We start from the raw sequence: 113,420 nt of genomic DNA, 5'->3' as shown, positions 1-113,420 counted from the left end.
CCCGGACAACGACGCCTGGATCGCCCGCAAACGCCGGGTGGTGGAGCGCTACGGCGCCGCCTCCTACCTGGTCGGCGCCCGCTTCCGGGCCAAGGGCACGACGTTCGAGGAGTCCTCCCGTCTCGACCCGGACGCGTACGCGGCCCACGGCGGCTCCTTCCCGATCACGGTCGAGGGCGCCGGCGTGATCGGCACGGTGACCGTCTCCGGCCTGCCCCAGCTCCAGGACCACAAGTTGGTGGTGGAGGCGCTGGAGGAGTTCCTCGGCCGTTCGGCCGACTGAGGGAACGCGGGAATCACCCCGGGACGCCCTGCGGTTGGCAAGAGCCGGAGCCGTGATGATCACGGCACAGCCCACCACCGGAGGGATTCACGCCCGATGACCACCTCATTGAAGGAGACCGTCGGCCGGTACGGCATCTGGAGCGTCGAGCTGCGCTCGGAGGACCCGGACCGGCGCGGCGAACTGGACGAGGCCGTGGCCGAGTTGGAGGAACTCGGATACGGCGCCGTCTGGCTGGGCGGCAACAGCACCGCGGACCACGCGGCACCGCTCCTCGGGGCGACGCGCCGCGTCGTGGTCGGCACCAGCATCCAGAGCGTCTGGCAGCAGGACGCCGACACGACGGCGGCCGGCTTCACGGAGGTGGACGCGGCCCATCCCGGCCGCTTCGCGCTGGGCCTCGGGGTGAGCCACGGCCCGCTGGTCAAGGACTACCGCCGCCCTTACTCGGCGATGACCGGATACCTCGACGAGCTGGACAAGGCGGGCGTGCCCGCTGACCGCCGGGTGCTCGCCGCGCTGGGCCCCCGGATGCTGGGCCTGTCCCGCGACCGGGCGGCCGGCGCGATCCCCTACCTGGTCACGCCCGAGCACACCGCCCAGGCCCGCGAGATCCTGGGCGACCGGCCGCTGCTGGCCCCGGAGTTCAAGGTGGTCCTGGAGTCCGACCCGGCCCGCGCCCGGGAGACGGCCCGCGCCTACCTGGTCCGCTATCTGGAACTTCCCAACTACACCGGCAACTTCCTGCGCCTGGGCTTCACGGAGGACGACATCGCCGACGGCGGCAGCGACCGTCTCATCGACGCGGTCTTCGCCTGGGGCGACGAGGCCCGGATCCGCGAGCGCGTCGCGGCCTTCCACGAGGCGGGCGCGGACCACGTGGCCCTCCAGGTGGTGACGGCGAACACGGGCGCCACCCTCCCCAGGAAGGAATGGCGCACCCTCGCTTCTCTGCTGGCGTGACGGAACCGACCACGGGGGCGCGGGCCATGTCCGGTACGCGCCCCCGCCCCGCGTGGGCGGCGGGCGCACGGGCCACGTCCGGCACGCGACCCCGCCCGGCGTGGGCGGCGGGCGTGCGGGGCCGTGGGCGTGCGGGCTGCGGCGTGCTGGCTGCGGGCGTGCGGGCCGCGTTCGGCAGCGGCCCCTTTCGGCAGCGGCCCCTGGTGTGGACGCGATCGGCCTGGACGGCCCGTGGCCGGCAACCGACAGCCGACAGCCGGCAACCGGCAACCGGCAACCGACCTGGGACGCGGTTCTCCGGCGCTGCCGACTGAGCGTCTACGCGTCCTTGAGTTCTTGCCGCTGCCGTCCGAGCCCCTCGATCTCCAGCTCGACGACATCCCCGGCCCTCAGATAGGGCTTGGGCTCGGGCTGCCCCATCGCCACCCCCGCCGGTGTCCCCGTGCTGATGACGTCCCCGGGGTACAGCGTCATGAACCGGCTGAGGTAGCGCACGACCTCCCCGACCGAGAAGATCTGCTCGGCCGTCGTACCGTCCTGCTTCAGCTCGCCGTTCACCCACAGCTTCAGTGGGAGAGCCTGCGGGTCGGCCACCTCGTCGGCCGTCACCAGCCACGGCCCCAGCGGATTGAACGTCTCGCAGTTCTTGCCCTTGTCCCAGGTGCCGCCCCGCTCGATCTGGAACTCCCGCTCGGAGACGTCGTGCGCGACCGCGTACCCGGCGACGTGCGCGAGTGCCTCCTCGGCCGAGTCCAGATAGCGGGCCGTACGGCCGATGACGACCGCGAGTTCGACCTCCCAGTCGGTCTTCACCGAGTCACGCGGCACCAGCACCGTGTCGTACGGCCCCACGACCGTGTCCGGCGCCTTGAGGAAGACGACCGGCTCGGAGGGCGGCTCGGCGCCCGTCTCGCGGGCGTGGTCGTGGTAGTTGAGCCCGATGCACACCACTTTCCCGATGCGGCCGACCGGGGGCCCGACGCGCAGGCCGGCCGGGTCCAGCGCGGGCAGCTCACCGGCCTCGGCCGCCGCCCGCACCCGGCCGAGCGCGGTGTCGTCGGCGAGGAGCACGCCGTCGATGTCGTCCACGAGGCCCGACAGGTCCCGCAAGGTCCCCTCGGCGTCGAGCAGTGCGGGCCGCTCCGCCCCCGCCGTACCGACTCGCAGCAGCTTCATGGTCACAATCTCCCTCGATCGCGGGCGCCCCGTCGATGAGTGCGGCCATCGGAGGACTGGTCGATCCTCCAATCACCCTGTCCACTCCGCAAGACCCTGTTCACGTACTGGACCGTAACGATGACCGCTCAGCGCGTCAGCTCACACTGCCCAGCGGTCGGTTCACACTGCCCAGCGGTGCGGCGCGCGCTGCCCAGCGGTGCGGCGGGCGCCGCCCAGCCGCACGGCGCGTGGTTCAGCGGTACGGCGGGCGCTGATCAGCCGTGCGGCGCGTGGCTCAGCGGTACAGCAGGGCCTGTTCCGCCGCGCCCCAGGCCGTGCTGGTGACGATGTACAGCGCGGCGGCCAGCGGAACGACCGCCACCGTGACGAGGGTGAAGAAGGACATGAACGGCGTGAACCGGGCGATCGCGGCGAGGCCGGGCACCTGGTCACCGGCGGCGACCGGGGTCGGCTGCCGGGTGGCCGTCCGCCGGGCGCGCCGGTAGTTGACGGTGGCGACGGCCGCGGCGAGGGCGAAGAGGCCGAGGTAGACCAGTCCGGCGGGACCGGCCATCCCACCGTCGGTGAGCGCGTCGGTCCAGCGTCCGCCGAGCGGTGCCGCGAACAGACGGTGGCCGAGCAGGCCGTTGCTCTCGCCGCCGATCGTGGTGCTGGAGAAGAGGTGGTAGAGGAGGAAGAAGGCGGGCAGCTGGAGCAGGCTGGGCAGGCAGCCGGCGAGCGGCGAGACCTTTTGCTCGGCGTGCAGTTCCAGCACCGCCTGCTGGAGCCGCTGGGGATTCTTCCCGTGCTTCTCGCGCAGCTCGGCGATCCGCGGCTGGAGGGCGGCCTGGGCGCGCCTGCCGCGGGCGGCGGCCCGGGACAGCGGGTGGACGAGGAGCCGTACGAGGGCGGTGAACAGGACGATCGCGGCGGCTGCCGCGGAGGCGTGGAAGAGCGGGGTCAGCAGGTCGGCGAGGTGCTCGACCAGGCGGGCGAAGACGGACATGGGTGAGCCCTCCGAGGGGTCTCGTCGTGCCGGAAGCAACCGGGGCGTCCGTAAGCGACGGGACGGGACGCACCGGTGATGAGTGGAAATCGGCATGACGACCCGCGCGGGGTCACGCGCTGGCGTGTGTGAGGACGTGCCCTACGCGGCGGTCGCCGGACGGGCGTGTCCGGGCGCTCTGGGACGCCGCCGCCCGGGCGCGTCGGGATCGCGCTGGGGCAGGAAGGCCGTACGGCGGGCCCGGTCGCGTATCGCCGTGCGGACGCGGGTCGGGGGTACGGCGGGCACGGTGCGCGCGGCCAGCAGGGCGCAGACGGAGAGCGTGGCGGTGGCGGTCGCGGCGAGAGCGACGGCGGTGCCCAGGCCACCGGTGTCGTGCAGGGCGGACTGGAGCAGCAGCAGCTGCGCCAGAGGCATCAGGAGGGCGAGGGCGGCGAACGCACGCGTGGCGACACGGCCGTTCATCGGCACTCCCCCCTTCCCTTCACTCGCTGTCAGTGTGCCAGGTGCACCGGATCGGTCTCCAGGGGCTCCAGCAACCGTTTCGGCCGCAGCAGCGCCCTGCTGACCGGATCCGTCGGCGCGGAGTCCAGTTCCGGGCCCGGCACCATGACAACGTCCGCGACCGGCACGAGAGTTCCGCAGGCGGCACATGTTCCGTACGCCTCGACGTTCCCGCCGCAGTCCACGTGCCGGAAGGACCGCAGCCGGTGGCCGTCGACGTACTCGCGCCCCCACTGGCCGAGGGCGCGCAGCGCGGGCCAGAGGGCGGCGCCGCGCTCGGTGACGACGTACTCGTCCCGCGGCGGCGTCTCCTGGTACCGGCGCTTCTCCAGGATGCCCTCCTCGGTGAGGGTGCGGAGCCGGGCCGACAGGACGGCGCGCGGGATGCCGAGGTGGACGAGGAAGTCGTTGTAGCGCCGGACGCCGTAGATCGCGTCGCGGACGACGAGCAGCGTCCACCGCTCGCCGACGACCTCCAGCGCGCGGGCGATCGAGCACTCCTGCGTCACGTAGTCCTTGCCCAGTGCCATGCCCTCCACTGTAACCACTGGCCGCAGGATGGTTCAGTGAACGAACCTATGGTGCTACCGTGGCGGGGACAGGTCGGTTCAATGACCGAACCGACGGTGGTCGGCTCCGCCGGACGGACCGGGGCCCCGAAAGGACAGGAAAGGCCATGACCCGGCTCGACTCCGCCACAACCCCCGCAGTCGTACGCGCCGCCGCTCCCCAGGACGCCCCGGCACGTCCCCGCGCCACCCTGGCCCTGACCAGCGCGGCCACCACCGTGGCCCTGATGACGTACACGGCCCCGATGGTCACGCTGCCGGACACCGCGAGCGACCTGCACACCCCGCTCTCCGCCCAGGCGTGGCTGCTCAACGGGACCCCGCTCGGCCTCGCCGCCCTGCTGCTCGTGGCCGGCAGCCTCGCCGACGACTACGGCCGCCGCCGGATCTTCCTCGCCGGCACCCTGGCCCTCGGCCTCACCACCGCCCTCGCCGCGTTCACCACGTCGACCTGGCAGTTCACCCTGGCCCGCATCGCCCAGGGCGCGGCCTCCGCCGCCCTGCTGGCCAGCGCCCTCGGCCTGATCGTGCACGCCTTCCCCAGCCCGCGCGGCCGGCTGCACGCCACCGGTGTGTGGGGCGCCTTCGTCAGCGGCGGCATCGCCGTGGGCCCGCTGCTCGCGGGCGCGCTGCCGAACTGGCGGGCGGGCTACGGCGTCCTGGGCGCCGGCGCCCTCGTCGTGGCCGCGCTCGGCAGCCGGGCGCTGACCGAGTCCCGCGCCCCGCGCGGCGGCCGGCCGGACGTGCTCGGCGCGCTCACCTTCGGCCTGGCCCTGGTGGCGCTGGTCGCGGCCCTGACCCTGGGCCGGGACGGCTGGCTGCGCACCCCGGTCGGTCTGCTGCTCGGCGCGGCCGTCGTCCTGTTCGCCGTGTTCGTCGCGGTGGAACGGCGGACCGGAACGCCGATGATCGACCTCGGGCTGCTGCGCCACCCCCGCTTCCTGGCCTCCTCCGCGGGCGGACTGTTCACCGGCCTGGCCGTGATCGGCATGTTCAGCTTCCTGCCGGCGCTGCTCCAGCAGGCCCTCCGGCTCTCCCCGCTGACCACGGCCTGGCTGTTCCTGCTCTGGTCCGGCCTGAGCTTCGCCGTCGCCCTCCAGGTCAAGCACCTGGCCGGCCGGATCGCCCCACGGACCCAGCTCGCCCTCGGCTTCACCCTGCACGCGATCGCCGTCGTGACGATGCTCGGCGCGATCGGCTCCGGCTCCTGGGCACGGCTGCTGCCCGGGCTGATCGTCGGCGGCATCGGCAGCGGCCTGCTGAACGGCGCGCTGCCGCTGCTCGCGGTCGAGTCGGTACCGCGCGAGCGAGCCGCGATGGGCTCCGGCGCCCAGCAGACCTTCCGCTACATCGGCTCCTGCGCCGGCGTGGCCCTGACCATCGCCCTCGCCACGTCGGCCGACGACCTGGCCCGGGGCGCGAACATCGCCCTACTGGTGTCGGCGGGGCTGGCGGCGACGGGGGCGGCGGGGGTGCTGGCACTGCGGGAGCGGGAGCGGTAGGAGCGCGGGGCCGGGCGGTGGGCGTGCGGGACCGGGGCCGGACGATGTGCGGAAGCCTGGGCGATAGGCGAGCGGAAGCCGAAGCCGAAGCCGGACGGCGTGCGGAGGCGGGAGCGGTCGGCGTGCCGGAGCGGGGCGGTGGAGGTTCGGTGCCGGCTCACCTCGGCCGCATGGACACCAGCTTGGCCCACACCACCAGCCGGTACCGGGACGTGAATTCGGGCGTGCAGGTGGTGAGGGTGAGGTAGTAGCCCGGCTCTTCGTACCCGTACCCGGGCCGCACCAGCGAGCGCGGGACCGGCCGGACGACCCCCGAGTCCGTCGCCGACGTCCGCGGCAGCACCTGGTCGACGTCGTACGTGTATGTCGCCGACCGCGTCTCCACCTCGACGGCGTCCCCCCGCCGCAGCCGCGGCAGGTACCGGAAGGGCTCGCCGTGCGTGTTCCGGTGCCCGGCGAGCGCGAAGTTCCCGGCCTGCCCCGGCTGCTGGGTCCCGCGGTAGTGACCGACGTACCCCTTGTCGAGCACGTCCGCCTTGCTCACGCCCTCGGCGACGGGGACGCGCAGGTCCAGCCGGGGAACGGTGAGCACGGCGTACGCCTGTGACCGCCGGGGCGGGGGCGCGGGGTCGTACGAGCCCCGTACCGCGCCGGACTCCCCCGACTTCCCGGAGCCCGGCCCCCCAGCGGAGGCCGCACCGGACCCACCCCCACCGCCCCCACCATCTCCCGTGGCTCCTCGACCACCGGAGGCTCCGGAACCTCCGCCGCCGTCAGGACCGCCGGACGACGACGCCCCGCCGTCGGCGGCCCCCGTACCGCTCCCCCACTCCCGCTCCAGCGCCGCCACCTTCCGCTCCGCGCCGCGCCGGGCCTCGCGGTTGGTCCACCACAACTGGTGCACGACCAGCAGCAGGAGAACCAGCCCGGCCGACACGAGCACCTCGCCACCGCCCCACAGCACCTGCCTGCACCGGGCACGCCGCCGCCGGTCCCTGTGCCGTACGACCCGCACACCCGCCACAGCCCGCATCCGCACCCACCTCCAGCCGGAGCCGCCCGCACGATAGGCGCAGCGCCCTCAACTGGCCAGAGACAGAAGGCCCTGACCCCTGCCGGGTCTCGGCCGCCACGGCCGGTGACCTACCCGGCGGCGCTCTGCCGACATCCTCCTCACCACCTCCAAGACAGCGGGGAAGGCAGCGGGAGGACAACGGAAGGACAGCGGCGAGGCGGAGGGAGGCAGCTGTGAGAAAGGGGGAGGGCGGCGGACCGCCCTGCGCTCCCCTCCCCGCCTCACTTTTGTCACCGCCCGGCAGTACGGTGTCCCCCATGCGCCCCGACACGCCTGCCGAGAACGTCGACCACACCGCCGAAGCGGCACGCCTGGAGCGGACCGCCGGCCTGTACCCCGAGGACGCCGAGACCCTCCTCCTGCGGGCGGCGGCCCACCTGGAACTGTCCGGTGACCGTCCCGCGGCGACCACGGTCTACGACCGCCTGCTGAGCTCCGCGGGCGGCCTGGACGATCCCCACCTGGTGCGGGCCCTGAAGGCGTCCAACCTCTGGGAGTACGGCCACGAGGCGGAGGCAAGGGCGATCATCGAGGGCATCCGCACCACGGCCCCCCGCGACCCGGCCCCCTGGGTGATCGTGGCCGAGGCCCTCGAATCCCACGACGAGCTGGAGGCGGCGGCTCAGACCTTCACGGAGGCGGCGAACCTGCTCCTGCCGGGCTCCACGGAACCGTCCCCCGCCACCCACCCCGTCCTCTACGGCCGCCACCGCGTCCGCCGCATGCTGGGCCTCCCGCACGACGACTGGGACACCCTCGCCGACACCCTCCACACGTCCCCGGTCAGCCTGGACGAGCTCCACGACCCGAAACGCGTGTGGTCCCTGGGCTCGGACAACCCGGCGGAACTGGAGGCGGAGATCTCCCGCCTGCGAGCGGAACTGGGCGCCTACCGAGAGGCCCTCTCCCGCCCCTTCCCGGTGGCGGTCCTGCACTGGCCGGCCCCGGAACTGACGGAACTGCTGTCGACGTACCCGACCCTGACCTCGGAGTACCCGTCCCACGAGGCCCACCTGGCGACCATAGAGTCCTCCCTCCGCGAACTCTCCGCCTCCGGCACCCCGAACCTGGGCATCGTCACGGGCACGGTCCCGTCGTACGAGGCGTTCGCGGCCTCGGAGGGCGCGTCCCCGCACGACGCCACCCTGCTACCGCAGTACGCGACGACCTTGGCGGCCAGGGGGCGAGCGGTGGCTTGGCCGCCGCAGAGGGGGGCGGAGTGCTGGTGCGGCTCAACCCAGGGCTACGACGCCTGCCACGGGTCGTAGCAACGGCTCTGCCCGCCCCCTACGACTCCGCCCCATGCGGTGCCCGGATCGCCTGGGCCGCCCACTCGCTCCCCTTCTGCGCTGGAGCGGCAGATCCAAGGGCGGCCCGGGACTTCGGGTGGCGCCGGAACCGTTTTCGCCACACAACCTTCACTTGTCAGTGACTGCTGTTAGAACTGATCCATATCGGCGCGGATGAGCGCGCACGAGCGCCCGAAGGATCAGGGGGAAACAGCCGTGGCAGAACCGATGGGCCGGTCCGAGCCGATCGCGGGCGTCTACGAGAAGCTGATTACGCGAGACGTGCGCGACGAGTTGGCGCGATTTCAGACAGCCGGCTGGACAGCCATAGACGCCGAGGTCAGCGCGGAATCAGCGCCTCACGTCATGGCTCGCTACATCGGTGAAGCTGTAAGCCAAAGGCTGGCCCAACTTCCGGCTGGAGAGCGGGTCACGGTCGCGAACCGGATCCTCGAAGCAGTGGCCGCCGCAAGTGCACCTGAAGCGGGTGACGCCGACGAGATCAGCACCATCGTTGAGGGGCCACGCCAGCTACTGACCCTCGCGAGACAGGAGGCCCCAGGTGTGTACGCCTTGCGCCCCCTGACCCCCTTGTCCGAGACGTCACTCATCACCAACTCTCCAGAAGACCTCAGCCTCGGTGCCGAACTCAGGGCGGAGCTCGCCACGGCGGACCGCATTGACCTGCTCTGCGCGTTCGTGAAGTGGTATGGCATCCGGGTCCTCGAAGACTCACTGCGCGCCGCAAAGGAGAGAGGCGTACCGATCCGTGTCATCACGACCACCTACATCGGCGCCACTGACCGCCAGGCGCTCGACCGTTTGGTCCGGGACTTCGGTGCGACCGTCAAGGTGAATTACGAGATCCGTTCCACTCGGCTGCACGCCAAGGCTTGGCTGTTCAGGCGCAAAACAGGCTTTGACACCGCATACGTCGGCAGCTCCAACCTGTCGAAGGCGGCACTTCTCGACGGCCTGGAGTGGAACGTACGTTTGTCGTCCGTCGCGACACCTGCCGTATTGAACAAGTTCGAGGCAACCTTCGACGCGTACTGGAACGACATTGCCTTCGAAACGTACGACCCCGACCTACACAGCACACGTCTCGACGAAGCACTGGCCCTGGCGGGCGGCAGCACCTCTAGCGCCGATGCTCGGATCAGCCTTTCTGGGCTGGAGGTGCGCCCCTTCCCTCACCAGCGGGACATGCTGGAGCGGCTCACCGTCGAACGTGAGCTCCGCCAGCGGCACCGCAACCTTCTCGTCGCGGCGACCGGAACCGGAAAGACGGTGATGGCCGCACTGGACTACCGCAGTCTGTGCGGCACGTCGGAAGGCGGCCGACCGAGGCTGCTTTTCGTCGCCCACCGCAAGGAGATTCTCAAGCAGTCTCTACGCACCTACCGGGAGGTGCTGGACGACGCGTCGTTCGGAGAGCTCCTCCACGCGGGGCAGGATCCACGCGAGTGGAACCATGTCTTCGCCAGCGTCCAATCACTCAATGTTCAACGTCTCGAACAACTGGCTCCCGATCATTTCGACATCATCGTCATCGACGAGTTCCACCACGCGACGGCTACCACTTACCGAAGGGTCATCGACCACTTCACGCCAACGGAGCTGCTGGGCCTGACGGCCACCCCAGAGCGGATGGACGGCCTCAATGTCCAGGACGAGTTTTTCGGAGGCCGGATCGCCGCTGAAATGCGGCTCTGGGAAGCCCTGGAGAACGACCTGCTCTGCCCCTTCCACTACTTCGGTATCCCGGACGGCACGGACCTGACGAACCTTGGCTGGCAGAAGGGTTCATACGCGGACCAGGAACTGGACAACCTCTACACGGGCAACCATGCGCGGGCCCGGATCGTCGTGAAGCAGATCCGCGACAAGGTCTCCCATCCAGGCGGCATGCGGGCGCTGGGCTTCTGCGTGTCCAAGGCACACGCCCACTTCATGGCGGACTTCTTCCGCCAGGTCGGCTTCAAGGCAGTGGCCCTCGACAGTGACTCGCCCTCCGGTGTGCGCTCCCAAGCACTGACCGACCTTCGGGACAACAAGCTCCAAGTGATCTTCTCGGTCGACCTGTTCAACGAGGGACTCGACATCCCTGACGTCGACACCCTGCTCCTTCTCCGTCCCACCAACAGCGCGACGGTGTTCCTACAGCAGCTGGGCCGCGGGCTGAGGAGAACCGAATCGAAGCCCGTGCTCACCGTCCTCGACTTCATCGGGCAGCATCGAGCCGAGTTCCGCTTCGAAGAGCAGTTCCGTGCCCTGACCAATCTGTCGCGGAACCGACTCCTCGATCACATCGAGCACGACTTCCCCCAGTTGCCGTCCGGTTGCCAGATCATCTTGGAGGGCAAGTCGAAAGAGCTCGTCCTCAACAACATCCGGACACAGCTGGGTGCCACCGTGAAGACGCTGGTGAAGGAGGCCAGGACCTATGGCACGCCACGCCTCGCCGACTACCTTCGGGAGAGCCGCCGGGAGATCAAGGAGCTGTACAAGAGCGACAACTCCTGGACCTCGGTCCTACGCCGCGCCGGACTGGTCGACGAACCCGCACCCCACGGGGAAGCCGCGCTTCTCAAGCGGGTCCACGCCTTCCTGCACGTGGACGACACGGCGCGCGCGGACGCCTACCTCCGTCTCCTCCAGGACGATGCTCCGCTGTACGAGGAATTGAGCCCCACGGACCAGTCCTACGCCCGCATGCTGTTCTTCAACCTCTGGGACAACGCAGGTGGCTTCACCAGCTTCCAGCAGGGGCTGGAGTCGCTGCGTACCCAGCGAGCGCTCCGGGACGAGCTACGGCAGGTGATTGCGCACGTCGTCGAGGAAGCAGACCATTTCCCCATCCCATTGTCTGCCCCCCTCAGCAAGGTGCCACTGAAGGTTCACAGCGCCTACAACCGCTCTGAGATCCTCGCCGCCCTCGGAGTGGCTCGTTTCGGCGGCCAAATGCCCCGTTCCTTTGCACAGGGCGTGCAATGGGTCGAGGCACTCCAAACGGACGCTCTGCTCGTCACGTTGGACAAGAACGAGAAGGACTTCTCACCCACCATCCGGTACAAGGACTACGCGTTGAGCCCCACGCTCTTCCACTGGGAGTCCCAGAACGCGATAGCCGCCGACTCCCCCACCGGCCTGCGTTACCAGCACCATAGTGCTCGCGGCAGCCACGTTCTTCTGTTCATGCGACGCTACAAGAACACCGACATAGGCAAGTCTCAGCCGTGGATGCTCCTCGGGCCGGCCACATACGAGCACCACACTGGCAGCAAGCCGATGGCCATCACATGGCGTCTGGAGCATGAGCTTCCAGCCGACGTATGGACCTACGCAGCCATCAACGCAGGCTAGTTGGCCAAACTTGGCCGTCAGTCCAGTCAGCTAACGTCAAGGTTGGGCATACCGTCGATCCCCCCTGGGCTCCTGACCACACGAGCAGAGATGAACGGACTGTTCGGAGCTTGGTGCGTGGCGAGATGAGAAGCTGGACCGGGCGGGGGATGAGCGGTAGCTGAGCTCGCCGGAAAGGCGGCGGGCGCCGCCCCTTTGGGATGGCGCCCGGAGTTCGGGTGCTTGTCAGGCCGCTGCCGCCAGTTCCGCACGGCCGAAAAGCAGGGCGTAACCCGCAGGGAGCTGGGCCAGGACGTCGGTGGTCAGGGTTTCGCCCAGGTGGGTCGAGAGGACGCTCAGGACCGAGCTGACGTCCCAGCGGGCCGTGGCCGGGGTCGAACCCTCGATGCGGGTCGCCACCGCGTCGACGAACTCGCGTGCCGTCAAGGGGTGGGCCGCGGGGATCTGGGATGCGATCAGACGGCCCGCCTCGGGCGGCAGGGCCTGGGCCAGGGCCACCCGTTCGTCGCCGGTGACGTGGCCTCCCAGGGCGGCGAGGACGGTGCGGGTGATGTGGTCCGCCTCCGCCCTCGTCGGGTACTGGCCCGCCTCGCGCACCGCCTCGGTCAGCTCCAGCCAGCCGGCGTCCTCGGCCGTCTCCCGGGTGCGGGGGCGTAGCGACGAGGTGGGGGCGGGGATGGTCGTTCTCGGCTGCGGGGTCGTCACGGTCATCGGGGTGGCTCCTCCTCCGGGACACTTCGGGGCACCGACAAGCCCGGTACCCCGTAATGCGGGGGACATGAGCGGGAGTTCGGCCAATGTGCGGCATGTGGTGTCATGCGACGTGTGGTGCCCTCGGCAAGGTGAGGTGGGATGGGGTGGGGTGGGGGTGGGGGGCGTGATGGTGTGGGGGCCACCGGCATGGCACGGGGCGGCGGATCGGGGGTGCCGTGTCGTGTGGACGCGTCCCGGTTTCGCTCGGCCTCGGGACGCGTCCGTGACTTCGGGGGCAGCAACCGGGCCGGTGCCGGGCCGGCGGCCGGATCGGTGTCGGGCCGGGCCGGCGCCGGGCCGCCGTCAGCCGCTGAGCTGCTTGCGGTCGCCGCCGCTGCTGCCGCCGCTGATCTGGATGCGGCGCGGCTTGGCCCGCTCGGCCACCGGGATGCGCAGAGTGAGGACACCCGCCTCGTACGAAGCGTCGATGCGGTCGCTGTCAAGGGTCTCGCCCAGGAACAGCTGGCGGGTGAAAGTGCCCTTGGGGCGTTCGGCGACCAGCATCTCCGCGCCCTCGGGGGCCGGGCCGCGTCGCTCCGCGCGGACGTTGAGGACGTTGCGCTCGACGTCGAGCTCGATCGTCTCGGGGTCGATGCCGGGGAGGTCGAAGTGGACCAGGAAGTCGTCCCCGGAGCGGTAGGCGTCCATCGGCATCGCCGACGGGCGGGCCTCGGTGCCGAAGACCTGCTGCGCGAGGCGGTCGAAGTCGCGGAACGGGTCGGTACGCATGAGCATCACGGGTCACTCCTCTCTTCAGCGATTGGGTGCGATGCCCTACGCCTCTTTATATAGCCCACCACCGGAAAGTTGACAAGCCTCGACTCAGGTTGGCTACGTCCTCCGGCCTGCGCGTTAGCCTCAGGGCAGACATAAGGGATGACACACGGACACGAGGAGCACTCATGGCCAGGGTTCCCAGCGCGGTCGTCGCCGCCACCGGACTCGTCGGCGGCTACGGCGTCGCCCGCTGGACGAAGAAGCGGCAGCTGGGCGGTGCGGTCCTGGCCGTCGCCGGTGCCGCGGCCGCGCAGCAGTGGCGCGAGCGGGCCGGCGGGAAGGCGGCGGGTGCGCTGAGCGCCGCGTACGTGGCCGCCTTCGCCGGGTCCCACCCGCTCGCCAAGAAGGTCGGTGCCTGGCCGTCCGTCCTCGGTGTCGCCGGCGCCGTCGCCCTCGCCTCCTGGGCCGTCGCCGACCGCAAGGGCTGAGCAACCGTCCATCACCGGCGTCGACCCGCCTCACACACAGCGCCGACCGGCCGTGCGTGCCGCGGCGGGGGTCCTCAGCCGGTCTCGGAGGAGTTCTCGGCGCCCTGCCGGAAAGCCTTCCGGTACCCCTGCGGGCTCGTCCCCACCACCCGGCGGAACCGTTCCCGGAAGGCCGTCGGTGAGCCGAACCCCGTCTGGACGGCGATCCGTTCCACCGGGTGGTCCGTCGTCTCCAGCAGGTACTGGGCGCGCCGCACCCGCGCCCGGTGCAGCCACTGGAGCGGCGTCGTCCCGGTCTGGTCGCGGAAGCGGCGATTGAGGGTACGGGTGCTCAGGCCGGCCTTCGCCGCGATCTCGTGCAGCGCGAGGTCGCGGTCGCAGTGGTCCTCCAGCCAGCGCAGCAGGGGCTCCAGGGTCGCGCCGGCCGGGGCCGGGGGCAGGTCATGGACGATGAACTGCGCCTGCCCGCCCTCCCGTTCCAACGGCATCACGGACAGCCGTGCCGCGTGCGCGGCGACGGCCGAGCCGAAGTCCCTGCGGATCATGTGCAGGCACATGTCCAGTGCCGCCGCCGCGCCCGCCGACGTCAGGAACTGGCCGTTGTCGACGTACAGGACGTTCGGATCGACGGTCACCTTCGGGTACAGTGCCGCCAGCCGGCCGGCCGCGACCCAGTGCGTCGTCGCGCGCAGCCCGTCCAGCAGGCCCGTCGCCGCGAAGAGGAACGCGCCCACGCAGATCGACGCGATGCGCGTGCCGTTCGCCGCCGCCGAGCAGAGCGCTTCGGCGACCCCCGGCGGCAGCGTCTCCGGCGGTTCCGCCACCCCCGGCAGGATGATCGTGTCGGCCTCCGCCAGCGCGTCCAGGCCGTACGGCGCCCGCACCGTGAAGGCACCGGCGCTCACCTCGTCCCACACCGAGCACACCCGCACCCGGTACGGCTCCCGGCTGTCGGGCAGTCGCGCCCGGCCGAAGGTGTCGACGGGGGCGGAGAGGTCGAACGGGATGACGCCGTCCAGCGCCAGTACGGCCACAGTGTGCATGGCAGGAAGATAGGCGTACGACGGATTGTCGCCAATCGTGCGGCAGCGGCAGCGGGTGCCCGCAACCGTGCGGCAGCGGCAGCGGCAGCGGGTGACGGTGTCCGCAACCGTGCGGCAGCAGCAGCGGCAGCGGCAGCGGGTGACGGTGTCCGCAACCGTGCGTCGGCCTACGGAGAACGGCGTCTGCGGCACGCGGTGGCGGGCGGCGGGAGTGACGTAACGGTGGCGGGAGTGAGGGGAGTGGCGGGAATCCGTTGATCAGTGGCAATCTCGCCACTGTCGCGGGAGTCCCGTCGCCCCTACCGTCCTCCCGTGACCAAGTTCCTGCTCGCCGTCCACGTCATCGCCGCGATACTCGCCGTCGGTCCCGTCGCCGTCGCCGCCAGCATGTTCCCGCCCGCGGCCCGCCGGGCCCTGGCCGCCGGGCCCGACGACCCCGGTGCCACCGAAACGCTGCGTCTGCTGCACCGGATCTGCCGCGTGTACGCCGTCGTCGGCGTCGTCGTCCCGGTCTTCGGGTTCGCCACCGCGAGCCGGATGGGGGTGCTCGGCAGCACCTGGCTGATCGTGTCGATCGCGCTGACCACACTCGCCGTGCTGGTGCTCGCCGCGCTCGTCCTGCCCACCCAGAGCGCATTCGTCGAGGGCGACGGTACGGCCGCCGTGACCGCCCGGCTCGCGATGTTCACCGGGTTGTTCAACCTGCTGTGGGCCGCCGTGACGGTCCTGATGATCGTCCGGCCGGGCTCCACCACCGGCGCCTGACAGACCGGGCACCGACACCGACACCGGCACCGGCACCGGCACCGGCAAGCTCAGCCGAGGCACCGGCGCCTCAAGGCGCCGGCACCGTCGGGGGCGGTACCGGCGTCGGCACCGTCAGCCGAGCACCGGCAGCCGCGGTATCGGCACCAGCGCCATCAGCCGAGCACCGGCAGCCGCGGCACCAGCACCGGCACCGGCACTGGCACCGGCGCCGTCACGGACTGCTCGCCGCCGGCGGTGCCGTAGGACCACGGCCCGGCCCCCGACCAGGCCCCCGGGACGCGCTCCGCGTCGCCGCCTTGGCCCGGCTCGCCACCGCCGTCAGCGGACGGGCGATGTCCTCCAGGGACCGGCGTTCGGCCCGTACCGCCAAGAACGCCGCCACCAGCCCGGCCACGCACATCAGCGTCGCGCCGACGCAGAAGGCGAGGACCGTGTCGCCGACCTTGCCGGTGCTCGTGAGGTCGGCGAACAGCAGCGGCCCGCTGATACCACCGGCCGCCGTGCCGAGGGCGTAGAAGAAGGCGATGGACATCGCCCGCGTCTCCATCGGGAAGATCTCCGACACCGTGAGGTAAGCGCTGGACGCGCCCGCAGAGGCGAAGAACAGCACCACGCACCAGCAGGCGGTCAGCGTGGTCGCGCTCAGCGAACCCCGGCCGAACAACCACGCCGTCCCGAACAGGAGCACACCCGAGAGCAGATACGTCCCGGAGATCATCACCCGCCGGCCCACCGTGTCGAACAGCTTGCCCAGCAGCAACGGGCCGCAGAAGTTGCCGACCGCGATCACCGCGAAGTAGTAGCCGGTGTGATCGGACGGCACGTCGAAGAACTTGGTCAGAATCGCGCCGAAGCCGAAGGTGATCGCGTTGTACAGGAACGCCTGTCCGACGAAGAGGGAGAAGCCGAGCACCGCGCGCTTGCGGTACTGGCCGAAGACCGTGCGGGCGATCTCCAGGAACGACACGCTCTTGCGCTGGTGGATCTCCAGCTCGCCCCGCGGCTCGGGCAGCCGCTCACTCTTCTCCGCCTCCACCTGCCGCTCGATACCGGTGACGATCTCCTCCGCCTCCCGGTCCCTGCCGTGGATCAACAGCCAGCGCGGGCTCTCCGGGACATGCCGCCGTACCAGGAGGATGACGAGCGCCAGGACGGCGCCCAGGGCGAACGTCAGCCGCCAGCCGACGTTCGCGGCCACCAGGTCCGTGTTCAGCGCGACGATCGACAGCAGCGAACCGCCGACCGCGCCCAGCCAGAAGCTGCCGTTGATCATCAGGTCGACCCGGCCGCGGTAGTCGGCCGGGATCAGCTCGTCGATCGCGGAGTTGATCGCCGCGTACTCACCGCCGATGCCGAAGCCGGTCAGGAAGCGGAACGTGAAGAACCACCACGCCTCCCAGGAGACGGCCGTCAGAGCCGTCGCGGCGAGATACACCGCCAGCGTGATCATGAAGAGCTTCTTGCGGCCCCACCGGTCCGTGAGGCGACCCCAGAACAGGGCACCGACACAGGCACCGGCCACATACAGCGCGGCGGCCACACCGGTGACCTGGGCTGAGGAGATCGACAGGCCACTGCCCGGCTCCGACAGCCGGCTGGCGATGTTGCCGACGACCGTGACCTCCAAGCCGTCCAGGATCCACACCGTGCCCAGGCCGATGACGATCGTCCAGTGCCAGCGTGACCAGGGCAAACGGTCCAGCCGAGCAGGAATGTCGGTGGTGATGGTCCGGCCGGTCTCGGCCTCGGCTGCGCTCATGGGCTCCCTCCTCGCCGAAGGACGGGTACCGGGTGCCCGGACCTGCTCGAAATAGACCGGAGACAGCCCGGCCGGGGCCGGCCCTTCCCACGGAACAGCCCCGCCGGACCTCCCCGCGAAACAGCCCGGCGGGGCGTCCGCCCGGAACACCTGCTGGGTCTCCCCGTGGAACCGCCCGACCGGACCTCCCCCGGAACCGCACACCCCGCCCCTGGCCCCCGCCCCAGCCCCGGCCCCCGGCCCCCGCCCCAGCCCCGGCCCCCGGCCCCGGCCCCGGCCCGAACGCCGTCAGGCCCCCAGCCCGCGCGACACCGCGTAGATCAGTACCCCCGCCAGCGACCCCACCACCGTGCCGTTGATCCGGATGAACTGCAGGTCACGGCCGATGTGCGCCTCGATCTTCCGGGTGGTGTGCTCAGCGTCCCAGCCGGCCACGGTGTCCGTGATCAACGACGTGATCTCCTTGCGGTACGTCGTCACGACGTGCACCGCCGCACCCTCCACCCACCGGTCGACCTTCCCCTGCACCTTCGGCTCCGTCGCCATCCGCGCACCCAGCGACAGCAGCGCGGCCCGCACCCGCTGCCGCAACTGGCTGCGCTCGTCGTCCGCCGCCGCCACGATCATCGACCGCACGGCCGACCACGTGGACCCGATCAGGTCCTGCACCTCGCCCCGGCCCAGCACCTCACCCTTGAGCCGCTCCACCCGCGCCCGCGTGTCCGTGTCGGACTGAAGGTCGGAGGCGAAATCGGTGAGGAAACGGTCCAGCGCGCCACGGGCCGGATGCGAGGGCATGTCCCGCATCTCGGTGACGAACCGCAGCAACTCCTTGTAGACCCGCTCACCGACCTTCCGGTCCACGAACCGCGGCGTCCAGCCGGGCGCACCGCCCTCCACGGCCACCATCACGTCGTCCCGGTGCAGCACCAGCCAGTCGTGCGCACGGGCCACCACCAGATCCACCGCCCGCCGGTGCCCGCCGTCGGCAACGATCTTCTCCAGCGTCTTGCCGATACCCGGCGCGATCTCCTGGGCGTTCGCCCGCCGGGTGATCGCCTCGCCGACGACCGCCTGCACATCCGAGTCACGCAGCACGGTCAGCGCCCCACGCAACGCCGTGGCCAGTTCCGCCGTGACCCGGTCCGCGTGCTCCGGCTCCGCCAGCCAGGCGCCGAGCCGGCTGCCGATACCGACCGCGCGCAGCCGCTGCCGCACGACGTCCTCGGAGAGAAAGTTCTCCCCCACGAACTCACCCAGCGACACACCCAACTGATCCTTCTTCGTGGGGATGATCGCCGTGTGCGGAATGGGCAGCCCCAGCGGATGCCGGAAGAGCGCGGTCACGGCGAACCAGTCGGCGAGGGCACCGACCATGCCGGCCTCGGCAGCCGCCGCCACATACTCCGCCCACCCCCCGGCACCCTCGTGCGCGGCGAACTTGGCCAGGACGTAGACCACCGCCACGAACAACAGCAGACCCGTCGCCGTGAGCTTCATGCGCCGCACCCCGCGCCGGCGCTCCTCGTCGGCCGGGGTGAACGCCGTCATCGTCCGGTACGACCCGACCCGCCCCGGTGTTCCCGTCTCGGTAGGTTCCATCAGCTCCACCCGTTCGGTGATCCCGCCCACAATTGTCCCTTCCTGACCGACTCCCGGAACGGAACACGAGTTCCCGACGTCTGTCTGAACGGGAGTAATGGCAGGGTCCTGTCAGGTCTCCCCGACCCATGACGCATCATGGGTCCAGCATGATCGGAGCCTCGGGCTCCCCTCTCCGAGGAGAACCCCCACAAGCATGGCCAAGCATCATGGTTATGCCGTCCTGAGCGCACTCGTCGCGCTGGTCGTGGCCCTGTCCACCGCCATCTACGTCACCGTCGCCGCCGACGACGGCACCCCCCGCGGCACCCTCGCCGACACCCGCCCACCCCACGGCTCCGCCGCCCCCGCCTCCACCGGCACCTGGGTCGGCACCTGGGCCACCGCACCCGTCGGCGGCGAACCCGGCACCGAGGTGACCGGCCTGGCAGGCCGCTCGGTCCGCAACGTGGTGCACGCCAGCACCGGCGGTACGAGTGCCCGCGTCACGCTGTCCAATCTCTACGGCCAGTCACCCCTCACCCTCACCCACGCCTCCCTCGCCCTCTCCACCGGCGACGGCACCGCGGCCGCAACCGCCGAAACGATGCGGCGCCTCACCTTCAACGGCCGCACCGGCATCGTCATACCCGCCGGCGCACAAGCCGTCAGCGACGCCGTACGCCTGGCCGTCCCCCACGGCGCCGACGTCCTCGTCACCACCTACTCCCCCACCCCGTCCGGCCCGGTCACCTACCACCCGCACGCCCGGCAGACCTCGTACCTCGCCACCGGCGACCGCGCCGAAGACCCGACCGGCACCCCGTACACCGAACAGACCCCCTACTGGCGCTACCTGACGGCCCTCGACGTCCTCAGCAACGAAGCCGCCGGCACCGTCATCGCCTTCGGCGACTCCATAACCGACGGCATCACCTCCACCACCGGCGCCAACCACCGCTGGCCCGACATCCTCTCCGGCCGACTGCACAACGCCCTGGAGAACGGCGAACAACTGCCGCGCTACAGCGTCGTCAACGAAGGCATCAGCGGCAACCAGGTCCTCGCCGACGGCCTCGGCCGACCCGCCGAGAACCAGAGCGGCCTCGGCCGCTTCGGCCGCGACGCGCTCTCCCACCCCGCAACCAAGGCCGTCGTCATCGACCTCGGCGTCAACGACATCCTGCGCAACCCCCGGCTCGCCGACCCCGACCGCATCCTCACCGGCCTGCGCACCCTGGTCCGCCAAGCACACGCCCGCGGCCTCAAGGTCGTCGGCGCCACCCTCATGCCCTTCAAGGGCCACCGCGGCTACACACCCGCCAGGGAAGCCGTACGACAGCAGATCAACGCAGAGATCCGGGCCGGCAGCGTGTACGACGCCGTCGTCGACTTCGACAAAGCCCTCAAGGACCCCTACGACCCGCGCCGACTGGGCCCCGCGTACGACTCCGGCGACCACCTGCACCCCAGCGACCTGGGCTACCGCACCATGGCCGAGGTCTTCGACCTGCGCACGCTCGACGGCGCGGGGCAGGCGGAGCTGTGACCGGGCGGCGAGGAATACTGGCGGACATGACCCGCCTGATCCTCGCCACCCGCAACGCCGGAAAGATCACCGAGCTCAGGGCGATCCTCGCCGATGCCGGACTGCCGCACGAACTCATCGGCGCCGACGCCTTCCCCGAGATCCCCGACGTCAAGGAGACCGGCGTCACCTTCGCCGAGAACGCCCTGCTGAAGGCCCACGCCCTGGCCCAGGCAACCGGCCTGCCCGCCGTCGCCGACGACTCCGGCCTCTGCGTCGACGTCCTCAACGGCGCCCCCGGCATCTTCTCCGCCCGCTGGGCCGGCCGCCACGGCGACGACAAGGCCAACCTGGACCTGCTGCTCGCCCAGATCTCCGACATCGCCGACGAGCACCGCGGCGCCCACTTCGCCTGCGCGGCGGCCCTGGCACTGCCGGACGGCACGGAGCGGGTGGTCGAGGGGCAACTGCGGGGCGTCCTGCGGCACGCCCCCGCCGGCACGAACGGCTTCGGCTACGACCCTGTCCTCCAGCCGGAGGGCGAGACCCGCACGTGCGCCGAGCTGAGCCCGGACGAGAAGAACGCGATCAGCCACCGGGGCAAGGCGTTCCGGGCGCTGGTGCCGGTGGTGCGGGAGCTGCTGGGCTGAGGGCACGAAAAAAACGACCTGCGAGTCGTCCTTCGATTCGCAGGTCGCCCCGGTGCGGCGGAAGGGATTCGAACCCTCAAGCCCGATCAAGGGCCACAGATCCTAAGTCTGCTGCGTCGCCGTTGCGCCACCGCCGCTAGCCGCCTGCCATCGTACCGGGAGTTGCTCGCCGCCTTCCGCCGCCCCTGCACCAGGTACTCGTGATCGCATGGCAGTTGGGGCAGAGCAGCCGGAGGTTTCCGCGCCGGTCATCACTCCAGTCGCCATTGATGTGGTCGACCTCCAGCGTCATCGGTCTCCCGAGCCACTCCGGCCCGACGCCGCAGTCGGCACACTCCTCCGGGACGCCCACCTGGCGGAGCGCACGGCGCAGCAAGTCGGTCCGTGTCCGGCGCTGACCGTCGTGCTCGACCAGAACGTCCTCCGGGCGCTTGGTGCAGTCCGGGCGAGTCCTGCCTCGGCTGTGTGCCTGCCCCAGGAAGTGACCGGTCGAGATGCCGTCGTGGACGATCCACTGACGCAGCGACGCGCGCTGCTTGCCGGTATCGGGGCGTCCGAGACGGCGAAGCGTCTGGGCGATGGAGACCGACCCGGCGACCGCCACACGTAACTCCTCGGGCGCGGGGCGAGCTTGCCCGCCCCGATCGGAAAAGTGCGAGATGTCGATGCCGAAGTGCGCGAACCGTCGGGCCAGGTAGCGGCGCAGTTTGCCCCGGTAAGTGTCGGTGACGGAATGGCAGTTGGGGCAGAGGAAGCGAAGGTTTTCGATCCGGTTGTCCCGCCAGTTGCCGTCGATGTGGTCCACCTCCAGCCGGAGCGGACGGCCCCGCCACACCGGCTCCGTACCGCACCGGGTGCAGCGCTCCGGCGTGCCGACGGACGTCATCGCCCACCTGAGCCGGTCGCTCTGGACGCGCCGGGCCTGGCCGGCGGGTTGCTCCGCGAGCAGCGCCTCCCGCGTCCGGGACCGCCGGGGCTTTACCCGCCGCGTCGGCACCTGGAAGTGCGAGGTGTCGATCCCGTACGCCCTGATCCGGCGGCTGATGTGCGTGTGATGGCCGCCGACCACCTCCAGGCCGAGACGGCGCAGCACCTCCCCCATGTTCGTGGAGGCGGCCACCGCCCCTTCGAGCACCTGCCTCGTCCACTTCACCCCCTCCCGCTCGAAGTGGGAGACGTCCACCCCCAGTTTCTTCATCCGGGCGAGCACGTACCGCCGCGTCGGGCTCCGCGGATCCACCCCCAGTCTCTCCAGTGCCTGCGTCAGCGTTCGTGCTCCGCGAGCCGCCCTTTCCAGGCGGTCCTCGGTGTACGCACTGGCCCCCATCGAGCCCCCTCCGTTCCGGGCATGCGTTCGTTTCCCGTACGGAGTAACGAACGGGATATCGGACAGTCACGCGGGAACAAGAGGAAGCGGCCCGCACCAGTCATCCCGGTGCGGGCCGCCGACGGCTGCGGGGAGGGCTCAGATGCCCAGGTCCTTGATGATCTTCGCTACGTGGCCCGTGGCGCGGACGTTGTAGAGGGCGCGTTCGACCTTGCCCTCCTCGTCCACGACGATCGTGGAGCGGATGACGCCCATGTACGTCTTGCCGTAGTTCTTCTTCTCTCCGTAGGCGCCGTAGACCTCGGTGACCTTCTTGTCGGGGTCGGCGAGGAGGGTGACCTTCAGGGATTCCTGCTCGCGGAACTTCGCCAGCTTCTCCGGGCTGTCCGGCGAGATGCCGATGACGTCGTAGCCGGCGGAGGCCAGGATTTCCAGGTTGTCGGTGAAGTCGCACGCCTGCTTGGTGCAGCCGGGGGTAAGGGCAGCGGGGTAGAAGTAGACGATGACCTTGCGGCCCTTGTGGTCCGACAGGGACACGTCGTTGCCGTCGGCGTCGGGGAGGCTGAAGGCGGGGGCAACGTCCCCGGGCTGGAGTCGCTCGCTCATCGGACCAGCGTAACCGGGGGGCCTTGCGGTGCGGTGCGGCCATGAGCTGACAGACTGTTCGGAACAGCATCAGAAGACTTCGGAGGCCGTACGGTGGCGGACACGTCGGACACCAGAACCCCGGCGCAGATCGAGGCGGACATCAAGCGCCGCCGTGAAGTGCTGGCCGAGACGCTCGACGAGATCGGGGTGCGGGTGCATCCGAAGACCATCGTCGGGGATGCGAAAGCCAAGGTCATCGCCAACGTCGATCACACGGTCGGACGGGCGTACGTGCAGGTCAACCGGATGGTGAGCGATGTCCGGGCACGATTCGTGGATGACGAGGGGGCACCCCGGCTGGAGCGGGTCGTGCCCGTGGCGCTCGTCGTCGTGGGGGTCGTGGGGCTGCTCACCCTCGGGGCCCGGCGGCGCCGGGACTGACCGGGACAGGTAGGTTCGAGGCGTGAGCGCCAACAGAAACGAGCACAGCACCCCCCACCACGAGAAGCTGCCCATCCGGATGCTGCACGACCGGGTTCTGGTGCGGCAGGAGACCGGTGAGGGTGAGCGGCGGTCGGGGGGCGGCATTCTGATCCCCGCCACCGCGGCGGTCGGGCGGCGGCTGGCCTGGGCCGCGGTCGTCGCGGTCGGTCAGAACGTACGGACGGTGGAGCCCGGCGACCGGGTCCTGTTCGATCCGGAGGACCGGGCGGAGGTGGAGGTGCGGGGCGTGGCGTACGTGCTCATGCGCGAGCGTGACCTGCACGCCGTGGCCGCGGACCGGTTCGAGGGGTCGGAGGACTCCACGGGGCTGTACCTCTGACGCGGGGGTCGTAGCCGCGAAGTGACGGCGAAGAGGGCCGGTGACGATGGTCACCGGCCCTCTTCGCCGTGTGTTTGTTAGGTTCGGAAGGAGCCCGACGAGACGCGCCGTACCGGGTCGAAGGCAAAGACGACGCATTCGGAGTCAAGTCGTCGTTCGTCTCGGAGGTGCCCGTCGTGGCCTGGGTTCTGCTTGTCGTCGCCGGTCTGCTGGAGGTCGGCTGGTCGATCGGGATGAAGTACAGCGAGGGTTTCACCCGGCTGGTCCCGAGTCCGCTCACCGGCGCCGGCATCGTCGCCAGCATGGTTCTGCTGTCGTACGCCGCGAAGTCCCTGCCCATCGGTACGGCCTACGGCGTGTGGGTGGGTATCGGCGCGGCCGGTGCGGCGGTGCTCGGCATGGTGGTGCTGGGTGAGCCGGTCACCGCCGCCCGCATCTTCTTCGTGTGTCTGCTGCTGGTCGCCGTGGTGGGGCTGAAGGCGACCAGCGGTCACTGAGTCGTCGGCCGACGGTCACCGGGGCGTCGGGTCACTGAGCCGTCGGCCGACGGTCACCGAGTCGTCGGGTGACTCGGTCATCGGGTCGCCTGGGGCCTCAGGTGCCGGGGCTCAGGTGCCGGGGCCGCCTCCGGGGCCGCCTCCGGGGCCCGCGGCCGTGCCCGTGGTACCGCCGGCGTCCGTGTTCCCTCCTGGGCCGCCGCCACCGGTGGTCGGTCCGCCGCCGGTCGTGTCGCCGCCGGTGGTCGGTCCGCCGTCGGTGGCCGTGCCGCCGTCCGTGGTGGTGCCACCGTCCGTGGTCGTGCCCCCGTCCGTGGTGGTGCCGCCGTCGGTGGGGGTGCCCCCGTCGGTGGTGGTGCCGCCGTCGGTGGGAGTGCCGGTGGTGGTGCCACCGGCGGTCGGGGTGGCGGTCGCGCCGCCGGTGTCCTGGCCGCCGTCGGTGGTGGTGCCGCCGGTGTCCTGGCCGGCGTCGGTGCCGGGCTGGGGCGTGCCGGTGGCGGGGGGCTCCTGGATCTGGTCGGCGCCCTCTTCGAGCTGGAGGTCGAACTCGCCGACCGGCTTGCCCTTCAGCGCGTCGCGCGTGTACTGGGCCCAGATCTGGGTGGGCGGCCCGCCGCCGTTCATACGGGCCGCGCCGAGGGCTCCGTACAGCGGCACGTGCTTGGCCGTCACCGGGTCCTGGCCCATGACGGAGACCACCGTGGCGAGGTCGGGGGTGTAGCCGGCGAACCAGGCGGCGGTGTCGCTCTCGGCGGTGCCGGTCTTGCCGGCCGCCGGACGGCCCGCGGCCTGCGCGGCGGTGGCGGTGCCGCTCTCGACCACGCTCTGCAGGACGGAGGTGGTGGTGTCGGCGGCCTCTCGGCTGACGGCCTGCTTGACCGGCTGGTCGGGCAGCCTGATCTCGTTGGTGCCGTCCTTGGTGATCTTCTCGACCAGCGTGTACGTGCCGTGCTTGCCGTGGTTGGCGAGCGTGGCGTACGCCTCGGCCATCTCCAGGACGCTGGCGTTGGCGGTGCCGAGGGCCATGGACGGGGACGGGTAGAGGTCCGGGGTGTCGGCGGGGATGCCGAGGTCGACCGCGGTCTGCTTGACCTTGTCGGGGCCGACGTCGGCGGCCATCTGCGCGTACACCGAGTTCACGGACAGGTCGGTGGCCTTGCGGACGGTGATCGGCCCGTACGACTTCTGGTCCTCGTTCTCCGGGTTGTACGGCGTGCCGCTCCAACCCTGGACGAGCCGCTTGTTGGTGCCGTCGTAGATGGTGTTCGGGGTGATCGTCCGGCCGTCCTGGGTGGTCGAGCCGTTCTGCACGGCGGAGGTGAACACGAACGGCTTGAACGTGGAGCCGACCTGGAAGTCACCGCGGGTCGCGCCGTTGGTGTACTGCTTCACGTAGTCGATGCCGCCGTACATCGCGACGATCTTGCCCGTCTTGGGGTCGACGGAGGCGCCGCCGGCCCGGACGTAGGTGTCGGCCTTGCGGTTCTTCTTGTCCAGCTTGGACATCAGCTGGTCGTCGACCGCCTTGACGAAGGCGTCCTGCCGGTTCTTCTGGATGGTGGTGGTGATGCGGTAGCCGCCGACCGCGAGGTGGTCGGCGTCGATGATGTTGTTGCTGGTCAGGTACTGCTTGACCGCCTCGACGAGGTAGCCGCGCTGGCCGGACATGCCGGTGGAGACGGTCTGCTCCTTGGGCATGGGGAACTTCATGCCGGCCCGCTTGGACCCGCTGAGCCAGCCTTCCTTGACCATGCCGTCCAGCACGTAGTTCCAGCGGGCGAGGGCCGCCTTCTTGTTCTCCGGGTGGGCTACGACGTCGTACTCGCTGGGTGCGTTGACGAGCGCGGCGAGGTAGGCGGCGCGGGCCGGGTCGAGGTCGGCGGCGTCCCTGCCGTAGTAGGCCTGGGCGGCGGCCTGGATGCCGTAGGCGTTGCGGCCGAAGTAGCTGGTGTTGAGGTAGCCCTCGAGGATCTCGTCCTTGGACTTGTTCCGGTCGAGCTTGATCGAGATGAAGAATTCCTTGGCCTTGCGGGTGACCGTCTGTTCCTGGGCCAGGTAGTAGTTCTTCACGTACTGCTGGGTGATCGTCGAGCCGGACTGCTTGCCCTTGCCGGTCGCGGTGTTCCAGCCGGCGCGGAGCATCGCCTTGGGGTCGATGGCGGACTCGGTGTAGAAGTCACGGTCCTCGGCGGCCAGTACGGCGTGCTGGGCGTCCTTGGAGACCTGGGCGAGGCTGACGCTCTCGCGGTTGACCTCGCCGTCGCGGGCCAGCTGTGAGCCGTCGGCGTAGAGGTAGACGTTGCTCTGCTTGGTCGCGAACGCGTTGGCCGGGGGGATCTTGACCAGGGAGTAGCCGAGGAAGAAGAGGCCGATGAGCAGCAGTACGCCGATGAAGAAGGTGCCGATCACCATGCGCCAGGTGGGGAAGATCCGTCGCCAGCCGGTCCGCTTGGGCCGCTTGCCCTTCTTCGCGTTCTTCGCCTTGGTGCCCTTGCCCGCGGCGGTCTCGCCGTCGGCGGCGGCGAGGGCGGTGGTCCTGTCCTGGCCGGCGTCGGGCTGTGCGGTGGCGCCGTCCGCGGCGCGGGACGCGGCGGCCCCGCCACCGGCCTTGCCTGCCTGAGCTCCGGCAGCGGCGGCGGCAGGCACGGCACCGGCCTTGGCGGCCTGCGCACCCGCTCCGGCGCCAGCTCCCGCACCGGCTCCGAGACCGGCGGCAGCTCCCGCCCCGGCGCCGGCGGCAGCTCCGGCACCGGCTGCGCCCGCCGCGCGTGCGGCGCGGGCGGCCCGTGCGGCGGCCGGGGAGGACGGGGCGGCGGCGCCGGGCGTGCCGGGCGCGTCGGCAGCGGTGGCGCCGGTGGCCTGGGCGGCACGGTTCTGGCCGCCGGGGCGGGGGACGCCGGTGCCAGGAGTGCCGCCGGTGCGAGGGGTGTGGCCGGTGCGGCCGGTGGGGTTCGTGTCGGTTGCCGGGGAGGCCGCCGCGGCCTTCGCCCCGGTCCCGCCCGGCTCACCCGCGCGGGGCGCGCCGACCCGTCGGAGCACCTGGGTGGTCTCGGGGGCCTGCTCGGTCCCGGAACCGTGGGCGGCACCGCCCGCCGCCTTGCCGGAACCACGGGCGGCCCCCGCCGCCTTGCCGGAGCCACGGGAAGCGCCGCCCTGCCCGGCACCGGCCGGCGAGGCAGCACCGGCCGCGGCATCGGCCGGCGAGGCAGCACCGGCCGCGGCACCGGCCGCCGTGGCAGCACCGGCCGCGGCATCGGCCCCCGGGGCAGCCCCGGATGCCGCACCGGACCGGGCCTGTCGGCCCGCCTTGCCGGCCCCGGCCTCCGGGGAGGTCTGGGGCCCCCTGGGCGGGGTGATACGCCGAAGCACCTGGGTACTCTCGGCCGCCGGGGTCTCGCCGGAGCCGGTCGGGACCTGAGGGGCGGCGGGCTTCCTGGTGCCGGGGGTCTGGCCCGGGGCGGAGGCACCACCGGGAGCCTTGCCGGAGGCGGGGGCGCCGCCGGAGCCCGAAGCACCGCCGGACACCGGGTCGCGGTCGGCTGCCTGGGCCCCCGGCGCCGAAGGCCGACCGGGCGCCGAAGCCGCACCCGACACCGGACCACGGCCGGGCGTCGAGGCACCGCCGGGAGCCGGTCCGCGGCCGGGCTTCGCGGGGCCGTCGGACAGTGCGCCTCCGTTGGTACCCGTCGTGTCCGCGGGGCGCGTCCGCTCCGTGCGGGCGCCGTGGGCCGCCTGGCGGGCACGGGCCATGGAAGCCGTCCGGTCCTGCGCCGCCGAGTCCGGCCGCTCGGAGTCGGCCGCGGACGCCGCACCTGCCCGGCCGGTGTCGTCGCGGGGTGTCACGGGCGAGCGGCCGGTGTCGTCGCGGGGTGTCACGGGCGAGCGGCCGGTGTCGTCGCGGGGTGTCACGGGCGAGCGGCCGGTGGCGGGCCGGGTGGTGCTGCTCGTGCCGTCGCTGCTGTCACGCCGGGCGTTCCCCTCCCCGTCGGCCTCCGGGGCCCGCCGGGGGCGCTCGGAGTGGCTTTCAGGCCGATGGGTGGCCTTCTCCCCGTGGCCCCCCGGGGTCCCGGGCCCTTCAGCCGGCAGCGGCTTTTCCGGCGCCACGCCTTCGTTCGGCTGCTGCGGCTGCGGCTCGTCGCTCATGTCGTGCACGGACTCCTGTTTTCAGCGTCGTACGTTCCCGTACGCCTCGTACGCTTCTGCGCTCCCCCTGTTTGAAGACTCTCGCACCAGGCGTTCCGTTCCCGGATTCCAGCACGGTTCCGGCCGGAAAACCCATGGCCGGCCGTCGGGCCTCCGGACTAGGCTCCTGCGCTTCGGTGTCGAGCGGTCCGAGGAGGTCGACTGGCGTGGGCGCGGGACGGTTGTACGCGGCCGTCGCGGCAGGGGGATTCAGACGGTACGCGACCTACCGGGCCGCCACTGCGGCAGGGGTCTTCACGAACACGGTCTTCGGACTGATCCTCGTGTACACGTATCGCGCCCTGTGGGACGAGAAGCCGCACCTCGGCGGGTACGACCAGGCACAGGCCATGACCTAGGTCTGGCTCGGGCAGGCATTTTTGTCGACGCTCGCGCTCGGGGGTGGCGGCGTCGAGGACGAGTTGATGGAACGCATCCGTACGGGGGACGTGGCCGTCGACCTGTACCGTCCGGCCGATCTTCAGCTGTGGTGGCTGGCGGCGGATCTCGGCCGGGCGTTCTTCCAGTTGCTGGGCCGGGGGCTGGTGCCGTTCGTGTTCGGCGCGCTGTGCTTCCCGGTGTACCTGCCGGCCGACGCCGGCACCTGGGCGGCGTTCCTGGTCGCGGTGTTCCTCGCGATGCTCGTCGGCTTCGGTATCCGCTATCTGGTGGCGCTGAGCGCGTTCTGGCTGCTGGACGGCACCGGTGTGGCGCAGATGGCCTGGCTGACGGGGTATTTCTGTTCGGGGATGCTGCTGCCGCTGAACGTCTTCCCGGGCACGCTCGGCGAGATCGTCCGGTTCCTGCCGTGGTCGTCGCTGCTTCAGGCGCCGGCGGACATTCTGCTCGGGCAGGGTGATCCGCTGTCCACCTATCTCTTCCAGGTGGTCTGGGCGGCGGCGCTGCTGGGTGCCGGGCGGCTGGTGCAGTCGGCGGCGACGCGCCGGGTGGTGGTGCAGGGTGGCTGAAGGGGGTCCGGTGGCGCCGGGGACGCGGGCGGGCCGGCCGGCCCGGGGCACACGGACGTACCGGCCGGCCGAGGGGGTACGGACGTACCGGCTGGTCGCGGCGATGTGGGTGCGGTCCACGATGGCCTATCGCACGTCGTTCATCATGACCACGTTCGGGAACTTCGCGGCGACCTTCCTCGATTTCGTCACGATCATGCTGATGTTCTCCCGGGTGGACGCGCTGGGCGGTTACCCGCTGCCGGAGGTGGCGTTCCTGTACGGGCTGTCCGGGGTCGCCTTCGGGCTGGCGGACCTGGTGATCGGGTCGATGGACCGGCTGGGCCGGCGGCTGCGGGACGGCACGCTGGACACGCTGCTGGTGCGGCCGGCGCCGGTGCTGGCGCAGGTGGCGGCCGACCGGTTCGCGCTCAGGCGGCTGGGCCGGGTGACGCAGGGGGCGCTGGTGCTGGGCTGGTCGCTGACCCGGGTGGACATCGACTGGACGGCGGACAGGCTGCTGCTGCTGCCGGTGACGGTGGTGAGCGGCTGCGGGATCTTCTGCGCGGTGTTCGTGGCGGGGGCGGCGTTCCAGTTCGTGGCGCAGGACGCCTCGGAGGTGCAGAACGCCTTCACGTACGGCGGTACGACGCTGTTGCAGTATCCGCCGACGGTGTTCGCGAAGGAGCTGGTGCGCGGGGTGACCTTCGTGCTGCCGCTGGCCTTCGTCAACTGGCTGCCCGCGACCCACATGCTGGGGCGGCCGTACCCGTTGGGGCTGCCGGAGTGGCTGGCGTGGGCTCCGCCGCTGGTGGCGGCGGGGTGTTGTGCGCTGGCGGGGCTGGCCTGGCGGGCGGGACTTCGTTCGTACCGCAGCACAGGGAGTTAGCGTGAGTGAGTTCATCACACTGGAGCGGGTCGAGAAGGTCTTCGTGGTGCGCCGGAGGACCGGGTTCCTCAGGCGGGAGCGGCGCGAGGTGCGGGCGGTGGACTCGTTGTCGTTCACCGTGCCGCGCGGGGAGATGGTCGGGTACATCGGTCCGAACGGCGCCGGGAAGTCGACCACGATCAAGATGCTGACCGGGATCCTGACGCCGAGTGCCGGGCGGCTGCGGGTGGCGGGCGTCGATCCGTCGCGGGAGCGGATGCGCCTCGCGCACCGGATCGGGGTGGTGTTCGGGCAGCGGACCACGCTGTGGTGGGACCTGCCGCTGATGGATTCCTACCGGTTGGCGCACCGCATGTACCGGATCCCGGACGCCCGTTACCGGGAGAACCTGGACCGTCTGGTGGAACTGCTGGAACTGGGCGACCTGTTGGACGTGCCGGTGCGGCAGCTGTCGCTGGGGCAGCGGATGCGTGGGGACATCGCGGCGGCGTTGCTGCACGATCCGGACGTGCTGTACCTGGACGAGCCGACGATCGGTCTGGACGTCGTGTCGAAGGCCAAGGTGCGCGGCTTTCTGCGGGAGTTGAACGCCGAGCGGGGTACGACGGTGCTGCTGACCACGCACGACCTGCAGGACATCGAGCAGTTGTGCTCGCGGGTGATGGTGATCGACCACGGGCGGCTGGTGTACGACGGTCCGCTCGCGGGGCTGCACGAGGTCGGGGAGAGCGAACGGACGCTGGTGGTGGACCTGGAGCGGGAGCTGCCGCCGGTGGAGGTGCCGGCGGCGCGGGTGGTGAGGGTGGAGGGGCCGCGGCAGTGGCTGGCGTTCCCGGCGGGGCAGTCGGCGGCGCCGGTCGTCGCGCATCTGGCGGCCCGGTATCCGCTGGTGGACCTGTCGGTGCGGGAGCCGGACATCGAGGCCGTCATCGCCAGGATGTACGCCGAGAAGGCGGTCTCGTAGGCTGCTGCCATGAGCGACGACGCAGCCCTGGACCTTCGGGCGTCCGATGGCGACCGTGATCGGGTCGCCGAGGTCCTGCGGGACGCCCTGGCCGAGGGCCGGCTCGACATGGCGGAGTTCGAGGAGCGGCTGGAGGCGGTCTACAGGGCGCGGACGTACGGTGAGCTGGCGCCGCTGACCCGTGATCTGCCGGCGGCCGGGGTGCCGGCGCCGCCGGTCCCGGTGTCCTTCGTGAAGGAGCCGGTGCGGGGCGGGGGTTGGGCGAGCCGGATCACCGGGGGCGGGGGGTCCTCGACGGGGGCGGTGGCGATCCTGTCGGGGTTCGAGCGCAAGGGCCGCTGGACGGTGCCGAAGCGGTTCTCCTGCTTCGCCTTCATGGGTGGCGGCGAGCTGGACCTGCGGGAGGCGGACTTCGCGGACCGCGAGGTCGAGATCAGCTGTGTGGCGATCATGGGCGGGGTGCAGGTGATCGTGGAGCCGGGGGTCGAGGTGGTGGTCCGCGGCATCGGCGTCATGGGCGGCTTCGAGCACCCGAGGGACGACGGGCCGGTCGAGCCGGACGCCCCGCGGGTGGTCATCAGCGGTCTCGCCTTCTGGGGCGGGGTCGGCGTGGAACGCAAGCTCCCGCGCGCCGAGCGACAGCGTCTGAAGGAGCAGCGCCGCCGGGAGCAGCGGGAACGCCGCGCGGAACGGCACGAACTGCACCGAGCCCGCCGGGAAAACCGCCACGAGCACCGAGAGCGCCGCCGGAACAAGGACTACTGACCAACTCCCCTACGGCGAACACCCCAAGAGTCACAGAGAAGCATCGGCCGGGGGGCGACGGGCACCAGCGGCATGCGCTCGCCGGCGCGGGCGCGCTGGGAGAACCAGATGATCTCGCTACCGTGTCACTGAGCGACACCCCCGAGGCCAACGCCCCCATGCACCACGGGCAACCGCCCAACTCCCCCGCGACCAACCCCCCAAAGGGGCGCGAGGAACTGCGCGACCAGCCACCACCCACCCGCAGCAAACAACGCCCCCCAGCCCCACAGCAACGACACAAGGACTACTGAGCGACACCCCCCAGGCCAACTCCCCCATGCACCACGGGCAACCACCCAACTCCCCCGCGACCAACACCCCAAAGGGGCGCGAGGAACTGCGCGACCGGCCCCCGACGACCCGCAGCAAACGGCGATGCCCAGCCCACTCCAGCCCCGCCCCGCGCTGCCCGCCCCGCCCCGCTGCCCGCCCCCGGATCTTTCCTCGGCGGCTACTACGACGTGCACACCTTGGTCAGTTCACCCGCCGCGGCGGTGACCGGCCTGACGTCCGGCGTGCGGTCGCCGTCCCTGATGGCCGTACGGACGTTGCCGACGGCCCCGGTCAGCTCGTCCACGGCCTTGTTGACGTCGGCGTCGTCCGTCTTGTCGCCGATCTTGCGCAGACTCTTCTCGATGGAGTCGAGCGAGGCGTCGGCCTGGGCGGGATCGTTGGCGGCGTTCTCCACGGCCTGCTGGAGGTCGGTGACGCTGTCGGCGATGGTGTCGGCGGTCTGGACGCAGTCCAGCGCCTTGTCCACGGCGTCGCAGCCGGTGGTCAGGCCGGCGGCGAGTACGGCGGCGGCCACGGCGGCGGCGATGGCGGTGACCCGGCCCCGGCGTGCGCGGCGGCTGGCGGACATCGTGGGTTCCCTCCCCTGGGACGACTGGCCGGGCGCACGCGCGTGGGCCGTGCGCCCGTACCCAGAGGGACGTCGGCAGGGCCCGGCGGGTTGCCCGGGCCTTGAGGGATTCTTTACGCGTTCGTGGCCGCCAGGGCAGCCTGCTGGATCACGGCCAGCTCGGTGCAGCCGGCGACGGCGAGGTCGAGCAGGGCGTTGAGTTCGTCGCGGGCGAACGGCTCGGCCTCGGCGGTGCCCTGGACCTCGACGAAGCGGCCGTCGCCGGTGCAGACGACGTTCATGTCGGTGTCGGCGCGCACGTCTTCCTCGTAGCAGAGGTCGAGCAGCGGGACGCCGCCGACGATGCCGACGGAGACGGCGCTCACGGTGCCGGTGAGCGGCTGCCGCCCGGCCTTGATCAGCTTCTTGCCCTGGGCCCAGGCGACGGCGTCGGCCAGTGCCACGTAGGCGCCGGTGATCGCCGCCGTGCGCGTGCCGCCGTCGGCCTGGAGGACGTCACAGTCGAGGACGATGGTGTTCTCGCCGAGCGCCTTGTAGTCGATGACGGCGCGCAGGGAGCGGCCGATGAGGCGGGAGATCTCGTGGGTCCGGCCGCCGATCTTGCCCTTGACGGACTCGCGGTCGCCGCGGGTGTTGGTGGCGCGGGGCAGCATGGCGTACTCCGCGGTGACCCAGCCCTCGCCGCTGCCCTTGCGCCAGCGCGGGACGCCCTCGGTGACGGAGGCGGTGCAGAAGACCTTGGTGTCGCCGAAGGAGATGAGGACGGAGCCCTCGGCGTGCTTGCTCCAACCGCGCTGGATGGTGACCGGGCGGAGCTGTTCGGGAGTACGGCCGTCGATGCGAGACATGGCAGGAGCCTAGCCGGACATGCGGAAGGGGCTCCTCCCACGCCGGGAGGAGCCCCTTTCCGGTGAACCCCAGGGCTCACATCATGTCTTCGATCTCCGCGGCGATCGGGTCGGCGTCGGTGCCGATGACGACCTGGATGGCGGTGCCCATCTTGACGACGCCGTGGGCGCCGGCGGCCTTCAGGGCGGCGTCGTCGACCAGCGAGGGGTCGGACACCTCGGTGCGGAGCCGGGTGATGCAGCCCTCGATCTCCTCGATGTTGCCGATGCCACCGAGCCCGGCGACGATCTTCTCAGCCTTGCTGGCCATGTTCCTTCTCCCTGCTCCGAACCGCTTTGTCGCAGTAACCCACAGTTGGCCCATCTTCGCGAGCGGTCATGCCGTCCGTGCCGAATGATGGCGACCACGACAGCGGAACCGTCCGCCGACTGGTCTACACCACCGTGGGGAAGGTCGCCAAACCGCGTCCCGGTCGGGCGGCCCGGAAAGGACGCCCATGAGTGCCGAGAGCGCGGTCAGCCCCGCCCGGGCCCGCTGGAACCAGCTGTTCCAGGGCCTGCAGAAGATGGGCCGGAGTCTCCAGCTGCCCATCGCGGTACTGCCGGCGGCGGGCATCCTCAACCGGCTCGGCCAGCCCGATGTGTTCGGGGCCGACGGCCTGGGCTGGACCGACGTGTCGAAGGTGATGAAGGGTGCGGGCGGCGCCCTGCTCGACGGCTCCCTCGGCCTGCCCCTGCTGTTCTGCGTGGGCGTCGCGATCGGCATGGCGAAGAAAGCGGACGGCTCCACGGCCCTGGCGGCGGTGGTCGGCTTCCTCGTCTACTACACCGTCCTGCACCAGTTCCCCGAGCGCTGCCCCGGTGGTTCGCGGTCCGTCCAGGACGTCGGCTGCCAGGTCGTCGTCGGCACGGGCGCGGACACGGTGACGCCCTTCGCCTTTCAGAACCCGGGTGTCTTCGGCGGCATCGTGGTGGGGCTGCTGGCCGCCTTCTTCTGGGCCCGCTACCACCGCACCAGGCTGGTGGACTGGCTGGGCTTCTTCAACGGCCGCCGGCTGGTGCCGATCATCATGGCGTTCGTCGCGATCGTCTTCGCGGCACTGTGCCTGTGGGTCTGGCCACCGATCGGCGACGCGCTGGAGAGCTTCAGCCACTGGCTGCGGGACGCGGGTGCCTGGGGTGCCGGCGTCTTCGGCGTCGCCAACCGGGCGCTCCTCGTCATCGGCCTGCACCAGTTCCTGAACGTGCCCATCTGGTTCCAGTTCGGCACCTACACACCACCGGGCGGCAAGCCCGTCCACGGCGACATCAACATGTTCCTCGCCGGCGACCCGCACGCCGGGCAGTTCACCTCGGGCTTCTTCCCGATCATGATGTTCGCGCTGCCGGCCGCCGCGCTGGCCATCACGCACTGCGCCCGGCCGGAGCGGCGCAAGGAGGTCGGCGGTCTGATGCTGTCGGTCGCGCTGACCTCGTTCGTGACGGGCATCACCGAACCGCTGGAGTACTCGTTCCTGTTCATCGCGCCCGCCCTGTACGCCGTCCACGCCGCGCTCACCGGTGTGTCGATGGCGGTGACCTGGGCGCTCGGGGTGCACGACGGCTTCAGCTTCTCCGCGGGCATGATCGACTACGTCATCAACTGGAACCTGGCGACGCGACCCTGGGCGATCATCCCGATCGGCCTGTGCTTCGCGGCCGTGTACTACGTGGTCTTCCGCGTCGCGATCACCAGGTTCGACCTGAGGACGCCGGGGCGGGAACCGCCGGAGGTGGCGGAGGAGATGGAGCGGGACAACGTGAAGTGACGCACCGCCCCTGTGCCCCCCGCGGGCGAGCACGAGGCGTAGCACCGCGGTAGCGGATTCGTGGGTTCCTTATCCCGCCTTCATCGTGCTACAACAGGTCTACACCACTGGTGGTGTAGACCAGAGACGCTGCCGTCCCCTTCCTTGGTTCCCGGGCGGCGCCTTGCCCGATGGAGGAAGTATGAGCACCGCCACCGAGACGGCGGCCCCGGCGGCGAAGCCGGCCAAGAAGCGGGGAGCAGGTCTGTTCCAGGGCCTGCAGAAGGTCGGCCGCAGCCTACAGCTCCCGATCGCCGTACTCCCGGCGGCGGGCATCATGGTCCGCCTCGGCCAGGACGACATCTTCGGCAAGGACGGCCTGGGCTGGGACAAGGTCGCCGCGGTGTTCAACAACGCCGGCGGCGCGCTGACCGGATCCCTGCCGCTGCTGTTCTGCATAGGCGTGGCCATCGGCTTCGCCAAGAAGGCCGACGGTTCCACGGCGCTCGCCGCGGTGGTGGGCTTCCTCGTCTACAGCAAGGTGCTTCAGGCCTTCCCGCTGAGCGAGCAGCACATCGAAAAGGGCAAGATCGTCGAGGCGACGTACAACGACCCGGGTGTGCTCGGCGGCATCATCATGGGTCTGCTCGCCGCCGTGCTGTGGCAGCGGTTCCACCGCACCAAGCTCGTCGACTGGCTGGGCTTCTTCAACGGCCGTCGACTCGTGCCGATCATCACGGCCTTCGTCGGCCTCCTGATGGGCGTCTTCTTCGGCCTGGTCTGGGAACCGATCGGCAAGGGCATCGCGCACTTCGGCGAGTGGATGACCGGTCTCGGATCGGGCGGCGCCGCGCTGTTCGGCGCGGTGAACCGCGGTCTGATCCCGGTCGGCATGCACCAATTCGTCAACACCGTGGCCTGGTTCCAGATCGGCGACTTCAAGAACTCGTCCGGTGAGATCGTGCACGGCGACATCACCCGGTTCCTCGCCGGCGACCCGTCCGCCGGCCTCTTCCAGACCGGCTTCTTCCCGATCATGATGTTCGGCCTGCCGGCCGCCGCGCTCGCCATCGCCCACTGCGCCCGTCCCGAGCGCCGCAAGGCCGTGCTCGGCATGATGGTCTCCCTCGCGCTGACCTCGTTCGTCACGGGCGTCACCGAGCCGATCGAGTTCTCCTTCATGTTCGTCGCGCCGCTGCTGTACGTCCTGCACGCCGTGCTCACCGCGGTGTCGATGGCCGTCACCTGGGGCCTGGGCGTGCACGACGGGTTCAACTTCTCCGCGGGTCTGATCGACTACGCGCTCAACTGGCACCTGGCGACCAAGCCCTGGATGATCATCCCGATCGGTCTGGTCTTCGGCGCGATCTACTACGCGACCTTCCGGTTCGCCATCATCAGGTTCAACCTGAAGACCCCGGGCCGCGAACCCGAGGAAGAGGTCGAGGACCTCACCAAGGCGTGAGGCGGGCCGTCACGGCATGACGAGGTCCCCGGAGCCGCGGCTCCGGGGACCTCGTCGTGCGTGGCGTCGTGGGGTCAGATCTCGTACGTCTGCCCGGGAGCGGCCAGCTCCACCGGACCCGTGAACACCTCGCGGGCGTCCCGCAGGCTGACCTGGGGGTCCGTCCACGGCGGGATGTGGGTGAGGACCAGGCGGCGCACGCCCGCGCGGGCCGCCGTCTCCCCCGCCTCGCGGCCGTTGAGGTGCAGATCGGGGATGTTCTCCTTGCCGTGCGTGAACGCGGCCTCGCACAGGAACAGATCGGTGTCCCGGGCCAGCTCGTCCAGGGCCTCGCTGACGCCCGTGTCGCCGGAGTACGTCAGGGACCTGCCGCCGTGCTCGATGCGGATGCCGTACGCCTCCACGGGGTGCCGGACCCGCTCGGTGTGCACGGTGAACGGGCCGATCTCGAACGTGGACGGCTTGACCGTGTGGAAGTCGAAGACCTCGCTCATGGAGGAGGCGGAGGGGGTGTCCGCGTAGGCCGTGGTCAGCCGGTGTTCGGTGCCCTCGGGGCCGTAGACCGGGATGGTGGCGCACCGGCCGCCGTCATGGCGGTAGTAGCGCGCCACGAAGTACGCGCACATGTCGATGCAGTGATCCACGTGCAGATGGCTGAGGTAGATCGCGTCGAGGTCGTAGAGACCGCAGTGGCGCTGCAACTCGCCGAGGGCGCCGTTGCCCATGTCGAGAAGCAGCCGGAAGCCGTCGGCCTCGACGAGGTAGCTCGAACAGGCCGATTCCGCGGACGGGAACGACCCCGAGCAGCCGACGACGGTGAGCTTCATGAAGCAGAAACCTCCGTTGGCGGGAAGCCGCTGGGCGGGACGGGGAGCCACTCGGGTTGAGGGCTGTCGGGGGTCGTGCGGTCCGTCGAGCCTAAGGCGCGAAAGCACGGGTCGCTCCTCCGCCAGGGGCCGTTGTGGGCGAACTCACCTGTGCTGTCACCGGTTCGGCTGGACCAGGGGCGCACAAAGACAGGAAGAGGGCGCGCGATGTTCGGTGCGCGCCGGTAACGTCGTCGTATGGACACGTCATGGTGGCTGGCGCTCGCGGCGGTGGTGCTGCTCGCGTTGATCGCCACGCTCGTCGACGGCTGGGGCCGCAGTCGCCGGCCCGCCGGGCGGCGCCTCAGGCCGCCGGGACGGCCGGCCACCCGCCGGACGCAGGCGCAGCGGCCGTCCCCCGGGGACATCTGGTGGGCGGACGTCCCCTACGAGGACCGGAGCGGGGTGAAGGACCGGCCCTGTCTGGTGCTGGCGGTGCGCGGCGACCGGGCCACGGTCGCGAAGATCACCAGCAAGTACCACGACGAACGCAGCGGGGTGATCCCGTTGCCGCCCGGTGCGGTCGGCGACGCCCAGGGGCGGCCCAGCTTCCTGGAGACCGACGAGCTGCGCGAGGTGCCGGTGGACGGCTTCCGGCGCCGGGTGGGCGTGGTCGACCCGGTCCTGTGGGACCAGGTACGGCACCTGGCCGGCTAGTCGGCCACCCCCGCTCACCCGGACGCCTCAGCCACCCGGCCACCCCGGCTCACCAGCCGCCGCAGCCCCCGGCCACCCCGGCAAACCAACCGCCGCAGCCCCGGCCACCCCGGCTCACCAGCCGCCGCAGCCCCCGGCCACCCCGGCTCACCGGCCGTCTCAGCTCACCCGGACGGTGACCGTCCATTCCTCGATGCCCTTGCAGGACATCTGGCCGGGCGCGGTGGGCTCGGCGCACATCGGCCGGGACGACGCGAGCTTCACGCTCCCGGCGGCCACCGCCTGGTAGGCGGCCGTGGCGTCGCCCGGCTGGAGCACGAAGCCCGCGTTGATGGCCTTCAGTCCCGTGCCGCTCGCGCTGACCGGCTTCCAGGGGCGGGCCCTGGTGCCGTCCAGGGCGAGCCGGACCTCGCCGCCCTTGGTCACGCAGACGGTACGGCCGTGGTCGGCCGCCTTCAGTTCCGCGTGGGCGGTGCAGCCGGCGCCGGACCGGGTGGGGGACGGCGGCGCCGACGCCTTGCCGCTGCTCCCGGTGTCCTCCTGGGAGCCGCAGCCCGCGAGGAGCAGCGCTGCCGCCGTGAGGGCGAGGGGCGTCGTACGGCGCATGGGGTCCGCCTTTCTGCCGTCTGCTGCCGGGCCGGCCCGGCAGCCTGGTGCGGATGTGACGTACCACGGCCGCGAACGGATCCATCACCGCACCCGCCGCCGGACCCACCACCGGCCCCCACGCCGGACCGAGCACCGGTTCCCACGCCCGGCCCACCACCGGTTCTCACGCCGGGCCCACCACCGGTTCCCCCACCGGACTCCACTCGCCGGATCCGCCCCTAGGCCCAGAGCTGGCCCTGCAGCGTCTCGATGGCCTCCTCGGTGGTGGCCGCCGTGTAGACGCCGGTGGAGAGGTACTTCCAGCCGCCGTCGGCCACGATGAAGACGATGTCGGCGCTCTCGCCCGCCTTCACGGCCTTCCTGCCCACACCGATCGCCGCGTGCAGGGCCGCGCCGGTGGAGACGCCCGCGAAGATGCCCTCCTGCTGGAGGAGTTCGCGGGTACGGGTGACCGCGTCGGCCGAGCCGACCGAGAAGCGGGTGGTCAGCACGGAGGCGTCGTACAGCTCGGGGACGAAGCCCTCGTCGAGGTTCCGCAGGCCGTAGACCAGATCGTCGTAGCGCGGTTCGGCGGCCACGATCTGGATGCCCGGCCGGTGCTCGCGCAGGTAGCGGCCGACACCCATGAGGGTGCCGGTGGTGCCGAGGCCCGCCACGAAGTGGGTGATCGAGGGAAGGTCGGCGAGGATCTCCGGGCCGGTGGTCGCGTAGTGGGCGCCCGCGTTGTCCGGATTGCCGTACTGGTAGAGCATCACCCAGTCGGGGTGCTCGGCGGACAGCTCCTTGGCCACCCGCACGGCGGTGTTGGAGCCGCCCGCGGCCGGCGAGGAGATGATCTCGGCACCCCACATGCCGAGCAGGTCCCGGCGCTCCTGGGAGGTGTTCTCCGGCATCACGCACACCATCCGGTAGCCCTTGAGCTTGGCCGCCATGGCGAGGGAGATGCCGGTGTTGCCGGAGGTGGGTTCGAGGATCGTGCAGCCGGGGGTGAGCCGGCCGTCCTTCTCCGCCTGCTCGATCATGTGCAGGGCGGGACGGTCCTTGACCGAGCCGGTGGGGTTGCGGTCCTCCAGCTTGGCCCAGATGCGGACGTCCGGGGACGGCGACAGCCGCGGCAGGCGCACCAGAGGGGTGTTGCCCACCGCGGCCAGCGGGGAGTCGTAGCGCATCGCTGCTCAGTGGCCGATCAGCGCATGCCGCCGGCCACGGCCGGCAGGATCGTCACGTTGTCGCCGTCGGACAGCTTGGTGTTGATGCCGTCCAGGAAGCGGACGTCCTCGTCGTTGAGATACACGTTGACGAAGCGGCGCAGCTGGTCACCGTCCACGATGCGGGCCTGGACGCCCGCGTGCCGGCTCTCGAGGTCGGCGAACAGCTCGGCGAGGGTGTTCCCGCTGCCCTCCACCGCCTTCTTGCCGTCGGTGTACTGGCGGAGGATGGTCGGGATGCGGACCTCGATGGCCATGGTTGCGGGCTCCTGTCGGAAGGGTTCGTCGATTCGGTGTGCGTGCCTGGAGTCCCCCAGGCATCCGGCACTGGGGGGAGCGCCGCGGCCCACGGCCGTACGGCGGGGAAACGTCAACAGATGGCGCTGTTCAGCCTGCACAGGTCGACGTGCAGCCGCGCCACGAGCAGCGTGCCCGGCGCCTTGTCGCTCACGTCGTTCAGAACCATGGGCTCATCGTATCGATTCCCGGTCCCGCTCCCGGAGTGTGATTCCGCATGACGGACGGAAATGGTCCGGTGCGTGAGACGTCGCCGTGTCCGGCGTGTTCGTCAGTAGGCGTCCACGATCTTCACGTCCTCCTCCGTGACCACGCCTTCCACGATCCGGAAGGAACGGAACTGGAACGCGCCGAGGCCGTCGGTGTCCGCCGTGGAGACCAGGACGTAGTGGGCGCCGGGCTCGTTCGCGTACGAGATGTCCGTGCGCGACGGGTACGCCTCGGTGGCGGTGTGGGAGTGGTAGACGACCACGGGCTCCTCGTCGCGGTCGTCCATCTCGCGGTAGAGCTTGAGCAGGTCGCCCGAGTCGAACTCGTAGAACGTGGGCGACATGGCCGCGTTCGGCATCGGGATGAAGCGCTCGGGGCGGTCCGAGCCGGCCGGGCCGGCGACGACGCCGCACGCCTCGTCGGGGTGGTCCTTGCGCGCGTGGGCGACGATCTGGTCGACGAGGGCCTGGGTGATGGTCAGCATGGGGGCCAGGATAAGCAGGCGGGCCGTCCCGTACCGAGGGTCGGTACGGGACGGCCCGCATGGTGGACGTCCTGAGCGGCGGCCGCCGGGGGCGCCACGAGTGCTCCCGGCGGCCGGACGTCCTGGGGAGGGAGTCCTGCCGAGCCGTACGGCTGTCGCGTCCCCGCGTCCGTACGGCCGTCGTGTCAGCGCTTGCGGAAGGCGGCGGCCTCCGGGTTGCGCCGCTTGAGCACCAGGTAGGCCACGGCGAGGATCAGGCCCCACAGCGGCGCGCAGTACAGCGAGACCCGGGCGTCCTTGTCGATGCCCATCATCACGATCACCATGCCGATGAAGGCGAGCGCGAACCAGCTGGTCCACGGGGCGCCCGGGGCGCGGAACTCCGAGCGGGACAGTTCGCCGCGGTCGGACTTGGCGCGGTAGCGGATCTGGCAGACCAGGATGACGATCCACGCCCACATGCCGGAGATGGTCGCGAAGGACACCACGTAGTCGAACGCCTTGCCCGGCCACTGGTAGTTGATCCAGACGCCGACCAGCATCAGCGCGGCGGAGAACGACGTGCCGACGAGCGGGGTACCGCTGCGCGTCAGCTTGGTGAAGACCTTCGGGCCCTGGCTGTTGAGCGCGAGGTCGCGCAGCATGCGGCCGGTGGAGTACATGCCGGAGTTGCAGGACGACAGCGCGGCGGTGAGCACGACGAAGTTGACGATGCCGGCGCCCGCGGGCAGGCCCATCTTCTCGAAGGCGACCACGAAGGGGCTCGCACCCGCGTGGAAGTTCGTCCACGGCACGACCGACAGGATCATGATCAGCGCGCCGACGTAGAAGACGGCGATGCGCCACGGCACGGTGTTGATCGCCTTGGGCAGCACGGTCTTGGGGTCCTTGGACTCGCCCGCGGTCACACCGACCAGCTCGACGGCGAGGAAGGCGAACATGACCATCTGGAGCGTCATCAGCGTGTTGCCGACACCGTGCGGGAAGAAGCCGCCGTCGCTCCACAGGTGGCTCACGGAGGCGGTGTCACCGGCGTCGGAGAAGCCGACGGTCAGGATGCCGGCGCAGATCAGGATCATGCCGATGATGGCGGTGACCTTGACCATGGAGAACCAGAACTCCAGCTCACCGAAGAGCTTCACGGAGATCAGGTTGGCGCCGTAGAGGACGACCGTGAAGATCAGGGCCGACACCCATTGCGGGATGTTCCACCAGTACGTCATGTAGGCGGCTGCCGCGGTGACCTCGGTGATGCCGGTGACCACCCAGAACAGCCAGTACGTCCACCCGGTCACGAACCCCGCGAACGGGCCGATGAACTCGCGCGCGTACTCCGAGAAGGAGCCCGACACCGGGCGGTACATCAGCAGCTCGCCGAGTGCCCGCATGATGAAGAAGATGACGAGGCCCGCGATGGCGTACGCCAGGATCAGGCTGGGGCCGGCCTTGGAAATGCCCTTGCCCGCGCCGAGGAAGAGGCCGGTGCCGATGGCGCCGCCGATGGCGATCATCTGGATCTGCCGGGCCCCGAGCCCGCGCTGATACCCCTCGCCGCCCTCGCTGCCCTCGGCCCGCACGGCCTCATTGCCGTCGCGATGCTGGTCGACCTGCGCTGAGGTCATGTGTGGTGCGCCTTTCTCCATGCCGACCCGGGCCTTTCGTCGGCCTCGGATCGGGTCTCGATCCCCCCGGATTGATGGAGCTGTTGCCTGGCCGACGGTCGTCGGCTCGGTGGCGCACCCGGCCGAACATGGATGGTGTTGGCCGGGCGGTCGTGAAGATTTATCACGGCCGCAATACTGATCACACCGGAGCGATGTGACGCATCACACAGGGAAAAGCGGACAAAGAACGCTCAAATGCGCTAAAACAGGCCACAAAGGTGACGGGATCGTTATCCGGATTTGAGCGTCCTCTGAGCGAACACCAGTCGGCGGCGATAGGCGTACGGATCACGACATAAGGGTCGTCACCAGGGTCTCCTGGAGGCCGCCGAGCCAGAGATAGGCCAGCACCATCGGCTTGCGCGGGTCCTCCTCCGGGAGCCGGTAGAGCAGATCGGTGTCGTCCTCGTCGGTGATCTCCAGCCGGGCGCCGATCGCCAGCCGGAGGTCGTTGAGGGCCCCGAGCCACTGCCGGGACTCCTCCGGGGACAGCTTCAGCACCGCCCCGCCCTCGTCGACCGGGGCGAGCGCGTCCAGGCTGCGGATCACCCCGAGCGCGTTCTCCCGCTTGCCGGCGCGCAGATCGTTCTCGGTGTAGCGGCGGAACTCGGCGGAGTGCTCCCGCCGCTCCTCCGCCGCGGCCGCCGAGCCCGGGTCCTGCTCCGGGTCGACGTAGGCGTCCGGGAAGAGCCTGCGCAGGACCGGGTCGGCCGGCGGCTCGCTCGGGCCCTCGGCGAACAGCTCGGCGAGCGGGTCGGCCGGGGCGTCGGCGCCGGGACCCGGGCCGATCAGCTCCAAAAGCTGCACGGCCAGCGACCGGATGATGGAGATCTCGACGTCGTCGAGCGCGACGGCCGCGCCGCCGCCGGGGAGCGGTTCGAAGTGTCCGGGCATGGGAGTCGGTCGCTACTTCCGGTCCTGCTGGAGGGTGGCCCACAGTCCGTATCCGTGCATCGCCTGCACGTCGCGTTCCATCTCCTCGCGGCTCCCGCTGGAGACGACCGCCCGGCCCTTGTGGTGGACGTCGAGCATGAGCTTGGTGGCCTTGTCCTTGGAATAGCCGAAGTACGTCTGGAAGACGTACGTCACATAGCTCATGAGGTTGACCGGGTCGTTGTGCACGATCGTGACCCAGGGGACGTCGGGCTCGGGTACGGCGAAGACCTCCTCCGCCGACTCGGTGCGTTCGATCTCTACGGGCGCGGGTGACGTCACACAGCCATGCTGCCACGATCACTACAAATCGTCACACCGACGAAAAGGCGCTACGCTACTCGTCATGAACACAGCGGACCTTGGGCTGCCGGTGGATGTTCCGTCGACGGCGCTCTTCACGGACCAGTACGAGCTGACGATGCTGCAGGCCGCTCTGCAGGCCGGAACGGCCGAGCGGCGGAGCGTGTTCGAGGTCTTCACCCGGCGGCTGCCGGACGGCCGCCGCTACGGCGTGGTGGCCGGCACCGGGCGCGTCCTGGACGCCGTCGAGAACTTCCGTTTCGACCCGGGCGTGCTCGGCTTCCTGGGCGAACGGAAGATCGTCGACGAGCGGACCCTGAAGTGGCTCGCCGACTACCGGTTCAGCGGGGACGTCTGGGGCTACCCCGAGGGCGAGGTGTACTTCCCCGGCTCGCCGATCATGCGCGTCGAGGGCTCCTTCGCGGAGTGCGTGCTCCTGGAGACGGTGATCCTCTCGATCCTCAACCACGATTCGGCGATCGCCGCCGCCGCCTCCCGGATGGCCTCCGCGGCCGGGGAGCGCCCGCTGATCGAGATGGGCGCCCGGCGCACCCACGAGCTGGCCGCCGTGGCCGCCGCCCGCGCCGCCTACGTCGGCGGCTTCACGACCACCTCCGACCTGGCCGCCGGTTTCCGCTACGGCATCCCGACCGTCGGCACCTCGGCCCACGCCTTCACCCTGCTCCACGACCGCGAGCGGGACGCCTTCCAGGCCCAGGTGGACACCCTCGGCCGGGGCACGACCCTCCTGGTCGACACCTACGACGTCACGGAGGCCGTCCGTACGGCGGTGGACGTGGCCGGCCCCGAGCTGGGCGCGGTCCGCATCGACTCCGGTGACCTGTTGCTGGTGGCCCACCGGGTGCGCCAGCAGCTGGACGAGCTGGGCGCCACCAACACCAAGATCATCGTCACCTCGGACCTGGACGAGTACGCCATCGCCTCGCTGGCCGCGGCCCCCGTGGACGCGTACGGCGTCGGCACCCAGCTGGTGACCGGCTCCGGGCACCCGACGGCCTCCATGGTCTACAAGCTGGTCGCCCGCGCCGAGACGGCCGACCCGAAGGCGCCGCTGGTCCCCGTCGCGAAGAAGTCCAGCGGCGGCAAGACCTCCGTCGGCGGGCGCAAGTGGGCCGCGCGCCGGCCGGACGCGGACGGCGTCGCGGAGGCCGAGGTCGTCGGCACGGGGCCGGTTCCGGCCGAGCTGGCGGACCGGCAGCTGCTGGTACGGCTGGTCGAGGGCGGCGAGGTGGTCGCCCGCGAGCCGCTGGACGTGCCCCGGAACCGGCACATCGCGGCCCGCGCGAATCTGCCGCTCTCCGCCATCCAGCTCTCCAGGGGGGAACCCGTCATTCCGACGGAGTACGTCCACGGGCGCTCGGGTAGCTAAAGCGGGACCGCCGTCCGCCCCTTCAACGCCCCCTCCCGCACGGGCCCGGAAGTCTCTAGGCTCAGTTACTTCACTCTTAGTCGAAGGACACCCAGCATGCGCCGCGCCTTGATCGTCGTAGACGTGCAGAACGACTTCTGCGAGGGGGGCAGCCTCGCGGTGGCCGGCGGGGCGGACGTGGCCGCCGCCATCACCGAACTGATCGGACAGGCGGCGGGCACCGGGTACCGGCACGTGGTGGCCACCCGCGACCACCACATCGCACCCGGCGGCCACTTCGCGGACAACCCCGACTACGTCCGTTCCTGGCCCGCGCACTGTGTCGCGGGCACGGAGGGCGTGGGCTTCCATCCGAACTTCGCCCCCGCCGTCGCCTCCGGCGCGGTCGACGCCGTGTTCGACAAGGGGGCGTACTCGGCGGCCTACAGCGGCTTCGAGGGCACCGACGAGAACGGTGCCCCGCTGGCCGACTGGCTCCGGGCACGGGAGATCACCGAGGTGGACGTCGTCGGCCTCGCCACGGACCACTGCGTACGGGCCACCGCCCTGGACGCGGCCAGGGAGGGTTTCCGCACCCAGGTGCTCCTGGACCTGACGGCCGGGGTCGCCCCGGAGACCACGGAACGCGCGCTGGAGGAGCTGAGGGCAGCGGGCGTGGAGCTGGCGGGCAAGCCGGTGGTCAGCAGGTAAGGACGTCGGGCGGGGGCCCGCGACGGCTTCGGGCACCACCGCTGCGCGCCGCCGTGGGCCGCCGCCAGCCGGTGCGCGCCGCCGTGGGCCGCCGGCCCGATCCTCACCGCACCCGGCCGCGCGTCCGCACGCTCAGGGGGACGGGACCACCGGCACTCTGCGCAGGAGCGCCCGGATCGGGTGCCACAGCTCGTTGACGATGACACCGTTGTCGGCCGGCGCCGTGCGCCATATCAGACCGTCCGGATGGTGCAGCACCGCCGTGATCTCGTCCGGTGTCGGGGGCGCGGCGTTCCCCCGGAGGTAGATCGCGCGCAGGCCCAGGTTGCGGAGCCTGGTCAGGGCACGGGCCCGGTTCTGGGCGTGCACCAGTACCCGCACTCCGGCGGGGTCGTAGGGCAGGTTGAGCGCCACCACGACCGTGCCGTTCGGCAGCTTGCAGAAGCCTCCTGCGGCCATGCGGTCACATCCCCGTTCCGGTCGGTGTCAATAAGCGTTCCACAGGACGCACCTAAACACGATCGGCGGCAACCCGCCAAGGGGTTGCCGCCGATATGCCACTGACCTGCGGGTTTGTTGACTACTTCACCGCGGGGCCGACCTTGAGCTGGATCGTGGAGCCGTCCTTGGCCTCCTTGACGATCGAGATCTTGGTGTTGGTGTCAGTGACCTTGACCCCGCCCGTCGGGTTCGACGCGTCGTAGTAGGCGCTGGCGTGGTCGTTGAAGACCGAGACACCCTTCGACGCCTTGATCTTCAGCGCGACGTCGGCCTTGTGCAGCGTGATGCCGTCCGTGCCGTAGAGGCTGAAGGGGGAGTCGTACGCCTGGATGCGGTTGCGCAGCAGCGTGCCGTCGGACCACTTCAGCGCCTTCGGGTGCGAGTCGATCGGCAGGATCAGACCGGTACCCGGGTGGCCGTTGGTGGCGTTGGTGTTGTTGTCCGCCTGGGAGGTGTCCCACTTCCAGATCAGCAGGCCGTTCTGGTACGGGTAGTGCTCCACCCAGTCGGGGCGCTTGGCCGAACCGAAGTTGTACGGGCCGGTCTTCAGCGTCTTGTCGTACGACGCGTACTGCCGGTTCTCGGCGATGTAGTACTGCTTGTAGTCCTTGGTGAAGGACGCGCCGATGCGCGAGAAGCCGGCCGCGGTCCAAGCGGTGTCCTGCGTCTCGGCGTTGTCCGAGAACAGCGGCGTGCCGTCGGCGGTCACGGCGATCTGGTCCGCCGTGAAGCCGTTCTCCGCGACACCGCCGTCGGTGGCGTAGCGGAAGCGCAGGTCGATCTTCTTGCCCGCGTAGGCGTCGAGCGGGAACGCCAGCTTCTTGTGCGTCTGCGAGAAGCCGCTCAGCGCCGGCTTGCCGCTGGCGTCACGCGGGAGGGCCTGGCCGTCCGCCGTGCCGTCCAGCGCGGTCCAGTTGGCGCCGCCGTCGGTCGACACCTCGGTGTAGACGTAGTCGTAGCCGTCCTCGGTGGCCCACCAGCCGTCCAGGGTGAGGCTCGCCGAGGTCTTGCCGGTCAGGTCGACCGAACGGGTCAGCGTGTTCTTCAGGTCGTTGCCGCTGCCGCTCCACCACTGGGTCGAACCCTCGGCGGGCTGGGTGATCGTGGTGGTGACCGCCTTGTCGGGCAGGTTGACCACGAGGGCCTGCTTGTCCCAGGTGTTGTACTCGGCGAGGCCCAGCTTGTGGGTGGACTGCTTGCCGGCCGTGGCGGTGTCGAAGTTCAGCCAGCCCAGCTGGAGCTTGTCCCAGGCGTTCATGTCGCCGGGCAGGTCGCCGATGGACTCCTTGCCCGTGCCGAGCCAGGAGCCCGAGGACATCAGGGTCCAGAAACCGGTGGAGTTGTCGCCGCCGGCGGTGTCGTACTCGTCCGGCAGGCCGAGGTCGTGGCCGTACTCGTGGGCGAAGACGCCCAGGCCGCCGTTCTCCGGCTGGATGGTGTAGTCGCCGACCCAGATGCCGGTGTCGCCGACCTGCGCGCCGCCGAGCTTGTTGCTCGACGGGCCGGTGGCGCCGGCGTCGGTGCCGAAGGCGTACCAGCGGTGGGCCCAGATCGCGTTCGTGCCCTCGGCGCCGCCGCCGGCGGACTCGTCCTCACCGGCGTGCACGATCTGGAAGTGGTCGACGTAGCCGTCCGGCTCGTTGAAGTTGCCGTCGCCGTCGAAGTCGTAGCGGTCCCACTGGTCGTACTTGGCGAGGTCCTTCTTGATGTCGGCGTCGGTGCGGCCGGCCTTCTTCTGCTGGGCCACCCAGGCGTTCAGGCCGTCGCTGACGACGTTCCACACGCTCGGGCAGTTGGTCTGGCCGCAGGCGTTGTTGCCGTAACGCGCCTCGTTGTAGGGGACCTTGACCCAGTCCGTGACCTCACCGGCGACCGAGTAGCGGCCCGAGGACTGCTTCTCGTAGTACTTCTTCAGCGACTCGGTGTTCTTGCCGGTGCCGAAGTAGAGGTCCTGGTAGTGCTTCTTGTTGTAGTCCTTCTGCCAGGCCGTGGAGTTGTCCTTCTTGCGGTCCGGCGCGGCGATCTTGTTGTGCAGCGGGCCCGCGGTACCGCCGTACTTGGGATCGGTCTGGTTCCCGAACTCCACCAGGATCGTGAAGATCTTGTCGGTCTTCTCGCGGCCCAGCTCGACGAACTTGCTCTGGCCCTTGCGGCTCGCGAGCTTGACGACCTTGGAGCCGTTGCGCTCCTCCGCCTTGGCCTTGCCCGATATGAGCTGCTTCAGGGCCTCCTCGCGCTGGGCGTCCTGAGTCTTGCTCAGCGGACCGTCGAGGTCGTGCTTCTGCTGCTTCACCGGAGCCGGGTCGTGCCGGTTGGCGGCGGCGGACCCGGCCGGGGTGCTCGCCTCCGCGACGGCGAAGGTGGCGAACGTGGCGGAGGCCGCCGCGAGCGTCACGCCGATGGCGGCAGCTCTGAACGTCCAGGATCTGCTGGTCACTTGAGTTCCTCCCCCGCGCCGCGCACACGGACAGGGGGTTCCGGGTCATGGAGGAATCCGTGCGCGCACGATCAACGCGTGTATCAAGTGACGACATTTGACTAGAGGTTTAGCGGAAAAGACAGACCTTGACTTGAGCAGGACAAGTGCACTATGCGGAGGTGGCGTTCGCTTTGCGGACACGTGTCGACTTGGTGACAGGCGCAGAAGCCGTCCGTTCGGGGGGGAGGGGTGACTCCATGCGCCCCCCGTGCACCGGTACCGTGGGTTAGGTCATGCTTACCAGGCGTCCAGCTCGGGCATGCAGGCCAAGAGAGTCGAACGGCACCCCGAATCCCGAAGACTGCCGAGGACACGATTGCCATGCCTCGTCCGACCGCTGCACAGCTCGCCTACGGTTCCTGCACCGTGATCTTCTCGACGCTCGCCATGCTGCTGCTGTCCGAGACGAGTTCGGGCGTCGGGATCGTCGTCATCGCCCTCGCCGCACTCGCGTTGGGCCTGCTGGTCGCGTGGACGGTCCCCGTTCCCGGGGCGCACGCGGCGCAGGCGTCCGCCGAGCCCGTGCCGGACGAGGAGCGCGTACCCACCTCCCTGTGACCGAGTGACACGCCGGTCACCCGGGACACACGACAGCGGCGGGCCCGGGTACGCCCCGGGACCGCCGCTGCCGTACGCCCCTCACGCTTCGCTCAACGGGCGTTGACCACCACCGTCTTGGCCGCCTTGTCGTGCAGGCCCTGTTTGTACGGCTTGTCGAAGAAGCTCCAGCCGCCCGAGATCGCCGTCCAGATACAGGCACAGCAGAAGGCGAACGGCACCCACAGCACCAGGGCGCGGATCAACGAGGTCTGCACGGAAGGGGTGGCGCCGTTGTCCAGGTCGGCCACCCGCAGGTTGAGCCACTTCTTGCCGAGGGTCTGGCCCGACTTGCTGATCAGGAAGGTGTCGTAGGCGACGTAGAGCACCGCCGCGATGAAGGACTGGGCGAGGGACCTGCCGACCTCGATGCGGTCGCCGTCGACGGTGTACTCACGCACCCCGAAGGCCCAGGTGAGCAACCAGACGACGATACCGACCAGGATCATGTCGATGATCCGCGCGAGCGTCCGCTTGCCGCTGTCGGCGAGCGGGGGCATACCGGCCAGGGGGTCGGCCGGGTATCCGCCGGCACCGGCTCCGTACGGGCCGCCGCCGTAGGGGCCGGCGTCCCCGTACGGTCCGCCGCCGTAGGGGGGCGGCTGCCGGCCGCCGTAAGGGGGCGGCGGCTCGCCGCTTCCGTACGGCGGTGGCTGGTCGCCGCCCGGTGGTTGCGGACCGCCCGGTGGTTGCGGACCGCCCGGTGGTTGCGGACCGTCGCCCGGTGGTTGCGGGCCTCCGCCCGGTCGTGGGGGTTGCCCGCCGCCCGGGGGCGGGGGCTGCTGGGCGCCGCCGTACGGGGCGTCGTACGGCGAGCCCGACCCCTGGTCCGAGGGGGGCCGCTTCCTGAAGGGGTCGTCCTCGGGGGGCTGCTCTCCGGAGCCGGGGGGCGGTTCGCTGCTCATGGCCCGAGTGGAACCCGAACACCCCGGCTTCGCATCCGGCAGACGGCCGGACGGAGTAGGCGCCCCGCGGTCAGCCCGCGACGAAGGTGTGGGCCGCCTTGTCGTGCCAGCACTGGTGCCAGGGCCGGTCGAACAGGCACCACAGCACGCCCACGATCCCGACGCCCAGCAGACCCGGCACGCTGAGGACCAGCCAGCGGCGCAGCGCCGGGCCGAACGTCGGGGGCTCGTGCGCCTCGATGTCCCGCACCTCGATACCGCACAGCTTCTTGCCGAGGGTACGGCCCCACTTGACGGTGGGCAGCACCTCGTACAGGACGCCGACGAGGAGCAGGAGGGCGAGGACGATGCCGAGGCTGGTGCCGGTCGTGCCGTCGAGCAGCCAGACGGTGACCTCGTGGCCGGACAGCCGGGCCGCGTCGATCTTCTGCTGGATGTGGTCCACGGCCCGCATGCCGAGCGGGACCGCCGCGGCGGCCGTCACCACACCCACCGCCAGCAGGTCGATCAGCCGGGCGGCGAGCCGCTTGCCGAGTCCGGCGGGGCGGGCGGCGGCCTGTCGGCGCGCGGCGGCCTGGAAGAGGTCCTCCACCGGCGGCTTCCACGGCGCCACCGGCAGTTCCTCCCCGCCCCCGGCCAGTTGGTGCACCTGCTGCGCCCAGGACGCCTGCCCGCCACCGGGACCGGTGGTCAGCGGGGTACCGGGAGCACCGGATCCCGGGGGTGCCGCCTGCGGGGATCCGGCCTGCGCGAGGCCCCCCTGACCGGCGCCCGCCTGCGGAGATCCGGCCTGCGCGGGGTCCGGCTGCCCGGCGCCCGCCTGACCGGGGCCGGTGTGCACGGGGCCCGCCTGCTGTGGCACCGACGGGGCCGGGGCGGACTGCGGGGTGGAGGTCTGCGGGGTGCCGGGGGCTTGAGACGTGGCCGGCGCGGGGGGCGTCTGGGCGGCCCCGGCCCCGGCGCGGGCCGCGGCGGCCTTCCCGGCACCGAAGCCGGAGTTCCCGGACGCGCCGACCGGTCCCTGCACACCGAAGTCGGCCGGGCCGGCAGCGCCGGACGCGCCGCCGTCGGAGCCGGACGGGCCGGAGGGCACCGGACGGAACGTCATCGTGCCGTCGTCGGTGCGGGCCGCCGCCGGGCCGGGGATCGGGCGGCGGAAGATGAAGGTGCCGGGGTCCGGGGCGCCGCTGTCCTCCGCAGGGGGGACCGACGCGCTGCCGTCGGCACGGATGTTCCCCTGACCGCCCGCGGGGGCCGGGGGGTCCGCCGGCACCCGCGGATCGACACCCCAGGGGCCGCCCTGGCCGGCGTCCCCGCCGAACCCGGACGCCTGGGGCTGCGGGCCGGCCCCACCGGGCTGACCCGGCCGGCCCCACTGCGCGCCCTGCGCGGCCTGCCCGGACCGGCCCGCCTGAGCCCACCGGTCGGCCTGGCCCGCCTGACCGGGAAGAGCCGCATGGCCCGCCTGGCCGGCATGGCCCGCCTGGCCGGCATACCCCGCGTGACCGCCCTGACCCGCCTGACCTGGGAGACCCGCCTGACCTGGGAGACCCGCGTGACCCGCCTGACCCGCGTGGCCCTGCTCGTCGGTGGCGTCCCGTGGGCCGGTGTCCGGCGGGTCCTCGTCGAAGAAGTGCGGGCCCGTCTCCTCCAGGGACGGGGCGGCCGGCCGGGCGCCGGGCGGCGGGGTGAGCGGTTCGCCGTCCTTCGGCGCCGGGCGGCTGGTGCCGGGCACCCAGGAGGCGCCGTTCCAGTACCGGACGTAGCCGGGGATGGACGGGTCCGGGTAGTAGCCCTCGCGGGGCCTGTCGTCGCCGGGTGCCGGGGTTGGGGCGCTCATGTCCGTCGTCCCGTATCTGCTCGGGGGTGGTATGGGGGCCTCCACATCTATCAGACCCGGGCATCCCCCACCGCCAGTCCCGCCGGACCCACCCCTTTCCGGGCAACGGCGGACGGCCTCGACCGGGCCCGCGAGAAAATCTCCCCGAACCCGCGTAATGGCCCAGCCCCTGCCCCCTCTCCCTCCGTGCGGGCCCGGTTCGAGCGGCCCCGAGCAGAGAGGAACGCAGGTCATGCAGCACACCGTGGTGGAACGGGAGCTGGAGCTCGAGCTCATCCTGGCGCCGGGGCGCAGCGTCCCGGTCCCGGCCCGGTTCAGCTACCGCTCCGAGGACCCCTATGCCGTCCACATCGCCTTCCACATCAACTCCGAGCAGCCCGTCAACTGGACGTTCGCCCGCGATCTGCTGGTGGAGGGGGTGTTCCGGCCGTGCGGACACGGGGATGTACGGGTGTGGCCGGCGAAGGTGGACGGGCGCAGCGTCGTTCTGCTGGCGCTGAGTTCGCCGGACGGCGACGCGCTGCTTCAGGCCCCGGTGCCGCAGGTGTCGGCCTGGCTGGAGCGGACGCTGCGGGCGGTGCCGCCGGGAACGGAGGGCGGGCAGCTGGGCATCGACGACGCCCTCGACCAGCTGCTCGCCCAGTGAGCCCGGGTCCGGGGCCGGGGCCAGATCCGGGCACGGGGCCAGATCCGGGTCCGGGAACAGGGCCGGGGCCGGGTCCGGGCACAGGGCCGGGTCCGGGTCCGGGCACAGGGCCGGGGCCAGGTCGGTCCGGGTCCGGGCACAAGTCCGGCAGCCTCAGCCTCAGCCTCAGCCTCAGCCTCAGAGGACCTTGCCCGGATTGAGGATGCCCAACGGGTCGAAGACCTGCTTCACCGCCCGCTGCATCTCCACGCCGACCGGGCCGATCTCCCGGGCCAGCCACTCCTTCTTCAGCACGCCGACCCCGTGTTCGCCGGTGATGGTGCCGCCCAGTTCCAGGCCGAGGGCCATGATCTCGTCGAAGGACTCGCGGGCCCGGCGGGACTCCTCGGGATCCCGGGCGTCGAAGCAGACGGTGGGGTGCGTGTTGCCGTCGCCGGCGTGCGCGCAGACGCCGATCGTGAGGTCGTACTCGGCGGCGATCCGTTCGACGCCGTCCAGCATGGCGCCGAGCCGCGAGCGGGGCACGCACACGTCGTCGATCATCGTCGTGCCCTTGACCGACTCCAGCGCGGTCAGCGAGAGCCGCCGGGCCTGGAGGAGCAGTTCCGACTCGGCGGCGTCCTCGGCCGGGACGACCTGGGTGGCGCCGGCGGCCTCGCACAGGGCACCGACGGCGGCCAGGTCGGCGGCCGGGTCCGGGGTGTCGAACGCGGCCAGCAGCAGCGCCTCGGTGGTCTCGGGCAGCCCCATGTGGGCGAGGGCGTTGACCGCCTTGACGGTCGTACGGTCCATCAGTTCGAGGAGGGACGGCACGTGACCACCCGCCATGATGCGGCAGACGGCGTCGCAGGCGGCGGTCGCGGAGGCGAACTCGGCGGCCAGGACAAGCTGCTGGGGCGGCTTTGGCTTCAACGCCAGGACAGCCCGGACGACGACGCCGAGGGAGCCCTCGGAGCCGACGAAGAGGCGGGTGAGGTCGTAGCCCGCGACGCCCTTCGCGGTACGGCGGCCGGTGGACAGCAGACGGCCGTCGGCGAGGACGACGTCCAGGCCGAGGACGTACTCGGCGGTCACGCCGTACTTGACGCAGCACAGGCCGCCGGAGGCGGTGCCGATGTTGCCGCCGATGGTGCACATCTCCCAGCTGGAGGGGTCGGGCGGGTAGTACAGGCCGTGTTCCTCGACGGCGCGGGAGAGGGCCGCGTTGATCACGCCGGGTTCGACCACGGCGATCCGGTCGACGGGGCTGATCTCCAGGATGCGGTCCATCTTGGTGAGGGACAGCGCGATGCAGCCGTCGGTGGCGTTGGCGCCGCCGGACAGGCCGGTGCGAGCGCCCTGCGGGACGACCGGGACCCGCAGTTCGGTCGCCGTGCGCATGACGTGCTGGACCTGTTCGACGGTGCGTGGGAGGACGACGACGGCGGGGCTGCCCGCCGGGCAGAAGCTCGCCATGTCGTTGGCGTAGGAGGCCGTGACGTCGGGGTCGGTCAGGACGGCCTCGGGTGGCAGGCCGGCCAGGAGCCGGTCGGTGAGGTTCCCCGTGTGTTCGTCGCGCGGTGCTTCGATACGGCTCATGATCACAGCGTGACACTCGCGGCCATCGGTGTGAACCCCACCCGTGCCTCCCTTGGGCCACCCGGATGTGCTCGTCGTACTGGCGCACAGTGAGCGCCATGGACAACCGACCGAGCATGCCGGGTACGTCCCTGATCACCGACCCGCCGGCGCGCCGTTCCCGGCGGCTGCTGCGTCGGGTGCTGGTCACCTCGCTGGCGGGCGGTGTCGTCGCGGGCGCGGTGCTGACGCTGCTGCCGGGTGAGCGGCGGCAGCCGGTGGCCCGGCCGCCCGCCGCGGGTCCGCAGGCGCAGGCCGGGACGCAGGCTCAGGCGCTGACGACGGTGACCTACGGCGTGCCGGCCGCGCTGCCCGGACTGACCGCGCTCATCGGGCGGCAGGAGGCGCGGGTACGGGCACAGCCGCGGGACGCCCGGGCCTGGGCGGTGCTGGGGTCGGCGTACGTGGAGCGGGGGCGCCGGGCGGGCGATGCCGCCGACTATCCGCGGGCCGAGCGGGCGCTGCGGACCTCGCTGGAGGTCCGGGGCACGCGGAACTCCCAGGCGCTGGACGGTCTGGCCGCGCTGGCGCTCGCGCGGCGGGACTTCCCGGCGGCGAAACGATACGGCGAGCAGGCGCTGAAGGCGGCGCCGAAGCAGTGGACGGCGTACCCGCCGCTGATCGACGCGTACACCGGGCTCGGCGACTACAAGAACGCCCGCTCCACCCTGGACAAGCTGCTGGCGTTGCACGCCGGCGCGACGGCGCGGCCGGCCGTGATGGCGCGGACCGCGGCGGTGTACCGGGACCGGGGCTGGCGCGAGGACGCGGTGGCCCAGCTGACCGACGCGGCGGCCGCCGCCCGCACGCCGGCCGAGCAGGCGGCCTGGCTGGCCGGGGTGGGGCAGCTGGCCTGGGAGCGCGGGGACCTGCCGGACGCGCAGCGGCACTTCGAGGCCGCGCTGCGGCTCGACCCGGACCAGGGGGCGGCGCTGACCGGGCGGGCGCGGACGCTGGCCGGGCAGGGGCGCACGTCCGAGGCGCTGGCCGCCTACCGGTCCGTCGTCGCGAAGCAGCCGAAGCCGGAGGACCTGCTGGAGCTGGGTGAGCTGTACGAGTCGCTGGGGCAGACCGGGCTCGCCGAGGAGCAGTACACGCGGATGCGGACCGCGGTGCGGCGGGCGGCGGCGGGCGGGGTCGACGAGGAACTGCTCGTCGGGCGGTTCGAGGCGGACCACGGGGACCCGTGGGAGGCCGTGGAGCGGTTGCGGGAGGAGTGGCAGCGGCAGCCGGGGATCGAGGTGGCCGACGCGCTGGGCTGGGCGCTGCACCGGGCCGGCGGGGACGAGGAGGCGTTGACCTACGCGTCCGTCGCGACGGACAAGACCAAGGGCGGCGGGGTGCGCAGCGCGCTGTACGTGTTCCACCTGGGCGTGATCGAGGGGGAGCTGGAGCGGTACGGCCCCGCGCGGCGGCATCTCCAGGAGGCGCTGCGGATCAACCCCTCCTTCTCTCCGCTGCGGGTGCCGGTGGCGCGGGAGGCGCTGGAGGAGCTGGGCGACGTCCCCGACGAGCCGCCGCCCAGCGAATAGGGCTCTGCCGTTACAGGTTGCCCCGCTTGGCCTGCTCGCGTTCGATCGCCTCGAACAGGGCCTTGAAGTTGCCCTTGCCGAAGCCCATGGACCCGTGCCGCTCGATGAGTTCGAAGAACACGGTCGGCCGGTCCTGGACCGGCTTGGTGAAGATCTGCAGCAGGTAGCCGTCCTCGTCGCGGTCGGCGAGGATCTTCAGCTCGCGCAGGGTCTCGACCGGCACCCGGGTGTCGCCGACCCATTCGCCGAGGGTGTCGTAGTAGGAGTCGGGGGTGTTGAGGAACTCGACGCCGGCCGCGCGCATCGTGCGGACGGTCTGCACGATGTCGTTGGTGTTGAGCGCGATGTGCTGGACGCCGGGGCCGCCGTAGAACTCCAGGTACTCGTCGATCTGTGACTTCTTCTTGGCGATGGCGGGCTCGTTGAGCGGGAACTTGACCTTGAGGGTGCCGTCCGCGACGACCTTCGACATCAGGGCGCTGTACTCGGTGGCGATGTCGTCGCCCACGAACTCCTTCATGTTCGTGAAGCCCATGACGTTGTTGTAGAACGCGACCCACTCGTTCATCTTGCCGAGCTCGACGTTGCCGACGCAGTGGTCGATGGCCTGGAAGGTGCGCTGGGCGGGCTGCGCGACCATCGGCTCGGCGGCGACGTAGCCGGGCAGGTAGGGGCCGTCGTAGCCGGAGCGGTCGACCAGGGTGTGGCGGGTCTCGCCGTAGGTGGCGATCGCGGCGAGGACGACGGTGCCGTGCTGGTCCTTCACCTCGTACGGCTCGGCGAGCGAGCGGGCGCCGTGCTCGATCGCGTACGTGTACGCGGTGCGGACGTCCGGGACCTCGATGGCCAGGTCGATGACGCCGTCGCCGTGCTCGGCGACGTGCTGGGCGAGGAAGTGGCCCCAGGTGCTGCTCGGCTTGATCACCGAGGTGAGGACGAAGCGGGCGGAGCCGTTCTCCAGTACGTAGCCGGCGGTCTCTCGGTTGCCGGTCTCCGGTCCGGAGTAGGCGACCAGCCGCATGCCGAAGGCGGTGGAGTAGTAGTGCGCCGCCTGCTTGGCGTTGCCCACGGCGAAGACGACCGCGTCCATTCCCTTGACCGGGAAGGGGTCGGCCTGCCGGGCGGTCGTCGCGGGAGTGTGCTGTGTGGTCTGCGTCATAGCGGAAGGGTGGCCCCGCTCTGCAAGGTGCGCAATAGTTCGCGGATTCACTGGGCAATATGTGCAGTGGTACGACCGTGACCGCGGTCTTTCTGTACAGGATGACCATCTCAGGGGGTCCCGTGGCGATCGATCATCTGGACGGCCGGATCATCGTGCTGCTGGCCGAGGAGCCGCGCATCGGGGTGCTGGAGATGTCCCGGCGGCTGGGCGTGGCGCGGGGCACCGTGCAGGCGCGGCTCGACCGGCTTCAGTCGAACGGAGTCATCCGCGGTTTCGGCCCGCAGGTGGACCCGGCCGCCCTCGGCTACCCGGTCACCGCGTTCGCCACGCTCCAGATCCGGCAGGGCCAAGGTCCCGACGTCCGGGCGCACTTGACGACCGTGCCGGAGGTGCTGGAGCTGCTGACCACCACCGGCAGCGGGGACATGCTGTGCCGGCTGGTGGCCCGCTCGAACGCGGATCTTCAACGGGTGATCGACCGGGTTGTCGGGTTCGATGGCATCGTCCGGGCCTCCACGGCGATCGTCATGGAGAACCCCGTTCCGCTGCGGATCATCCCGCTGGTGGAGCAGGCGGCCCGGGACCGGGAAGAGACATGACCGACCTGGGGGTGAGCGCGGGTGAACTTCTGGGAGTACCTGGGCAGTCGCCACCAGCAACTGCTCACGGACGCCTATCAGCACGCCAGCGCGGTCTTCCAGTGCATGGTCCTGGCGACCCTCATCGGGGTGTTCGTCGGCGTCGTCACCTACCGCAGCGAGTGGGCCGGCAACCTCGCCACCACCGCCACCTCCACCATCCTCACCATCCCCTCGCTCGCCATGATCGGTCTGCTCATCCCGCTCGTCGGCCTGGGCGTGCCGCCCACGGTGATCTCGCTGACGCTGTACGGGCTTCTGCCCATCGTGCGGAACGCGATCGTGGGCCTGCGCGGGGTGGACCCGGCGCTGGTGGACGCGGCCCGCGGCATCGGCATGTCCGGGCCGATGCGGCTGGCGCGGGTGGAGCTGCCGCTGGCCTGGCCGCCGATCCTCACCGGCATCCGGGTCTCCACCCAGATGCTGATGGGCATCGCCGCGATCGCCGCCTACGCCTCCGGGCCCGGTCTCGGCAACGAGATCTTCCGCGGGCTGGCCTCCCTGGGCAGCAAGAACGCGCTGAACCAGGTGCTCGCGGGCACCCTCGGGATCATCATCCTCGCCCTGCTGTTCGACGCCGCGTACGTCCTGATCGGGCGGCTGACCATTCCCAGGGGGATCCGTGTCTGAGCCGGCCTCCGCCACCACGCACGGCGCCACCATCGAGCTGGAGAACCTGACCAAGCGGTACCCGGGCAGCCCGCAGCCGGCCGTGGACAACGTGAGCATGGAGATCAAGGCGGGTGAGACGGTCATCTTCGTCGGCCCGTCCGGCTGCGGGAAGTCGACGACCCTCAAGATGATCAACCGGCTGATCGAGCCGACCGGCGGGCGCATCCGCATCGACGGCGAGGACGTCACCGACATCGACCCGGTGAGGCTGCGCCGCAAGGTCGGCTACGCCATCCAGTCCTCGGGGCTGTTCCCGCACATGACCGTCGCCCAGAACATCGCGCTCGTACCGAAGATGACCGGCTGGCCGAAGAAGCGGATCCGGGAGCGGGTCGAGGAGATGCTGGACCTCGTGGGTCTCGACCCGGGCGAGTTCCACGGCCGCTACCCGCGCCAGCTCTCCGGCGGCCAGCAGCAGCGCGTCGGCGTGGCCCGGGCGCTGGCCGCCGACCCGCCGGTGCTGCTGATGGACGAGCCGTTCGGCGCGGTCGACCCGATCACCCGCGACCACCTCCAGGACGAGCTGATCCGGCTCCAGCGCGAACTGCACAAGACGATCGTGTTCGTCACCCACGACTTCGACGAGGCGATCAAGCTGGGCGACCGGATCGCGGTGCTGCGCGAACGCTCGCACATCGCCCAGTTCGACACCCCGGAGGCGATCCTCACCAACCCCGCCGACGACTTCGTCTCCGGTTTCGTCGGCGCCGGAGCGGCCCTGAAGCGGCTCAACCTGACCCGGGTGCGGGACGTGGAGATGCGGGACTACCCCACGGTGACCGTCGACACCCCGCTCCAGCAGATCTTCGGGATCCTGCGGGGCAGCGGCACCAACGAGATCCTGCTCCTCGACAGGCGCCGCCGGCCCTACAAGTGGCTGCGGCGCGGGGACCTGATGCGGGCCCGCGGCTCGCTCGCCCGCGCGGGCACCCCGGTGCACGACACGGTGACCCGGGACGCCACCCTCCGGGACGCGCTGGAGGCCGTGCTGACCGACAACGCGGGCCGGGTCGCGGTGACCGGACGGCGCGGCGAGTACCTCGGGGTGGTCGACATGGAGACGCTGATCAACTCCGTGCACGAACTGCTGGAAGCCGACCGGCTGGACGCCATGGAGCACCAGCACGAACTGGAGGAGGCCCGATCCCAGCAGACCCATGTCGAGCAGGAGGGCGCCGCAGCGGAGAAGAAGGCGTGAGCACCGCCGGGCGCCGCAGCGGAGAAGAAGGCGTGAGCACCGCCGGGCGCCCCGAGGGCGAGCACGAGGTGGGGGACCTCGCCTTCCGCGACGAGGGCGAGGCGGAGCAGGAGGCCCCGCCCCCGGCTCGGCGCCCGCCCCGGCGCCGGCTGACCTGGCCGCGGCTGACCGTGCTGCCCGCGTTCCTGGTCGCCGTGCTCCTCGCGACCTGGCTCTGGTTCCGGCAGGCCGACCTCGACACGATCTCCCGGAACGCGCTGGCGGGGGGCCAGGTCTCCAAGGCGCTGTGGCAGCACGTGAAACTGACGGTGATCTCCACCTTCTTCGTGCTGATCATCGCCATCCCGCTGGGCGTCCTGCTGACCCGGCGCGCGTTCCGCAAGGCCACCCCGGTGGCCATGACCTTCGCCAACATGGGCCAGGCGACACCGGCGATCGGCCTGCTGGCCCTGCTCGTCATCTGGCTCGGCACCGGCACGAGGGCGGCCCTGATCGGCATCATCGCCTACGCCGTCCTGCCCGTGCTCTCCAACACGATCGCCGGCCTGAAGGCCAACGACCCGACTCTGCTGGAGGCCGCCCGCGGCATCGGCATGTCCCCGCTCGGGGTGCTCGGCCGGGTCGAACTCCCCCTCGCCGTGCCGCTGATCCTCGCCGGCGTCCGCACCGCGCTGGTCCTCAATGTCGGTACGGCGACCCTGGCGACCTTCGGCGGGGGTGGCGGCCTCGGCACCCTGATCACCACCGGCATCACCACCCAGCGCATGCCGGTGCTGGTGCTGGGGTCGGTGCTGACCGTGGCGCTGGCACTGCTGGTGGACTGGCTGGCCTCGCTCGCGGAAGTGCTGCTGCGGCCACGGGGACTGGAGGCGGGCACATGAGACGCCGTGCCCGGCTGGCGCTGGCCGCGCTGCTCGTCGTACCGTCCGGCTGCGGGCTGACCAGCGGCTCCCCCATGGCGGACGACGTCGAGCCGGGCTCGATCGGGCGGGGCCGGCCGCTCGCGGGCGCGCATCTCACCGTCACGTCGAAGGAGTTCACCGAGCAGCTGATCCTCGGCGCGATCATGGGGATCGCCTTCCAGGCGGCCGGCGCGGACGTCCTCGACCGGACCGGGATCCAGGGGTCCATCGGGTCGCGGGAGGCGGTCCGCAACGGGGACGCGGACGCCCAGTTCGAGTACACGGGCACCGGCTGGATCACCTACCTGGGCAAGAGCAGGCCGATCGCCGATCCTCGCAAGCAGTGGGAGGCCGTGCGGGACGCCGACCTGAGGAACGGGCTGACCTGGCTGCCGCCGTCGAGGCTGGACAACACCTACGCGCTCGCCATGAACCGGGCCGGCTTCGAGAAGTACCGCACGAAGACGCTGTCCGAGGTGGCCGCGCTGTCGAAGAATGATCCGGGCGCGGTCACCCTCTGCGTGGAGGGCGAGTTCGCCAACCGGGCCGACGGGCTGCCCGGCATGGAGAAGGCGTACGGCATGAGTGTGCCCGCGAAGAACGTCACGCAGATGGACACCGGGATCATCTACACCCAGGTCGCCAAGGGCGCTTGCACCTACGGCGAGGTGTTCACCACCGACGGGCGCATCAAGTCGATGCATCTGGTGGTGATGGCCGACGACAGGAAGTTCTTCCCCAACTACAACGCCACCCCCGTGGTGAACACGAAGGTCCTGAAGAAGTGGCCGGCCATCGCGAGCGTCATCGAACCCGTCACCCGGAAGCTGGACAACACGGTGGCCCAGACCCTGAACGCCGAGGTGGACGTCGACGGCGAGGATCCGCACCAGGTGGCGCTGGACTGGATGAAGCGGGAGGGCTTCGTGAAGTAGGGCCACGGCCCTAGTGCTGTGGCCGGAAAGGTTTGCCGGAAAGCTCGCGGCGTCCGGTGCGGTGCATCGCAAGGCGGAGCATCACCCGCGTACTGGATGTACTCGGGTGATGCGACAACGCGGCGAGGTGCCGTGCCGGGCGCCGCGAGCCGGTGAACCTTTCCGGTCACAGCACTAGCAGCTCGGGACCGCGCCCTTGCCCTTCTCCAGGGACACCAGGGAGTCGACCGCGCCGTCGAGCGTGGTCACGGGAACGAGCCGCAGCCCCTTGGGCAGTTCGGCCTTGGCGTCGGCGCACTCCGCCTTCGGCACCAGGAAGACCGTGGCCCCGTCCCGGCGCGCGGCCTGGGTCTTCAGGGCCACCCCGCCGACCGCGCCGACCTTGCCGGCGCCGTCGATCGTGCCCGTACCGGCGATGGTGCGGCCCCCTGTGAGGTCGCCACCGCTGCCGTCGCCGTCCAGCTTGTCGATGATGCCCAGGGTGAACAGCAGGCCCGCGCTGGGCCCGCCCACGTCGGCGAGCTTCAGCGTGACCTTGACCTTGCCGGCGCTCAGCCCCAGGTACTTCAGCGCCGCCTGGGTCGCCGCGTCCTGGGACTGCTGCATCTGCGCCTCGTTGTGCTTCTCGATCTCCTTGACGGTGTCCCCGCTCGGGTAGACCGAGTCGCGCGGCATGACGGCCCGGTCGGTGCGGAACCAGTTGCCGAGCACGTCGCCCAGGGAGACCCGGGCGTCCGGACCGGTCGCCTCGATCGTGGTCATGCGCAGCTGCCCGCTGGTCCTGCGGGCCGCCGCGCCGGAGACCGTGATCACCGCAGTGCCCTGGTTCTCGCCCAGCACGTTCGCCGTCATGCCGGGCTGCGCCACCGAGAATGGCAGCGGCGCGAACACCGCAGTGGCGAGCAGGGCCACCACGGGCAGCGCGCAGACGGCGAGGGCCTGGGGACGTGTGAGACGTGAGAGCACGGAGTCAATCTAACGTGCCGCTCATCACCTCTTATGCCGTGTAGAGGTCCCGCCGCCGCCTCGTGAACCGGCGCAGGGCGTCCGGCAGGGGCTCGACGCCGATGCCGGGGCCGGCCGGCACCGGCAGCATGCCGTCCTGGAGGACGAACGGCTCGGTGATGTCCTCCGCGAAGTAGCGGCTGGACGCCGAGGTGTCCCCGGGCAGCGTGAAGCCGGGCAGCGCGGCCAGGGCGAGGTTCGGGGCGCGGCCGATGCCGGTCTCCAGCATGCCGCCGCACCAGACCGGCACCCCGTGCGCGTGGGCCACGTCGTGGACCCGGCGGGCCTCCAGATAGCCACCGACCCGGGCGGGCTTGACGTTCACCACCCGGCAGGCGTCCATGGCGATCGCGGAGGCGGTGTCGCGGGCGTGGTGCAGGGACTCGTCCAGGCAGACCGGGGTGGCGAGGCGCCGCTGGAGCAGGGCGTGGGCGTGCAGGTTGTTCTCCTCCAGCGGCTCCTCGATCAGCAGCAGCCCGAACGCGTCCAGCCGCCGCAGGTGCTCGGCGTCGGCGAGGGTGTAGGCGGTGTTCGCGTCGACCTGGAGGGGCAGGCCGTCGCCGAAGCGCTCACGGACCGCCCGCACCGGCTCGACGTCCCAGCCGGGCTCGATCTTCAGCTTGATGCGCACGTACCCCTCGGCGAGGTAGCGCTCCACGTCGTCCAGCAGCTCGGGGACCGAGCCCCTGATGCCGACGGAGACCCCGGCGGGCACCCGGTCCCGTACGGCGCCCAGGTAGGTCGCGAACGACATGCCGTGGGTGCGCAGCTCGGCGTCCAGCACGGCGGTCTCCAGGGCGGCCTTCGCCAGCTCGTGTCCCTTCACCTTCGCCATGGCCGGGGCCAGCGCGGCCGTGGTGAGGTGCGGGAGCGCGGCCACGCGGGGCAGCAGGAAGTCGCGCAGCACGATCTCGGCGCCGGCGACGAACTCGGAGCAGTACAGCGGCTCGGGGTCGGCGGCGAACTCCGACCAGCCCTCGGCGGAGTCGGTGACCACACGCAGCAGAAAGGTGTCCTTCGCCGTCATCGTCCCGAAGGAGGTACGGAACGGGGTGACCAGCGGGATCGCCACATGCACGATCTCGACGCGTTCCAGCCTCATGCGCCGGCCCCCGTGCGGGCGCCCCGGCCCGGGCGGAGGCGAGCGTCAGGACGGAGCCGAGCGTCGGGGCGGGTGAGGGTGTACCAGCCGTCGCGGGACATGCCGGTGGCCCGGAAGCCCTCCGTGAAGGACTCCAGGAGCACCTCGCGCACGGCATGCCGCCAGCGCAGCGCGAGTGCCGGGTCGGCGGCGCGCAGCTCCACGATGTCCCCGGGCACCCGGCACCAGACGTGCCGGTCGTCACGGCGCGCGAGCGGAGCGCCGTCGGGGCCCGTGCGCAGGACCGGCCCGACGGGTTCGACGTCGTACGACCCGTCCGGCGCCGTCAGATCCCAGGTCACCGTCAGCCGGTCGCTCTCGTCGCCGTCGTTCACGCCGTCGGCCATGGGGCCGTAGAAGTCGACCAGGTACTCGGTGCCGACGGCGCCCAGCTTGACCAGGTTGAAGCGGGCGTTGCGGCCGGCCAGCGGGTCGAAGGTCCAGCGCATCGTGCGGGCGCCGAGGGCGAGGGCCCAGTCGCGCTGGGCCAGCTTCAGGGCCGGGCCGAGGCCCCGGTCGGCGGCGGCCACCAGCGAGTACGTGCTCCGCTCCGGGCCGAGGACCGCGACGGACGCGCCGGCCAGCCGCTGCCCGGCGTACACCGCGTGCACCGCGCCACCGCCGTGCACCAGGCTGTGCAGGACCTCGGCCGGGTACGGCGGGGCGGTGCGGGGAGTCTGCCAGACGTCGCTGAAGTGGTCGGCGACGGCCGCGAGCCCGGCGACGTCGTGAACGGTACGGACGGTGACCCCGGGGGTCGTCACTCCTGCTGTCATGACACGAGTCTCGGCAACCTCGCGCGGGCACGTGTTGTGCGTCAGGCCAACAGATGCGTACGTTCGTCTCACCATCCGCCAACGCCCCGCCGCTGCCATCACCCGACAAGGCCCCCTCCGTCTCGCCAGCCACCCACCAACGCCCCACCCGTCTCACCACCCGCCCACCGCCCCGCCCGTCTCACCCGCCCCGCCGGTCTCACCACCCGCCCACCGCCCCGCCGGTCTCACCCCCCGCCCACGCCCCGTTCGTCTCACCACCCGCCCACCGCCCTCCCGAGGACCCTCATGGACGCCTGCACCCTCGGCGACCTGCTGGACGTCGTCGGCGGCCCGGCACTGCGCCTGCACACCGCCCCCGCCGGTCTCGCGGTCCCGGTCACCGAGACCGTGCTGCACGACGGCCGCGTCCCGCTCCCCCCGCTGCCCGGCGCGCTGCTGCTGGCGGTCGGGGTGCGGGCGGCGGACGCGGGACCGCTGCTGGCAGCGGCGGCGGCGGCCGGACTGACCGGGGTGGTGGTGCGCGGGGCGGACGGGCCCGTCGCGGCCGCGGAGGCGCACGGCGTGGCCCTGCTGTCGGTCGCCGAGGACGCGCCCTGGCACCGGGTCCATCTACTGCTGGCCTCGGCCGTCGCCGCCCGGCCCGCCGTCTCCGCCGACACCGGGCTCGGTGACCTGTTCGCGCTGGCCGACGCGATCGCGACGGCGACCGGCGGGGCCACCGCCGTGGAGGACCCGCGCCAGCGGATCCTGGCCTACTCCACCGTCCCCGGCCAGCCCGTGGACGAGGACCGCCGGCAGGGCATCCTCGGCCGTCAGGTACCGGCCCGCGCCGAGAACACCGAGCAGTACCGGCGGCTGTTCTCCGCCGACCGTCCGCTGCGGCTGCCCGCGCTGTCCGACGCCGACCTGCCCCGGCTGGCGATGCCGGTACGGGCCGGCGGGGAGACCCTCGGCTCGGTGTGGGTGGTCGACGGCGGCTGTCTCGCCCCGGACGCCGAGGACACCCTCGCGCAGGGCGCCTCCACCGCGGCCCTGCTGCTGTTGCGCGCGCGGGCGGCCCGGGAACTGGCCCGGCACGGGGGCAGCGACCTGCTGCGCCGGCTGCTGGACGGCACGGCGGCCGACCCGGCGAGCGCCGCCGCCCGGCTGGGAGCCGACGGGCCGGCCCGGGTGGCGGCCTTCGCCCTGGATTCCGCCGCGAGCGTCCCGGACACCGAGCGCACCGCACTGCGCCTGCTGGACGTCGTACGCCTGCAGTGCGAGGCCCGCTACGGCCGGCACGCGTGTGTGCTGGTGGACGGGGTGGTGTACGCGGTGCTGCCCGGGCCGGGCGAGCGGCACAGGCGGCTCGCCGAGGACATCGTGGCGCGGGCCGGACAGGCCCTGCGGACGCCGGTGCGGGCCGCGCTCGGCGAGATGGTGCCGGGCGGGCAGGGACTCGCCGACTCGCGGGCGGACGCGGATCTGGTGCTGCGGGTGCTGGACGCGGATCTGCCGGTGGCCACGGTGGACGAGGTGCGGGCCCGGGTGACGCTGCTGCGGCTGGGCGAGGTGATGGCCGAGCGGCGGGAGCTGAGCGCGGGCGGCTGGCGGCGGGTGCTGGCGTACGACGCCGGGCACGGCACCGAGTACGCCCGCACTCTGGTCTGCTGGTTCGACGCGGGCTGCGACATGGCGGGCGCGGCCAAGCTGCTGGCCGTGCACCCCAACACCTGCCGCTACCGCCTCCGGCAACTCCGGCAACACACCGGGATCAACCTGACCGACCCCGACGAACGCCTGGTGCTGTGGCTGCACCTGCGCACACTGGGCGGCTTCGACACCCCGACGCCCTGAGCCACGGGCAAGCACTCCGCGCTACGAGCAAGCAACGCGGGGCGGTTGACGCGGGGCGGTTGACGCGGGGACGGCCAACGCGGGCGGCTGACACGGGACGGCTGACGCGGGACGGCCAACGCGGGCGGCTGACACGGGACGGCTGATTCAGCGCAGCGCTTCCGCGACCTCCCGGGCCGCTTCCACCAGCCGGCCGACACCGAGCGGCCAGCACCGGGCGGCTGACCCGGGGCAGGACACGGGGCGGCCGACGCCGGACGGCTGATTCAGCGCAGTGCTTCGGCGACCTCCCGGGCCGCTTCCACCACCCTCGGCCCCACCCGTTCCGGCACGGCGTCCGCCAGCATCACCACGCCCACGCTGCCCTCGACCCCCGTGACCCCGACCAGCGGCGCCGCGGCCCCACTCGCCCCGGCCTCGAGTTCCCCGTGCGTGAGGGTGTACCCGGGGTCCGCGGACGGCGACTGCCGCGCGGTCAGGATCGCCCTGCCCGCGGCCCCCCGGTCCAGGGGATGCCGGAAACCGGCCCGGTAGGCCACGTGATAGTCGGTCCACGTCGGCTCGACCACGGCGACGGCCAGCGCCTCCGTCCCGTCCACCAGCGTCAGGTGCGCCGTCGCCCCGATGTCCTCGGCGAGCGACCGAAGCGCGGGCAGCGCGGCTTCCCGTACCAGCGGATGCACCTGCCGGCCGAGCCGCAGCACACCGAGGCCGACCCTGGCTCGTCCACCCAGGTCACGCCGAACGAGGGCGTGTTGTTCCAGCGTGGCGAGCAACCGGTACACCACGGTACGGTTCACGCCCAGTTTGCTGGACAACTCGGTGACGGTCAGCCCGTGGTCGGTGTCGGCCAGCAGCTTGAGGACGCGCAGTCCCCGGTCGAGCGTCTGAGAGGTCTCCGCGGTCACGACGCCCACTCCTTAGGCGGTGAGGTCGGCAACCCCTGAGCGACGGATGCGTCACCGAGTCCCGTCGGCGACGCGCTTCAGAGGCCGCCGATCGGCAAGGCGGCCCGGCGGCTCCGGAGCCATGTCGCTTCACGGCTGCGCTCCGCGGCGGCGCTGCCACGGGGCGTATGCGTAGCGGGACAGTAGCGAAGCCGGTTCGCTGAGCGGAAGCCTTCGTCCAGAATCCGGGCAAGACCAGATCCGGCCTGCCTGCATTCGTCCGGATACGCACACAGTCCGACCCCACCCCAAACCGGAGATCACCCCGTCCGAACCCCCGGGCGACAGCCCACCGAGCCCCCACGGCGAAGCGCACCGCCCCCGGGGCCGAGGTCCACCAGGACCCGGAACGGAGCCCAGGACGGAGCCAGCCGAGGTCCGCGGAGCCTGCGGGCATCCGCGAAGTCGCGGGGGCCCGCGGAGCCAGCCGAGGCCCCAAGAGCCGGCCGAGGTCCGGGGAGCTTGCCGAGGGCCGGGGAGGCAGCCGAGGTCCGGGGAGCTTGCCGAGGGCCGGGGAGGCAGCCGAGGTCCGGGGAGTCTGCCGAGGACCGGGGAGTCTGCCGAGGGCCGGGGAGGCAGCCGGGGCCGCGGAGTCCTGGCGGGGTCCGGGGCGGAGCCCCGTGGGGTTCACCTCTGGGCCGACCGAGTCGGGTGGGTGGGTGGGCGAAGAACTGCCAAGCACAGCGCAGCGCAGCGCAGCGTCACCGCATCCGCGTAGCCCACTCCTGCACCTTGGCGATCCGCTGCCGCAACTGCCCCGCCGTGGCCTCCGCACTCGGCGGCCCCCCGCACACCCGCCGCAGCTCGGTGTGAATGACCCCGTGCGGCTTGCCGCTCTGATGGACGTACGCGCTGACCAGCGTGTTGAGCCGCTTGCGCAGCTCCATCATCTCCTTGTGCGAGACGACCGGCCGCCGCTCGGCCGGCAGCTCCAGCAGGTCCGCCTCCTCGTCCGGCTTCTTCCGGCTGTGCGCGATCTGCCGCGCCTGCCGCTTCTGGAGCAGCAGCTGCACCTGGTCGGGCTCGAGCAGCCCCGGAATCCCGAGGTAGTCCTGCTCCTCCTCGCTCCCGGGATGGGCCTGCATACCGAACTCGGCGCCGTCGTACAGCACGCGGTCGAAGACGGCGTCGGACTCCAGCGCCTCGAAGGGCAGCATGTCCTGCTCGCCGGTGTCCTCGTCCTGCTGCTTGTTCGCCTCGTCCATCTCCTTCTCGGACTCGGCGTACGGGTCCTCCTCGCCCTCCTTCTTCGGCTTGTCGAGGGCGTGGTCCCGTTCCTTCTCCATCTCGTTGGCGAAGGTCAGCAGGTCGGGCACGGTCGGCAGGAAGACGGACGCGGTCTCGCCACGCCGCCGGGACCGTACGAAACGCCCGACGGCCTGCGCGAAGAAGAGGGGGGTCGAGATGGTCGTGGCGTACACGCCCACCGCGAGCCGGGGTACGTCGACGCCCTCGGACACCATTCGCACGGCGACCATCCAGCGGTCGTCGCCCTCGCTGAACTCGTCGATCCTCTTCGAGGCGCCGGCGTCGTCCGACAGCACGAGCGTCGCCTTCGTCCCGGTGATCTCCCGGATGAGCTTGGCGTACGCGCGCGCGGACTCCTGGTCGGAGGCGATGACGAGCGCACCCGCGTCCGGGATGGCCTTCCTGACCTCGGTCAGCCGCTGGTCGGCGGCGCGCAGCACGCTCGGCATCCACTCACCGCGCGCGTCGAGCGCGGTGCGCCATGCCTGACTGATCGCGTCCTTGGTCATCGGCTCGCCGAGCCGGGCGGCGATCTCGTCACCGGCCTTCGTGCGCCAGCGCATGTTGCCGCTGTAGGAGAGGAAGATGACCGGCCGGACGACGTGGTCGGCGAGGGCGTTGCCGTAGCCGTAGGTGTAGTCGGCGGCGGACCGCCGGATCCCGTCCGTTCCCTCCTCGTACGTCACGAAGGGAATGGGGTTGGTGTCGGACCGGAACGGCGTTCCGGTGAGCGCGAGTCGCCGGGTGGCCGGTTCGAACGCCTCCAGACATGCCTCGCCCCAGGACTTGGAGTCTCCGGCGTGGTGGATCTCGTCCAGGATCACGAGGGTCTTGCGCTGCTCCACCCGGTTGCGGTGCAGCATGGGGCGGACGCCGACACCGGCGTACGTCACGGCGACCCCGTCGTACTCCCTGCCGAGCGGACCCGCGCTGTACTCGGGGTCGAGCTTGATGCCTATCCGGGCGGCGGCCTCGGCCCACTGCTTCTTCAGATGCTCGGTGGGCGCGACCACGGTCACCTGCTGCACGACGTGGTGGTGCAGCAGCCAGGAGGCCAGGGTCAGCGCGAAGGTCGTCTTGCCGGCGCCGGGCGTGGCGACGGCGAGGAAGTCACGCGGCTGCTCCTGGATGTATTTCTCCATCGCCCCCTGCTGCCAGGCACGCAGCTTGCTGGCGGTACCCCAGGGTGCCCGGCCCGGGAAGGCGGGCGAGAGGTGGTGGGAGTGAGCGGAGGAGGCGGCGGTAGTAGTCACGGTCTCCGTGCATCAGGGTCGGGCGGCTACATATGACAACCGGGCCACCCTACCGGCGCCGCCCCGCGGTCGACGCACGGACAAGCCCGGGTCGCCCATGGGTGGGAGCCACGTCACAACTGCCGCGGCCGTCCCGCGATCACCGTCGGCGGTGGTGTTCACGGCTGCCGCAGGCGGCGGGTCACCCAGGCCCCGACCAGCGCCACGCCCGCCATCGGCAGGAAGACGGCGGCGAAGGCGGCGGGATGGCCGGTGGTGCCGGTGGTCGCGGCGGTGGTGGCCGCCGTGCCGCCCCCGCCCAGGGCCGCGAAGGCGGCGCCGGTCGCCGCCAGCAGGACGACGTTGGAGAGGGCGTCGGAGATCTGGAGGGCGGCGGAGTTGGTGCCGGCCTGCTCCGGGGCGGAGAGCTGGAGCAGCAGCACGCTGGTGGAGGAGATCACCAGTCCCATGCCGAAGCAGCCGACGCCCCAGGCGACGGCGACGATCCACACGGGCACGGAGTGCGCGAGCACGCTCGGCGCGGTCACGATCGCGGCCGCGACCAGCACCATGCCCAGGGTCATCAGCCGCTCCCGGTACGGCGCCACGCGCGGCCGGGACTGCACGAGCGAGCCCAGCGCCCACGTCCCGCCGCCGGCCGCCAGCGAGAACCCGGCGAGCGTCGGCGACAGCCCACGCTGGGTGACCAGCATCAGCGGCACGAAGGACTCGGCGGCGATGAAGGAGCCGGCGGCCAGCCCGCGCAGCAGCACGACGGAGGGGAGGCCGCGGGCCGCCCGGTAGGTGCCGCGCGGGAGCAGCCCGAGGACGGCGGGCACGAGCAGCGCGGCACCGGCCAGCCCCGGGAGCAGGGAGAGGGGGCGCAGGTCCTGCGCGGCGTACTGGAGGAGCCCGGCGCCGAGGGAGATGCCGAGCGCGAGCCGGATCCGCCGCCGGTCGAAGGAGGCGGCGCCGGTCTCCTCGTCCACCGGGCCGGATGCCCTGCGCCGTATCTGCGGCAGGGCGAGGGCGAGCGGAAACACGACGAGGGCCGGGATGCCGAGGAAGACCCAGCGCCAGCCGAGGTGCTCGGTGACGGCGCCGGCGGCGAGGGGGCCGACTATGGACGGTACGACCCAGCCGGCCGCGAAGGACGCCATGATCGCGGGGCGCAGCCGCTCGGGGTATGCGCGGCCGACGACGACGTACAGGGCCACGATGACCAGGCCGCCGCCGAGCCCCTGCACGGCCCGCCCGAGGATGAACACCCACATGACCTGCGCGGTCCCGGCGATGACGAGCCCCGCGGCGAAGGCGCCGATCCCCGTGGTCAGCGCGCCGAGCGGGCCCCGACGGTCGGACCACTGCCCGGCGAGCACCATCCCGGACAGGCTGGTCGTGAAGTATCCCGAGAAGGCGAACGCGTACAGCGCCACCCCGTCCAGCTCCCGCGCGGCGACCGGCATGGCGGTCCCGACGGCGGTCGCCTCGAACGCGATGAGCACCACGACGGACACGATGCCGACACTGAGCGCCCGGTAGGCCCGGCTGAGCACGCCGTCTTCCTGTTCGGCAGGCGGACCGAGGACGGCGGGGTCGCGGGACTCAAGGGCACTCATGGTCGCCAGAGTAAGGTCCACAACTGAGTTTCGCCCCTGTCATGAGTCGTGACCTCCGCTCGGCCCTTGGTCGTACGCCCCACCGCGTTTGTGAACGCGACATGGCAGTCCCGTTGCAGCCCCGCCGACATCCTTGAGCCCCTGACCCCGGCCCCGTACGTTCGTCTCAAGAACACGGCCGTGTGCCCGAGTGGTTCAGGGGCTCGCCTGCACTGCATCCCACAGCGAGCTCCGCTCGCGGGGAGTCACGCGGGTTCGAATCCCCCCACGGCCGAGAACAACTGCACAACACGGCCGTGTGCCCGAGTGGTTCAGGGGCTCGCCTGCAAAGCGAGTTACGTGGGTTCGAATCCCGCCACGGCCTCCGTTGCCTGAGCAGGCGATGACAAGGGCGGCACCCTCCTGGGTGTCGCCCTTTCGTTCGGGTGCTCAGCTCTGGGGCGCGGGTGACACGGAGTGCGGCCGGTGTACGGCGTGAGCGCGAGCCGTGGGGTGCCGGTGGTCTTCGAGGGATGGCTCGTCACGGCCGGAGGTCAGAACGCTCCGCCCGTCTCGTCCTGGAAGAGTTCCGTCCAGTAATGCCAGGTCGTGGTCGGCAGCATGCCCGTGGGGTCCAGGGTGTTGAGCGTGTCGATCATCGCCGCCACCAGGTCGTCGTACGCGTGGGTCGACAGCTCGTGGCCCAGGTGGGCGTCGATGGTGCGCTCGTGGTGGATGAGCCACAGGGTGAAGGCCAGGGTGGAGACGTCGGTGTTGAGGGAGTGCAGCGTCGCGTCCGGCTCGCTGAAGGTGAGGACCCGGCCTGTTCTGCCGTCGACGACCAGGCTGTTCTCCTCCAGCAGATACCCGAGGCGGATCAAGTGGTCGCAGTGGGCGGGAAGTTCCGGGGCCGCAACGTCGGGCCGCTCTCCCGGCCGCTCCTGTGCGAAGTACTCCCGCAGCGTCGGCAGGGGCACGTCCGTGTCGGCGTGGAAGAAGACCGCGTCCTCCGGCAGCCCCGTCTCGCGCAGGAAGCGGCGGGTCGGCTCGTGGGTGAGCGTCGCCGGGAAGTCGACCTCCTCGAAGCGGGCCACCCTGCCGTGCCCGAACTTCTGGTCCAGGAGGCGCGCGGGGACCTCCAGGGTGAGGCCGGACGCCGTACCGGGACCGGCGATGAGGGAGAGTGGGCGGATCAGGGCCGCCGCCTTCCAGTACGGCGGGATCTCGCCGTCCGTGCCCTCCTCGAAGAGGGTGAGGAGACGGCGGGACGCCTCGGTCACGGTTCTCGGGCCGTACTGGCCCGCCAGGCAGGCGAATCGGCCCCGCAGGCCCGCCAGTTCCTCGGTGACCGCGGCGAAGCGCAGCAGCGTGGTCAGGGAGGGCGCGAAGGGACGCGGGTCGGACGGGTCGAAGAGGTAGGCCGTCGTCAGCTCGCCCGTGACGCCGTCGAGCAGGATCGACTCGCGCTCCATGCCGGCCGGGGTGAGGAGTTCGCCTATGACCAGGCGGCTGCGCAGCTCCTCCGCCAGGCGCGAGGGGCCGTCGGCGGCGTCCGCGAGCGTGCGCAGGCCGTGCGTGCGCAGCGGGGAGAAGGACAACAGGTCGGTTCGCGCGGGCAGGCCGGCACCGGTGAGCAGTCCGCGCGTCGGCCCGTGCGTGACGTAGCGGTCCAGTTCCGCCTCGGTCAGCGTGATCGCCGTGACGTCGGCGTCGGTCGTGCCCATCGCTCCCCCGCGGTCTTCCCCATGCGTGACAGGCGTGCGTACACCGTCGTACGGCGCCCTCGGGCAGGTGCCCCCCACTGCTCGGCACACTACGCCGCCCCACTGACAACGGCCCCGCACGGGAAAGGACGTCGGGCGACCCGGCCCCGTTGCGCGTCCGCCGCCGGCGCTTGCTGCGCCCGCGGCGACAGGCCGCCGTCGCTTCGGAGGTGAGGACGGCGCCGGCCGTCAGGTGAAGTAGACGCCGCCGAGCACGACCGCCAGGGCCGCGACGACGAACAGCAGGATCCACAGGGCCAGCCTGCCCGTGCTGGGCGGCGGTTCGTAGCGCGGCTGGCCGGGCGGCGTGCTCATCGGTCCGTGACCACCGCCGCCTGCGGGCGGATCGGGAGGCGGTTGACCGGACGGCCGGTGGCGGCGCGGACGGCGGAGGCGATCGCCGCCGGGGCCGTCACCACCGGGACCGCGCTGACCGACTTGGCGCCGAAGGGGGCGACCACGTCGCGTTCCTCGACCAGTTTCACGATCCGGATGTCGGGGGCGTCCAGGGCGGTCGGCAGGGCGTAACCGGTCAGGTCGGGGTGGCGGATCAGGCCGCGGGGCGTGCGGAGGTTCTCGGTGAGGGCGATGCCCACGCCCTGGGTGACGCCCCCCTCGATCCGGGCGGCCAGTTGGGCCGGGTTGAGGATCCGGCCGACGTCCTGGGCGACCGCCAGCTCCACCACCCGGACCGAGCCCAGCTCGACGTCGACGTCCACCACCGCGCGGATCGCGCAGAACGCGAGGCCCACGTAGGCGTCGCCCTGGCCGGCGGCGTTCAGCGGCTCGGTGGGGTGCGGGCGGCACTGGGCCGTGGCCCACAGTTCCTTGCCCTCCAGCGCCTCCGTGACGGTGGTCGACAGCACGCCGTCGTAGGACGTGATCTTGCCGTCCGTGATCTGGAGCAACTCCGTCGACATGCCGAACTTGTGGGCGAGCGGCTGCAGGAGCTGGGCGCGGACCATCTTCGCCGCCCGCTCCACCGCGCCGCCCGACACCCACGTGTGGCGGCCACGGCAGCCCGCGCCGGCCGGCGGCTGGTCGGTGTCGACCGGAGCGACGTGGACCTCCTCGATGCCGAGGGTCTCCTGGACGATCTGCCGGGCCAGCGTGGTGAAGCCCTGGCCGGTCTCCACGGCCGCGCACAGCACGGTCGCGACGCCGTCGTGGACCTTGACCGTCGCCGTCGACACCTCGTCGGCACCCTCCGCGCCGAGCATGTGCACCATGCCCAGGCCGTAGCCGACGCCCCGGCGCACCGCGCCCGGTTCGCCCGCTCCCTCGGGGCCGCCGGGCAGCAGCCACTCATCCTCCGGGGTGTCCTTCGGAAGAGCGGGCAGCGGGAAGTCCTGGACCGCCTGGAGGAGTTCGGCGACCGGCGCCGGGCAGGTCACCGTCTGGCCGATCGGCAGGACGTCGCCGGTCGCCAGGACGTTGCGCAGGCGCGCCTCGGCCGGGTCCAGGCCCAGCTTCTTCGCCAGCTTGTCCATCTGCGCCTCGTAGGCGGCGCACACCTGCATGGCGCCCTCGCCGCGCACATGCCCGGAGGGCGGGTTGTTGGTGCGGACGGCCCAGCCCTCGATGAACGCGTTCGGGACGACGTACGGGCCGCATGCGAAGGAGACGGCGGCGGCCAGGGTCTCGGCGGAGGTGTCGGCGTACGCGCCCGCGTCCAGCAGGATCTGCGCCTCCACCTTCACCAGCTTGCCCTCGGCGTCGGCGTGGTGGCGGTAACGCAGCAAGGTGGGGTGCCGGTGGGTGTGGCCGAGGAAGGACTCCTCGCGCGTGGCGGTGAGTTTCACCGGGCAGCCGGTCCTGAGCGCGAGCAGGCCGAGCGGGAGCTGGAAGCCCTGGTCCTCGCGGTCCGCCGTGGCACCGGGCACCCCGGTGACGACGATCTTCACTCGATCGGGGGACAGGCCGTAGCAGGCGGCGGCCGTGTTGCGGTCGCTGTGCGGGTCGGTGGAGGCCAGGTACAGCTCCACCCCGCCGTCCGGGCGCGGCACGGCGAGGCCGGCCTCGGCGCCGATCGGGGCGGGGTCCTGGCGGCCGATGCGGTACAGGCCCTCGACGACGACCTCGCCGACCGCCTCCGGGTCACCGTGGTGCAGCGGGATGTGCCGGATCAGGTTGCCGTCGGGGTGCAACGGCTCGGCCTCGAAGGCGTGCTCCGGGTCGGTGACGGGGTCGAGCACCTCGTACTCGACGATGATGGCGGCGGCGGCCATCCGCGCGGTGTCGGGGTGGTCCGCGGCGACGGCGGCGATGGGTTCGCCGTGGTGCCGTACGACCTCGGAGGCGAACACCGGCCGGTCGGGCGTGCCCCTGCCGTGGCGGGGCGTGCCGGGTACGTCCTCGTGGGTGATGACGGCGCGGACGCCGGTCATCTCGCGCGCGTGGGTGGTGTCGATGGACACGATGCGCGCGTGTGCGTGCGGGGAGCGCAGCACGGCCGCCCACAGCAGGCCCTCGGCCCACAGGTCGGCCGCGTACGGGAAGGTGCCCTCGGTCTTGGCGCGGGCGTCGGCGTGCGGCAGGGAGGCGCCGAGGCCGTGCGGCAACGGCTCGGCCTCGGGGGCGGGTTCCGCGGCGGTGGTCGCGATGCCGGCTTCGTTGCTCACGCCTGGCCTCCGTCCTGGCCGTAGTGCTGGTCATGCTGCCCCGGCGGCGTGCCGTAGGGGTCGGATGTGTCGCCGTAGGGGCCGGGTGGGTCGCCGTAGGGGCCCGGTGTGTCGCGGTACGGGTCCGGCGTGTCCCCGTACGGGCCCGATGTGTCGCCGTAGGCGCCGCGCCGGGCGTCCTCGTAGCCGCCGGGGGCGGCGTGCGGGGTGTCGAACACGCCCGGCGCGTCGAAGGCCGAGGAGTGGACACCGCCGGAGCCGGGGGCCGCCTGGTGCGGGATACGGGCCCCGTCCGCGTCCGTCCCGGGGCCGGCGTGGGAGCCCTCGCGCTCGGCGACGACCTCCTTGACGGCCTCCAGGACTCCCCGGTAGCCCGAGCAGCGACACAGGTTTCCGCACAGCGCCTGCCGGGTCTCCAGTTCCGTCGGAGCCGGGTTGCCCTCCAGCAGGTCGTGCACGGTCATCGCCATGCCGGGCACGCAGAAACCGCACTGCACGGCACCGCACCGGGCGAGCGCGCGCTGTACGTCGGAGGGCTGACCGTCCTCGGCCAGCCCCTCGACCGTACGCACCTCGCTGCCGGCCGCCGTGACCGCCGGGACCAGGCAGGAGGCGACCAGACGGCCGTCGACCTGCACGTTGCAGGCCCCGCACTCGCCCTGCGAGCAGCCGTCCTTGGCGCCCGCGAGGCCGAGCCGCTCGCGCAGCACGTACAGCAGGGACTCGCCGATCCAGGCGTCGGTGACCGGGCGGTCGGTGCCGTTGACGCGCAGCACGTAGGAGGCGAGGGGGTGGTCGTCGTGCGGCGGCAGCGGTACGGCGGCCGGGTCCTCGGCGCCTTCGGAGGCGGCCTCTTGGTCCGGCGCGGGGTCCTCGGGGCCACGGTCGTCCTCGCCGGAGGGGCGCGCCTCGGCGGACTCGGGTACGGCGGCTGCGCTGTCGGGCGCGGCTGCCGCCGGGTCGGCGGCGGGCCGCGGGGCGGCCGGGTCCGCCTGCGCGGTGGCCGGCGCCGGGCCGGGCGTGCCGGTGGGGGCCGCGGGGCGGGCGGTGGCCTGCGGGCCGGCCGGGGCCTCCGGGTGAGCCGTCGTCACCGGGTCGTCCGTCACCGCCGGATCGGCCGTGGCCGCCGCTGTGGCGGGCCGGGGTGCGGCGGCCGGCCCGGTGGGCTCTTCGTGGTTCGCTGGAGCGTCCGCGGGGCGTTCAGGGGCTTCGGCGGGGCCGTGGGCATCCGCTTCCGGCGCCGCACCGGGCTCGCCCTGCGACTGCGCGGCCGGAACCGGTTCCCCGGGCGCGGCGGCCGTGCCCGTACCGTCGGGGTCGACCACCTCGTGGGGCACTACCGCGTCGCCGTGTGCGCTCGCGTCGCCGTGTGCGCCCGCCTCGCCGTGTGCGCTCGCACCGCCCTGGGTGCCTGCACCGCCGTGCGTGCCCGTACCGCCATGCGCGACCACATCGCCGTGCGTGCCCGTACCGCCGTGCGTGTCGCCGTCTCCCGCATCGGCGTGACCCGCCTGAGCGTGACCGGTGTCCGGGTAACCACCCCGAGCATCGCCGGCACCCGAGTGCCCGCCCTCGACGTGCCCCGCCCCCGCGTGCCCCCTCTCGACAGGACCTGCCTCCGCGTGGCCGGTCTCGGCGTGACCGGTATGCGTGTGGCCGCTCTCGGCGTGGCCGGTGCCCGTGTGACCGGTCTCGGCGTGGCCGGGGTTCGGGTGGCCGGGGTTCGGGTGGCCGGGGTCGGCGTACCCGGTCCCGTGGCCGTACCCGGTCTCCGGGGCGTACGCCTGCGGGACCGCGGCGCCGCCCGCCGGATGCGCGCCCGTGTGGTCGGGCAGGTCGGTGTGGTCGGGCGCGGGGGCGGTCGGCTGGGCGGGGGACCCGCCCCACGCGTGGCCCGCGCCGTCCGTCGCCCAGGGCGCCGCCGCGCCGCCGGGCAGCGTGGCCGGCGGCGCGCCGCCGCCCCACTGCTCGACCAGCGAGGACGTGGTGAACTCGCCCGACTCGTCCGGAAGGTCACCACCGGCGACGGGGATGGACCACTGCCCGGTGACGTCGTGCCCCGGGGCGGCCGGTGCCGCGGGCTCCTCGAAGGTCCACTGCTGGGTGGCGGCGGGCTGGTAGGTGAACCGGTCGTCCGTGCCTTCCGGCTGGGCGGGCACCGTGTTCGCGTCGGGCCACCGGCCGCCGCTGTCGGGCGCGGGCCAGGTTCCCGTGGTGCCGTCGGCGTGCGTGGCCGTGATCCGCGGCGGCACGTAACCGTGTCCGGGCGCGGCCAGCGGGCTGTCGCCGGACAGCAGGGCGTCGATGCCGCCCTCGGGGAGTTTGACGAAGGCCGTGGCGCCGTCGTCGTAGTCGCCCTGGGGCAGCGGGTTCCAGCGTCCGCCGCCCTGGGGCGTGCCCTCTCCGTGCTGGTCGTCGGTCACGACAGCGCCCTCCCCAGTGCTCGTCGGGCCAGCGCGGCGACAGTGCGCCGCAGGTGCAGTACGGCGGGCGGAAGCGGTGCCACCGACCCGTCGGGCTCGGGGACCGGGTCGGGGATGCAGGCCGCGGCGACGTACTCGCCGAAGGCGTGCAGGGCCTCCGGGACGAGGGCCCGGTCGTTGTCCCAGTCGATCAGCCCCGCGACCCACTGCTCGGCCTCCAGGGGCCTGAGCGGCATCGGCGCTATGGCTCCGACGGCGCAGCGCACGCCGCGCCGGGCGGGGTCGAGGACGAGGGCGACGGAGGCCAGCGCGCGGCCCGGTCCGGTGCGTCCGGTCGCCTTCAGGAAGACCTGCGGGGCGTGCAGCAGCGGTACGCGCACGAAGCCGATGAGTTCACCGCCGCGCAGCATCTCCATGCCGGCCAGCAGGTGCGACACCGGGATCTCCCGGCGGGCGCCGCCCGGGCCCGCGATGATCAGCGTCGCCTCCAGGGCGGCCAGCACCGGCAGCGCGTCCCCGGTGGGGGCGGCGGTGGCGATGTTGCCGCCCAGGGTGCCGGCGTTGCGGATGTGCGGCGGGCCCGCGGCGCGCGCGGCGGCGGCGAGCGCCGGGATCAGGGCCGCGAAGTCGGGGCGGCCCATGCGCGCGTGGGTGAGGCCCGCGCCGAGCAGCGCGTGGCCGTCCTGGTACTGCCAGCCGCGGATCTCGCTGATCCGGCCGAGTCCCACCAGCGCGGCGGGCCTGAGCTGACCGGAGTTCACGGCGGCCATCAGGTCGGTGCCGCCCGCGACGGGGACGGCGGTGGGCATGGCGGCGAGGGCTGCCACGGCCTCGTCCAGCGTCGTGGGCAACGTGACGGACTGCGCCGCCTGCGGTGCGTGCGTGGTCAAACCGGCTGCCCCTTCCCGCTGCCCCACCTGGTCCCGCCTGTGTTGCCGTACGGTACGTGCTGACAGGGCGGACGACGCAACTCTGGCACATCTTCGCAACGCCCGAACGCGGGGGTCCACTAGGAGGCGTTCGCCCATCTCATCAGGGAGATGGTCCGTTTTCGCACGGCATCACCGGTACACACGGATTGCCACTCTTCGGTGATCCTGCCGTGGTTTTTCCGTTACCTGTTCGGCGGCCGGGCACCGCTACCGGTTCGGCGGGATCCCCTCGATCGGGCGGCCGAGCACGCCGGGGCGCCGCTGCCACGGGCGGGGCCCGGTGGGTGGCCGGTAGGCGACGCCGAGGGCGTCGAGTCGCCGGTAGTGGGCGGTCATCCGGCGTTCGAAGTCGGCGAAGTCCCGTTCCGCCGGGGCGGGCAGCGGGCTCCAGGCCACCTCGGCGAAGGCGGCGAGGCGGGGGAAGGTCTGGTAGTCCACGCGCGCGGCGTCCTCCATCACCTCGGTCCACACGTTGGCCTGGGTGCCCAGCACCCGCCCCGCCTCCTCCACGGTGAGCCCGGCCGGCACCGGCTCGAACCGGTAGACGTCCTCCAGGGTGCGCACGAAGCCGATCGGCACGGGCTCGTCCTCGCCCGGGGCCTGACGGTGGTCCAGGTACACGTACTGCTCGGGGCACATGACCACGTCGTGGCCGGCCCGCGCGGCGGCGACTCCGCCTCCGTAGCCGCGCCAGGAGGAGACGGCCGCGCCCGGGGCGAGGCCGCCCTCCAGGATCTCGTCCCAGCCGATGAGGCGGCGCCCGCGCGCGGAGAGCCAGGCGTCGAAGTGCCCGATGAACCAGGACTGCAGTTCGTCCTCGCCGGTGAGGCCGAGGTCGGCGATCCGCGTCTTGGCGGTCACGGACTCGGTCCACTGCTCCTTGCGGCACTCGTCGCCGCCGATGTGGACGAACTCCGAGAACTCGGCGGCGTCCGCGGGGAACAGCTCCAGCACCTCCTCGAACACCCCCTCGTAGAACCGCAGGGTGGTGTCGGTGGGAGCCAGCACGTTGGCGGAGATGCCCCAGTCGTCCCAGACGGAGAGTGCGGCGGTGTCGATGACGTCGGTGTTGCCGAGCTCCGGGTACGCGGCGACGGCGGCCTGCGAATGGCCCGGTACGTCGATCTCGGGGACGACGCTGATGTGCCGCTCGGCGGCGTAGGCGACGATCTCGCGGATGTCGTCCTGGGTGTAGTAGCCGCCGTGCGGCTTCTCGTCCCACAGCGGTGAGGCCCGGTGGCCGAATTTGGTGCGCGAGCGCCAGGAGGCGATCTCGGTCAGTTTCGGATACCGCTCGATCTCGATCCGCCAGCCCTGGTCGTCCGTCAGATGGAAGTGCAGGACGTTGAGTTTGTGCGCGGCCATCAGGTCCAGATAGCGCAGCACGCCCTCCTTGGGCATGAAGTGCCGGGCGACGTCGAGGAGAAGTCCGCGCCAGCGGAACCGCGGGGCGTCCTCGATGATCCGCTGCGGCACGCCGAGGCCGGCGTCCGGCCGTACGGGGGCGCGCCGGAAGGCGTCGGGGCCGAGCAGCTGACGCAGGGTCTGCGCGCCCCAGAACACGCCGGCGGGCCCGCCGCCACGGATCTCCACGCCCCGGCCGGCGACGGCGCCGAGGCGGTACTCCTCCGGCTCCAGGGTGTCGTCGGTGAGCAGCCGCACGGAGTCCCGGGCGTCCGGCGGTCCGGGCGGCAGCGGCAGCCCCAGGGCGGCGCCGAGCGTGGTCCGCAGCCAGCGTTCGGCGCGTTCCGTACCCGGGCCGGCCCACACGGTGGTGTCCCGGCCGAGCGGCACCTCGGGCCCGCCGGGCCCCCCGATGGCGCGCGGCGCCGGAATCAGTTCCACCACATCAGCCCCTTACCCACACGCGTGTTGCGCGGAGCGCAACGCGCATTGCCTCATGCACAACGCGGACACGACACCACGCAGGCTAGGCACTGCGCCGGACCCCCACAAGAGGTCTGGACCAGTTGGGGGCCGGAGAACGCGAAGGTCCCCGGGGCGCGCCTGACGCGCGCCCCGGGGACCTCACCGCCACCGGGCGGACCGGGGAGCTACTTGTCGCCGCCCTTGCCGCCCTTGCCCTCGTCGCCGCCGCTGCTCATGGACTCGTAGATCTCTTTGCACATCGGGCACACGGGGTACTTCTTCGGGTCGCGACCCGGCACCCAGACCTTGCCGCACAGCGCCACGACGGGAGTGCCGTCGAGGGCGCTCGCCATGATCTTGTCCTTCTGGACGTAGTGGGCGAAGCGCTCGTGGTCGCCGTCGCCGTGGGACACCTGTGGCGTCGGCTCTACGAGGGTCCCCGTACCAGTCCCGCGCTCGGGCTCAAGAGTGCTCATAACAGCCAGGGTACTGAAGCTCACAGGCATCAGTTGAGCGAAGGGTCGTCCGGATACGTGGCGACCATCGCCAGTTCGTTGCGCTGGCGGCGCAGCACCTCGCGCCAGAGTCTCTCCGGGGCCGGCGAGGACACGTCGCCCGGCTCGGACTCGACCACGTACCAGGCGCCCTCGACCAGCTCGTCCTCCAGCTGGCCGGGCCCCCAGCCGGCGTAACCGGCGAAGATCCGCAGGCTGCCCACGGCCGCGGCCAGCAGTTCCGGCGGGGCCTCCAGGTCGACCAGGCCGATCGCGCCGTACACCCGCCGCCAGCCGAGCGGGGCGTGGTCACCGTTCGTACCGCCGGGGATGACCGCCACGCCCAGCGCCGAGTCCAGCGACACCGGGCCGCCCTGGAAGACCACACCGGGCTCGCCCGCGAGGTCGGCCCAGTCCTCCAGGATGTCGCCGACGACCACCGGGGTGGGACGGTTGAGCACGACACCGAGGGAGCCCTCCTCGTCGTGGTCGAGGAGGAGCACCACCGCACGGTCGAAGTTCGGGTCCGCCAGGGCGGGGGTGGCCACGAGCAGCCGCCCTGTGAGCGAGGACACCTCGGTCATGCCAGACATGATCCCGCATCTTCCCCCGGCGTGGGGACCCAATCGGGGGTGCGGGAGTGAACGCAGCTCAGAGCGCGTCGAAGCGGGCCGGGCGCACACCCGCGTGCCCGGTGACCCCAGGTGCCCGAAAGGGAACGGTTCGTGTTGTGACACAGCTATGACGCGGCTGGGCCACCCTTGGGCTTACGGGAGGGGGGTAATCGGCGATTACCCTGTCTTCCCGGCCCCTGCGCACAGTGATCGGCCGCCCCCTGACCAACTCATCGGAACGCGAGATTCATGACCGTCAACGACGATGTCCTGCTTGTCCACGGCGGAACCCCGCTGGAGGGCGAGATCCGTGTCCGCGGTGCGAAGAACCTCGTGCCGAAGGCCATGGTCGCCGCCCTGCTGGGCAGCGCGCCGAGCCGACTGCGCAACGTTCCCGACATCCGTGACGTGCGGGTCGTACGCGGCCTGCTCCAGCTGCACGGCGTGACGGTCCGTCCGGGTGAGGAGCCCGGCGAGCTGGTGCTCGACCCGACGCACGTCGAGAGCGCCAACGTGGCTGACATCGATGCCCACGCGGGATCCAGCCGTATCCCGATCCTCTTCTGCGGTCCGCTGCTGCACCGTCTCGGCCACGCGTTCATCCCGGGCCTGGGCGGCTGCGACATCGGCGGCCGGCCCATCGACTTCCACTTCGACGTGCTGCGGCAGTTCGGCGCGACCATCGAGAAGCGGGCCGACGGGCAGTACCTGGAGGCTCCGCAGCGGCTGCGCGGTACGAAGATCCGGCTGCCGTACCCGTCGGTGGGCGCGACCGAGCAGGTGCTGCTGACGGCCGTGCTGGCCGAGGGTGTCACGGAGCTGTCCAACGCGGCCGTGGAGCCGGAGATCGAGGACCTCATCTGCGTGCTGCAGAAGATGGGCGCGATCATCGCGATGGACACCGACCGCACGATCCGCATCACCGGTGTGGACCAGCTCGGCGGCTACACCCACGCGGCCCTGGCGGACCGTCTGGAGGCCGCGTCCTGGGCCTCCGCCGCGCTGGCGACCAACGGCAACATCTACGTCCGCGGCGCCCAGCAGCGCTCGATGATGACGTTCCTGAACACCTACCGGAAGGTGGGCGGTGCCTTCGAGATCGACGACGAGGGCATCCGCTTCTGGCACCCCGGCGGCCAGCTGAAGTCCATCGCGCTGGAGACGGACGTGCACCCCGGCTTCCAGACCGACTGGCAGCAGCCGCTGGTGGTGGCCCTGACGCAGGCCACGGGCCTGTCCATCATCCACGAGACGGTGTACGAGTCCCGGCTGGGCTTCACCTCCGCGCTCAACCAGATGGGTGCGCACATCCAGCTCTACCGCGAGTGCCTGGGCGGCTCGGACTGCCGTTTCGGCCAGCGCAACTTCCTGCACTCCGCGGTCGTCTCGGGCCCGACCAGGCTTCAGGGGGCCGACCTGGTCATCCCCGACCTGCGCGGCGGCTTCTCGTACCTGATCGCGGCCCTGGCGGCCGAGGGCACCTCCCGCGTCCACGGCATCGACCTGATCAACCGCGGCTACGAGAACTTCATGGAGAAGCTCGTGGAACTGGGCGCGAAGGTCGAACTGCCGGGCAAGGCGCTCGGCTAGCAGCGGGTACGCCGAATGGGCGGCCCCCATGGTGCAGGGGGGCCGCCCATTCGGCGTCTTCGGCTGAGGCGCGCCCTTGAAGGGGCGCGGGGAACTGCGCGACCAGCCACGGCCGGTCCGCAGTCGCCCACGGCGCTCGAAGCGGAGCGCTTACTTGCCCTTGGCGGCTTCCTTGAGCTTGCTGCCAGCGGTGACCTTCACGCTGAAGCCGGCCGGAATGTTGATGGGCTCGCCGGTCTGCGGGTTGCGCGCGGTGCGAGCGGCACGGTGGGTGCGCTCGAAGGTCAGGAAGCCGGGGATGGTGACCTTCTCGTCGCCCTTGGCGACGATCTCGCCGACGGTCTCGGCGAACGCGGCCAGCACGGCGTCGGCGTCCTTGCGGGTCACCTCGGCGCGGTCGGCCAGCGCGGCCACCAGCTCACTGCGGTTCATGTTGTTACTCCCGTGTTTTTCTTGCCGTTGGGGTGTGCCACGCGGCGGAGCCGCCCGAGGCACTGCGATGCCGATGCGCTCGCGCCCTTGGGGGTGCCCCCGGGGGACGTAGTCCCTGGGGGAGCATCCTGCCCCTACCTGCGGCGGGAAAGCCAATCCGGCACCCGTAGGAGTCGTGAGAACACCCTGGGGAGTCACACGAAAAGCGCCTGCTCGGCCGTCACCCTAGAGCGCGCCCGGCATCCGGTGGTTCCACGACGCGCCGGTGCGGGGGGCTGCCGTGGTGATCGTCACAGCCCCCCGCACCGTACGACACGCCGTTCTCAGGCCGTCGCGCCGGCCGCCTTGGCGGCCTCGCGGACCGCCCCGGCCACGGCGCCCGCGACCTTGTCGTTGAAGACGCTCGGGATGATGTAGTTCGGGTTCAGCTCGTCCTCGGTCACCACGTCGGCCAGGGCCTTCGCGGCGGCGAGCATCATCTCGGTGTTCACCGTCCGGGACTGCGCGTCCAGCAGACCGCGGAAGACACCCGGGAAGACCAGCACGTTGTTGATCTGGTTCGGGAAGTCGGACCGGCCGGTGGCCACGACGGCCGCCGTCTGCCGGGCGATCGCCGGCTCGACCTCGGGGTCCGGGTTCGCGAGCGCGAACACGATGGCGCCGTCGGCCATGGCGGCCACGTCGCTGCCGTCCAGGACGTTCGGGGCGGAGACGCCGATGAAGACGTCGGCGTCGCGCACGGCCTCCTTCAGGGTGCCGGTGAGGCCCTCGGGGTTGGTGTTGTCGGCGATCCAGCGCAGCGGCGAGTCGGTCTGGGCGCTCACCAGGTCCTCGCGGTCCGCGTGGACGACACCGTGGATGTCGGCGACGACGGCGTTCTTCACGCCGGCCGCGAGCAGCAGCTTGAGGATGGCCGTCCCTGCCGCGCCGGCGCCGGACATGACGACCCGGATGTTCTCGATGGCCTTCTCGGTCACCCGCAGGGCGTTGGTCAGCGCCGCGAGGACGACGATCGCCGTGCCGTGCTGGTCGTCGTGGAAGACCGGGATGTCGAGGGCCTCGCGCAGCCGGGCCTCGATCTCGAAGCAGCGCGGCGCGGAGATGTCCTCCAGGTTGATGCCGGCGAAGCCGGGGGCGATCGCCTTGACGATCTCCACGATCGCGTCGGTGTCCTGGGTGTCCAGGCACAGCGGCCAGGCGTCGATACCGGCGAAGCGCTTGAAGAGGGCCGCCTTGCCCTCCATGACGGGCAGCGCGGCCTTGGGGCCGATGTTGCCGAGGCCGAGCACGGCGGAACCGTCCGTCACGACCGCAACGGAGTTGCGCTTGATGGTGAGGCGGCGGGCGTCCTCGGGGTTCTGGGCGATGGCCATGCAGACGCGGGCCACACCCGGCGTGTAGACCATGGAGAGGTCGTCACGGTTGCGGATGGGATGCTTGGACTGCATCTCGATCTTGCCACCGAGGTGCATCAGGAACGTACGGTCGGAGACCTTGCCCAGCGTGACGCCCTCGATGCCGCGCAGCTTCTCGACGATCTCATCGGCGTGCGCGGTGGAGGAGGCCGCGATGGTGACGTCGATGCGGAGCTTCTCGTGGCCGGACGCGGTGACGTCGAGGCCGGTCACCGAGCCTCCGGAGGACTCCACGGCGGTGGTGAGCTGCGAGACGGCGGTTCCGCTCGCGGGCACCTCCAGCCGGATCGTCATCGAGTAGGAGACGCTGGGCGCCGTTGCCATGGCCGACTTCCTCTGCTTTCACCGTGTCGCGAGTTGTGCCGTCCGATCGTCGCACCTACCGCCGAGTACGTGGTAGTCGCCCTGGGTTACGGACGTTTTGTTCACGCGAGGTTCTCTGCCGGGTGGTGGTTTCGGAAAAGCACTTCCACCATACGAGAGACGATCAGCCAGGGAAAGAGGGCGGCCGGGCAAAGAAGGAGGCCCACGTCACATCCGTGACGTGGGCCTCCCACACGTTCATGACACCGACCCGCCATGCTCGCCTCGCGGCAAGTGGTCGCTCGTAGCGACGAAGGTTGGGCCCGGGGGCTTGGATCGGGCCGGTGCCACGTCAAGGCTAACAAACGGATCCCGTAAGACCATTCCCGCAACCGGGGTTCATGGGTTCTCATCCCGCAGCAGGTCCGGAACCCCCGCCGCGTCCGGCTCGTCGCGCAGCCCCGACACCACCGTCAGCTGCTGGGTGGCCCGGGTCAGCGCCACGTACAGCACGCGCAGCCCGGCCGGGGACTCGTCGGCGATCTCCGCGGGCGAGACGGCGACCGTCGCGTCGTACTCCAGGCCCTTGGCCTCCAGGCTGCCGAGCGCGACGACCCGGTCGCCGAGCCCGGCCAGCCAGCGCCGGGCCTCCTCGCGCCGGTTCATCGCGACGACCACGCCGACCGTGCCGTCCACCAGGTCCAGCAGCCGCTCGGCCTCCGCCCGCACGGCCGCCTCCAGCGAGCCCCCGGCCACCGCGAAGCGCGGCTCGACCCCGGTGGACCGTACGGCGGAGGGGGACCGGGAGCCGGGCATGGCGAGCGCGAGCACCTTCGCGGCCAGCTCGGCGATCTCGGCCGGGTTGCGGTAGTTCACGGTGAGCTGGAAGCGGCGCCGGGGCCGGGTGCCGAGGGCCTCGTCGCGGGCCTCGGCCGCCTCGTCCGGGTCGGACCAGGAGGACTGCGCCGGGTCGCCGACGACCGTCCAGGTGGCGTGCCGGCCGCGACGGCCGACCATGCGCCACTGCATCGGCGTGAGGTCCTGCGCCTCGTCCACGATGACGTGCGCGTACTCGGTGCGCTCCTGCGCGAGGCGCTCGGCCCGCTCCCGCTGCGACTCCTCGCGCACCGGCATCAGCTCCTCCAGGCCGGTGAGCTGGTCCAGCGGGTCGAACTCACGCTTCTTCCGCGGCCGGGCCGGGGCGCCGAGGATCGCCTGGAGCTCGTCGAGCATGGCGACGTCGTGCACCGAGTGGCCGTCCCGCTTCAGGGAGCGGGCGACCTTGCGGACCTCGCCGGGGTTGAGGATCCGCCGGGCCCAGCGGCCGAGCCGCTTGTCGTCGGCCATGGCCGCGAGCACGGCCGCCGGGGTCAGCTCGGGCCACCAGGCGTCCAGGAAGCCGATGAACGCGTCCTCGCCGGTGACGTCCTCGTCGAAGGACGAGCGCAGCTCGGCGGCCAGCTCCGGGTCGGCGTGCCGGGTGGCGGCGCCGGACTTGGCCCACAGGGCGTCCAGCAGCAGCTTGCGGGCGCGCGGGCGGAGCAGGTTGACCGGTGCGGTGCCGCCCAGGGCGGTACGGCGGACACGTTCCAGCTCGGGCGCCTCCAGCTCCAGGCGACGCCCGAAGGCGACGACACGGAGCCGGTCCGGCGGCCCGTCGAAGACCCGCGGTCCGGTGCCGGTCCCGGCGTCGGTGTCGTCGTCCAGGGCGAGCTGCCCCACCGGGGCGGCCGGGCCCGCCTCCAGGGCGCCCCGGGCGGCCTTCCGCAGCACCTTCAGCATCCGGTACGAGCCCTTGGCGCGGGCCACGGACGGGGAGTCGTACAGGGTGGCCTCCACACCGTCGACCAGCGAACCGATCGCCCGGATCGCGACCTGGCCCTCTTCACCGAGCGAGGGCAGCACACCCTCGGTGTAGGCGACGAGCAGCGGGGTCGGCGAGACGATCAGGATGCCGCCCGCGTAGCGTCTGCGGTCCTGGTAGAGCAGGTAGGCGGCGCGGTGCAGGGCGACGGCGGTCTTGCCGGTGCCCGGTCCGCCCTCCACGTAGGTGATGGAGGCGGCCGGGGCCCGGATGACCATGTCCTGCTCGGCCTGGATCGAGGAGACGATGTCCCGCATGGTGTGGCCGCGGGCCTGGCCGAGGGCGGCCATCAGGGCGCCGTCACCGATGACGGGCAGCTCGCGGCCGTCGAGGAAGGCCGTCAGCTCGGGCCGCATCAGGTCGTCCTCGACGCCGAGCACGCGGCGCCCCTTGGACCGGATGACCCGGCGCCGTACCACCCGGCCCGGCTCGACGGGCGTGGCCCGGTAGAAGGGCGCGGCGGCGGGTGCGCGCCAGTCGATGACCAGCGGCGAGTAGTCCTGGTCGAGAACCCCGATACGGCCGATGTGCAGCGTCTCGGCGATCTCGGCGGTGTTGTCGTCCCGCACGGCGCCCTCGGCGGGCTCCACCGCCGTGTAGGCGCCGTCGGGTCCCTTCTTGCCGTCCTTGCCGAGCAGCAGGTCGACCCGGCCGAAGAGGAAGTCCTCGAACTCGTTGTTCAGCCGGTTCAGGTGGACACCGGCCCGGAAGACCTGCGCGTCCCGCTCGGCGAGCGCGCCCGGGGTGCCGACCTGGCCGCGCTGGGCCGCGTCGTGCATCAGGAACTCGGCCTCGTGGATCTTCTCCTCCAGCCGCCGGTACACCCGGTCCAGGTGTTCCTGCTCGATGCTGATCTCTCGGTCGCGGACGGAGTCGTGTGCGTCGTTGACCGAGCCGACCGCGGACTGCTGAACCTGAGCGGCCACCGGGCCCCCTTCTGACGTGCTGGGCAGCCGTCAACCGTACGCGAAGGGGGCCCGGGAGGCTACGGCACCGGTCCGGGACGCGTCCCGGGGTGCCCTTTCAGCCGAGGGGGGCGAAACCCGGAGCGCCCTTTCAGCCGGGGGGCGAACCCAGGGGCGCGGGGAACTGCGCGAACGACCGCGGACCACCCGCGCCCGGCGATGCGGCGGCAGACCCCTCCCCGCATCCGGGCGGGGCCTGGGAAGCGCGGCCCCCGGAGAGGGCACCCGCGCCGGCGGCGCCCGGTCTCCGCCAGGGCCGCAGCGGGCGTCACGCGTCCACCTGCACCAGCTTCTTCCCCTCGAACGTCACCACCTCGAAGTGGTCGATCTCGTTCGGCTGGAAGGCCGCCGCCCCACCGATGTACAACGGCTTCTTCGCGTCCTCGGTCTTGGCGTCCGGGACGCCGTATCCCCAGTTCGGCACCGACCACGACGACATGGTCACGCGCTGCCCGTTCTTGGCGACGAGCACCAGGGAGCACTTCAGCGGGCCCTTGACGTTCTTCAGCTCCAGCACCGCCTGGGTGCCCCAGTCCTTCTGCGCCATGGCGACCGTCGCGCTGACGTGCGTCGAGGTGTCCGTGGCGGACTTCTTGTCGGACATGGTCCGGAACGTCGCCTGGGCCGGCGTCGCGGCGACCTGGTCGCCCCCGTCCGAACCGCCGCCGACCGCCACCGCGGCCAGCGGGCCCGCGATGATCAGCGCGGCCGCCGCCGCGATCATGTAGAAGCTGCGCCGGCGCTTCTGGGCGCGCTTCTCGGCGACCTCGTCGACCAGCTTCTCCACCAGCCGCGGAGTGGGCTTCGCGGACAGCGAGTCGCCGATCGCGGGCGTGCTGCCGGTGCCGGGGAGGTCCGCGAGCGCGGCCAGCATCGGCTCCATCCCGGCCAGCTCGTCCAGCTGCTGGGCGCACCATTCGCAGCCGGCGAGATGCGCTTCGAAAGCGGTTGCCTCGGCGTCGTCGAGAATCCCGAGGGCGTAGGCGCCGACGGTCTCGTGTTCGCTCGGCACCGAAGATCCCTGACTGGGGTTCATGGGCCCAGACATACCCGGACCACCCGGTCCGAATCCCTGCATTCCCCCGTACCCATTGCTCATCACGCCGTCACCCCCCGCTCCTCCAGTGCCAGCTTCATCGACCGCAGGGCGTAGAACACCCGGGAACGGACAGTGCCGCTCGGTATGCCCAGCGTCTCGGCCGCCTCATTGACGGTACGCCCCTTGAAGTACGTCTCGACGAGCACCTCCCGGTGGGCCGGGGTCAGGTCGTCGAGCGCGTCCGACAGCGTCATCAGCCACAGCGCCTTGTCGATCTCGTCCTCCGCGGGGATGACCTCCAGCGGCGACGGATCGACCTCCTGCGGCCGGGCCTGCCGGCTGCGGTGGCCGTCGATGACGATGCGGCGTGCGACCGTCACCAGCCAGGGGCGTACCGAACCGGTCGCCCGATTGAGCTGACCGGCGTTCTTCCAGGCACGGATGAGTGTTTCCTGTACGACGTCCTCTGCGCGCTGCCGGTCACCGGCGACCAGCCGCAGGACATACGCGAGCAGAGGTCCGGCGTGCTCTCGATACAGCGCACGCATCAGCTCCTCATCCGGCTCCGAGGGCTGTGAGGACATGCGATGTCGGGCCCTCATTCCACGTTCATTGGCCACGGCCGCATCCTTGCGCACGCCCACCTCCGGTGTCCGGGGGTTCCCCCAGTCGGTCGCTCGCCCACCCGTACGCGGCGAAGCGGCCCGATGTTCAAAACGGAGTGACAGATTTCTCCGGGATGACGTGACGAGCGGGACATGCGAGCACATTCCCACCGGCCGATCTTTACATTTCCGACACACCGCCGGGAGCGCCGGCCAACGCCCGTGTAGAGGGCAACGAAATACGGTGTTGCAGAAATCACTTCCGTTTCGGGCCCCTGGCGCCCTCAGGCCCGCGTGAGCGCGGTCCGCCGCCGGTGCCGGGCGACCCGCTCCCGGTTCCCGCACGCCTCGCTGGAACACCAGCGGCGGCGCCGTCCACGGGACGTGTCGAGGTACACGAGGGGGCAGTTGTCCCCCTCGCACTCCCGCACGGCGGCCCACGCGACGGGATCGGTGAGCAGCTCCACGGCGTCCCGGGCGACGACGGCGAGCAGGGCGGCGCAGCCGGGCGGTCCCGCCAACTCCCGGACGAGACCGCCGTCCTCACCGCGTACGGCCAGTGGCGCCGGGGGCGCGGCCCGGGCCACCTCGTTGACCCGGCCGAGGGCACGCCCGTACGCCGGTGTCTGCACGTCCCGCATGCCGCGCACCAACAGGGCGACGTTCCTCCGCAGTTCCCGGAAGCCGGCCGGCCAGGAGCCGTCGGCGTGCTCCAACGGCGTGCCGGGCGGCACGAGACCGGCACTCCCGATCCACGCGCACAACGCCGCGATCCCGTCCAGCCGTTCGCCCGGGTGCGTGGTGGCGAGCAGGTCCAGGCACACCCGCCCGGCATCGAACCGCAGCTCGTACGGGGGCGTGGCGCTACCGAATGCCATGTGCGAGTCACCGCCTGGGCAGGAACCGTGCGGAAGCGTACGGGGGACGTCGCGCCCCCCTCCTCCCACAGTGCCCGCCCGGAGAGTGCGCCGGAACCCCTCGAACACGTCGAAGGGTTCGCCGTGGTCGCGGTGCCGTCGCCGTGGTCGCGGTGCCGTCGCCGTGGTCAAGGCGCGGGACGGCACCGGTGATCGGATACGCGTCGGCCATGACCTCGGCAGGGCGTCGGCCATGACCTCGGCAGGGCGGCACTGATGTCCGGGGCGGTCGGAGCCGTCGGACGCAAGCGGTTCCGGGTCCCCTGCCTAGGCGTCCGCGTACTTCGCGTCCGTCACCGGGTCCAGGGCCAGGCGGTAGCCCCGCTTCACCACGGTCTGGATCAGTTTCGGCGCCCCGAGGGCCGTGCGGAGGCGGGCCATCGCCGTTTCCACGGCGTGTTCGTCGCGGCCCGCGCCCGGAAGGGCGCGGAGCAGGTCGGCGCGGGCCACCACCCAGCCGGGGCGGCGGGACAGGGCGCGCAGGAGGGACATGCCGGCCGGAGGGACCGGTTTGAGGTCGCCGTCGACCAGGACCGCGTGGCCGCGGATCTCCACCCGGTGGCCGGCGACGGGCAGCGACCGGGCGCGGGCCGGGAGCTCCCGGCACAGGAGCTGGACGAGGGGTCCGAGGCGGAAGCGTTCCGGCTGGACGGTCTCCACCCCGCGCGCCTGGAGGGGGAGCGCGGTGACCGGGCCCACGCAGGCCGGGACGACGTCGTGGACCAGGGCCGCGAGCAGGTCGTCCAGCAGGCCGCGGTCCTCCGCACGGGAGAGGAGGGAGGCCGCGGCGGGGGCGCTGGTGAAGGTGAGGGCGTCCAGGCCGCGGGTGACGGCCGCGTCCAGGAGGCGGTCCAGGGGGCCGAGGTCCTCCGGGGGCATCCAGCGGTAGACCGGGACCGGCAGCACCTCCGCCCCGGCGGCGCGCAGCGACTCGACGAAACCGGGCAGGGGCTCGCCGTGCAGCTGTACGGCGACGCGGGTGCCGTCGACGCCCTCCTCCAGGAGGCGGTCGAGCACCTCGGCCAGGGACTCCGAGGAGGGCGACCACTCCTCCGTGAGACCGGCCGCCCGTATGGCGCCCTTGACCTTCGGGCCGCGGGCCAGCAGCCGTGCCCCGCCCAGCCGGCCGAGCAGCTGCTCGCCCAGACCCCAGCCGTCGGCGGCCTCGACCCAGCCCCGGAAGCCGATCGCGGTGGTGGCCACGACGACGTCCGGCACCTGGTCGATGATCTCCTTGGTGGCGGCGAGCAGTTCGCTGTCGTCGGCGAGCGGCACGATGCGCAGGGCCGGGGCGTGCAGCACGACGGCACCGCGCCGCTGGAGCAGGGCACCCAGTTCGTCGGCCCGGCGCGCGGCGGTGACACCCACGGTGAAACCGGCGAGGGGACCGTGCTCGGGTTGCTGCTCTTCGTCGTACATGGGCTCTCCTAGCTGGCCGGCACGCCGATCGAGCCTGTCAACGATCCGTGACAGGCTCGGTTCGGCCTGATGTCGCCGGTGTTACGTCACACCTCGGCATAGCTGAGTTCGGACTTCGTCTCCGAGGCCGCCGTCGTGGCCGGAACCCGCCCGGCGGAGCGGCGAAGGTATACGGCCCAGGTGACCGCGAAGCAGCCGGCGTAGAAGGCGAGGAAGGCGACGAACGCACCGGTGCCGGAGCCGTAGGCGAGGAAGGACTGGCGGAAGGCGAGGTTGATGCCGACGCCGCCGAGCGCGCCGACCGCCCCGATGAGTCCCATGGCAGCGCCGGACAGCCGCCGGCCGTGGGCGACGGCCGCCTCGCCCGTCAGCCCCTCGGCCAGGGCCTTGGCCTGGAAGATGCCGGGGATCATCTTGAACGTCGAGCCGTTGCCGAGCCCGCTGAGCATGAACAGGACGACGAAGACGGACACGAACAGCGGCAGCGACTTCTGCATGCCGGCCACGATGAGCACGGCGGTGGCGGCGGCCATGCCGACGTAGTTCCACAGCGTGATGCGGGCGCCGCCGTAGCGGTCGGCGAGCCGGCCGCCGACCGGGCGGACGAGGGAGCCGAGCAGCGGGCCGATGAAGGTGAGGTACGCCGCCTGCAGCGGGGTCCGGCCGAACTGGTTCGTCAGCACCTGGCCGAAGGCGAAGCTGTAGCCGATGAAGGAGCCGAAGGTGCCGATGTAGAGGAAGGACATGATCCAGGTGTGGGCGTCCTTCGCCGCGTCCTTGGCAGCGCCGGTGTCGTTCGTCACCGCGGCCAGGTTGTCCATGAACAGCGCGGCCAGTACGGCGGCCACCACGATCAGCGGGATGTAGATCCCGAGCAGCAGGCGCGGGCCGCCGCCGGCGCCGATGACGGCGAGCGCGACGAGCTGGATGACGGGTACGCCGATGTTGCCGCCGCCGGCGTTGAGACCGAGCGCCCACCCTTTCTTCCGCAGCGGGAAGAAGGCGTTGATGTTGGTCATGGAGGAGGCGAAGTTGCCCCCGCCGATGCCGGTCAGCAGGCCCACCAGGAGGAACGTCGGGAAGGACGTCCCCGGCTCCATCACCACGAACGCGGCGACGGCCGGGACGAGCAGCAGACTCGCCGAGACGACCGTCCAGTTGCGGCCGCCGAAGACGGCCACGGCGAAGGTGTACGGCACCCGGGCGACCGCGCCGACGAGCGTGACCATCGAGGTCAGCAGGAACTTGTCGGCGGGGGTGAGACCGTACTCCGGGCCCATGAACAGGACCAGCACGGACCACAGGGTCCAGACGGAGAACCCGATGTGCTCGGAGAGCACGGAGAACCAGAGGTTCCGGCGCGCGATCCGCTCCCCCGTCGCGTTCCAGAAGCCCTCGTCCTCCGGATCCCAGTGCTCGATCCAGCGGCCACTGCGACGGGTTGGGGCTGGGGCTGTCATCACGCCTCCACGGTGCTCCGGGTGCTCGGTCTGCCGACCACTGACGGAACCCGAAGGTAGGGACGACGCGTTTCCGGCCTGTGCCTGTGGGTGACCGGAAGGGAACGTTGCTCTCACGCGGAGTGCGGGACGGCGGTGAGGCCGCGGCTGCCCGGACGCCGTCGGCCGGGACGGAAGAGCACCCGGGCCGTGCCGCGCCGCCTCAGCGGCCGACGCTCATCACACCCTCGTCGACCGCCGGGACCCACGCCCCGGCCGGCCGCGTCAGCCACCCCTCCGCCCGCGCGATCCCGGCCACCGCCCGGCGCAGCGCGTCGAGCCCGGGATGGGCCAGGCCCTTGCGCCAGACCAGGGAGACGGGAGAGAGCGGGACGGGGTCGACGAGGGGGCGGCGGACCGTGCCGGGCATGGGCGGGAAGTCCACGACGGCCAGCACCGGGGTCCGGGTCTTCGCCATGACACGGCCGAACTCCTCGTCGCCGACGGCCAGCGGGTGGGGCGGGGCGAGCCGGACGGACCGGCCCTCGAAGAGGCGCAGGGCCAGGTCGGTCCACTCCCGGGTCCGCGGGTTGCCGGCGCCGGCGTACACCGTCTCCCCGGCCAGTGCCGACACCGGCACTTCGGGCAGGCGGGCCAGCGGGTGGTCCTCGGGCAGTACGACGGCCATCGGCTCGTACCGCACCGGCTGCTGCGCCAGACCGGCGCGGAGCGCCGGGTCGAGACCGGCGAAGCGGCCGAAGGAGGCGTCCAGGCGGCCGGCGAGCAGCTCGGCGGCGGCTCCGGTGAGGCCGCTCTCGTAGCGGGCCATCAGTTCGCAGCCGGGAGCGAGTTCCCGGGCCCGGAGCAGTACTCGGCGGCCGGTGACCAGGCCCGTGGTGTTGAGGTCGACCAGCAGCGGGCGGCCCTGGCCGGCCGCGAACGCGGTGAGCAGGTCGTCCTGGGCGGCGAGGACCCGGCGCGCGTGCGGCAGCAGGCGTTCGCCGTCCGGCGTCAGCGTGACCTGCCGGGTGGTCCGCACGAACAGCTCGGCGCCCAGCTCCCGCTCCAGCCGGCGTACATCCCGGCTGAGCGCCTGCTGGGCGACGTACAGGCGGGCCGCGGCCCGCGTGAAGTGCAGCTCCTCGGCGACGGCGACGAAGGCGCGGAGCAGGCGGGGGTCCAGGTGGGCGGGGGCGGACATGACGGCGAACTTACAACGCCGGTGCGTGAATCGGCACCCGGAAGGTGTTGGACCCGGTGATCCACCGCGGGCGAACGTGGCCTCATGCCGCAGCAGACCACCAAGGACAGCCCGATACGCGACAGAGGCAAGAAGACCGCGGGATACCGGCGCCTGTTCTCCCTCCCCGGCGCCCGCGCCTTCACCGCCGGCAATCTCCTCGCCCGCCTCCCCATGGGCATGTTCAGCGTGAGCGCGGTCGTGATGATCGCCGGTGCCCGGGGCTCGTACGCCCTCGCCGGCGCGGTCACCGCGGCCGGGCTCGCGGCGACCGCGGTGGCCGGGCCCTGGCTCGCCCGGCTGGTCGACCGGCACGGGCAGGCCCGGATCGCACTGCCGGCCACCGTCGTCTCCGTGCTCGGCAGCCTCGCGCTGCTGCTGTGCGTCCGCTACGGCGCCCCCGACTGGACCCTGTTCACCGCCTATGCCGGCACCGCGGCCACCCCCAACATCGGCGGTCTGTCCCGCGCCCGCTGGGCCCATCTGCTGCGCGACGAGCCCGGCGCGCAGCACGCGGCGAACGCGTTCGAGCAGGCCGCGGACGAGTTGTGCTTCATGCTCGGGCCGGTGCTCGCGTCCTTTCTGACCGGGGCGTTCTTCCCGGAGGCGGGCACGCTCGTGGGGGCGGTACTGCTGCTGGCCGGGATGGCGCTGTTCACCGCCCAGCGGGCCACCGAGCCGCCGCCGCAGGCCCGTTCGAAGGCGCCGTCGCCACTGCGCAGCCCCGGTGTCCCGCCGCTGCTGCTGTGTTTCACGGCCATCGGCGCGGTGTTCGGCTCGATGGAGGTGGTCACGATCGCCTACGCCGACGCGCTGGGGCAGCGTGCGGCGGCGGGTGCCGTGCTCGCGCTGCAGGCGGCCGGCTCGTGCGCGGCGGGACTGGCGTACGGGGCGCTGAAGCCGGCCGGTCCCCGGCTGCACCGGTGTCTGGCCGTCATGGCGGCCCTCATGACGCTGCCCTGGGCGGCGACCGCGTCGGGCTCGCTCCTGGTGCTCGCCGGTGCGCTGCTGATCGCGGGTATGGCGACCGCGCCCACCATGGTGACGGCGATGACCCTGGTGCAGCGGCGCACCCCGGCCGACCGGCTGAACGAGGGCATGAGCCTGATGGTGACCGGACTGCTCACCGGCATCGCCTGCGGCTCGGCGACCGGCGGCTGGGCGACGGAGCACCTGTCCTCCGTCGCCGCCTTCGCGGTACCGGCCGCGGCGGCCGCCCTGGCCCTGCTCGTCAGCCTGGCGCCGGAGGCCGCGAGGCGCGTCGGCGCCCGTCGGTTCCCCCAGGACACGGCACCACAACGGTCAATCTGCGCACGCAACTCGATCGAGGCATGACCCCTTACGGACCGCGACCGGAAGTAAGCGGATCGTTATCTACGTGACCGATCCCACACGATCGGATTTCGTCTACGACCGGGAACGGTGACGCCACGCGGCCGACGTAGCCACACTCCCCGCGCACCCCGCCACCCCGACGCACCCGTAACGGCCGTGAACTGCGACAACCGTCAACAACCCCGTTCATGATCCGGTGAGTTCACCGGGGGCCCCGGCACCCTACCGAGAAGTACAGCAATCAACTGATCGTCAAATAGACAATCGGCAAGGGAGTTGGGGTCCGACGCGCCCGCAACTCGGCCAGTGTGACGCGTGTGACCCGGTAGGCTCATCCCAACATCGTCTCTTGTGGCGCACTTCGCGATCGGCTCATCCCGATCGGGGCCGTTCGTGCTCTGCGACCGAGAGGAGGTGTGCGCGTGGAGAACCCGCCCGACGGCGGCGGGCGTGACAACCGGAAGACCGCCAGAAGGATCTTCGGTTGGCTGGCGCTCCAGGCACTGGGTGCCTGGCTGCGACACCAGCTGGAAAGTCTCTTCTGACAGCGGAAGGCCCCCTGCTGGAACAGGGGGCCTCGGGGGTCTCGCTCCCACACGCCGGCCCTGCGCCCCCGCCAACGGACTCACACCGTGGGGGCCAGGGCCACTTTCACAACCGATCTACGTGGACCGCAGTCACCAACCTGGGCCCGACGTCGTCCAACCTCGCGCATTTCAGCGGACGCATCCACCGGTTCAGCCGCCTAAAAGCAAAGCGAACCAGGTCAGTTGCTCCCGCCGTCCGACGATGTGACACGGCCGTGGCCTAGGAATGGTACCCCTAAAGTGGTCCTCCCGAGGAGGGTGAACACGCGCATGGCGCGGGGACTGGCCGATTTCAGCCCGTCGGAGCTGCGCGCGCTCCGCATGAACCTCTACGCGCGTCCCGGTGCGGTGGCCATGACGGCGGAGGAGCTGGCGCGGGCCGTCGGGACCACCAAAGCCCAGATACTCGCCTACGAGAACGGGCACCGAGTGCCAGACCCGCCCAGGGTCCGTGCCCTCGCCCGGGCCCTGGGCGCCCACCCGTCCGCCCTGATGAACCCCCAGGGCCGCGCCTCCTGGGACATCGCCGACGTGCGCCGCGCCTGCGGCCTGCGGGCACGGGATGTCGTGGACGCGGTCGGGGTGTCACCCAAGAACTACCGGCGGTTCGAGATCGAGGGCATCGTGCCCAGCCGGCGCCCGCGCTTCCTCGACGAGGTGGCGGCACTGTTCGCCATACCCCGCTCCACCCTGGAACGCGCCGTCAACCGCACCCCGGCCGTCCGCAGACGCCAGGAGCGGGCCGCGGAGCTGATCGGGGCCCTGGCCGAGCGCTATGTGCCGGCGCCGGGGCCGTGGAAGGGTCCGGCGCCCGACGACCCGGACCTCGTCGAGCTGGCCACCGCCTACGGCCGGCCCGTGCAGCGCACCAGACGGGTCCTGGCCTACGAACTGGGCGAGCTGCGGCAGACGCACGTCCGGGCGGAGCGCGAGCGGGTCATCGCCGACTTCGACACCGACCGGGACCGGCAGGCCAACGCCCAGCTGGCGCTGGTGCGCTGGAACCAGGTCTACGCCCGGGAGCTCGGCCGCATCGTCCCGCGGATGGAGCAGTTCCACCGCAATGCCCAGCCCTCCACCTGCTGGCAGGTGCTCGTGGACCTGTTCAACGTGGAGGCGCACGCCTCGCGGGCCGAGGGCGGCCTGTGGGCGGTGGCGAAGCTGCTCTCCGCCGCCGTCGAGCCACTGCCGCCGCACCTGGTCGAGCGGCGGCTCATCAAGGACGTCTGCGTCTGCCGCCTGACGGCCGCCGGGCTCGCGCACCTCAACACCTTCGCCGGCCTGTACGCGGCGCTGTATCCGGGCGTCCGCCGGCCGCTGCGCTCCGCGCACCGCTCCAGTGGGTCACGCGGCCGGCCGTCGCCGGGGACCGAGACCTTCTCCGTCCCCCATCACGCCGAGCGGCTGGTCGTCCCCCAGCCCGCGCTGGAGGCGTTCCGCGGGGTGGTGGCGGGCACCAAGTCGTTCGTGACCGTGGAGCTCACTCCGCATCTGCGGCTCACCGTCGGACCGAACTTCGTGACGGCCGCCCCCTTCGAGGGGGAGCTGCCCGATCCGGGACTGCTGGACGAGGGCTGGAAGGACCCGGCGCAGGCATGACGAAGGCCCCGCCGCTCGGAGCGGCGGGGCCTTCGCCCACATGGGTTGGGAGGCGCAAGCCTCCCGATCGTGGAGATGGCGGGAATCGAACCCGCGTCCAACGGTGCAGAATCAGGGCTTCTCCGTGTGCAGTTCGCTGTGATTTTCTCGGCCCCGGCGATCACGCGAACAAGTCGCCGACGGGCCCAGTCACTGTGAGATTTCCCTCTTCACCCCGTGACCGGGATCAAGGTTTAGTTCCCTAGCTGATGCCAGGATCCGGGTCGGGAACAGCCCCGGGCTGACACTTCGCAAGTCGCTACTTAGGCAGCGAGGGCGAAGGAATCGCGCTTGGTGTTGGCGATTATTTTTTGCGACATATGGTTTACGAGATCATTGCCGCTTCCTCGACACGCTTCCCCTGCTTCAACAGCCGCTGTCGAAACCGATCATCCCCATGTTGTTTTTTCAATCCCCTCCGGGGAGGGGGCGCGCACCCGCTGTGGAGTGCAGTGCCATCGTACGTGACCAACGCACGCCGGTGCCAGCTTATTCCCGGCGGCCCGGTCAGACGCCCCGCTGCTTGCGCTTCGCCGCCGCGATCGCACGGTCCGACTCCCGGCGGTCCTGCTTCTCCCGCAGGGTCTGCCGCTTGTCGTACTCCTTCTTGCCCCGGGCGAGGGCGATCTCCGCCTTCGCGCGGCCGTCCTTGAAGTACAGGGCGAGGGGCACGATCGTGTGACCCGTCTCCTGGGACTTCGACTCCAGCTTGTCGATCTCCTCACGGTGCAGGAGCAGCTTGCGCTTGCGGCGCACGGAGTGGTTGGTCCAGGTGCCCTGGCTGTACTCGGGGATGTGGGCGTTGTGCAGCCACGCCTCGTTCCCGTCGATCTGGACGAAGCCGTCGGTCAGCGAGGCGCGGCCCTGACGCAGCGACTTCACCTCGGTGCCGGTGAGCACCAGCCCGGCCTCGTAGGTGTCGATGATCGCGTAGTCGTGCCGTGCCTTCTTGTTCTGCGCGACGATCTTGCGCTTGCCGTCCTTGGCCGCCTTCGCGGCCCCTCCGCCCTGCTTGGGCTGGGACTCCTTCGGTACGTACATTCCCTTGCTCATAGTGCCGACCATTTTCGCACCATGGAGGGGGTGGGGGGGAAGCGCATTTACGGGGTCTACGACGGGTCGCCGAGGCCCGTGAGGACCGTCTCGGCCCGCTGGAGGGCCCTGGAGCCCGCCTCCAGGTCGGGCGTGATGCCCCGGCCGTCGACCGTGTGTCCGCTGGGGGTGCGGTAGTGGCCGACGGTCAGCTCCGCCACCGAGCCGTCGGGCAGCTTCGTCGGCATCTGGACGGAGCCCTTGCCGAAGGTGCGGGAGCCGATCACCACCGCGCGGCCCCGGTCCTGGAGGGCGCCGGTGAGCAGCTCGGCCGCGCTCATCGTGCCGCCGTCGACGAGGACGACCAGGGGCCGGGTGGTGTCGCCGCCCGGGGCGGCGTGCAGGGCGCGCTGGGCCCCGTCGACGTCGTAGGTGGCGACCAGGCCGCCGTCCAGGAAGGCGGAGGCGGTGTGCACCGCCTCGGTGACCAGGCCACCGGAGTTGCCCCGCAGGTCGAGGACGGTGCGGCCGTCGGCCGGTGCCGCGCGCAGGGCCGCACGGACCGCGGCGGCGGAGCCCTTGGTGAACGCGGCGACCTTCAGGACGGTGACCCCGTCGGGCAGCCGGCGCACGGTCACGGAGTCGGTGGACAGCCGGGCCCGGCGCAGGGTCTCGCTCCACGCGCGCGTGCCGCGCTCCAGGCCGAGGGTGACCGTCGTACCGGCCGGGGCGTCCTCGGCGTCCCCGCGGAGTAAGGCGATCACCTCGGTGACCGGCCGCCCGTCGACCGCCCTGCCGTCGACGCTGCGCAGCCGGTCACCGGTGCGGATCCCGGCGTCGGCGGCGGGCGAGCCCGGCTGCACCTTGGTGACCTCGATCCGGCCGTCCGGCTCCTGCCGCGCCCACAGGCCGACGCCGGTGTACCGGCCGTCGAGCGCGTCCTGGAACTCCTCGTACTCGCCCTCGGAGTAGACCGCGGCCCAGCGGTCCCCGCTGCGGCTGACGGCCCGCTCGGCGGCCTCCATGGGGGACTTGCCGTCGGCCATCGCCTCGGCGGCGGCCTTCTCGACGGCCTCGTGCCGGGTGGCCGGGCCCACCGGTCCGGCGGCGGCCCCGCGCGCGGGAGCGTCGGGCTCCGGGAGGGAGCCGGTGGCGGCGCCGGCGATCAGCACGCCGGCGAAGACCAATGTCAGGGCGGCCCCGCGGCGGCCGCGGCGGGGCTGACAGAACGGGTCACGGCCTGACATGGCGGTGAGTCTAGGACAACGCGAAGGGTCGTACGGGCGGATGCCCGTACGACCCTCTTGGCGTGCGTCACACCTTCAGGTACTTGCGCAGCGCGAAGAACGCCGCAAGTGACGGCATCAGCACGCTGGTTGCGAGGATCAGCGGCAGCTTGGTCAACACCGCGTCCCAGCCGACGAAGTTGATCAGCGTGAGCTTGTGGGAGAGGTCCATGCCGTGGTCGATGGTGAAGTACCGGCCGAACACGAGGGCCACACAGGCCAGGCCGCCGCCGATGAGTCCGGCGACCGCGGCCTCGGCGATGAACGGCGCCTGGATGTAGAAGCCCGAGGCACCGACCAGGCGCATGATGCCCGTCTCGCGCCGACGGCTGAACGCCGAGACACGCACGGTGTTGACGATCAGCAGCAGGGCGACGATGAGCATCATCGCCATCACGGCGAGCGCACCCCGGTTCATCAGGTTCAGCAGCTGGAAGAGGTTGTCCAGGATGCCCTTCTGGTCCTGCACCGACTGCACGCCGTCGCGCCCGTTGAACGCGCTGGCGATCACCTGGTACTTCTGCGGGTCCTTGAGCTTGATCCGGTACGACTCCTGCATCTGGTCCGGCGTCAGCGAGCCGGCCAGCGGGGAGTTGCCGAACTGCTCCTTGTAGTGCTTGTACGCATCGTCCTGTGACTCGTAGGTCACCTTCTCGACGACGGTCATGCCGTGCAGGTCCCCGAGGATCTGCTTCTTCTGGTCCTCGGTGACCGCGCCCTTGGCGCAGTGGACGTCGTTCTCCGCGTCGTGCTTGTTGCACAGGAAGATCGAGACGTTGACCTTGTCGTACCAGTAGCCCTTCATGGTGCTCACCTGGTCGCTCATCAGCAGCGAGCCACCGAACAGGGCCAGGGACAGGGCGACGGAGACGATGACGGCGAAGGTCATCGTCAGATTGCGGCGGAGACCGACACCGATCTCCGACAGGACGAACTGGGCGCGCATGGCGGGTTCTTCAGGCCTTTCGGGAACTGGGTGCGGTCAGTGCTGGTAGCCGTAGACGCCGCGGGCCTGGTCGCGGACGAGGCGGCCCTTCTCCAGCTCGATGACGCGCTTGCGCATCTGGTCCACGATGTTCTGGTCGTGCGTCGCCATGATGACAGTGGTGCCCGTCCGGTTGATGCGGTCGAGCAGCTTCATGATGCCGACGGAGGTCTGCGGGTCGAGGTTGCCGGTGGGCTCGTCGGCGATCAGCAGCTTGGGCCGGTTGACGAACGCGCGCGCGATGGCCACGCGCTGCTGCTCACCACCGGACAGCTCGCCGGGCCTGCGGTCCTCCTTGCCGCCGAGCCCGACGAGGTCGAGCACCTGCGGCACGGACTTGCGGATCTCGCCGCGGGACTTGCCGATGACCTCCTGCGCGAAGGCCACGTTCTCCGCGACCGTCTTGTTCGGCAGCAGCCGGAAGTCCTGGAAAACGGTCCCCAGCTGGCGGCGCATCTGCGGCACCTTCCAGTTGGAGAGACGCGCGAGGTCCTTGCCCAGCACGTGCACCTGACCGTGGCTGCACCGCTCCTCGCGGAGGACGAGCCGCAGGAAGGTGGACTTTCCGGAGCCGGAGGACCCCACGAGGAAGACGAACTCGCCCTTCTCCACCTCGAGGGAGACATCCCTGAGCGCGGGGCGGGTCTGCTTGGGGTAGACCTTGGAGACGTTGTCGAATCGGATCACGGATGCACCACGGGTCGCCGGGGGTAGATGAGCGTGACCATACGCGAACCGGGTGTGCAAGTGCAGTCGCAGGTTGAGGTTGGGCAAGACTTGTGCGTATTTGTACCGGCCGCTGTCTGTATCCCCTCCGCGAAGGCCCCGCGCACGCTCCCCGGGAACCTGGCACAGTGGAAGGGGACGAGGGGAACGTTCTCGTTCCCGGGAGCGTTGTACATGTGATGGCCGGTGCAAGGAGGGCGAGCGCATGACGTACGACCGGTTGGTGTGCGCGAACTGCGCGGCGCCCGTGAGCGAGGGCCGGTGCCCGGTGTGCCGTGCCAACCGCGAGCGACTGCAGCAGGAGGGCTTCTTCGGGGGCCTGAATGGGCTGAACCCGATGGCGCTGCTGGCGGTGCTGGCGGTGCTGATCGCCACCGTGGCGCTGCTGGCACACCAGACCGCGTGAGACGGCCCGCACAGACGCCGTAAGGGCCCGGAGCGCCAAGCTCCGGGCCCTTACGTCTGTGCCGTGTACGCGCTGCGTGAGCCTAGGGCTACGCTCAGGCGACGGCGCCGCCCCGGCCGCTCACCAGGCGCGGCAGGATGCGGAAGCCGATACCGCCGGCGATCATCGTCGCGGCGCCGACGAGCAGGAACGCGGTCTGGCCGGCTCCTGTCTCGGCGAGCTGCTTGTCGCCGCCCTGGGCCGCGGTGTCGGAGCCGGTGTCGGTCAGCGCCGACGAGCCCGCGTCCTGCGGAACGTTGTTGTTGCCGCCGTCGGGGGTGGTGTGGTTGCCACCGGAGGTGCTGCCGCCGTCGCTGGAACCACCGATGCTGCCCGTGCCGCCGGCGGTGCTGGTGGAGCCGCCGTCGGTGGTGCCGCCGGAACCACTGTTGCCGTTACCGCCGTCGGTGCCGTTACCGCCGTTGGTCCCGGTGCCACCGTCGGTGCCAGTGCCACCGTCGGTGCCAGTGCCGCCATCGGTGCCAGTGCCGCCGTCGGTGCCGTTACCGCCGTTGGTCCCGGTGCCACCATCGGTGCCAGTGCCACCGTCGGTGCCGTTACCGCCATCGGTGCCGTTGGTCCCGGTGCCACCGTCGGTGCCAGTGCCACCGTCGGTGCCAGTGCCACCGTCGGTGCCGTTACCACCATCGGTGCCGTTGGTCCCGGTGCCACCGTCGGTGCCGTTTCCACCATCGGTGCCGTTGGTCCCGGTGCCACCGTCGGTGCCGTTACCACCGTCGGTGCCGTTGCCACCATCGGTGCCGTTGCCACCGTCGGTGCCGTTACCGCCGTCGGTGGTACCCAGGGTCGTCCCCTCGGTCACGCCGATGGTGGCGCCCTCGATGGAGCCCCCGGTCGTTCCTTCCGTCGAGCCCGGGCTGTCCGCGCCGTTCGTGCTCACACCCAAGCTGATCGGGCCCGCCTGGACATCGAGGTCCAGGGCGGAAGCCGCGCCGGCCGCGGTCAGCGACGCACCGGCCGCGATCACGGCGCCGGCGGCTATCCGCGCGACCCGGATCCGCGTCTTCTTCGTCATATGGTTGCTACCCCCAGTAGCTGTTCGTCAATGAGGCGGCGCTGGGGCGTGCCGTGATCGACGGAGGCAGCTGGTGACGAAGTCCGCGTCAACTCGATTCCCCCGGTTCACATGCGCCCCGCGAGTACGCATGCCGCGCCTCACTTTTCCGATTTTTCAAAGCAACGTCAAGGCCGTTGCGGGCGCAATGTCCGGCGGGGTGATGTTTGCGAGGAATTGAAGCCTGTGAGTGTGATGTAAAACCCAGACAAATGACAACTGCCGCCCTGAGGACGGCAGTTGGCAAGTCGACAAAGTTACTTCTCCTGCTGCTTGCGCCAGCGAATCCCGGCCTCCAGGAAGCCGTCGATCTCGCCGTTGAAAACGGCCTCGGGGTTGCCGACCTCGAACTCCGTGCGCAGGTCCTTGACCATCTGGTACGGGTGCAGCACGTACGAACGCATCTGGTTGCCCCAGGAGTTGCCGCCGTCGCCCTTGAGGGCGTCCATCTTGGCCTGCTCCTCCTGCCGACGGCGCTCCAGCAGCTTGGCCTGGAGGACGTTCATCGCGGTCGCCTTGTTCTGGATCTGCGAGCGCTCGTTCTGGCAGGAGACGACGATGCCGGTGGGGAGGTGGGTCAGGCGCACCGCCGAGTCGGTGGTGTTCACGCCCTGGCCGCCGGGACCGGACGACCGGTAGACGTCCACGCGCAGTTCGGACTCGTCGATCTCGACGTGGTCGGTCTGCTCGACCACGGGAAGGATCTCGACGCCCGCGAAGGAGGTCTGCCGCCGCCCCTGGTTGTCGTAGGGCGAGATGCGCACGAGGCGGTGCGTGCCCTGCTCGACGGAGAGGGTGCCGTAGGCGTAGGGCGCCTGGACGGCGAAGGTGGTCGACTTGATGCCGGCCTCTTCGGCGTACGACGTCTCGTAGACCTCGGTCTTGTAGCCGCGCTGCTCGGCCCAGCGCAGGTACATGCGCTGGAGCTTCTCGGCGAAGTCGGCGGCGTCGACGCCACCGGCCTCCGCGCGGATGTTGACGAGCGCCTCACGGGAGTCGTACTCACCGGACAGGAGGGTACGGACCTCCATCTCGTCCAGCGCCTTGCGCACCAGGACCAGCTCGGACTCGGCCTCGGCGCGGGTGTCCGGGTCGTCCTCCTCCTCGGCCATCTCGAAGAGGACCGCGAGGTCGTCGATCCGGCCGCGCAGCGCCTCCGCCTTCCTGACCTCGGCCTGGAGGTGGGAGAGCTTGCTGGTGATCTTCTGCGCCTCGTCCGGGTTGTCCCACAGGGACGGCGCGGCCGCCTGCTCCTCGAGCACGGCGATGTCTGCCCTCATCGCATCGAGGTCCAGGACGGCCTCGATCGACTCCATGGTCGAGGAGAGGGACTTCAGCTCTTCGGATACATCGACGACTGCCACGCCTCCAGCGTAACGGCTACGGCAAGCGTCCCCGCCCGCCGCTCGGCCGGGTCAGGGTGCCGACGTGCTGTGGGTGCCGTGAGCGGGCTCGTCGTCGTCCCCCGAGGACGCCCACCACGCGCCGACGCCCACCAGCGCCGCCACGATCACCCCGGCCACGCCCAGCGTGATCCGGCGCCGGCGCACGGCGGCACGGTGCCGGGCCGAGCCCGGCCGGGGCGCACCGGGGGTCCGGGGGGCGCGAGCGGTGCCGTGGGCCCCGCCGGCCAGCTCGTCCGGCGCCGGCACCCGCATCGACGTGTGCGTGTCCCGGTTGGAGTCCGGTTTGGCCCCGGGCACCAGCGACACGGCCCCGCGGCGCCGTACCGGCTCGCCTCCCGGCTCCGCCGCCGGCGGCGGCACCGGCTCGTCCGCCTCCTCCTCGGCCGGCCCCGGCTCGTCCACGTCCAGTGGCGGCATCCCGGCCAGCAGGGGCAGCTGCTCGCGCAGCCGCGCCGCCAGCTCCGAGGCGCGCAGCCGGGAGGCGGGGGCCTTGGCCAGGCACTGCACCAGCAGCTGCCACAGCTCCTCGGGGATGCCGGGCAGTGGCACGACGCTCTCGGTGACATGCCTGCGCAGGACCGCGCCGGGGTGCCCGCCGCCGAACGGCGTGAAGCCGGCCAGCAGCTCGTACAGGACCGTCGCCAGCGCGTAGATGTCCACCGCGGCCCGCGGCGGCAGGCCCTCCACGATCTCCGGGGCGAGGTAGTCCGGCGTGCCGATGATCTTCGTGGCGCGGGTCCGCTTCGGCGAGTCGATCAGCTTGGCGACGCCGAAGTCGGTGAGCAGGGCGGGATGGGATCCGCCCGGCCCGAGCGGGCCCTGCATGTCGAGCAGCACGTTCTCGGGCTTGACGTCCCGGTGGACGACCCCGGCCGCGTGGGCCGCCGCCAGCGCGTCGGCGATGTCGGCGACGATCGCCACGGCCGCCTCGGGCGCGAGCCGCCGTTCCCGCTCCAGCCGGGTCCGCAGGTCCGTGCCGCGCACCAGGTCCATGACCAGGGCCAGGTCGTTGCCGTCGACCACCAGGTCGCGCACGGTGACGATGTGCGGGTGCTCCAGCCCGAGCAGCGCGGTGCGCTCCTGCACGAAGCGTCCGACGAGCTCCTGGTCGGAGGCGAGATCCTCACGCAGCAGCTTGATGGCGACGGGACCCTCTGGTCCCTCGCCCAGCCACACCGTGCCGGCGCTGCCCCGACCCAGGATCTGGTTCGCGGTGTACCGGCTGCCGATCTTCCGTGCCAAGGCTGCTCCTACAGACGCGTGTTGCCGACAAAACTACGCGTCCGACGAGCCAACCTTCACCGCGGAGACGGAAATCACCCGGCAGGTGTCGACAAATCCCCAACCCGGCGATCAGTTTCCGCTGCCGGACGAGCCGCCCAGATCCTTGACCCAGTGGCCCACCTTGCCGGCCCAGTCGCTCAGCTGGTCCCAGTAGCCCTTGCCGGTGCCGATCCAGTCCTGCAGCGGGGTCAGCTCCCAGACCAGCCAGCTGGCCACGATCAGGATGACGATCGTGAACAGGCAGCCCTTCAGGCAGCCGAGGCCGGGGATCTTCGTCGGGTTGGCACTGCGCTGCCGCGGCTCCCGGGGCTCTCGCGCGGGCCGCTGCGGCTCGGGCGGCGCGTACCGCTGGGGCTGCTGCGGCGGGGCGTACTGCTGGGGCTGCTGCTGCGGGTAGCCGTACCCCGGAGCCTGCTGCGGACGCTGCCGGCCGCGCGGCTGCGGCTGCTGCGGACGGCCCTGCGGGGCCGGGCGCGGCTGCTGCTGGGGCCGGGGTGCGACCTGCCGCTGGGGGCGGCGGCGCAGCGGGTCCTCGTCCGGGTCCAGGTACTGGACCTGCGTCTGGTCGTTGCGGTCGCGAGCCGCCCTCAGCTGCGTCTGCCAGGGGTGCGGCTGCTGCTCGCCCTGCTGGCCCTGCTGGCCCTGCTGACCGTACTGGCCCTGCCCCGGCTGTCCCGGCGGGACGGGCGGCAGAACGGCCGTCGGGTCCGCGGCGCCCGTGTTCGGCAGGACGGCGGTGGGGTCGGCGGCGCCGGCCGGGCCGCCGGTGTGCGGCAGCACGCTGGTCGCGGCGTTCGGGTCGTACGCCCCCTGCGGCGCGTTCGTCGGCAGCACCTGGGTGGGGTCGGCGGCGCCGGGCACGCCCGGGACGGCGGCCGGGGCCGGGTCGGGCGCGAGCAGCGCGCCGACGCCCTCGGCCGCGGCGATCTGCGCGGAGTTCGCGTGCACGCCGATGCCCTCGGCGACGACCCGCAGCCCGCGCGCGAGGTTCTCGGCGCTGGGCCGCTCGTCGGGGTTCTTGCGCAGGCAGCGCTCTATGACCGTCCACAGCGGGTCCGGGACGGTGGAGGGGCGGCGCGGCTCGGCGCTCAGGTGCTGGTGCAGGACTTCCAGGGCGCTGCCGCCGGAGAACGGCGGGCGGCCGGTGACCAGCTCGTACAGCAGGATGCCGGCGCCGTAGATGTCGACGGCGGAGGTCTGCGGGCGGCCCTCGGCGGACTCCGGGGCGACGTACGCGGGCGTGCCGACGAACTCGTGGGTGCGGGTCAGGCCCGGGGAGTCGGCGAGGCGGGCGATGCCGAAGTCGGTCAGCATCGGGTGCATCTGGCCGTCGTACTGCATGAGCAGCACGTTGGCGGGCTTCAGGTCGCGGTGGACGACGCCGTCGGCGTGGCTCGCGGCGAGGGCGTCGGCGATCTGGGCCGTCATCAGCGCGGCGCCGACCGGGCTGAAGGGCCCGCTCTCGCGCAGGTAGCGGTGCAGGTCGGGGCCGTCGACGAGGTCCATCACCAGGGCCAGCAGGTCGCCCTCGACGACCAGGTCGCGGACCCGGACGATGTTCGGATGCGTCAGCCGGAGCAGGACGGAGCGCTCCCGCAGGAAACGCATCACGATGTCCGGGTCGCTCGCCAGCTCCTCTTTCAGGACCTTGATCGCGACCGTCTCGCCCGGCTGCCCGGCCACGGCCGCCTCGGCGCCCGCGGTCTCGCGCTGGCGCGCACGCCAGACGGTGCCTGTGGCGCCGCGTCCGAGCGGCTCCTCAAGCAGGTACTTGCTGCCGACTGGCCGCACGTCACGCGCTCCCTGCTGATCGCTGTTTCTTGCTTGCCTGCGTTCCGGTGTTCCGGTGTTCCGACCCACTGTAGTGCCGTGCTCCAGGGCACTACGTACGCGTTGCTCCAGGGCATTGCGCACGCGTTCCCGGGCCCGTTCGGGGGGTTCGACGGGAAGACGCCTGTCCCGGCCCCCTGGTTGCCGGGACCGGACGTGACCGATCTCAACTGATCGCCGGCGGGGTACTGGTCAGGCATTTTTGGGGGCAGAGCCGACCAATCAAGATCACTTGTGTCCGGGTCCCGGGCGAGTCGTCGGTGGCAGGTGCGAGGATGCCTTCAGCAGCTCGCTGGGAGGGCACCAGCGGCTACTGGCCGACGTGTTCGTGTGGGGTGGGGGGAAGTCCGCGCCCGCGCAGACCCGCGCAGAAGGGACCGCTGACGCCGATGCAGATCCGGCTGACCGTCGTAGACCCGCTCGGCCCGACCCCGCAGCGGGGTCGCGCCGCGAGCCGCGACGTGCTGGTCACGGCGCCCACGGGCACGGAACTGGCCGCCGTCGCGTCGACGCTGGCCGGGGCGGTCACCGGCGAGGGCGGCGCCGGCCGGGAGACCGGCGGCGCCTCCGTGGTGCTGTACGCGGGCGCCGAGCGGCTCGATCCCCGCCGGTGCACCCTGGGCGAGCCCCCGCTGGTCGACGGCGCCGTGCTGTCCCTGGGCGCCCCGGCGGCTCCCGAGCCGCACCCCGAGCTGGACGACGCCCCGACCCAGCTGCACGTGGTCGCGGGCCCGGACGCGGGCGGGGTCCATCTGCTGCACGGCGGCCGGATCACCGTCGGCCGCTCCGCCGACGCCGACGTCCCGCTGGACGACCCCGACGTCTCCCGTCTGCACTGCGTGGTCACCGTCGGCGCGGACGGCCGCGTCTCGGTCGCCGACCTCGGCTCCACGAACGGCACCTCCCTCGACGGCACGCGCGTGACCGACCGGCCGGTGCGGTTCCCCGCCGGGGGCCTGCTGAGGATCGGCGAGTCCGCCCTGCGGGTCACGCCGTCCGGCGGCCCCGGGATGCGGGTCCGTACGGTGCCCGACGGGGAGGGGTGTGTGCGGATCGCCCCCGAGGGCGGGGACGGCGGTTCCCCGGACACGGCCACCGTCCCCCCACGACCACCGGCCACCGCCTCCCCCGCCTCCGCACCCGCCTCCTCCGCCTCCGCCTCCGCTCCTGCCCCCGCTCTCGCTTCCCCCGACGGCGGCCAGCCCGCGCGCGGGGTGCCGGCACAGCACGCCTATGGCGCCTACGACTCGGCCGGCTGGGGTGCCTCCGGCGGTGGTCCGGGCGCTCAGGAGCACCGGCGCGGGCAGTCACCCGTGGTACCGGGGCAGGCCGGGGCGCCGAGCATGGAGGACCGGGGGACGGGCTCCGGTGCGTCCGGTCGGGAGAGCAGGGGAGCGGGCTCCGGCGCGTCCGGCGTGGACGGCCGGGGGGCGGGCTCCGGCGCGTCCGGCACGGCGTCCGGCGTGGACGGCTGGGACACGGACTCCACTGCGGCCGGCACGGCGTCCGGCGTGGAGGGCCGAGGCATGGGCTCCGCTGCGACCGGCACGGCGTCCGGCGTGGACGGCTGGGACACGGACTCCGGCGCGTCCGGCCTGGAGGGCCGGGGCACGGGCTCCGGTGCGGCCGGCACGGCGTCGAGCGTGGACGGCTGGGGCACGGGCTCAGGTGCGGCCGGCACGGCGTCCGGTGCGGACACGCACGCGGGGCGCTTCGGTGCCGCCGGCCCGGGAAGGACGCCCGGCGCCGCGTACTCCGGTGCGCAGGGCGGCGAGGCCCCGCGGACGGGCGGCCGTAAGGGCACCCCGGTCAGGGGCACGGACGTCCCGCGGGGCATCCGCCCTGGAGACACCGACGCTCCGCACGACACCCGCCAGGGCCCCCGGCGGCGCGGGCTCGGAGCCTGGGCGCGCCGGCTGACCGGCGGGCGCGGGGAGCAGCCGACCGGCCCCACGGCGTACGACGGCACGGCCGCCCGCGCCGCCGGAACCCCGACGGCCGGTGTCCCGCGGCAACCCGAGACCTGGCCGGATCCGGCCGCCCTGCTGCTCACCGCGCTGGGCCCCGGGCCCCGACTGTGGGAGCGCGGCCCGGGCCACCCCGAGGCCCTGACCGTGCGGCTCGGGACGGCCGACCGGAGCGCACCGGACGGCTCGAGCCTGCTGCCCGCGGTGCCGGTGACCGCCGCGCTGCGCGAGGCGGGAGCGCTGGGCCTGGCCGGTCCACGCCCCCGGCTGTCGGGGCTGGCCCGCGCGGTGCTCGCCCAGCTCACCGCGCTGCACTCCCCCGACCTGCTGGAGATCGTGCTGATCAGCGCGGACCACACGCGGCCGGTGGCGGAGCGTACGGCCGAGTGGGGCTGGCTGGGCTGGCTCCCGCATGTCCGGCCGGGCCACGGCCAGGACTGCCGCCTGCTGCTGGCCTACGACCGCGAACAGGCGGCGGCCCGCACGGAGGAACTGCTGCGCCGGGTGGAGGACCACGCGGCGACGGGCCGGACGACGGCCCACCCCGCCACGGCGCGCGACGCGGACCCGAACGCCGCCGCGGCGCGCGGCGCGGACCCGGCGGCAGCCGGCGGCCGGGGCGGGATCGGGCCCTCGGGAAGTCAGGGCGGGGTCGCACCGACCGGAGTCCACGACGGGATCGGGCCGTTCCGAGGCCAGGGCGGGATCGCACCGACCGGAGCTCAAGGCGGGATCGGGTCTTCCAGAGGCCAAGGCGGGGTCGCACCGACCGGAGCCCAGGCCGGGATCGCGCCGTCCCGAGTCCGAGACGACATCGGACTCTCCCGAGGTCAAGACGGGATCGCAGCGTCCGGAGCCCAGGGCGGGACGACACCGGCTGGCATGCCCGGTGCCCCTGATGGGGACGCGGCGCCGAGCCCGGCCGGCATGTCCGCACCGAGCGCCCCCGCACCGGGCACCCCCATCCCGGCGCCCGGCCTGCCCGGCCCCGGCGCCCACCCCGGGCCCGGCGGCGGTCCGGCAGCCGGCCCGTACCCGGCAAGTTCCGGCACCCCCGCGGCCGGCCCCCGCCCCGGAACGCCGCGCACCCCCGCGGACGACCCACGCCCCGGAACGCCGCGCACCCCCGCGGACGACCCGTACTCCGGAAGCCCAGGCACCTACGCGGCCGGCCCCCACCCTGGAGCCCCCGGCGCCCCCGCAGCCGACCCCCGCCTGGCGCGCCCGGGCACCCACGCAGCGAACCCGCACCAGGGAGTCCCGCGCACCCCCGCACCTGGCCCGCACTCCGCACACCACAGCGCCCCCGGCATGCCCGCTCACGGCACCGCCCCCGACCGAGCGGACAGGTACGCCCCCAGCTCCACCCCCGGCCCGGCGGGCACGTACGCCCCCAGCCCCACCCCGGACCCGGCGGGCACGTACGCCCCGAGCCCCACCCCAGATCCAGCGGGCACGTACGCCCCCGGCACCGCCCCCGATCCAGCGGGCACGTACACCCCCGGCACCGCCACTCCGGCCGCCCCCGGAAGCCACGCAACCAACCCCGCGAACCACGCAACCGCCCCCACGAACCACGCAAACACCCCCGGCGCCCATGGAACCGCCCCCACGCATCACGGAACGCCCGTGAACCACGGAACGTCCGCGAGCTACGGAGCCGCCGCAAGCCACGGAGCCGTCGTCAGGGGGAACGGAGTCGTTGGGGCCGGTGGGGGCCCCACCGGGCACGCTCCCTCGCGTCTCGACCCTGTTCATCCCGACAGCGTTCATCCCGACAGCGAAGGCCCCGCCCGCCGCCCCTCCTGGGCCAGGGAAGACGCCGGCCCCGCCGGTGCCGGCGGCTTCGCGGGGCCGTACACCGTCGTCGTCGTGGACGGGGATCCGGGCGGCTCCGCGCTGCGGGACGCCCTCGCGCGGCTGGCCGTGACCGGACCGCGGGCCGGGATCCATGTGGTCTGTCTCGCCGAGACCGAGCCCGCCTCGCCCGCTTCGTCCGTGACGCGGACGTACGAGGCCGCCTGCGAGGTGACGCCGACCTTCCGGCACTGCGGTGCCGTGGCGGTGCTCAGCGGAGACGTCGCCGCCGGTCTTCAGCTGCTGCGGGTGGCCCCGGGCGGTCCCGTCGGCCCCGGTACGCCCGCCACCGTGGACGCCGTCTCCGCCGCCTG

At 71.9% G+C, this 113,420-nt stretch carries 97 protein-coding genes, 3 tRNA genes, 1 other RNA gene, 3 pseudogenes and 1 riboswitch (2 of these 105 cut by a window edge); of the genes and pseudogenes, 38 read left to right on the top strand and 66 right to left on the bottom strand.

The window, feature by feature from the left end; translation table 11 throughout:
* Together ACIGYR_RS08065 and ACIGYR_RS08060 are read left to right on the top strand one after the other, a co-directional pair.
* A protein-coding gene (locus tag ACIGYR_RS08065) for a heme-degrading domain-containing protein (RefSeq protein WP_391845159.1) crosses the window boundary here: on the top strand, positions 1 to 283 show its 3' portion. The gene continues 221 nt to the left of window position 1, outside the view; 283 of the gene's 504 nt are visible here — the last part of the coding sequence; the start codon falls outside the window, past its left edge; the stop codon is at positions 281 to 283.
* Between the two features lie 96 nt (positions 284 to 379).
* The gene (locus ACIGYR_RS08060; protein ID WP_399596343.1) at positions 380 to 1,246 is read left to right on the top strand and encodes an LLM class F420-dependent oxidoreductase; all 867 of its coding nucleotides are present in this window, start codon (positions 380 to 382) and stop codon (positions 1,244 to 1,246) included.
* Between the two features lie 318 nt (positions 1,247 to 1,564).
* On the opposite strand, the gene ACIGYR_RS08055 is transcribed toward ACIGYR_RS08060, so the two are convergent.
* The 4 genes from ACIGYR_RS08055 to ACIGYR_RS08040 form a co-directional block, all read right to left on the bottom strand.
* Positions 1,565 to 2,422: a fumarylacetoacetate hydrolase family protein gene (locus tag ACIGYR_RS08055; protein ID WP_399596344.1), complete on the bottom strand. Its 858-nt coding sequence runs from the start codon at positions 2,420 to 2,422 to the stop codon at positions 1,565 to 1,567.
* Between the two features lie 277 nt (positions 2,423 to 2,699).
* Entirely contained in the window at positions 2,700 to 3,410 is a 711-nt protein-coding gene (locus ACIGYR_RS08050) for a YidC/Oxa1 family membrane protein insertase (protein ID WP_399596346.1), read from the bottom strand.
* A gap of 141 nt (positions 3,411 to 3,551) precedes the next feature.
* Entirely contained in the window at positions 3,552 to 3,875 is a 324-nt protein-coding gene (locus tag ACIGYR_RS08045; protein ID WP_399596347.1) for a DUF6412 domain-containing protein, read from the bottom strand.
* A gap of 29 nt (positions 3,876 to 3,904) precedes the next feature.
* A complete protein-coding gene (locus ACIGYR_RS08040) occupies positions 3,905 to 4,453 on the bottom strand; it encodes a winged helix-turn-helix transcriptional regulator (RefSeq protein WP_391845586.1) in 549 nt (182 codons plus the stop codon).
* A gap of 137 nt (positions 4,454 to 4,590) precedes the next feature.
* Between ACIGYR_RS08040 and ACIGYR_RS08035 the strand changes: the two genes are divergently transcribed.
* A complete protein-coding gene (locus ACIGYR_RS08035; RefSeq protein ID WP_399596348.1) occupies positions 4,591 to 5,985 on the top strand; it encodes an MFS transporter in 1,395 nt (464 codons plus the stop codon).
* A gap of 157 nt (positions 5,986 to 6,142) precedes the next feature.
* On the opposite strand, the gene ACIGYR_RS08030 is transcribed toward ACIGYR_RS08035, so the two are convergent.
* On the bottom strand, positions 6,143 to 7,018 hold the full coding sequence (locus ACIGYR_RS08030; protein WP_399596349.1) for a class E sortase: 876 nt from the start codon (positions 7,016 to 7,018) through the stop codon (positions 6,143 to 6,145).
* Between the two features lie 299 nt (positions 7,019 to 7,317).
* Between ACIGYR_RS08030 and ACIGYR_RS08025 the strand changes: the two genes are divergently transcribed.
* Complete coding sequence (locus tag ACIGYR_RS08025) at positions 7,318 to 8,328, top strand: hypothetical protein (protein ID WP_399596351.1); 1,011 nt, start codon at positions 7,318 to 7,320, stop codon at positions 8,326 to 8,328.
* 249 nt (positions 8,329 to 8,577) lie between these two features.
* On the top strand, positions 8,578 to 11,715 hold the full coding sequence (locus ACIGYR_RS08020) for a DUF3427 domain-containing protein (protein WP_399596548.1): 3,138 nt from the start codon (positions 8,578 to 8,580) through the stop codon (positions 11,713 to 11,715).
* Positions 11,716 to 11,940: 225 nt separating this feature from the next.
* Here the strand turns inward: ACIGYR_RS08020 and ACIGYR_RS08015 are convergent, their stop codons facing one another.
* Entirely contained in the window at positions 11,941 to 12,426 is a 486-nt protein-coding gene (locus ACIGYR_RS08015) for a DUF2267 domain-containing protein (RefSeq protein ID WP_399596353.1), read from the bottom strand.
* Positions 12,427 to 12,771: 345 nt separating this feature from the next.
* Positions 12,772 to 13,203 carry an Hsp20/alpha crystallin family protein gene (locus ACIGYR_RS08010; protein WP_399596550.1) on the bottom strand — a complete coding sequence of 144 codons (432 nt, stop codon included), beginning with the start codon at positions 13,201 to 13,203 and terminating at the stop codon, positions 12,772 to 12,774.
* A 167-nt stretch (positions 13,204 to 13,370) separates the two neighbouring features.
* On the opposite strand from ACIGYR_RS08010, the gene ACIGYR_RS08005 reads away from it, so the two are divergent.
* Positions 13,371 to 13,673, top strand: a complete 303-nt coding sequence (locus ACIGYR_RS08005) for a hypothetical protein (protein ID WP_391845143.1) — start codon at positions 13,371 to 13,373, stop codon at positions 13,671 to 13,673.
* Positions 13,674 to 13,747: 74 nt separating this feature from the next.
* Here the strand turns inward: ACIGYR_RS08005 and ACIGYR_RS08000 are convergent, their stop codons facing one another.
* The gene (locus tag ACIGYR_RS08000; protein ID WP_399596355.1) at positions 13,748 to 14,716 is read right to left on the bottom strand and encodes a GlxA family transcriptional regulator; all 969 of its coding nucleotides are present in this window, start codon (positions 14,714 to 14,716) and stop codon (positions 13,748 to 13,750) included.
* A gap of 312 nt (positions 14,717 to 15,028) precedes the next feature.
* On the opposite strand from ACIGYR_RS08000, the gene ACIGYR_RS07995 reads away from it, so the two are divergent.
* On the top strand, positions 15,029 to 15,481 hold the full coding sequence (locus ACIGYR_RS07995; protein ID WP_399596357.1) for a hypothetical protein: 453 nt from the start codon (positions 15,029 to 15,031) through the stop codon (positions 15,479 to 15,481).
* 214 nt (positions 15,482 to 15,695) lie between these two features.
* Here the strand turns inward: ACIGYR_RS07995 and ACIGYR_RS07990 are convergent, their stop codons facing one another.
* Both ACIGYR_RS07990 and ACIGYR_RS07985 read right to left on the bottom strand, forming a co-directional pair.
* Positions 15,696 to 17,243, bottom strand: a complete 1,548-nt coding sequence (locus tag ACIGYR_RS07990; RefSeq protein ID WP_399596359.1) for an MFS transporter — start codon at positions 17,241 to 17,243, stop codon at positions 15,696 to 15,698.
* A 288-nt stretch (positions 17,244 to 17,531) separates the two neighbouring features.
* A complete protein-coding gene (locus tag ACIGYR_RS07985; RefSeq protein WP_399596360.1) occupies positions 17,532 to 18,845 on the bottom strand; it encodes a DUF445 domain-containing protein in 1,314 nt (437 codons plus the stop codon).
* Positions 18,846 to 19,041: 196 nt separating this feature from the next.
* On the opposite strand from ACIGYR_RS07985, the gene ACIGYR_RS07980 reads away from it, so the two are divergent.
* Positions 19,042 to 20,373 (top strand): SGNH/GDSL hydrolase family protein, encoded by a 1,332-nt coding sequence (locus ACIGYR_RS07980; protein ID WP_399596362.1) that lies wholly within the window; start codon positions 19,042 to 19,044, stop codon positions 20,371 to 20,373.
* Positions 20,374 to 20,399: 26 nt separating this feature from the next.
* Complete coding sequence (gene rdgB, locus ACIGYR_RS07975) at positions 20,400 to 21,002, top strand: RdgB/HAM1 family non-canonical purine NTP pyrophosphatase (protein WP_399596364.1); 603 nt, start codon at positions 20,400 to 20,402, stop codon at positions 21,000 to 21,002.
* A 53-nt stretch (positions 21,003 to 21,055) separates the two neighbouring features.
* On the opposite strand, the gene ACIGYR_RS07970 is transcribed toward rdgB, so the two are convergent.
* From ACIGYR_RS07970 to bcp, 4 genes and pseudogenes are all read right to left on the bottom strand, one after another.
* Positions 21,056 to 21,139: transfer RNA gene (locus tag ACIGYR_RS07970), tRNA-Leu, on the bottom strand.
* A complete protein-coding gene (locus tag ACIGYR_RS07965; RefSeq protein WP_399596552.1) occupies positions 21,139 to 21,696 on the bottom strand; it encodes an HNH endonuclease in 558 nt (185 codons plus the stop codon). The genes ACIGYR_RS07970 and ACIGYR_RS07965 overlap by 1 nt, the downstream gene beginning before the upstream one ends.
* Before the next feature lie 12 nt (positions 21,697 to 21,708).
* Positions 21,709 to 22,329, bottom strand: a pseudogene (locus ACIGYR_RS07960) (HNH endonuclease); the annotation flags it as partial.
* A 138-nt stretch (positions 22,330 to 22,467) separates the two neighbouring features.
* Positions 22,468 to 22,935 carry a thioredoxin-dependent thiol peroxidase gene (gene bcp, locus ACIGYR_RS07955; protein WP_391845131.1) on the bottom strand — a complete coding sequence of 156 codons (468 nt, stop codon included), beginning with the start codon at positions 22,933 to 22,935 and terminating at the stop codon, positions 22,468 to 22,470.
* Positions 22,936 to 23,028: 93 nt separating this feature from the next.
* Here bcp and ACIGYR_RS07950 point away from each other — a divergent pair, with 93 nt between their 5' ends.
* The 3 genes from ACIGYR_RS07950 to ACIGYR_RS07940 all read left to right on the top strand — a co-directional run bounded on the left by ACIGYR_RS07950 (position 23,029) and on the right by ACIGYR_RS07940 (position 24,237).
* Positions 23,029 to 23,358 (top strand): DUF3618 domain-containing protein, encoded by a 330-nt coding sequence (locus ACIGYR_RS07950; protein ID WP_391845129.1) that lies wholly within the window; start codon positions 23,029 to 23,031, stop codon positions 23,356 to 23,358.
* A 22-nt stretch (positions 23,359 to 23,380) separates the two neighbouring features.
* Entirely contained in the window at positions 23,381 to 23,740 is a 360-nt protein-coding gene (locus ACIGYR_RS07945) for a GroES family chaperonin (RefSeq protein ID WP_391845127.1), read from the top strand.
* 77 nt (positions 23,741 to 23,817) lie between these two features.
* Positions 23,818 to 23,879: riboswitch (guanidine-III (ykkC-III) riboswitch) on the top strand.
* 37 nt (positions 23,880 to 23,916) lie between these two features.
* Positions 23,917 to 24,237, top strand: coding sequence for a DMT family transporter (locus ACIGYR_RS07940; protein WP_399596366.1), 321 nt, complete (start codon positions 23,917 to 23,919; stop codon positions 24,235 to 24,237).
* 111 nt (positions 24,238 to 24,348) lie between these two features.
* Here the strand turns inward: ACIGYR_RS07940 and ACIGYR_RS07935 are convergent, their stop codons facing one another.
* Complete coding sequence (locus ACIGYR_RS07935; RefSeq protein ID WP_399596554.1) at positions 24,349 to 27,276, bottom strand: transglycosylase domain-containing protein; 2,928 nt, start codon at positions 27,274 to 27,276, stop codon at positions 24,349 to 24,351.
* 1,310 nt (positions 27,277 to 28,586) lie between these two features.
* On the opposite strand from ACIGYR_RS07935, the pseudogene ACIGYR_RS07930 reads away from it, so the two are divergent.
* The 4 genes and pseudogenes from ACIGYR_RS07930 to ACIGYR_RS07915 all read left to right on the top strand — a co-directional run bounded on the left by ACIGYR_RS07930 (position 28,587) and on the right by ACIGYR_RS07915 (position 31,984).
* Positions 28,587 to 29,387 (top strand): annotated as a pseudogene (locus ACIGYR_RS07930) (ABC transporter permease).
* Positions 29,388 to 29,397: 10 nt separating this feature from the next.
* A complete protein-coding gene (locus tag ACIGYR_RS07925; protein WP_399596367.1) occupies positions 29,398 to 30,255 on the top strand; it encodes an ABC transporter permease in 858 nt (285 codons plus the stop codon).
* A 1-nt stretch (position 30,256) separates the two neighbouring features.
* Complete coding sequence (locus ACIGYR_RS07920; RefSeq protein ID WP_391845121.1) at positions 30,257 to 31,219, top strand: ATP-binding cassette domain-containing protein; 963 nt, start codon at positions 30,257 to 30,259, stop codon at positions 31,217 to 31,219.
* A gap of 9 nt (positions 31,220 to 31,228) precedes the next feature.
* Positions 31,229 to 31,984 (top strand): DUF1707 domain-containing protein, encoded by a 756-nt coding sequence (locus ACIGYR_RS07915; RefSeq protein ID WP_399596368.1) that lies wholly within the window; start codon positions 31,229 to 31,231, stop codon positions 31,982 to 31,984.
* Between the two features lie 38 nt (positions 31,985 to 32,022).
* Here the strand turns inward: ACIGYR_RS07915 and ACIGYR_RS07910 are convergent.
* The 4 genes and pseudogenes from ACIGYR_RS07910 to ACIGYR_RS07895 form a co-directional block, all read right to left on the bottom strand.
* Positions 32,023 to 32,106, bottom strand: a pseudogene (locus ACIGYR_RS07910) (pep a2); the annotation flags it as partial.
* Positions 32,107 to 32,480: 374 nt separating this feature from the next.
* A complete protein-coding gene (locus tag ACIGYR_RS07905) occupies positions 32,481 to 32,888 on the bottom strand; it encodes a hypothetical protein (protein ID WP_399596370.1) in 408 nt (135 codons plus the stop codon).
* 113 nt (positions 32,889 to 33,001) lie between these two features.
* Complete coding sequence (gene rph, locus ACIGYR_RS07900) at positions 33,002 to 33,736, bottom strand: ribonuclease PH (RefSeq protein ID WP_391845116.1); 735 nt, start codon at positions 33,734 to 33,736, stop codon at positions 33,002 to 33,004.
* Between the two features lie 76 nt (positions 33,737 to 33,812).
* Complete coding sequence (locus tag ACIGYR_RS07895) at positions 33,813 to 34,046, bottom strand: glucose PTS transporter subunit EIIB (protein ID WP_391845114.1); 234 nt, start codon at positions 34,044 to 34,046, stop codon at positions 33,813 to 33,815.
* Between the two features lie 187 nt (positions 34,047 to 34,233).
* Here ACIGYR_RS07895 and ACIGYR_RS07890 point away from each other — a divergent pair, with 187 nt between their 5' ends.
* Positions 34,234 to 35,544, top strand: coding sequence for a PTS transporter subunit EIIC (locus ACIGYR_RS07890; protein ID WP_399596371.1), 1,311 nt, complete (start codon positions 34,234 to 34,236; stop codon positions 35,542 to 35,544).
* A gap of 181 nt (positions 35,545 to 35,725) precedes the next feature.
* The gene (locus ACIGYR_RS07885) at positions 35,726 to 36,988 is read left to right on the top strand and encodes a PTS transporter subunit EIIC (RefSeq protein ID WP_391845110.1); all 1,263 of its coding nucleotides are present in this window, start codon (positions 35,726 to 35,728) and stop codon (positions 36,986 to 36,988) included.
* 74 nt (positions 36,989 to 37,062) lie between these two features.
* On the opposite strand, the gene ACIGYR_RS07880 is transcribed toward ACIGYR_RS07885, so the two are convergent.
* Entirely contained in the window at positions 37,063 to 37,815 is a 753-nt protein-coding gene (locus ACIGYR_RS07880) for an MBL fold metallo-hydrolase (protein ID WP_399596373.1), read from the bottom strand.
* Positions 37,816 to 38,052: 237 nt separating this feature from the next.
* Here ACIGYR_RS07880 and ACIGYR_RS07875 point away from each other — a divergent pair, with 237 nt between their 5' ends.
* Complete coding sequence (locus ACIGYR_RS07875) at positions 38,053 to 38,511, top strand: type II toxin-antitoxin system PemK/MazF family toxin (protein WP_399596375.1); 459 nt, start codon at positions 38,053 to 38,055, stop codon at positions 38,509 to 38,511.
* A gap of 159 nt (positions 38,512 to 38,670) precedes the next feature.
* Here ACIGYR_RS07875 and ACIGYR_RS07870 read toward each other — a convergent pair whose 3' ends face one another.
* The 8 genes from ACIGYR_RS07870 to clpS form a co-directional block, all read right to left on the bottom strand.
* On the bottom strand, positions 38,671 to 39,117 hold the full coding sequence (locus ACIGYR_RS07870; RefSeq protein WP_391845104.1) for a hypothetical protein: 447 nt from the start codon (positions 39,115 to 39,117) through the stop codon (positions 38,671 to 38,673).
* Positions 39,118 to 39,338: 221 nt separating this feature from the next.
* The gene (locus ACIGYR_RS07865; RefSeq protein ID WP_391845102.1) at positions 39,339 to 40,289 is read right to left on the bottom strand and encodes a PLP-dependent cysteine synthase family protein; all 951 of its coding nucleotides are present in this window, start codon (positions 40,287 to 40,289) and stop codon (positions 39,339 to 39,341) included.
* 17 nt (positions 40,290 to 40,306) lie between these two features.
* A complete protein-coding gene (locus tag ACIGYR_RS07860; RefSeq protein ID WP_391845100.1) occupies positions 40,307 to 40,585 on the bottom strand; it encodes a MoaD/ThiS family protein in 279 nt (92 codons plus the stop codon).
* Positions 40,586 to 40,698: 113 nt separating this feature from the next.
* Positions 40,699 to 40,794, bottom strand: coding sequence for a putative leader peptide (locus ACIGYR_RS07855; RefSeq protein ID WP_345942776.1), 96 nt, complete (start codon positions 40,792 to 40,794; stop codon positions 40,699 to 40,701).
* A gap of 102 nt (positions 40,795 to 40,896) precedes the next feature.
* Positions 40,897 to 41,319 (bottom strand): Mov34/MPN/PAD-1 family protein, encoded by a 423-nt coding sequence (locus tag ACIGYR_RS07850; RefSeq protein WP_391845098.1) that lies wholly within the window; start codon positions 41,317 to 41,319, stop codon positions 40,897 to 40,899.
* A 185-nt stretch (positions 41,320 to 41,504) separates the two neighbouring features.
* A complete protein-coding gene (locus ACIGYR_RS07845; protein WP_399596379.1) occupies positions 41,505 to 42,941 on the bottom strand; it encodes an amino acid permease in 1,437 nt (478 codons plus the stop codon).
* Between the two features lie 330 nt (positions 42,942 to 43,271).
* Positions 43,272 to 43,877: a DUF2017 domain-containing protein gene (locus tag ACIGYR_RS07840; protein WP_391845094.1), complete on the bottom strand. Its 606-nt coding sequence runs from the start codon at positions 43,875 to 43,877 to the stop codon at positions 43,272 to 43,274.
* Positions 43,878 to 43,889: 12 nt separating this feature from the next.
* Positions 43,890 to 44,198 (bottom strand): ATP-dependent Clp protease adapter ClpS, encoded by a 309-nt coding sequence (clpS, locus tag ACIGYR_RS07835; RefSeq protein WP_189294522.1) that lies wholly within the window; start codon positions 44,196 to 44,198, stop codon positions 43,890 to 43,892.
* A 64-nt stretch (positions 44,199 to 44,262) separates the two neighbouring features.
* Here clpS and ACIGYR_RS07830 point away from each other — a divergent pair, with 64 nt between their 5' ends.
* Complete coding sequence (locus ACIGYR_RS07830; RefSeq protein WP_391845092.1) at positions 44,263 to 45,609, top strand: nicotinate phosphoribosyltransferase; 1,347 nt, start codon at positions 44,263 to 44,265, stop codon at positions 45,607 to 45,609.
* A 96-nt stretch (positions 45,610 to 45,705) separates the two neighbouring features.
* Positions 45,706 to 46,299, top strand: coding sequence for a nicotinamidase (locus tag ACIGYR_RS07825; RefSeq protein ID WP_391845090.1), 594 nt, complete (start codon positions 45,706 to 45,708; stop codon positions 46,297 to 46,299).
* Between the two features lie 132 nt (positions 46,300 to 46,431).
* On the opposite strand, the gene ACIGYR_RS07820 is transcribed toward ACIGYR_RS07825, so the two are convergent.
* Both ACIGYR_RS07820 and ACIGYR_RS07815 read right to left on the bottom strand, forming a co-directional pair.
* Entirely contained in the window at positions 46,432 to 46,758 is a 327-nt protein-coding gene (locus tag ACIGYR_RS07820) for a hypothetical protein (RefSeq protein ID WP_399596381.1), read from the bottom strand.
* Between the two features lie 121 nt (positions 46,759 to 46,879).
* A complete protein-coding gene (locus ACIGYR_RS07815) occupies positions 46,880 to 49,237 on the bottom strand; it encodes an immune inhibitor A domain-containing protein (protein WP_399596383.1) in 2,358 nt (785 codons plus the stop codon).
* Between the two features lie 363 nt (positions 49,238 to 49,600).
* Here ACIGYR_RS07815 and ACIGYR_RS07810 point away from each other — a divergent pair, with 363 nt between their 5' ends.
* Positions 49,601 to 49,837, top strand: coding sequence for a hypothetical protein (locus tag ACIGYR_RS07810; RefSeq protein WP_399596384.1), 237 nt, complete (start codon positions 49,601 to 49,603; stop codon positions 49,835 to 49,837).
* A 92-nt stretch (positions 49,838 to 49,929) separates the two neighbouring features.
* Here ACIGYR_RS07810 and ACIGYR_RS07805 read toward each other — a convergent pair whose 3' ends face one another.
* Together ACIGYR_RS07805 and ACIGYR_RS07800 are read right to left on the bottom strand one after the other, a co-directional pair.
* Complete coding sequence (locus ACIGYR_RS07805; protein ID WP_399596386.1) at positions 49,930 to 50,781, bottom strand: RDD family protein; 852 nt, start codon at positions 50,779 to 50,781, stop codon at positions 49,930 to 49,932.
* 70 nt (positions 50,782 to 50,851) lie between these two features.
* A complete protein-coding gene (locus ACIGYR_RS07800; RefSeq protein WP_399596388.1) occupies positions 50,852 to 52,621 on the bottom strand; it encodes an RDD family protein in 1,770 nt (589 codons plus the stop codon).
* Between the two features lie 232 nt (positions 52,622 to 52,853).
* On the opposite strand from ACIGYR_RS07800, the gene ACIGYR_RS07795 reads away from it, so the two are divergent.
* A complete protein-coding gene (locus tag ACIGYR_RS07795; RefSeq protein WP_399596389.1) occupies positions 52,854 to 53,267 on the top strand; it encodes an SsgA family sporulation/cell division regulator in 414 nt (137 codons plus the stop codon).
* 177 nt (positions 53,268 to 53,444) lie between these two features.
* On the opposite strand, the gene ACIGYR_RS07790 is transcribed toward ACIGYR_RS07795, so the two are convergent.
* On the bottom strand, positions 53,445 to 54,851 hold the full coding sequence (locus ACIGYR_RS07790) for an FAD-binding oxidoreductase (RefSeq protein ID WP_391845079.1): 1,407 nt from the start codon (positions 54,849 to 54,851) through the stop codon (positions 53,445 to 53,447).
* A 92-nt stretch (positions 54,852 to 54,943) separates the two neighbouring features.
* On the opposite strand from ACIGYR_RS07790, the gene ACIGYR_RS07785 reads away from it, so the two are divergent.
* Entirely contained in the window at positions 54,944 to 56,416 is a 1,473-nt protein-coding gene (locus tag ACIGYR_RS07785) for a tetratricopeptide repeat protein (protein WP_399596392.1), read from the top strand.
* 10 nt (positions 56,417 to 56,426) lie between these two features.
* On the opposite strand, the gene hppD is transcribed toward ACIGYR_RS07785, so the two are convergent.
* Positions 56,427 to 57,575 (bottom strand): 4-hydroxyphenylpyruvate dioxygenase, encoded by a 1,149-nt coding sequence (gene hppD / locus ACIGYR_RS07780; protein WP_399596393.1) that lies wholly within the window; start codon positions 57,573 to 57,575, stop codon positions 56,427 to 56,429.
* A 122-nt stretch (positions 57,576 to 57,697) separates the two neighbouring features.
* Between hppD and ACIGYR_RS07775 the strand changes: the two genes are divergently transcribed.
* The 5 genes from ACIGYR_RS07775 to ACIGYR_RS07755 are packed head-to-tail and all read left to right on the top strand — an operon-like array spanning position 57,698 to position 61,923.
* A complete protein-coding gene (locus ACIGYR_RS07775; RefSeq protein ID WP_391845073.1) occupies positions 57,698 to 58,177 on the top strand; it encodes an Lrp/AsnC family transcriptional regulator in 480 nt (159 codons plus the stop codon).
* Positions 58,178 to 58,198: 21 nt separating this feature from the next.
* Complete coding sequence (locus tag ACIGYR_RS07770; protein WP_399596394.1) at positions 58,199 to 58,846, top strand: ABC transporter permease; 648 nt, start codon at positions 58,199 to 58,201, stop codon at positions 58,844 to 58,846.
* Complete coding sequence (locus tag ACIGYR_RS07765) at positions 58,839 to 60,086, top strand: betaine/proline/choline family ABC transporter ATP-binding protein (protein ID WP_399596395.1); 1,248 nt, start codon at positions 58,839 to 58,841, stop codon at positions 60,084 to 60,086. The genes ACIGYR_RS07770 and ACIGYR_RS07765 overlap by 8 nt, the downstream gene beginning before the upstream one ends.
* A gap of 32 nt (positions 60,087 to 60,118) precedes the next feature.
* Positions 60,119 to 60,967, top strand: coding sequence for an ABC transporter permease (locus ACIGYR_RS07760; protein WP_399596396.1), 849 nt, complete (start codon positions 60,119 to 60,121; stop codon positions 60,965 to 60,967).
* Positions 60,964 to 61,923, top strand: coding sequence for a glycine betaine ABC transporter substrate-binding protein (locus ACIGYR_RS07755; protein WP_399596398.1), 960 nt, complete (start codon positions 60,964 to 60,966; stop codon positions 61,921 to 61,923). Before ACIGYR_RS07760 ends, ACIGYR_RS07755 begins: the two co-directional genes overlap by 4 nt.
* A gap of 174 nt (positions 61,924 to 62,097) precedes the next feature.
* On the opposite strand, the gene ACIGYR_RS07750 is transcribed toward ACIGYR_RS07755, so the two are convergent.
* From ACIGYR_RS07750 to ACIGYR_RS07740, 3 genes are read right to left on the bottom strand one after another with little or no spacing between them, the layout of a single operon-like run.
* Entirely contained in the window at positions 62,098 to 62,889 is a 792-nt protein-coding gene (locus ACIGYR_RS07750) for a S16 family serine protease (protein WP_399596400.1), read from the bottom strand.
* Positions 62,890 to 62,920: 31 nt separating this feature from the next.
* Positions 62,921 to 64,030, bottom strand: coding sequence for an o-succinylbenzoate synthase (menC, locus tag ACIGYR_RS07745; protein ID WP_399596402.1), 1,110 nt, complete (start codon positions 64,028 to 64,030; stop codon positions 62,921 to 62,923).
* Complete coding sequence (locus ACIGYR_RS07740) at positions 64,027 to 64,845, bottom strand: chorismate synthase (protein ID WP_399596404.1); 819 nt, start codon at positions 64,843 to 64,845, stop codon at positions 64,027 to 64,029. The genes menC and ACIGYR_RS07740 overlap by 4 nt, the downstream gene beginning before the upstream one ends.
* 288 nt (positions 64,846 to 65,133) lie before the next feature.
* Here ACIGYR_RS07740 and ACIGYR_RS07735 point away from each other — a divergent pair, with 288 nt between their 5' ends.
* Positions 65,134 to 66,684, top strand: coding sequence for a PucR family transcriptional regulator (locus ACIGYR_RS07735; protein ID WP_399596406.1), 1,551 nt, complete (start codon positions 65,134 to 65,136; stop codon positions 66,682 to 66,684).
* A gap of 266 nt (positions 66,685 to 66,950) precedes the next feature.
* Here ACIGYR_RS07735 and ACIGYR_RS07730 read toward each other — a convergent pair whose 3' ends face one another.
* The 3 genes from ACIGYR_RS07730 to ACIGYR_RS07720 all read right to left on the bottom strand — a co-directional run bounded on the left by ACIGYR_RS07730 (position 66,951) and on the right by ACIGYR_RS07720 (position 71,730).
* On the bottom strand, positions 66,951 to 67,592 hold the full coding sequence (locus ACIGYR_RS07730; RefSeq protein WP_391845055.1) for an IclR family transcriptional regulator: 642 nt from the start codon (positions 67,590 to 67,592) through the stop codon (positions 66,951 to 66,953).
* A 740-nt stretch (positions 67,593 to 68,332) separates the two neighbouring features.
* A complete protein-coding gene (locus ACIGYR_RS07725) occupies positions 68,333 to 70,132 on the bottom strand; it encodes a DEAD/DEAH box helicase (RefSeq protein WP_399596409.1) in 1,800 nt (599 codons plus the stop codon).
* Positions 70,133 to 70,290: 158 nt separating this feature from the next.
* Positions 70,291 to 71,730 (bottom strand): MFS transporter, encoded by a 1,440-nt coding sequence (locus ACIGYR_RS07720; protein WP_399596411.1) that lies wholly within the window; start codon positions 71,728 to 71,730, stop codon positions 70,291 to 70,293.
* A gap of 176 nt (positions 71,731 to 71,906) precedes the next feature.
* On the opposite strand from ACIGYR_RS07720, the gene ACIGYR_RS07715 reads away from it, so the two are divergent.
* Both ACIGYR_RS07715 and ACIGYR_RS07710 read left to right on the top strand, forming a co-directional pair.
* Positions 71,907 to 72,004: transfer RNA gene (locus ACIGYR_RS07715), tRNA-OTHER, on the top strand.
* An 18-nt stretch (positions 72,005 to 72,022) separates the two neighbouring features.
* Positions 72,023 to 72,094 (top strand) — tRNA-Cys (locus tag ACIGYR_RS07710).
* Positions 72,095 to 72,263: 169 nt separating this feature from the next.
* On the opposite strand, the gene ACIGYR_RS07705 is transcribed toward ACIGYR_RS07710, so the two are convergent.
* The 8 genes from ACIGYR_RS07705 to ACIGYR_RS07670 form a co-directional block, all read right to left on the bottom strand.
* Positions 72,264 to 73,433 carry an SUKH-4 family immunity protein gene (locus ACIGYR_RS07705; protein WP_399596413.1) on the bottom strand — a complete coding sequence of 390 codons (1,170 nt, stop codon included), beginning with the start codon at positions 73,431 to 73,433 and terminating at the stop codon, positions 72,264 to 72,266.
* Between the two features lie 228 nt (positions 73,434 to 73,661).
* Positions 73,662 to 73,787: a hypothetical protein gene (locus tag ACIGYR_RS07700; protein WP_399596414.1), complete on the bottom strand. Its 126-nt coding sequence runs from the start codon at positions 73,785 to 73,787 to the stop codon at positions 73,662 to 73,664.
* On the bottom strand, positions 73,784 to 76,093 hold the full coding sequence (locus tag ACIGYR_RS07695; RefSeq protein ID WP_391845046.1) for a xanthine dehydrogenase family protein molybdopterin-binding subunit: 2,310 nt from the start codon (positions 76,091 to 76,093) through the stop codon (positions 73,784 to 73,786). The genes ACIGYR_RS07700 and ACIGYR_RS07695 overlap by 4 nt, the downstream gene beginning before the upstream one ends.
* Positions 76,090 to 78,516: a 2Fe-2S iron-sulfur cluster-binding protein gene (locus tag ACIGYR_RS07690; protein WP_399596415.1), complete on the bottom strand. Its 2,427-nt coding sequence runs from the start codon at positions 78,514 to 78,516 to the stop codon at positions 76,090 to 76,092. The genes ACIGYR_RS07695 and ACIGYR_RS07690 overlap by 4 nt, the downstream gene beginning before the upstream one ends.
* On the bottom strand, positions 78,513 to 79,406 hold the full coding sequence (locus ACIGYR_RS07685) for an FAD binding domain-containing protein (protein ID WP_391845042.1): 894 nt from the start codon (positions 79,404 to 79,406) through the stop codon (positions 78,513 to 78,515). The genes ACIGYR_RS07690 and ACIGYR_RS07685 overlap by 4 nt, the downstream gene beginning before the upstream one ends.
* A 249-nt stretch (positions 79,407 to 79,655) precedes the next feature.
* Positions 79,656 to 81,293 carry a beta-N-acetylhexosaminidase gene (locus tag ACIGYR_RS07680; RefSeq protein WP_399596417.1) on the bottom strand — a complete coding sequence of 546 codons (1,638 nt, stop codon included), beginning with the start codon at positions 81,291 to 81,293 and terminating at the stop codon, positions 79,656 to 79,658.
* 209 nt (positions 81,294 to 81,502) lie between these two features.
* A complete protein-coding gene (locus tag ACIGYR_RS07675; RefSeq protein WP_391845038.1) occupies positions 81,503 to 81,793 on the bottom strand; it encodes a DUF3039 domain-containing protein in 291 nt (96 codons plus the stop codon).
* Between the two features lie 29 nt (positions 81,794 to 81,822).
* The gene (locus ACIGYR_RS07670; protein WP_391845036.1) at positions 81,823 to 82,395 is read right to left on the bottom strand and encodes a YqgE/AlgH family protein; all 573 of its coding nucleotides are present in this window, start codon (positions 82,393 to 82,395) and stop codon (positions 81,823 to 81,825) included.
* Positions 82,396 to 82,674: 279 nt separating this feature from the next.
* Between ACIGYR_RS07670 and murA the strand changes: the two genes are divergently transcribed.
* Positions 82,675 to 84,015 carry a UDP-N-acetylglucosamine 1-carboxyvinyltransferase gene (murA, locus tag ACIGYR_RS07665; RefSeq protein WP_391845035.1) on the top strand — a complete coding sequence of 447 codons (1,341 nt, stop codon included), beginning with the start codon at positions 82,675 to 82,677 and terminating at the stop codon, positions 84,013 to 84,015.
* 150 nt (positions 84,016 to 84,165) lie between these two features.
* Here murA and ACIGYR_RS07660 read toward each other — a convergent pair whose 3' ends face one another.
* The 9 genes from ACIGYR_RS07660 to ACIGYR_RS07620 form a co-directional block, all read right to left on the bottom strand.
* Positions 84,166 to 84,447 carry an HU family DNA-binding protein gene (locus ACIGYR_RS07660; protein ID WP_014673024.1) on the bottom strand — a complete coding sequence of 94 codons (282 nt, stop codon included), beginning with the start codon at positions 84,445 to 84,447 and terminating at the stop codon, positions 84,166 to 84,168.
* 323 nt (positions 84,448 to 84,770) lie between these two features.
* Complete coding sequence (locus tag ACIGYR_RS07655; RefSeq protein ID WP_399596420.1) at positions 84,771 to 86,186, bottom strand: NAD-dependent malic enzyme; 1,416 nt, start codon at positions 86,184 to 86,186, stop codon at positions 84,771 to 84,773.
* 378 nt (positions 86,187 to 86,564) lie between these two features.
* A complete protein-coding gene (locus ACIGYR_RS07650; RefSeq protein WP_399596422.1) occupies positions 86,565 to 88,955 on the bottom strand; it encodes a HelD family protein in 2,391 nt (796 codons plus the stop codon).
* Positions 88,956 to 89,262: 307 nt separating this feature from the next.
* Positions 89,263 to 90,042, bottom strand: a complete 780-nt coding sequence (locus tag ACIGYR_RS07645) for an anti-sigma factor family protein (protein WP_391845030.1) — start codon at positions 90,040 to 90,042, stop codon at positions 89,263 to 89,265.
* Between the two features lie 50 nt (positions 90,043 to 90,092).
* Positions 90,093 to 90,677 (bottom strand): sigma-70 family RNA polymerase sigma factor, encoded by a 585-nt coding sequence (locus ACIGYR_RS07640; RefSeq protein ID WP_184958216.1) that lies wholly within the window; start codon positions 90,675 to 90,677, stop codon positions 90,093 to 90,095.
* A gap of 245 nt (positions 90,678 to 90,922) precedes the next feature.
* Positions 90,923 to 91,516, bottom strand: coding sequence for a CGNR zinc finger domain-containing protein (locus ACIGYR_RS07635; RefSeq protein WP_399596423.1), 594 nt, complete (start codon positions 91,514 to 91,516; stop codon positions 90,923 to 90,925).
* 306 nt (positions 91,517 to 91,822) lie between these two features.
* Positions 91,823 to 92,974, bottom strand: a complete 1,152-nt coding sequence (locus tag ACIGYR_RS07630) for a uroporphyrinogen-III synthase (protein ID WP_399596425.1) — start codon at positions 92,972 to 92,974, stop codon at positions 91,823 to 91,825.
* An 86-nt stretch (positions 92,975 to 93,060) separates the two neighbouring features.
* Complete coding sequence (locus ACIGYR_RS07625; protein ID WP_399596426.1) at positions 93,061 to 94,434, bottom strand: nitrate/nitrite transporter; 1,374 nt, start codon at positions 94,432 to 94,434, stop codon at positions 93,061 to 93,063.
* A 202-nt stretch (positions 94,435 to 94,636) separates the two neighbouring features.
* Complete coding sequence (locus ACIGYR_RS07620) at positions 94,637 to 95,614, bottom strand: LysR family transcriptional regulator (protein WP_391845024.1); 978 nt, start codon at positions 95,612 to 95,614, stop codon at positions 94,637 to 94,639.
* Between the two features lie 84 nt (positions 95,615 to 95,698).
* Between ACIGYR_RS07620 and ACIGYR_RS07615 the strand changes: the two genes are divergently transcribed.
* The 3 genes from ACIGYR_RS07615 (at position 95,699) to ACIGYR_RS07605 (ending at position 99,174) form a co-directional block, all read left to right on the top strand.
* A complete protein-coding gene (locus ACIGYR_RS07615; RefSeq protein ID WP_399596427.1) occupies positions 95,699 to 96,988 on the top strand; it encodes an MFS transporter in 1,290 nt (429 codons plus the stop codon).
* A 422-nt stretch (positions 96,989 to 97,410) separates the two neighbouring features.
* Entirely contained in the window at positions 97,411 to 97,533 is a 123-nt protein-coding gene (locus tag ACIGYR_RS07610; protein ID WP_391845021.1) for a hypothetical protein, read from the top strand.
* A 312-nt stretch (positions 97,534 to 97,845) separates the two neighbouring features.
* A complete protein-coding gene (locus ACIGYR_RS07605; RefSeq protein WP_399596429.1) occupies positions 97,846 to 99,174 on the top strand; it encodes a helix-turn-helix domain-containing protein in 1,329 nt (442 codons plus the stop codon).
* Positions 99,175 to 99,241: 67 nt separating this feature from the next.
* On the opposite strand, the gene ssrA is transcribed toward ACIGYR_RS07605, so the two are convergent.
* From ssrA to ftsE, 5 genes are all read right to left on the bottom strand, one after another.
* Positions 99,242 to 99,610, bottom strand: a transfer-messenger RNA (tmRNA) gene (gene ssrA, locus ACIGYR_RS07600).
* A 110-nt stretch (positions 99,611 to 99,720) separates the two neighbouring features.
* Positions 99,721 to 100,266, bottom strand: coding sequence for an SsrA-binding protein SmpB (gene smpB / locus ACIGYR_RS07595; protein WP_391845018.1), 546 nt, complete (start codon positions 100,264 to 100,266; stop codon positions 99,721 to 99,723).
* 56 nt (positions 100,267 to 100,322) lie between these two features.
* On the bottom strand, positions 100,323 to 101,492 hold the full coding sequence (locus ACIGYR_RS07590; protein ID WP_399596431.1) for a S41 family peptidase: 1,170 nt from the start codon (positions 101,490 to 101,492) through the stop codon (positions 100,323 to 100,325).
* Positions 101,493 to 101,559: 67 nt separating this feature from the next.
* Complete coding sequence (gene ftsX, locus ACIGYR_RS07585) at positions 101,560 to 102,477, bottom strand: permease-like cell division protein FtsX (protein WP_391845014.1); 918 nt, start codon at positions 102,475 to 102,477, stop codon at positions 101,560 to 101,562.
* A gap of 36 nt (positions 102,478 to 102,513) precedes the next feature.
* Positions 102,514 to 103,203, bottom strand: coding sequence for a cell division ATP-binding protein FtsE (ftsE, locus tag ACIGYR_RS07580; RefSeq protein WP_020940379.1), 690 nt, complete (start codon positions 103,201 to 103,203; stop codon positions 102,514 to 102,516).
* Positions 103,204 to 103,447: 244 nt separating this feature from the next.
* Here ftsE and ACIGYR_RS07575 point away from each other — a divergent pair, with 244 nt between their 5' ends.
* Entirely contained in the window at positions 103,448 to 103,648 is a 201-nt protein-coding gene (locus tag ACIGYR_RS07575) for a hypothetical protein (RefSeq protein ID WP_391845012.1), read from the top strand.
* A 94-nt stretch (positions 103,649 to 103,742) separates the two neighbouring features.
* Here the strand turns inward: ACIGYR_RS07575 and ACIGYR_RS07570 are convergent, their stop codons facing one another.
* The 4 genes from ACIGYR_RS07570 to ACIGYR_RS07555 form a co-directional block, all read right to left on the bottom strand.
* Positions 103,743 to 104,723, bottom strand: a complete 981-nt coding sequence (locus ACIGYR_RS07570) for a hypothetical protein (protein WP_399596432.1) — start codon at positions 104,721 to 104,723, stop codon at positions 103,743 to 103,745.
* Between the two features lie 296 nt (positions 104,724 to 105,019).
* A complete protein-coding gene (gene prfB, locus ACIGYR_RS07565; protein WP_399596434.1) occupies positions 105,020 to 106,126 on the bottom strand; it encodes a peptide chain release factor 2 in 1,107 nt (368 codons plus the stop codon).
* Positions 106,127 to 106,177: 51 nt separating this feature from the next.
* On the bottom strand, positions 106,178 to 107,410 hold the full coding sequence (locus ACIGYR_RS07560) for a serine/threonine-protein kinase (RefSeq protein ID WP_399596436.1): 1,233 nt from the start codon (positions 107,408 to 107,410) through the stop codon (positions 106,178 to 106,180).
* A 111-nt stretch (positions 107,411 to 107,521) separates the two neighbouring features.
* Positions 107,522 to 109,243 carry a serine/threonine-protein kinase gene (locus ACIGYR_RS07555; protein WP_399596437.1) on the bottom strand — a complete coding sequence of 574 codons (1,722 nt, stop codon included), beginning with the start codon at positions 109,241 to 109,243 and terminating at the stop codon, positions 107,522 to 107,524.
* Positions 109,244 to 109,671: 428 nt separating this feature from the next.
* Here ACIGYR_RS07555 and ACIGYR_RS07550 point away from each other — a divergent pair, with 428 nt between their 5' ends.
* Positions 109,672 to 113,420 carry the 5' portion of an FHA domain-containing protein gene (locus tag ACIGYR_RS07550; RefSeq protein ID WP_399596439.1) on the top strand. It continues 1,249 nt past the right edge of the window, so the window shows 3,749 of its 4,998 coding nt (coding positions 1–3,749); its start codon is at positions 109,672 to 109,674; its stop codon lies off the right edge, out of view.

Source organism: Streptomyces sp. NPDC053076, from assembly GCF_044546845.1.
Lineage (GTDB): Bacteria > Actinomycetota > Actinomycetes > Streptomycetales > Streptomycetaceae > Streptomyces.
Note: the sequence above shows the minus strand (reverse complement) of the source record. Positions and strands in the feature narration are given on the sequence as shown.

Excerpts from the sequence above, each read along its gene's own strand:
- ACIGYR_RS08060 (WP_399596343.1), top strand. The coding sequence starts at position 380 with ATGACCACCTCATTGAAGGAGACCGTCGGCCGGTACGGCATCTGGAGC.
- ACIGYR_RS08055 (WP_399596344.1), bottom strand. The coding sequence starts at position 2,422 with ATGAAGCTGCTGCGAGTCGGTACGGCGGGGGCGGAGCGGCCCGCACTG.
- ACIGYR_RS08050 (WP_399596346.1), bottom strand. The coding sequence starts at position 3,410 with ATGTCCGTCTTCGCCCGCCTGGTCGAGCACCTCGCCGACCTGCTGACC.
- ACIGYR_RS08045 (WP_399596347.1), bottom strand. The coding sequence starts at position 3,875 with ATGAACGGCCGTGTCGCCACGCGTGCGTTCGCCGCCCTCGCCCTCCTG.
- ACIGYR_RS08035 (WP_399596348.1), top strand. The coding sequence starts at position 4,591 with ATGACCCGGCTCGACTCCGCCACAACCCCCGCAGTCGTACGCGCCGCC.
- ACIGYR_RS08030 (WP_399596349.1), bottom strand. The coding sequence starts at position 7,018 with ATGCGGGCTGTGGCGGGTGTGCGGGTCGTACGGCACAGGGACCGGCGG.
- ACIGYR_RS08025 (WP_399596351.1), top strand. The coding sequence starts at position 7,318 with ATGCGCCCCGACACGCCTGCCGAGAACGTCGACCACACCGCCGAAGCG.
- ACIGYR_RS08020 (WP_399596548.1), top strand. The coding sequence starts at position 8,578 with ATGGGCCGGTCCGAGCCGATCGCGGGCGTCTACGAGAAGCTGATTACG.
- ACIGYR_RS08015 (WP_399596353.1), bottom strand. The coding sequence starts at position 12,426 with ATGACCGTGACGACCCCGCAGCCGAGAACGACCATCCCCGCCCCCACC.
- ACIGYR_RS08010 (WP_399596550.1), bottom strand. The coding sequence starts at position 13,203 with ATGCTCATGCGTACCGACCCGTTCCGCGACTTCGACCGCCTCGCGCAG.
- ACIGYR_RS08005 (WP_391845143.1), top strand. The coding sequence starts at position 13,371 with ATGGCCAGGGTTCCCAGCGCGGTCGTCGCCGCCACCGGACTCGTCGGC.
- ACIGYR_RS08000 (WP_399596355.1), bottom strand. The coding sequence starts at position 14,716 with ATGCACACTGTGGCCGTACTGGCGCTGGACGGCGTCATCCCGTTCGAC.
- ACIGYR_RS07990 (WP_399596359.1), bottom strand. The coding sequence starts at position 17,243 with ATGAGCGCAGCCGAGGCCGAGACCGGCCGGACCATCACCACCGACATT.
- ACIGYR_RS07985 (WP_399596360.1), bottom strand. The coding sequence starts at position 18,845 with ATGGAACCTACCGAGACGGGAACACCGGGGCGGGTCGGGTCGTACCGG.
- ACIGYR_RS07980 (WP_399596362.1), top strand. The coding sequence starts at position 19,042 with ATGGCCAAGCATCATGGTTATGCCGTCCTGAGCGCACTCGTCGCGCTG.
- rdgB (WP_399596364.1), top strand. The coding sequence starts at position 20,400 with ATGACCCGCCTGATCCTCGCCACCCGCAACGCCGGAAAGATCACCGAG.
- bcp (WP_391845131.1), bottom strand. The coding sequence starts at position 22,935 with ATGAGCGAGCGACTCCAGCCCGGGGACGTTGCCCCCGCCTTCAGCCTC.
- ACIGYR_RS07915 (WP_399596368.1), top strand. The coding sequence starts at position 31,229 with ATGAGCGACGACGCAGCCCTGGACCTTCGGGCGTCCGATGGCGACCGT.
- ACIGYR_RS07905 (WP_399596370.1), bottom strand. The coding sequence starts at position 32,888 with ATGTCCGCCAGCCGCCGCGCACGCCGGGGCCGGGTCACCGCCATCGCC.
- rph (WP_391845116.1), bottom strand. The coding sequence starts at position 33,736 with ATGTCTCGCATCGACGGCCGTACTCCCGAACAGCTCCGCCCGGTCACC.
- ACIGYR_RS07895 (WP_391845114.1), bottom strand. The coding sequence starts at position 34,046 with ATGGCCAGCAAGGCTGAGAAGATCGTCGCCGGGCTCGGTGGCATCGGC.
- ACIGYR_RS07890 (WP_399596371.1), top strand. The coding sequence starts at position 34,234 with ATGAGTGCCGAGAGCGCGGTCAGCCCCGCCCGGGCCCGCTGGAACCAG.
- ACIGYR_RS07885 (WP_391845110.1), top strand. The coding sequence starts at position 35,726 with ATGAGCACCGCCACCGAGACGGCGGCCCCGGCGGCGAAGCCGGCCAAG.
- ACIGYR_RS07880 (WP_399596373.1), bottom strand. The coding sequence starts at position 37,815 with ATGAAGCTCACCGTCGTCGGCTGCTCGGGGTCGTTCCCGTCCGCGGAA.
- ACIGYR_RS07875 (WP_399596375.1), top strand. The coding sequence starts at position 38,053 with ATGGACACGTCATGGTGGCTGGCGCTCGCGGCGGTGGTGCTGCTCGCG.
- ACIGYR_RS07870 (WP_391845104.1), bottom strand. The coding sequence starts at position 39,117 with ATGCGCCGTACGACGCCCCTCGCCCTCACGGCGGCAGCGCTGCTCCTC.
- ACIGYR_RS07865 (WP_391845102.1), bottom strand. The coding sequence starts at position 40,289 with ATGCGCTACGACTCCCCGCTGGCCGCGGTGGGCAACACCCCTCTGGTG.
- ACIGYR_RS07860 (WP_391845100.1), bottom strand. The coding sequence starts at position 40,585 with ATGGCCATCGAGGTCCGCATCCCGACCATCCTCCGCCAGTACACCGAC.
- ACIGYR_RS07855 (WP_345942776.1), bottom strand. The coding sequence starts at position 40,794 with ATGGTTCTGAACGACGTGAGCGACAAGGCGCCGGGCACGCTGCTCGTG.
- ACIGYR_RS07850 (WP_391845098.1), bottom strand. The coding sequence starts at position 41,319 with ATGCTGACCATCACCCAGGCCCTCGTCGACCAGATCGTCGCCCACGCG.
- ACIGYR_RS07845 (WP_399596379.1), bottom strand. The coding sequence starts at position 42,941 with ATGACCTCAGCGCAGGTCGACCAGCATCGCGACGGCAATGAGGCCGTG.
- ACIGYR_RS07840 (WP_391845094.1), bottom strand. The coding sequence starts at position 43,877 with ATGCCCGGACACTTCGAACCGCTCCCCGGCGGCGGCGCGGCCGTCGCG.
- ACIGYR_RS07830 (WP_391845092.1), top strand. The coding sequence starts at position 44,263 with ATGAACACAGCGGACCTTGGGCTGCCGGTGGATGTTCCGTCGACGGCG.
- ACIGYR_RS07825 (WP_391845090.1), top strand. The coding sequence starts at position 45,706 with ATGCGCCGCGCCTTGATCGTCGTAGACGTGCAGAACGACTTCTGCGAG.
- ACIGYR_RS07820 (WP_399596381.1), bottom strand. The coding sequence starts at position 46,758 with ATGGCCGCAGGAGGCTTCTGCAAGCTGCCGAACGGCACGGTCGTGGTG.
- ACIGYR_RS07810 (WP_399596384.1), top strand. The coding sequence starts at position 49,601 with ATGCCTCGTCCGACCGCTGCACAGCTCGCCTACGGTTCCTGCACCGTG.
- ACIGYR_RS07805 (WP_399596386.1), bottom strand. The coding sequence starts at position 50,781 with ATGAGCAGCGAACCGCCCCCCGGCTCCGGAGAGCAGCCCCCCGAGGAC.
- ACIGYR_RS07800 (WP_399596388.1), bottom strand. The coding sequence starts at position 52,621 with ATGAGCGCCCCAACCCCGGCACCCGGCGACGACAGGCCCCGCGAGGGC.
- ACIGYR_RS07795 (WP_399596389.1), top strand. The coding sequence starts at position 52,854 with ATGCAGCACACCGTGGTGGAACGGGAGCTGGAGCTCGAGCTCATCCTG.
- ACIGYR_RS07785 (WP_399596392.1), top strand. The coding sequence starts at position 54,944 with ATGGACAACCGACCGAGCATGCCGGGTACGTCCCTGATCACCGACCCG.
- hppD (WP_399596393.1), bottom strand. The coding sequence starts at position 57,575 with ATGACGCAGACCACACAGCACACTCCCGCGACGACCGCCCGGCAGGCC.
- ACIGYR_RS07755 (WP_399596398.1), top strand. The coding sequence starts at position 60,964 with ATGAGACGCCGTGCCCGGCTGGCGCTGGCCGCGCTGCTCGTCGTACCG.
- menC (WP_399596402.1), bottom strand. The coding sequence starts at position 64,030 with ATGAGGCTGGAACGCGTCGAGATCGTGCATGTGGCGATCCCGCTGGTC.
- ACIGYR_RS07740 (WP_399596404.1), bottom strand. The coding sequence starts at position 64,845 with ATGACAGCAGGAGTGACGACCCCCGGGGTCACCGTCCGTACCGTTCAC.
- ACIGYR_RS07735 (WP_399596406.1), top strand. The coding sequence starts at position 65,134 with ATGGACGCCTGCACCCTCGGCGACCTGCTGGACGTCGTCGGCGGCCCG.
- ACIGYR_RS07720 (WP_399596411.1), bottom strand. The coding sequence starts at position 71,730 with ATGAGTGCCCTTGAGTCCCGCGACCCCGCCGTCCTCGGTCCGCCTGCC.
- ACIGYR_RS07705 (WP_399596413.1), bottom strand. The coding sequence starts at position 73,433 with ATGGGCACGACCGACGCCGACGTCACGGCGATCACGCTGACCGAGGCG.
- ACIGYR_RS07700 (WP_399596414.1), bottom strand. The coding sequence starts at position 73,787 with ATGAGCACGCCGCCCGGCCAGCCGCGCTACGAACCGCCGCCCAGCACG.
- ACIGYR_RS07675 (WP_391845038.1), bottom strand. The coding sequence starts at position 81,793 with ATGAGCACTCTTGAGCCCGAGCGCGGGACTGGTACGGGGACCCTCGTA.
- ACIGYR_RS07670 (WP_391845036.1), bottom strand. The coding sequence starts at position 82,395 with ATGACCGAGGTGTCCTCGCTCACAGGGCGGCTGCTCGTGGCCACCCCC.
- murA (WP_391845035.1), top strand. The coding sequence starts at position 82,675 with ATGACCGTCAACGACGATGTCCTGCTTGTCCACGGCGGAACCCCGCTG.
- ACIGYR_RS07660 (WP_014673024.1), bottom strand. The coding sequence starts at position 84,447 with ATGAACCGCAGTGAGCTGGTGGCCGCGCTGGCCGACCGCGCCGAGGTG.
- ACIGYR_RS07655 (WP_399596420.1), bottom strand. The coding sequence starts at position 86,186 with ATGGCAACGGCGCCCAGCGTCTCCTACTCGATGACGATCCGGCTGGAG.
- ACIGYR_RS07645 (WP_391845030.1), bottom strand. The coding sequence starts at position 90,042 with ATGTCTGGGCCCATGAACCCCAGTCAGGGATCTTCGGTGCCGAGCGAA.
- ACIGYR_RS07635 (WP_399596423.1), bottom strand. The coding sequence starts at position 91,516 with ATGGCATTCGGTAGCGCCACGCCCCCGTACGAGCTGCGGTTCGATGCC.
- ACIGYR_RS07630 (WP_399596425.1), bottom strand. The coding sequence starts at position 92,974 with ATGTACGACGAAGAGCAGCAACCCGAGCACGGTCCCCTCGCCGGTTTC.
- ACIGYR_RS07625 (WP_399596426.1), bottom strand. The coding sequence starts at position 94,434 with ATGACAGCCCCAGCCCCAACCCGTCGCAGTGGCCGCTGGATCGAGCAC.
- ACIGYR_RS07620 (WP_391845024.1), bottom strand. The coding sequence starts at position 95,614 with ATGTCCGCCCCCGCCCACCTGGACCCCCGCCTGCTCCGCGCCTTCGTC.
- ACIGYR_RS07615 (WP_399596427.1), top strand. The coding sequence starts at position 95,699 with ATGCCGCAGCAGACCACCAAGGACAGCCCGATACGCGACAGAGGCAAG.
- ACIGYR_RS07605 (WP_399596429.1), top strand. The coding sequence starts at position 97,846 with ATGGCGCGGGGACTGGCCGATTTCAGCCCGTCGGAGCTGCGCGCGCTC.
- smpB (WP_391845018.1), bottom strand. The coding sequence starts at position 100,266 with ATGAGCAAGGGAATGTACGTACCGAAGGAGTCCCAGCCCAAGCAGGGC.
- ACIGYR_RS07590 (WP_399596431.1), bottom strand. The coding sequence starts at position 101,492 with ATGTCAGGCCGTGACCCGTTCTGTCAGCCCCGCCGCGGCCGCCGCGGG.
- ftsX (WP_391845014.1), bottom strand. The coding sequence starts at position 102,477 with ATGCGCGCCCAGTTCGTCCTGTCGGAGATCGGTGTCGGTCTCCGCCGC.
- ACIGYR_RS07575 (WP_391845012.1), top strand. The coding sequence starts at position 103,448 with ATGACGTACGACCGGTTGGTGTGCGCGAACTGCGCGGCGCCCGTGAGC.
- ACIGYR_RS07570 (WP_399596432.1), bottom strand. The coding sequence starts at position 104,723 with ATGACGAAGAAGACGCGGATCCGGGTCGCGCGGATAGCCGCCGGCGCC.